Annotated in this window: 104 protein-coding genes and 8 tRNA genes (2 of these 112 running past the window's edge); 61 read left to right on the top strand and 51 right to left on the bottom strand. The window is 43.3% G+C overall.

The features are described 5' to 3' along the window. Window positions 1-291 carry the 3' portion of a ribosome recycling factor family protein gene (locus OCU46_RS08170; protein ID WP_141268310.1) on the top strand. The gene continues 114 nt to the left of window position 1, outside the view, so only the last 291 of its 405 coding nucleotides appear in the window; the start codon falls outside the window, past its left edge; it ends in the stop codon at window positions 289-291. A 14-nt stretch (window positions 292-305) separates the two neighbouring features. Here the strand turns inward: OCU46_RS08170 and OCU46_RS08165 are convergent, their stop codons facing one another. The 6 genes from OCU46_RS08165 to cls all read right to left on the bottom strand — a co-directional run bounded on the left by OCU46_RS08165 (window position 306) and on the right by cls (window position 6,028). Further along, window positions 306-713, bottom strand: coding sequence for a GNAT family N-acetyltransferase (locus OCU46_RS08165; RefSeq protein WP_141268309.1), 408 nt, complete (start codon window positions 711-713; stop codon window positions 306-308). Window positions 714-848: 135 nt separating this feature from the next. Beyond that, window positions 849-1,139, bottom strand: a complete 291-nt coding sequence (locus tag OCU46_RS08160) for a putative quinol monooxygenase (RefSeq protein ID WP_141268308.1) — start codon at window positions 1,137-1,139, stop codon at window positions 849-851. A gap of 210 nt (window positions 1,140-1,349) precedes the next feature. Further along, the gene (locus OCU46_RS08155; RefSeq protein WP_141268307.1) at window positions 1,350-2,495 is read right to left on the bottom strand and encodes a ribosomal protein uL16 3-hydroxylase; all 1,146 of its coding nucleotides are present in this window, start codon (window positions 2,493-2,495) and stop codon (window positions 1,350-1,352) included. A gap of 98 nt (window positions 2,496-2,593) precedes the next feature. After that, entirely contained in the window at window positions 2,594-3,100 is a 507-nt protein-coding gene (locus OCU46_RS08150; protein WP_141268306.1) for an RNA methyltransferase, read from the bottom strand. A gap of 154 nt (window positions 3,101-3,254) precedes the next feature. Beyond that, window positions 3,255-4,478, bottom strand: a complete 1,224-nt coding sequence (locus tag OCU46_RS08145; RefSeq protein WP_141268305.1) for a cystathionine beta-lyase — start codon at window positions 4,476-4,478, stop codon at window positions 3,255-3,257. Between the two features lie 95 nt (window positions 4,479-4,573). Beyond that, complete coding sequence (gene cls, locus OCU46_RS08140; RefSeq protein ID WP_141268304.1) at window positions 4,574-6,028, bottom strand: cardiolipin synthase; 1,455 nt, start codon at window positions 6,026-6,028, stop codon at window positions 4,574-4,576. 264 nt (window positions 6,029-6,292) lie between these two features. Here cls and OCU46_RS08135 point away from each other — a divergent pair, with 264 nt between their 5' ends. Together OCU46_RS08135 and OCU46_RS08130 are read left to right on the top strand one after the other, a co-directional pair. Beyond that, on the top strand, window positions 6,293-6,982 hold the full coding sequence (locus OCU46_RS08135; protein WP_141268303.1) for a TIGR01621 family pseudouridine synthase: 690 nt from the start codon (window positions 6,293-6,295) through the stop codon (window positions 6,980-6,982). A 17-nt stretch (window positions 6,983-6,999) separates the two neighbouring features. Continuing rightward, a complete protein-coding gene (locus OCU46_RS08130; protein WP_141268780.1) occupies window positions 7,000-7,929 on the top strand; it encodes a class I SAM-dependent methyltransferase in 930 nt (309 codons plus the stop codon). 89 nt (window positions 7,930-8,018) lie between these two features. On the opposite strand, the gene OCU46_RS08125 is transcribed toward OCU46_RS08130, so the two are convergent. From OCU46_RS08125 to OCU46_RS08110, 4 genes are read right to left on the bottom strand one after another with little or no spacing between them, the layout of a single operon-like run. Then, the gene (locus OCU46_RS08125) at window positions 8,019-8,432 is read right to left on the bottom strand and encodes a GspS/AspS pilotin family protein (protein WP_141268302.1); all 414 of its coding nucleotides are present in this window, start codon (window positions 8,430-8,432) and stop codon (window positions 8,019-8,021) included. A 2-nt stretch (window positions 8,433-8,434) separates the two neighbouring features. Then, a complete protein-coding gene (locus tag OCU46_RS08120) occupies window positions 8,435-8,731 on the bottom strand; it encodes a YciI family protein (RefSeq protein ID WP_141268301.1) in 297 nt (98 codons plus the stop codon). Window positions 8,732-8,742: 11 nt separating this feature from the next. Continuing rightward, window positions 8,743-9,153, bottom strand: coding sequence for an acyl-CoA thioester hydrolase YciA (gene yciA / locus OCU46_RS08115; RefSeq protein ID WP_141268300.1), 411 nt, complete (start codon window positions 9,151-9,153; stop codon window positions 8,743-8,745). 4 nt (window positions 9,154-9,157) lie between these two features. Beyond that, a complete protein-coding gene (locus tag OCU46_RS08110) occupies window positions 9,158-9,691 on the bottom strand; it encodes a septation protein A (RefSeq protein ID WP_141268299.1) in 534 nt (177 codons plus the stop codon). Between the two features lie 214 nt (window positions 9,692-9,905). On the opposite strand from OCU46_RS08110, the gene OCU46_RS08105 reads away from it, so the two are divergent. The 5 genes from OCU46_RS08105 (at window position 9,906) to OCU46_RS08085 (ending at window position 13,133) form a co-directional block, all read left to right on the top strand. Next, window positions 9,906-10,415: a TetR/AcrR family transcriptional regulator gene (locus OCU46_RS08105; protein WP_141268298.1), complete on the top strand. Its 510-nt coding sequence runs from the start codon at window positions 9,906-9,908 to the stop codon at window positions 10,413-10,415. After that, entirely contained in the window at window positions 10,412-11,455 is a 1,044-nt protein-coding gene (locus tag OCU46_RS08100) for an alcohol dehydrogenase family protein (protein ID WP_141268297.1), read from the top strand. The genes OCU46_RS08105 and OCU46_RS08100 overlap by 4 nt, the downstream gene beginning before the upstream one ends. A gap of 64 nt (window positions 11,456-11,519) precedes the next feature. Continuing rightward, window positions 11,520-12,146, top strand: coding sequence for a DsbA family protein (locus OCU46_RS08095; protein WP_141268296.1), 627 nt, complete (start codon window positions 11,520-11,522; stop codon window positions 12,144-12,146). A 99-nt stretch (window positions 12,147-12,245) separates the two neighbouring features. Beyond that, a complete protein-coding gene (locus tag OCU46_RS08090) occupies window positions 12,246-12,491 on the top strand; it encodes an HP1242/YdcH family protein (RefSeq protein ID WP_141268295.1) in 246 nt (81 codons plus the stop codon). Window positions 12,492-12,635: 144 nt separating this feature from the next. After that, window positions 12,636-13,133, top strand: coding sequence for a hypothetical protein (locus OCU46_RS08085; protein WP_141268294.1), 498 nt, complete (start codon window positions 12,636-12,638; stop codon window positions 13,131-13,133). Window positions 13,134-13,195: 62 nt separating this feature from the next. Here the strand turns inward: OCU46_RS08085 and OCU46_RS08080 are convergent, their stop codons facing one another. The 10 genes from OCU46_RS08080 to OCU46_RS08035 form a co-directional block, all read right to left on the bottom strand. Next, entirely contained in the window at window positions 13,196-14,002 is an 807-nt protein-coding gene (locus tag OCU46_RS08080; RefSeq protein WP_141268293.1) for an SDR family NAD(P)-dependent oxidoreductase, read from the bottom strand. Window positions 14,003-14,135: 133 nt separating this feature from the next. After that, the gene (locus OCU46_RS08075; protein WP_141268292.1) at window positions 14,136-15,161 is read right to left on the bottom strand and encodes an ABC transporter substrate-binding protein; all 1,026 of its coding nucleotides are present in this window, start codon (window positions 15,159-15,161) and stop codon (window positions 14,136-14,138) included. After that, complete coding sequence (locus OCU46_RS08070) at window positions 15,158-17,872, bottom strand: MFS transporter (RefSeq protein ID WP_141268291.1); 2,715 nt, start codon at window positions 17,870-17,872, stop codon at window positions 15,158-15,160. The genes OCU46_RS08075 and OCU46_RS08070 overlap by 4 nt, the downstream gene beginning before the upstream one ends. A gap of 191 nt (window positions 17,873-18,063) precedes the next feature. Next, entirely contained in the window at window positions 18,064-19,338 is a 1,275-nt protein-coding gene (locus OCU46_RS08065) for a dicarboxylate/amino acid:cation symporter (RefSeq protein ID WP_280176831.1), read from the bottom strand. A gap of 352 nt (window positions 19,339-19,690) precedes the next feature. Continuing rightward, entirely contained in the window at window positions 19,691-20,497 is an 807-nt protein-coding gene (gene trpA / locus OCU46_RS08060) for a tryptophan synthase subunit alpha (protein ID WP_141268289.1), read from the bottom strand. After that, the gene (trpB, locus tag OCU46_RS08055) at window positions 20,497-21,687 is read right to left on the bottom strand and encodes a tryptophan synthase subunit beta (protein WP_141268288.1); all 1,191 of its coding nucleotides are present in this window, start codon (window positions 21,685-21,687) and stop codon (window positions 20,497-20,499) included. Before trpB ends, trpA begins: the two co-directional genes overlap by 1 nt. 62 nt (window positions 21,688-21,749) lie before the next feature. Then, window positions 21,750-23,141, bottom strand: coding sequence for a bifunctional indole-3-glycerol-phosphate synthase TrpC/phosphoribosylanthranilate isomerase TrpF (trpCF, locus tag OCU46_RS08050; protein ID WP_141268287.1), 1,392 nt, complete (start codon window positions 23,139-23,141; stop codon window positions 21,750-21,752). 2 nt (window positions 23,142-23,143) lie between these two features. Further along, window positions 23,144-24,142, bottom strand: coding sequence for an anthranilate phosphoribosyltransferase (trpD, locus tag OCU46_RS08045; protein ID WP_141268286.1), 999 nt, complete (start codon window positions 24,140-24,142; stop codon window positions 23,144-23,146). Window positions 24,143-24,154: 12 nt separating this feature from the next. Further along, a complete protein-coding gene (locus OCU46_RS08040; protein ID WP_141268285.1) occupies window positions 24,155-24,757 on the bottom strand; it encodes an aminodeoxychorismate/anthranilate synthase component II in 603 nt (200 codons plus the stop codon). Beyond that, window positions 24,750-26,360, bottom strand: a complete 1,611-nt coding sequence (locus tag OCU46_RS08035) for an anthranilate synthase component 1 (RefSeq protein ID WP_141268284.1) — start codon at window positions 26,358-26,360, stop codon at window positions 24,750-24,752. The genes OCU46_RS08040 and OCU46_RS08035 overlap by 8 nt, the downstream gene beginning before the upstream one ends. Window positions 26,361-26,752: 392 nt before the next feature. Here OCU46_RS08035 and rnm point away from each other — a divergent pair, with 392 nt between their 5' ends. From rnm to OCU46_RS08015, 4 genes are all read left to right on the top strand, one after another. Beyond that, complete coding sequence (gene rnm / locus OCU46_RS08030) at window positions 26,753-27,613, top strand: RNase RNM (protein ID WP_141268283.1); 861 nt, start codon at window positions 26,753-26,755, stop codon at window positions 27,611-27,613. 23 nt (window positions 27,614-27,636) lie between these two features. Beyond that, the gene (locus tag OCU46_RS08025; protein ID WP_141268282.1) at window positions 27,637-28,257 is read left to right on the top strand and encodes an L-threonylcarbamoyladenylate synthase; all 621 of its coding nucleotides are present in this window, start codon (window positions 27,637-27,639) and stop codon (window positions 28,255-28,257) included. 156 nt (window positions 28,258-28,413) lie between these two features. Continuing rightward, on the top strand, window positions 28,414-29,304 hold the full coding sequence (gene rluB, locus OCU46_RS08020) for a 23S rRNA pseudouridine(2605) synthase RluB (protein ID WP_141268281.1): 891 nt from the start codon (window positions 28,414-28,416) through the stop codon (window positions 29,302-29,304). 119 nt (window positions 29,305-29,423) lie between these two features. Beyond that, a complete protein-coding gene (locus tag OCU46_RS08015; RefSeq protein WP_141268280.1) occupies window positions 29,424-29,765 on the top strand; it encodes a thioredoxin family protein in 342 nt (113 codons plus the stop codon). Window positions 29,766-29,894: 129 nt separating this feature from the next. Here the strand turns inward: OCU46_RS08015 and OCU46_RS08010 are convergent, their stop codons facing one another. After that, window positions 29,895-30,563 (bottom strand): NADPH-dependent FMN reductase, encoded by a 669-nt coding sequence (locus OCU46_RS08010; protein WP_141268279.1) that lies wholly within the window; start codon window positions 30,561-30,563, stop codon window positions 29,895-29,897. A gap of 147 nt (window positions 30,564-30,710) precedes the next feature. Between OCU46_RS08010 and OCU46_RS08005 the strand changes: the two genes are divergently transcribed. Further along, the gene (locus OCU46_RS08005; RefSeq protein ID WP_208733507.1) at window positions 30,711-30,968 is read left to right on the top strand and encodes an HP1242/YdcH family protein; all 258 of its coding nucleotides are present in this window, start codon (window positions 30,711-30,713) and stop codon (window positions 30,966-30,968) included. Between the two features lie 125 nt (window positions 30,969-31,093). Here the strand turns inward: OCU46_RS08005 and OCU46_RS08000 are convergent, their stop codons facing one another. From OCU46_RS08000 to OCU46_RS07965, 8 genes are all read right to left on the bottom strand, one after another. Continuing rightward, window positions 31,094-31,696 carry a GTP-binding protein gene (locus tag OCU46_RS08000; protein WP_141268277.1) on the bottom strand — a complete coding sequence of 201 codons (603 nt, stop codon included), beginning with the start codon at window positions 31,694-31,696 and terminating at the stop codon, window positions 31,094-31,096. Window positions 31,697-31,890: 194 nt separating this feature from the next. Further along, window positions 31,891-32,901, bottom strand: coding sequence for a patatin-like phospholipase family protein (locus OCU46_RS07995; protein ID WP_337972440.1), 1,011 nt, complete (start codon window positions 32,899-32,901; stop codon window positions 31,891-31,893). Window positions 32,902-33,154: 253 nt separating this feature from the next. After that, on the bottom strand, window positions 33,155-36,265 hold the full coding sequence (locus OCU46_RS07990) for an efflux RND transporter permease subunit (RefSeq protein ID WP_141268275.1): 3,111 nt from the start codon (window positions 36,263-36,265) through the stop codon (window positions 33,155-33,157). After that, the gene (locus OCU46_RS07985) at window positions 36,262-37,350 is read right to left on the bottom strand and encodes an efflux RND transporter periplasmic adaptor subunit (protein WP_167495314.1); all 1,089 of its coding nucleotides are present in this window, start codon (window positions 37,348-37,350) and stop codon (window positions 36,262-36,264) included. Before OCU46_RS07985 ends, OCU46_RS07990 begins: the two co-directional genes overlap by 4 nt. Before the next feature lie 2 nt (window positions 37,351-37,352). Continuing rightward, window positions 37,353-38,384: an efflux RND transporter periplasmic adaptor subunit gene (locus OCU46_RS07980; protein WP_141268273.1), complete on the bottom strand. Its 1,032-nt coding sequence runs from the start codon at window positions 38,382-38,384 to the stop codon at window positions 37,353-37,355. A gap of 458 nt (window positions 38,385-38,842) precedes the next feature. Next, complete coding sequence (locus tag OCU46_RS07975; RefSeq protein ID WP_141268272.1) at window positions 38,843-39,529, bottom strand: DUF3313 domain-containing protein; 687 nt, start codon at window positions 39,527-39,529, stop codon at window positions 38,843-38,845. Window positions 39,530-39,797: 268 nt separating this feature from the next. Then, window positions 39,798-40,982 carry a phospholipase A gene (locus OCU46_RS07970; RefSeq protein ID WP_141268271.1) on the bottom strand — a complete coding sequence of 395 codons (1,185 nt, stop codon included), beginning with the start codon at window positions 40,980-40,982 and terminating at the stop codon, window positions 39,798-39,800. A gap of 38 nt (window positions 40,983-41,020) precedes the next feature. Next, a complete protein-coding gene (locus OCU46_RS07965) occupies window positions 41,021-41,446 on the bottom strand; it encodes a hypothetical protein (protein ID WP_141268270.1) in 426 nt (141 codons plus the stop codon). Window positions 41,447-41,740: 294 nt separating this feature from the next. Between OCU46_RS07965 and OCU46_RS07960 the strand changes: the two genes are divergently transcribed. From OCU46_RS07960 to OCU46_RS07930, 7 genes are all read left to right on the top strand, one after another. Beyond that, a complete protein-coding gene (locus tag OCU46_RS07960; RefSeq protein WP_141268269.1) occupies window positions 41,741-41,953 on the top strand; it encodes a hypothetical protein in 213 nt (70 codons plus the stop codon). A gap of 13 nt (window positions 41,954-41,966) precedes the next feature. Further along, a complete protein-coding gene (locus tag OCU46_RS07955) occupies window positions 41,967-42,416 on the top strand; it encodes a hypothetical protein (protein ID WP_141268268.1) in 450 nt (149 codons plus the stop codon). Between the two features lie 22 nt (window positions 42,417-42,438). Then, window positions 42,439-44,151 (top strand): FAD-dependent oxidoreductase, encoded by a 1,713-nt coding sequence (locus OCU46_RS07950; protein WP_141268267.1) that lies wholly within the window; start codon window positions 42,439-42,441, stop codon window positions 44,149-44,151. Between the two features lie 77 nt (window positions 44,152-44,228). Next, window positions 44,229-45,365, top strand: a complete 1,137-nt coding sequence (locus tag OCU46_RS07945; RefSeq protein WP_141268266.1) for an HlyD family secretion protein — start codon at window positions 44,229-44,231, stop codon at window positions 45,363-45,365. After that, window positions 45,355-46,386: a DUF2955 domain-containing protein gene (locus OCU46_RS07940; RefSeq protein WP_141268265.1), complete on the top strand. Its 1,032-nt coding sequence runs from the start codon at window positions 45,355-45,357 to the stop codon at window positions 46,384-46,386. Before OCU46_RS07945 ends, OCU46_RS07940 begins: the two co-directional genes overlap by 11 nt. Window positions 46,387-46,478: 92 nt before the next feature. Then, entirely contained in the window at window positions 46,479-47,507 is a 1,029-nt protein-coding gene (locus tag OCU46_RS07935) for an AraC family transcriptional regulator (RefSeq protein WP_141268264.1), read from the top strand. A 669-nt stretch (window positions 47,508-48,176) separates the two neighbouring features. Continuing rightward, on the top strand, window positions 48,177-48,977 hold the full coding sequence (locus OCU46_RS07930) for a PhzF family phenazine biosynthesis protein (RefSeq protein WP_141268263.1): 801 nt from the start codon (window positions 48,177-48,179) through the stop codon (window positions 48,975-48,977). Between the two features lie 32 nt (window positions 48,978-49,009). Here the strand turns inward: OCU46_RS07930 and OCU46_RS07925 are convergent, their stop codons facing one another. From OCU46_RS07925 to OCU46_RS07910, 4 genes are all read right to left on the bottom strand, one after another. Next, window positions 49,010-49,216, bottom strand: a complete 207-nt coding sequence (locus OCU46_RS07925; protein WP_141268262.1) for a hypothetical protein — start codon at window positions 49,214-49,216, stop codon at window positions 49,010-49,012. Between the two features lie 123 nt (window positions 49,217-49,339). Next, a complete protein-coding gene (locus tag OCU46_RS07920) occupies window positions 49,340-50,464 on the bottom strand; it encodes an acyl-CoA desaturase (RefSeq protein WP_141268261.1) in 1,125 nt (374 codons plus the stop codon). Between the two features lie 159 nt (window positions 50,465-50,623). Next, the gene (locus tag OCU46_RS07915) at window positions 50,624-53,050 is read right to left on the bottom strand and encodes a sulfatase-like hydrolase/transferase (RefSeq protein ID WP_167495313.1); all 2,427 of its coding nucleotides are present in this window, start codon (window positions 53,048-53,050) and stop codon (window positions 50,624-50,626) included. Between the two features lie 476 nt (window positions 53,051-53,526). Beyond that, window positions 53,527-54,246 carry a hypothetical protein gene (locus OCU46_RS07910; protein ID WP_141268259.1) on the bottom strand — a complete coding sequence of 240 codons (720 nt, stop codon included), beginning with the start codon at window positions 54,244-54,246 and terminating at the stop codon, window positions 53,527-53,529. A gap of 328 nt (window positions 54,247-54,574) precedes the next feature. On the opposite strand from OCU46_RS07910, the gene OCU46_RS07905 reads away from it, so the two are divergent. After that, on the top strand, window positions 54,575-55,288 hold the full coding sequence (locus OCU46_RS07905) for a YrhK family protein (RefSeq protein WP_141268258.1): 714 nt from the start codon (window positions 54,575-54,577) through the stop codon (window positions 55,286-55,288). 73 nt (window positions 55,289-55,361) lie between these two features. Here OCU46_RS07905 and OCU46_RS07900 read toward each other — a convergent pair whose 3' ends face one another. Further along, window positions 55,362-55,682: a YqfO family protein gene (locus OCU46_RS07900; RefSeq protein ID WP_141268257.1), complete on the bottom strand. Its 321-nt coding sequence runs from the start codon at window positions 55,680-55,682 to the stop codon at window positions 55,362-55,364. Window positions 55,683-55,890: 208 nt separating this feature from the next. Then, on the bottom strand, window positions 55,891-57,024 hold the full coding sequence (locus OCU46_RS07895; protein WP_141268256.1) for a hypothetical protein: 1,134 nt from the start codon (window positions 57,022-57,024) through the stop codon (window positions 55,891-55,893). 157 nt (window positions 57,025-57,181) lie between these two features. On the opposite strand from OCU46_RS07895, the gene OCU46_RS07890 reads away from it, so the two are divergent. Both OCU46_RS07890 and OCU46_RS07885 read left to right on the top strand, forming a co-directional pair. After that, window positions 57,182-58,138 carry a LysR family transcriptional regulator gene (locus OCU46_RS07890; RefSeq protein WP_141268255.1) on the top strand — a complete coding sequence of 319 codons (957 nt, stop codon included), beginning with the start codon at window positions 57,182-57,184 and terminating at the stop codon, window positions 58,136-58,138. A 155-nt stretch (window positions 58,139-58,293) separates the two neighbouring features. After that, window positions 58,294-58,650, top strand: coding sequence for a MaoP family protein (locus OCU46_RS07885; RefSeq protein WP_141268254.1), 357 nt, complete (start codon window positions 58,294-58,296; stop codon window positions 58,648-58,650). A gap of 72 nt (window positions 58,651-58,722) precedes the next feature. Here OCU46_RS07885 and OCU46_RS07880 read toward each other — a convergent pair whose 3' ends face one another. Next, window positions 58,723-59,262 carry a cytochrome b gene (locus OCU46_RS07880; RefSeq protein WP_141268253.1) on the bottom strand — a complete coding sequence of 180 codons (540 nt, stop codon included), beginning with the start codon at window positions 59,260-59,262 and terminating at the stop codon, window positions 58,723-58,725. Window positions 59,263-59,412: 150 nt separating this feature from the next. On the opposite strand from OCU46_RS07880, the gene OCU46_RS07875 reads away from it, so the two are divergent. Next, entirely contained in the window at window positions 59,413-61,200 is a 1,788-nt protein-coding gene (locus OCU46_RS07875) for an ABC transporter ATP-binding protein/permease (RefSeq protein WP_307722292.1), read from the top strand. Here the strand turns inward: OCU46_RS07875 and OCU46_RS07870 are convergent. Continuing rightward, the gene (locus OCU46_RS07870; RefSeq protein WP_141268251.1) at window positions 61,197-62,087 is read right to left on the bottom strand and encodes an AraC family transcriptional regulator; all 891 of its coding nucleotides are present in this window, start codon (window positions 62,085-62,087) and stop codon (window positions 61,197-61,199) included. The two genes, OCU46_RS07875 and OCU46_RS07870, sit on opposite strands and share 4 nt — an antisense overlap. Window positions 62,088-62,267: 180 nt before the next feature. Here OCU46_RS07870 and OCU46_RS07865 point away from each other — a divergent pair, with 180 nt between their 5' ends. Beyond that, on the top strand, window positions 62,268-63,167 hold the full coding sequence (locus OCU46_RS07865; RefSeq protein ID WP_208733506.1) for a patatin-like phospholipase family protein: 900 nt from the start codon (window positions 62,268-62,270) through the stop codon (window positions 63,165-63,167). Between the two features lie 129 nt (window positions 63,168-63,296). After that, window positions 63,297-63,671, top strand: a complete 375-nt coding sequence (locus tag OCU46_RS07860; protein ID WP_141268250.1) for a DUF4345 family protein — start codon at window positions 63,297-63,299, stop codon at window positions 63,669-63,671. A gap of 76 nt (window positions 63,672-63,747) precedes the next feature. Here OCU46_RS07860 and OCU46_RS07855 read toward each other — a convergent pair whose 3' ends face one another. The 3 genes from OCU46_RS07855 to OCU46_RS07845 all read right to left on the bottom strand — a co-directional run bounded on the left by OCU46_RS07855 (window position 63,748) and on the right by OCU46_RS07845 (window position 65,244). Beyond that, the gene (locus tag OCU46_RS07855; protein WP_141268249.1) at window positions 63,748-64,080 is read right to left on the bottom strand and encodes a YnfA family protein; all 333 of its coding nucleotides are present in this window, start codon (window positions 64,078-64,080) and stop codon (window positions 63,748-63,750) included. Between the two features lie 126 nt (window positions 64,081-64,206). Next, window positions 64,207-64,653, bottom strand: a complete 447-nt coding sequence (locus tag OCU46_RS07850; protein WP_141268248.1) for a GNAT family N-acetyltransferase — start codon at window positions 64,651-64,653, stop codon at window positions 64,207-64,209. A gap of 36 nt (window positions 64,654-64,689) precedes the next feature. Further along, on the bottom strand, window positions 64,690-65,244 hold the full coding sequence (locus tag OCU46_RS07845; RefSeq protein WP_141268247.1) for a hypothetical protein: 555 nt from the start codon (window positions 65,242-65,244) through the stop codon (window positions 64,690-64,692). A 240-nt stretch (window positions 65,245-65,484) separates the two neighbouring features. Here OCU46_RS07845 and OCU46_RS07840 point away from each other — a divergent pair, with 240 nt between their 5' ends. Beyond that, entirely contained in the window at window positions 65,485-65,748 is a 264-nt protein-coding gene (locus OCU46_RS07840) for a hypothetical protein (protein WP_141268246.1), read from the top strand. Window positions 65,749-65,970: 222 nt separating this feature from the next. Here the strand turns inward: OCU46_RS07840 and OCU46_RS07835 are convergent, their stop codons facing one another. Continuing rightward, entirely contained in the window at window positions 65,971-66,879 is a 909-nt protein-coding gene (locus OCU46_RS07835) for a dienelactone hydrolase family protein (protein ID WP_141268245.1), read from the bottom strand. 426 nt (window positions 66,880-67,305) lie between these two features. On the opposite strand from OCU46_RS07835, the gene OCU46_RS07830 reads away from it, so the two are divergent. Next, window positions 67,306-67,938: an SGNH/GDSL hydrolase family protein gene (locus OCU46_RS07830; protein WP_141268244.1), complete on the top strand. Its 633-nt coding sequence runs from the start codon at window positions 67,306-67,308 to the stop codon at window positions 67,936-67,938. Window positions 67,939-68,044: 106 nt separating this feature from the next. Here OCU46_RS07830 and OCU46_RS07825 read toward each other — a convergent pair whose 3' ends face one another. Further along, window positions 68,045-69,055, bottom strand: a complete 1,011-nt coding sequence (locus OCU46_RS07825) for a helix-turn-helix transcriptional regulator (protein ID WP_141268243.1) — start codon at window positions 69,053-69,055, stop codon at window positions 68,045-68,047. A gap of 136 nt (window positions 69,056-69,191) precedes the next feature. Here OCU46_RS07825 and OCU46_RS07820 point away from each other — a divergent pair, with 136 nt between their 5' ends. Next, window positions 69,192-70,433, top strand: coding sequence for a dipeptidase (locus OCU46_RS07820; protein ID WP_141268242.1), 1,242 nt, complete (start codon window positions 69,192-69,194; stop codon window positions 70,431-70,433). A gap of 164 nt (window positions 70,434-70,597) precedes the next feature. Here OCU46_RS07820 and OCU46_RS07815 read toward each other — a convergent pair whose 3' ends face one another. Continuing rightward, a complete protein-coding gene (locus tag OCU46_RS07815) occupies window positions 70,598-71,773 on the bottom strand; it encodes a MerR family transcriptional regulator (protein WP_141268241.1) in 1,176 nt (391 codons plus the stop codon). Window positions 71,774-72,614: 841 nt separating this feature from the next. On the opposite strand from OCU46_RS07815, the gene OCU46_RS07810 reads away from it, so the two are divergent. From OCU46_RS07810 to OCU46_RS07795, 4 genes are all read left to right on the top strand, one after another. Then, complete coding sequence (locus OCU46_RS07810) at window positions 72,615-73,658, top strand: efflux RND transporter periplasmic adaptor subunit (RefSeq protein ID WP_141268240.1); 1,044 nt, start codon at window positions 72,615-72,617, stop codon at window positions 73,656-73,658. Next, window positions 73,655-74,749, top strand: a complete 1,095-nt coding sequence (locus tag OCU46_RS07805) for an efflux RND transporter periplasmic adaptor subunit (protein WP_141268239.1) — start codon at window positions 73,655-73,657, stop codon at window positions 74,747-74,749. The genes OCU46_RS07810 and OCU46_RS07805 overlap by 4 nt, the downstream gene beginning before the upstream one ends. Further along, the gene (locus tag OCU46_RS07800; RefSeq protein WP_141268238.1) at window positions 74,746-77,886 is read left to right on the top strand and encodes an efflux RND transporter permease subunit; all 3,141 of its coding nucleotides are present in this window, start codon (window positions 74,746-74,748) and stop codon (window positions 77,884-77,886) included. Before OCU46_RS07805 ends, OCU46_RS07800 begins: the two co-directional genes overlap by 4 nt. Before the next feature lie 398 nt (window positions 77,887-78,284). Continuing rightward, window positions 78,285-79,412, top strand: a complete 1,128-nt coding sequence (locus OCU46_RS07795) for an MFS transporter (RefSeq protein ID WP_167495312.1) — start codon at window positions 78,285-78,287, stop codon at window positions 79,410-79,412. Between the two features lie 73 nt (window positions 79,413-79,485). On the opposite strand, the gene OCU46_RS07790 is transcribed toward OCU46_RS07795, so the two are convergent. Both OCU46_RS07790 and OCU46_RS07785 read right to left on the bottom strand, forming a co-directional pair. Further along, window positions 79,486-79,806, bottom strand: a complete 321-nt coding sequence (locus tag OCU46_RS07790; RefSeq protein ID WP_141268236.1) for an HI1450 family dsDNA-mimic protein — start codon at window positions 79,804-79,806, stop codon at window positions 79,486-79,488. 140 nt (window positions 79,807-79,946) lie between these two features. After that, on the bottom strand, window positions 79,947-82,310 hold the full coding sequence (locus OCU46_RS07785; protein WP_141268235.1) for a DNA polymerase II: 2,364 nt from the start codon (window positions 82,308-82,310) through the stop codon (window positions 79,947-79,949). Between the two features lie 375 nt (window positions 82,311-82,685). On the opposite strand from OCU46_RS07785, the gene uvrY reads away from it, so the two are divergent. The 15 genes from uvrY to nspC all read left to right on the top strand — a co-directional run bounded on the left by uvrY (window position 82,686) and on the right by nspC (window position 94,273). Beyond that, window positions 82,686-83,330, top strand: a complete 645-nt coding sequence (gene uvrY, locus OCU46_RS07780; RefSeq protein WP_119010335.1) for a UvrY/SirA/GacA family response regulator transcription factor — start codon at window positions 82,686-82,688, stop codon at window positions 83,328-83,330. Continuing rightward, entirely contained in the window at window positions 83,330-85,162 is a 1,833-nt protein-coding gene (uvrC, locus tag OCU46_RS07775; protein ID WP_141268234.1) for an excinuclease ABC subunit UvrC, read from the top strand. The genes uvrY and uvrC overlap by 1 nt, the downstream gene beginning before the upstream one ends. A 240-nt stretch (window positions 85,163-85,402) precedes the next feature. Further along, the gene (gene pgsA, locus OCU46_RS07770) at window positions 85,403-85,957 is read left to right on the top strand and encodes a CDP-diacylglycerol--glycerol-3-phosphate 3-phosphatidyltransferase (protein WP_141268233.1); all 555 of its coding nucleotides are present in this window, start codon (window positions 85,403-85,405) and stop codon (window positions 85,955-85,957) included. A 303-nt stretch (window positions 85,958-86,260) separates the two neighbouring features. Next, a tRNA-Cys gene (locus OCU46_RS07765) sits at window positions 86,261-86,334 on the top strand. 18 nt (window positions 86,335-86,352) lie between these two features. After that, window positions 86,353-86,428, top strand: a tRNA-Gly gene (locus tag OCU46_RS07760). A gap of 63 nt (window positions 86,429-86,491) precedes the next feature. After that, window positions 86,492-86,578, top strand: a tRNA-Leu gene (locus OCU46_RS07755). A gap of 25 nt (window positions 86,579-86,603) precedes the next feature. Continuing rightward, window positions 86,604-86,679 (top strand) — tRNA-Gly (locus tag OCU46_RS07750). Between the two features lie 108 nt (window positions 86,680-86,787). Further along, window positions 86,788-86,861 (top strand) — tRNA-Cys (locus tag OCU46_RS07745). 19 nt (window positions 86,862-86,880) lie between these two features. Further along, a tRNA-Gly gene (locus OCU46_RS07740) sits at window positions 86,881-86,956 on the top strand. A 156-nt stretch (window positions 86,957-87,112) separates the two neighbouring features. Then, window positions 87,113-87,199, top strand: a tRNA-Leu gene (locus tag OCU46_RS07735). An 8-nt stretch (window positions 87,200-87,207) separates the two neighbouring features. Continuing rightward, window positions 87,208-87,283, top strand: a tRNA-Gly gene (locus OCU46_RS07730). Window positions 87,284-87,552: 269 nt separating this feature from the next. Beyond that, window positions 87,553-88,398 (top strand): mechanosensitive ion channel family protein, encoded by an 846-nt coding sequence (locus OCU46_RS07725; RefSeq protein WP_141271479.1) that lies wholly within the window; start codon window positions 87,553-87,555, stop codon window positions 88,396-88,398. Window positions 88,399-88,918: 520 nt separating this feature from the next. Further along, complete coding sequence (locus OCU46_RS07720; RefSeq protein ID WP_141271478.1) at window positions 88,919-91,810, top strand: pyridoxal phosphate-dependent class III aminotransferase; 2,892 nt, start codon at window positions 88,919-88,921, stop codon at window positions 91,808-91,810. 13 nt (window positions 91,811-91,823) lie between these two features. After that, a complete protein-coding gene (locus tag OCU46_RS07715; RefSeq protein WP_141271477.1) occupies window positions 91,824-93,071 on the top strand; it encodes a carboxynorspermidine synthase in 1,248 nt (415 codons plus the stop codon). A 71-nt stretch (window positions 93,072-93,142) separates the two neighbouring features. Further along, on the top strand, window positions 93,143-94,273 hold the full coding sequence (nspC, locus tag OCU46_RS07710) for a carboxynorspermidine decarboxylase (protein ID WP_141271476.1): 1,131 nt from the start codon (window positions 93,143-93,145) through the stop codon (window positions 94,271-94,273). Between the two features lie 142 nt (window positions 94,274-94,415). Here the strand turns inward: nspC and OCU46_RS07705 are convergent, their stop codons facing one another. Continuing rightward, entirely contained in the window at window positions 94,416-94,724 is a 309-nt protein-coding gene (locus OCU46_RS07705; protein WP_141271475.1) for a hypothetical protein, read from the bottom strand. Between the two features lie 475 nt (window positions 94,725-95,199). Here OCU46_RS07705 and OCU46_RS07700 point away from each other — a divergent pair, with 475 nt between their 5' ends. The 3 genes from OCU46_RS07700 (at window position 95,200) to OCU46_RS07690 (ending at window position 99,087) form a co-directional block, all read left to right on the top strand. After that, on the top strand, window positions 95,200-96,897 hold the full coding sequence (locus OCU46_RS07700) for a protein adenylyltransferase SelO family protein (protein ID WP_141271474.1): 1,698 nt from the start codon (window positions 95,200-95,202) through the stop codon (window positions 96,895-96,897). Window positions 96,898-97,169: 272 nt separating this feature from the next. Then, window positions 97,170-97,454 carry a GNAT family N-acetyltransferase gene (locus OCU46_RS07695; protein WP_141271473.1) on the top strand — a complete coding sequence of 95 codons (285 nt, stop codon included), beginning with the start codon at window positions 97,170-97,172 and terminating at the stop codon, window positions 97,452-97,454. Between the two features lie 247 nt (window positions 97,455-97,701). Then, on the top strand, window positions 97,702-99,087 hold the full coding sequence (locus OCU46_RS07690; RefSeq protein ID WP_141271472.1) for a c-type cytochrome: 1,386 nt from the start codon (window positions 97,702-97,704) through the stop codon (window positions 99,085-99,087). Between the two features lie 120 nt (window positions 99,088-99,207). Here the strand turns inward: OCU46_RS07690 and OCU46_RS07685 are convergent, their stop codons facing one another. Next, on the bottom strand, window positions 99,208-99,480 hold the full coding sequence (locus OCU46_RS07685) for a hypothetical protein (RefSeq protein ID WP_141271471.1): 273 nt from the start codon (window positions 99,478-99,480) through the stop codon (window positions 99,208-99,210). 281 nt (window positions 99,481-99,761) lie between these two features. Here OCU46_RS07685 and OCU46_RS07680 point away from each other — a divergent pair, with 281 nt between their 5' ends. The 3 genes from OCU46_RS07680 (at window position 99,762) to OCU46_RS07670 (ending at window position 101,920) form a co-directional block, all read left to right on the top strand. Continuing rightward, the gene (locus OCU46_RS07680; protein ID WP_141271470.1) at window positions 99,762-100,352 is read left to right on the top strand and encodes a uracil-DNA glycosylase family protein; all 591 of its coding nucleotides are present in this window, start codon (window positions 99,762-99,764) and stop codon (window positions 100,350-100,352) included. 159 nt (window positions 100,353-100,511) lie between these two features. After that, entirely contained in the window at window positions 100,512-101,312 is an 801-nt protein-coding gene (locus tag OCU46_RS07675) for a Cof-type HAD-IIB family hydrolase (RefSeq protein ID WP_141271469.1), read from the top strand. A 209-nt stretch (window positions 101,313-101,521) separates the two neighbouring features. Next, a complete protein-coding gene (locus OCU46_RS07670) occupies window positions 101,522-101,920 on the top strand; it encodes a helix-turn-helix domain-containing protein (RefSeq protein WP_141271468.1) in 399 nt (132 codons plus the stop codon). Between the two features lie 102 nt (window positions 101,921-102,022). Here OCU46_RS07670 and OCU46_RS07665 read toward each other — a convergent pair whose 3' ends face one another. After that, window positions 102,023-102,535 carry a glycine cleavage system transcriptional repressor gene (locus tag OCU46_RS07665; RefSeq protein WP_141271467.1) on the bottom strand — a complete coding sequence of 171 codons (513 nt, stop codon included), beginning with the start codon at window positions 102,533-102,535 and terminating at the stop codon, window positions 102,023-102,025. Between the two features lie 270 nt (window positions 102,536-102,805). Between OCU46_RS07665 and fabV the strand changes: the two genes are divergently transcribed. Further along, on the top strand, window positions 102,806-104,008 hold the full coding sequence (fabV, locus tag OCU46_RS07660) for an enoyl-ACP reductase FabV (RefSeq protein ID WP_141271466.1): 1,203 nt from the start codon (window positions 102,806-102,808) through the stop codon (window positions 104,006-104,008). Between the two features lie 128 nt (window positions 104,009-104,136). Here fabV and aspT read toward each other — a convergent pair whose 3' ends face one another. Further along, window positions 104,137-105,969, bottom strand: a complete 1,833-nt coding sequence (gene aspT / locus OCU46_RS07655; protein WP_244311407.1) for an aspartate-alanine antiporter — start codon at window positions 105,967-105,969, stop codon at window positions 104,137-104,139. Window positions 105,970-106,161: 192 nt separating this feature from the next. Next, complete coding sequence (gad, locus tag OCU46_RS07650; protein ID WP_141271464.1) at window positions 106,162-107,547, bottom strand: glutamate decarboxylase; 1,386 nt, start codon at window positions 107,545-107,547, stop codon at window positions 106,162-106,164. Window positions 107,548-108,492: 945 nt separating this feature from the next. On the opposite strand from gad, the gene OCU46_RS07645 reads away from it, so the two are divergent. The 4 genes from OCU46_RS07645 to pdxY all read left to right on the top strand — a co-directional run bounded on the left by OCU46_RS07645 (window position 108,493) and on the right by pdxY (window position 113,367). After that, on the top strand, window positions 108,493-109,344 hold the full coding sequence (locus tag OCU46_RS07645; RefSeq protein ID WP_141271462.1) for an efflux RND transporter periplasmic adaptor subunit: 852 nt from the start codon (window positions 108,493-108,495) through the stop codon (window positions 109,342-109,344). Beyond that, window positions 109,344-111,161 carry an FUSC family protein gene (locus tag OCU46_RS07640; protein WP_141271461.1) on the top strand — a complete coding sequence of 606 codons (1,818 nt, stop codon included), beginning with the start codon at window positions 109,344-109,346 and terminating at the stop codon, window positions 111,159-111,161. Before OCU46_RS07645 ends, OCU46_RS07640 begins: the two co-directional genes overlap by 1 nt. 308 nt (window positions 111,162-111,469) lie before the next feature. Further along, window positions 111,470-112,480 (top strand): phospholipase A, encoded by a 1,011-nt coding sequence (locus OCU46_RS07635; RefSeq protein WP_141271460.1) that lies wholly within the window; start codon window positions 111,470-111,472, stop codon window positions 112,478-112,480. A 29-nt stretch (window positions 112,481-112,509) separates the two neighbouring features. Beyond that, a complete protein-coding gene (gene pdxY, locus OCU46_RS07630; protein ID WP_141271483.1) occupies window positions 112,510-113,367 on the top strand; it encodes a pyridoxal kinase PdxY in 858 nt (285 codons plus the stop codon). 568 nt (window positions 113,368-113,935) lie between these two features. Here the strand turns inward: pdxY and OCU46_RS07625 are convergent. After that, a complete protein-coding gene (locus OCU46_RS07625; RefSeq protein ID WP_141271459.1) occupies window positions 113,936-114,340 on the bottom strand; it encodes a glycine zipper family protein in 405 nt (134 codons plus the stop codon). 290 nt (window positions 114,341-114,630) lie between these two features. Here OCU46_RS07625 and OCU46_RS07620 point away from each other — a divergent pair, with 290 nt between their 5' ends. Further along, a complete protein-coding gene (locus OCU46_RS07620) occupies window positions 114,631-115,122 on the top strand; it encodes a sigma factor-like helix-turn-helix DNA-binding protein (protein WP_141271458.1) in 492 nt (163 codons plus the stop codon). A 27-nt stretch (window positions 115,123-115,149) separates the two neighbouring features. After that, window positions 115,150-115,343: the 5' portion of an outer membrane channel protein TolC gene (gene tolC / locus OCU46_RS07615; RefSeq protein WP_141271457.1), read on the top strand. It continues 1,144 nt past the right edge of the window; 194 of the gene's 1,338 nt are visible here — the first part of the coding sequence; its start codon is at window positions 115,150-115,152; its stop codon lies beyond the right edge, outside the window.

Raw genomic sequence — 115,343 nt, 5'->3', positions numbered from 1 at the left:
AGGGTACGCCGAAGTCGGCACTGGCAAGTGTCAGGTGATGCATTGAATATTCAGGCGCTCTGCTCGGCATTAACGCAGCAACCAGAGGGTGTGTTATTTATTCTCAAAAAGCTGAACCTCGCCCTGCAACTTCATCAAGACAAATTAGAATCACCCGCCGATCGCTTAAAGCGCTTATTGACTGAAAATCCGAACATGACTTTGTCAGAGTTAATGGAGATGACGCACTGCTCTGTTGCTGAGGCAAGAAGGGCAAGGTTTGAAGTTGATGAGTTTGAATCTTTGGGTTAACGCTTTTAGCTGTACTAATTTAGCTCTACAGACATCTTAAAGTAGGGCTCATCGCTTTTGAAAAAACGCTCTCCCTGTTTTTGCATGCCGAAACGAGCGTAAAAGTCTTGTGCAGATTCTCTTGCGTCACACCAAAAATACGTCACTCCATGGCGTTTCAAATACTCAATGATGTGTTCGATAACTTGAGTACCAATACCGTTTCCTTGATGCTCATGCAGCGTCGCAAACTTTCTTAGTCTCGCTCGCGTACCGGTTATGAAAACCGAGGCGACACAAACCAAACTATCATTTTCAAATGCGCCGAAATGGATACCGGAGTTGTCTTCTTTGACTTGGCAAAACTCGATTGGCTTCGCAGGCCAAAGTACGCTGTGACGTATAGGTAAGGTTTCTTCAGGGGTAATCAAACGGATGTGCATGGTTTCTTATCAGTGAAAGGGCATTGTTTGAATCTACCAAAGGTTTATTTGGAAATCGATACTCTATATGACAAAAAATCCCAACAACATTGACGTTGCTGGGACTTGATAAAGGTTAGGTTTTTAATCTTATCGCTAAGCGATGTGTGTCATTTCATTAAGGATGAACTGATCAACTGCACCCTCTGTCGCTGCCATATAGTCAGCGAGGTGTTGGTTACCCATATGGGCTTGCCATAGATCGCGAGATACCCAGTTTTCATAAAACATAAAGTGAGCAGGGTTCTCGTTATCTTGGTGCAGATCGTAGTTGATACAGCCCTCTTCTGCACGAGTCACATCGATGAGTTTAAGCAACTCAGCCTTTACCAATTCAATTTTGTCTTCTTTAGCAATGATGTTTGCAACGATAGTCAGCTTAGTCATGTGATGTTCCCCTTGGAATGTGTTTGCGTTGACGGGAAGAATAATAGTTCGATATTACTCACATATGAACAGCTATATATTTGATTTATTCTCAAACTAAAATTGATAAAAAGTCTGAAAAGTAGTCTACCGTGTGTAGTGAGCAAAAAAATGGCTCCAATAAGGAGCCATAGAGAGTCATCGTCAACAAAGAATGTTAATTGGTGGCATTTATTCGCTATCGATATACCAATAGCCTTTGTTGATTAAGTCACACAGTAGCGAGACGTTTGCAGCGGCAATACCCGTAGGGAAATCCTCAACGCTAAGCTGCTGCTTTCCGCAAAGTAGCTGGATGATAGAGCTGTCTTCCTCGGAGACCTTTATGACTTCTCCGTTTATGTAGGCAATGCTGTCATCTTGCTCATGATATAGGGCGCGCAGGCCAGCCACTTTTTCTATGCTCCTACCAGAGAGTAGGTGGTTCGCGACTTCTTCACTTTCCCACAAAGGTTCGGGGGTTATGATGTTCAATTGATGGCGCGATTGGCTCAGCAAGCAACCCATAAAGTCATTCACGCGATGCTCATCTTCCATCGATGCTAATAGCATCTCTGTTAAGGAATTCAGGTCGCTAGTGCTAATCTGGCCAAAGTTATCTTGTGTCTTCATCTCAGGTTTATGCAGGTGAACATCACCAACATCATTCGCCAGGATATAGTCTGCAAAATTACTGATTAACTCTTGCTCTTTTGGCGAGCGAAAGCCAATAGAGAAACTCATTGATGGCTCAAGTGCATATCCATCATGCGGGAATCCAGGCGGGATATATAAGATGTCGCCCGGCTCAAGGACTTGATCTATGATAGCTTCAAAGCCTTCGATTTGACGTAGAGCGCTGTGCTGATTGGTTTCAACATACTGGCCTTCATCTTTTGCGCCTACGCGCCAGTGGCGTTTACCACTGCCTTGCACAATAAATACGTCGTATTGGTCAATGTGCGGACCCACACCACCATCTTTCACTGAGTAGCTGATCATCAAGTCATCAAATAGCCACTGTGGCATAGCTTTAAATGGCTCAACAAGCTCCGCTGCGCCTTGATGCCAGTGGTTTGCTGCTTGAACTATGATTGACCAATTGGTTTCTTCTAGTGAGGCATATTTTTCTTCAGTAAAAGGTCCATGCTCAGCAATCCACTCGCCATCTTTATTGGACACATAACGTGAGTCGACTTCTTCTTCCATCGTCAGTCCCGCAAGCTCTTCAGCTGAAATAGGGTCTTGGAAGTTAGCAAAACCACCCTTAATGATGGTGGGTTTCTTTTGCCAGAATTCAGCTAAAAACTGTTCCAGTGAAATCGTTAATTGATACATGTTAAACCTTGATAATGTAAGCCAGACTTGTGTTTGGCTATGGGTATAAATTAGATGGTTTGTACTGTTATGCTGGGCACTTTAATGGCCAAAGAATTCTAGACCTTAAGGCGATTGTTCACGTCGCGACTTTCGATAATGCGCTGCGTATGATCAATCTCCTGATTAGACTTTGCTAGGCGATCGTAAAGCAACACGTTAACGGTTGCCGCTAAGTTCATGCAGCCAATAGTCGGTACGTAGACAACAGCATCTGCCTTGTCGACCACTTGCTGGGGGATAGAACTATCTTCAGGCCCGAATATGTATATCGCTTTCTCTGGGTGCTGAAATTGAGGCAACGGAGTCGCGCCTTCAGCAAGCTCAACACAGACAATCTTTGTGTCTGGGTCGAGTTCATCAGTAAGGGATTCCATTTGTTTCAAATCTATTTTCCCGGCCATATCCTTGGTGTCGGTATGGTACTTGGCCGCTTGCGCAAAACGAGTTCCGGTAAAGCGAACTTCACTTGCTTGGTAACACCCTGCTGCGCGCATAACTGCGCCCACATTGGTCGGGCTTTTAGGGTTACATAGGCCAATCATGGAAATAGTATTTTTAGACATTGTTGCTCCGCGGTACTGAATGTTCGCCAAAAATGGCCGAACCTGCTGTTTACTGCGGGCAGTATATAGGTCTAGCGAAGAAATAGAAGAGTAAAAATAATAGACCTCCCTCGAGTGGGGAGGCCTAACAGGAAAAATTAGCTGACCGCGCTTATTAACTGACCGCGCTTTCCTCGGCCTGTAGAACGGCGTTGTAGCGAGCAAAGCCCACCTCGAGATCTTTGATAAGATCGTCCACGTTCTCAAGACCGATATGAAGGCGGAATAGAGTGCCGGTGAAGTTAGGGTTTGCGACAGTTCTTAGACTGTTGAAGCTTCTTGGTTCGTTAGCAAGAATTAAGCTTTCATAGCCGCCCCATGAATAGCCCATACCAAACAGTTCCATTCCATCAAGCAGTGCAGTGGTTGCCTTGGTATTCTGGCTCTTCATTACAAATGAGAACAAGCCATTACCACCAGTAAAGTCTCGCTTGAAGTATTGATGTCCAGGGCAGGTTTCAAATTCTGGATGACGAACATGATCCACTTCTGGTCTAGTTGCTAGCCAGTTAGCGACTTTTAAGCTGTTTTGTTGATGTTGTTTGAGTCGCAGATCTAAGGTGCGAATACCACGTAGACCGAGATAGGCATCATCTGGTGACACGCACTGTCCCATCAGATAGCTGTTCTCGCGTAATTGATCCCAGTATTTTTCGGTAGCAATTGCCGTACCTAGCATGACATCAGAGTGTCCCACTATGTACTTAGTCGCAGCTTGTATGGAGATATCGACGCCAAATTCAAACGGTGAGAAGTGCAGGCCTGCAGACCACGTATTATCCAACATCACGATCATATCGTTTTGATGGGCTATTTCAGCAAGTAGCGGTACGTTTTGCACTTCCATGGTAACTGAACCAGGAGACTCCAAGAAAAGGAGCTTGGTGTTTGGCTGGATGAGATCTTGTATCTCTTCGCCAATTGTTGGTGTGTAGTAGGTTGTCTCAACACCAAGTCGCTTTAGCATGGTGTTGCAGAAGTCACGGGTGGGTTCGTAACAGGTATCCACCATCAGGATGTGATCGCCTGTTTCTACAAAAGACAAGATTGCATTTGAGATAGCTGCAGTGCCACACGGGTAAAGCGCACAACCAAAGCCCCCTTCAAGATCGACCATAGCATCTTGGAAAGCAAAGTGAGTTTGGGTACCACGGCGACCATAAAATAGCGCTTTGTTGGCTCTGTTGATGGTTGCTTGGTTTTTCTCAGCCACCGTATCGAACAAAATTGTGGATGCGCGCTGCACAGGTGGATTGACCACGCCATGGGTGTATTTTTTATCTCGACCCGCACTAATAAGTTGCGTGGTTTTTGTCACTGGAGATTTGCTCTTTGCCATCTGCCTTCCCTGAAGTAATTGCTATAGGGTTATTTAAACCATGAGCAGGGCAGGCAGTGCAAGAAAAATTACGTTTAATCAAGTAAATCGGGTGTTTACAGAACAGGACTAAACAGGTAAAAAGTGCGCTCTAGGAAACGATGCAACATACTTCTCTCACGCCAGCGATCTTCGTCCACTGTAGTAGATTGCTGTATGTAGGTTTGCTGTAGCCAATAAAGTTGCTGAGTAAACTCTGCATCATCCACCACCAGCGTCACCTCGAAATTAAGCCAAAGACTTCTTACATCAAGGTTAACCGTGCCTATTAGACAATATTGCTGGTCTATCACTACTGACTTGGTATGCAGCAGTCCACCTTCAAACTCATGAATAATGACCCCGGCAGACAGCAGTTCCGCGTAGAAGGCTTTAGATGCCCAGCCCACCATAATAGAGTCATTTTTCTTCGGAATAATGAGCTCTACTTTAACCCCACGTTGCGCGGTAGTCCGCAGTGTTTGCAGAAGTTCTTCGCTCGGAACAAAGTAAGGCGTAGTAATGGTAACTGATTCACTGGCTCGGCTAATGGAAATAGTCAGTACTTGCTGAATAAGGTTCTCGGGCATACCTGGGCCAGATGGCACCACTTGTATTGGGTGCAACAGATTGTCTTGGTCGATATGGCACTCTGGCGGAGCAGGGAAAGAACGTTCACCGGTTTCAACCTCCCAGTCCCAGCAATGAATCGCTGAAAGCACGTTCACTGTAGGGCCTGTGATGCGCACCATGACGTCAATCCACATTCCAACTCCGGCATTTTGCTTAAAATACTCAGGGTCGACAAGATTCATTGAACCTGTGTAGGCGACATTATCATCGATAACGATGATTTTTCTGTGCTGCCTAAGATCGAGGCGACGTAGGAACATACGCCATGGATTTACCTGCAAAGCCTGAATAACCTCGACACCCGCATCAAGCATCATCTTACACCAGGAAGAGGCGAAGAATTTTCGGCTACCTGCTGCATCGATGAGGATCTGACATCGCACACCTCGTTGTGATGCTTGGATTAAAGCCGCAGAGACCGCATTGGCTAAACCACCTTCATTCCAAATGTAAAACTCCATGCGAATGATGCTTTGTGCCTGCTCAATATCTTCAACAATCGACTTTAGAATTTTTTCTGGCGTATCTTGCAAAGACAAGGTGTTGCCGCAAAGGGCAGGGATGCCCATACGTTTGGTACACAGGTCATCAATGTGGGTAATGTGCGTTGGCGTTTTTTCAGGAAGATGGGCGTTACAATCAAGCAGCCTTAAAAACCAAGCCTCATAAGGGTCAAACATGGCTTTCGCGCGTTCAGCTCGTTTTTTTCCTAGATTTAACTCCCCAAACAGGAAGTAACAGATTACCCCGATTATTGGCAGAATATAGATAATCATTAGCCAAGCTAAAGAGACGCTAACAGAACGTCTTTTGATGACCACCCGAATGGTGACACCCGCTACAATTATCCAATACAACGCGATCCCGATAAGGGTCAGCGCATGATAAAATCCTTCCATTTCTCTCAGTTAATAATCAATCACTTATAGTTGTAGTGTATACGCAAAAAGGCACTTTGTACGCCTTTTGCTTAAGAGTGTCGTAGTGGGCGTAGTTTTAAGCTGAGTTATTGCTGGTGGGTAATCGAAGTGTGAATAAAGTGTATGAAAACCCACTAATTTAATGGTCTCAACGCGCCAATTGTGACAAAAGTAGGATTCATCCAGCGCTCACTATATACTTAAGCCTTAACTCCAGTTATCAATCCCCATCCAGAGTCGTTCATGTTTGACATAATAGATAATCAACCCGATTTTGTGCTGATCAATAAGCACCCCGGTGTTAGCGTTCATAAAGATGACAACGATACGGCTTTACTACAAGAAGTCCAAAGCGTCATCGATAGTGGGCCACTTTACCTTATCCATAGATTAGATAAGATGACCTCTGGGTTGCTATTGCTAGGAAAAAACCAACAGGCAGCAAGTGAACTTTCTCAAGCGTTTGCTAATCGTGAAGTTGAAAAATTTTATCTGGCAATCTCAGACAAAAAACCAAAGAAGAAGCAGGGGCTGATAAAGGGTGATATGGCTAAGAGTCGCCGCTCTATGTGGAAGCTCATACCAAGCAATGAAAACCCAGCTATTACCCAGTTTTTCTCGGCATCTGCTGATGGTTACCGCGTATTCATATGTAAACCTCGTACCGGAAAGACGCATCAAATCCGCGTGGCATTGAAATCGGTTGGTAGTCCTATTGTCGGTGATCCAATCTACACACCGTCTAGCCAAAGCGATAGAGGATATCTACATGCGTTTGCTCTTGCTTTTGAGCTAAACGGGCAAGCCTATCGCTATCAACTAGACCCTAGTGATGACAGTAGTCTCGGCGAGTTATGGCAACGAGACGCGATCAAACAACAAATTACAGACTGGCAACAACCACAATTACTAAATTGGCCCAAAATAAAATGACTGAAATACCCCAACCAATGAACCCACAAGCGCTTACTGTATTCTTCTCTACATTGAAGGAAGGGCTAGCTTTAGCGCCAACCGAGGTAAGACGACTGTTTCACGGACGAGGTCGCACCTATGAGGGCCTTGAGCAGATCACTTGTGATTGGATTGGTCAGCATCTGGTCGTGCAGTTATTTAAGCCAGTAACAGATGAATTTATTGCTGAGTTAACCCAAGGATTAGAATCACTTGCTTCTGATCCTAATTACGCGTTGATACGCTCGATCTCTATTCAGCATCGTTATGAACATGGTGCGCCAACGCAGTTCCTTTTAGGAGAGCAACCAGACAAGGTTGAGGTGGTAGAGTCGGATCTCAAATACTGGATGAATATCTCATCCAACCAAAACTCTGGCTTGTTCTTGGATATGCGTCTTGGGCGAGATTGGGTTCGAGAAAACTCTAAGGGTAAGAACGTGCTCAACCTATTTGCTTACACCTGTGGTTTCTCTGTTGTAGCAATTGCTGGTGGAGCAAGTCAGGTAGTCAATGTGGATATGGCTCGTTCATCTCTTAGCCGAGGACGCGACAACCATCACTTGAATAACCAAGAGGTGAGTCGAGTTAAGTTTCTAGCCCATGATATTTTTAAGTCTTGGGGCAAAATAAAACGAATGGGGCCTTATGATTTGATCATCTCTGATCCACCGTCATTTCAAAAGGGCAGTTTTGCTTTGACCAAGGATTATCAGAAGATTTTGCGCCGCCTGCCTGATTTACTAACAGAAAATGGCCAAGTACTTGCTTGTGCTAACTCTCCAGCGGTTACTTCGGATTTTGTTATTGAAGGTATGGCTGAACATGCCCCAACGCTCAAGTACTTACAACGTTTGGACAACCCGCCAGAATTTGCCGATGTGGATTCAGAAGCGAGCTTAAAGGTGCAATTGTTTAGTCGTTAAGGCGGAACAAAAAACAATAAAAAAGGCCAAACTACAGCAATCTAGTTTGGCCTTTCTTTTATTTGTATATCTAGGTCAACAGCCCCTAATTATTCAGCAGGTTTTTCTTCACTGGAAGAGCAGGTCTTTGAGGTAATCATCTCTTCGACAACCAACTGACCTCTGTTATTACGAACCTTTATAAGGTAACCGATACCTTCGTCCATGGTTGCTTTCACATCTTCTGAGCTGCAGTAATAGTTTTTCGCGCTCGCTACTAACTGATCGGCTGATTTGCTACCAGATTGGTTGTACAGCATCTCAATAATGACAATACTGCCTTTTGCTGACGCTCTGGTGATGGTCAACGGGCCGTATTCAATTGGAAGGCTTGAAGCCAAAATTCCTGCGCGGCGGTCTGCTTTGAGCTCGAGTTCTCTTTGTTTGTCACCATTTGATGAACAACCCGCGAGAACAAGCGTAGCCATTGTTGCGATAAACAGTGTTTTAAGTGATGAATGCATAATTAGAATACTTTTTTAAAGGGTTTGACGATAACGTTTTGATAAACGCCAGCTTCGATGTAGGGGTCGGCATCAGCCCACGCCTTGGCATCTTGCAAGGATTCAAACTGTGCGATGACGGTAGAGCCTGTAAATCCAGCTTCACCAGGATTATCGCTATCGATTGCTGGCATTGGACCTGCGGTAAGCAAACGTCCTTGGTCTTGTAAACGCTGCAAGCGCTCTAGGTGCTGTTCTCGCACGCTAAGGCGTTTTTGCAATGAATCTTCGACATCCTGAGAAAAAATAACATACCACATAGTCAGTCCTTTTACTTTTCAATTGCGCGAGGGCGCCCATTTTCATCGATTGCAACATAATGGAAGGTCGCTTCGCAAACAAGATCGCGCTCACCTGTGCGCTCGCCCATGACTTTTTTGTTCCATACCTGCAATTCGATAGACATTGATGAGTTACCGATGCGGCTGCACTCACCATGACAGCATACTATGTCTCCCACTGAAACAGGGCGTTTAAAGGTAATACTTGATACAGATACTGTAGCAATGCGTCCTTTTGAGATCTCTTTAGCAAGAATACCACCTGCTAAATCGAGTTGAGACATGATCCAACCACCAAAGATATCACCGTTCGCATTGGTATCTGCAGGCATAGCTAGGGTTCTAAGTAGCATCTCGCCTTTAGGGGTGATTTGGTCTGGTTGAGATGATGGGGAAGTCATTAGGTTATTCGCTCTCTTTTTGCATATGTTTGTAAATATAAATACCGGTCAACAAGGTGAATATTAGCGTTGCAGCGAGCAAGCCAAAGACCTTGAAGTTAACCCAAGTATCAAGAGGCAGGTTGAAAGCGATGTAAATATTAAGGACTGCGCAGCCTGTAAAAAACAGCGTCCAAGCCCAATTAATCTTATTCCATACACTCTCTGGCAAGGTGATTTCTTTGCCAAGCATTCCCTTGATAACCGGCTTTCCGATTAACTGAGTCACGGTGAGTCCTAGTGCAAATACAGCATAAACTAGGGTCACCTTCCACTTTATGAAGTTGTCATCATGTAGAAATATGGTCATGCCACCAAAAAGGGTGACCATAATAAAAGTGATGAACTGCATCTTTTCAACTTTTTTGTACATTACGTACGTCACAATGAGTTGAAGTGCGGTAGCTACTATTAATGCCCCTGTAGCGGTATAGATGTCGTACATTTTGTACAACACAAAAAATATTATTAGGGGAATAAAATCGAGTAATTGCTTCATTGTTCTGATTGAAAATAGCGTTTGAATCAGTCTACCTAATTGAACACGTGAAATATAGCGTTGACCGCCCTTACACGCCTATTAGTCTCCTTAAAATGTCTGGCCTCATGACAGTTTTATTTCAGACGACGCCTAATTAATCGAAAATGGTTGACCAAGGTAGAACGTTTACTCTACCATGCAGGTAGAGTAAACGTTCTACCTTGAGGGACTTATGGTAAAAGATGAAATTGCGGGTCGTTTAGAAATCGCGTTCAGTCAGCACGGTTTTGCACAAATGAGTGTCGCTGAACTAAAAGTCGCCTCTGGTGTGAGCTTAAGAACCTTGTATCGCTACTACCCATCGAAAGAATCTATGGTGATAGGCGCATTAGAGCATCGTCACCAACGCTATCTCGCTGTATTAGGTGAAGAGTCATCTTTAAATCCAATGGAGTCTGTCATTGCTATTTTTGATGGCCTGGGTCAATGGATGGAAAATAACGCGCCTAAAGGGTGCTTATCAATGAACGCGTTAGCCGCGTTCCCTCACAATGAAGAGGTGAATGTTGCGGTACAAGAACACAAACAACAAATGGTTCAACTCTTAGCGCGAAGAAGTGCACGTCCCGAATTGGCGATGGAGTTGTTTTTAATACACGAAGGCGCTTCGCTGGGATGGCCTACTATGGGTGATCAAGCAATAGTGGCAGCCAAAAATGTGGTAAGGAAAATTTTGGAATGAACAAGCAAACGATGTATGGCGTACAGATGACGGGACATGGTGATTTTGACAAATTGCAATACAGTACAGATATTGAAGTGCCTCGTCTTGCCAGAGGCGAAGTGCTCATTAAGGTATCCGCCGCAGGGGTCAATAATACCGATATTAATACTCGAATAGGCTGGTATTCAAAGAGTGGCGCAGACGGCGATGATGCATCTTGGTCTGGTGAAGCTTTGCGTTTTCCTCGTATTCAAGGTGCCGATGTTTGTGGCGTTATTGTTGCTACGGGTGAGGGTGTGGATGAATCGAGAGTAGGGCAGCGTGTCATTATTGAACCTTGCCTGAACGAGGCTAATGGTGAACAACTATCAAGCCCGTGGTATTTCGGCTCTGAGTGTGACGGTGGGTTTTCTGAATTTACCAAGGTAGCATCACGTTACGCTCATCATGTATCTACTGAGCTTTCTGATGTGGAGCTTGCATCATTTCCTTGCTCTTACTCAACCGCAGAAAATATGCTGACTCGCGCCAATGTAGGCACAGCCGATACAGTATTGGTAACAGGGGCAACCGGTGGCGTAGGGTCGGCTGCTATTCAACTAGCCAAGGCACGCGGCGCCAAAGTGATTGGCGTAACCAGTCGTTCTAAAGAAGCGCTATTGAAGAGCATAGGCACAGATGAAGTGGTTTTTCGAGATGAAGACCTAGTCTCTCGCTTAGGACTTAACAGCGTTGATGTAGTAGTAGATCTGGTTGGTGGTAAGAATTGGCCAACATTGCTTGATGTGATGAAGCCAAAAGGTCGTTATGCGGTTTCGGGCGCTATTGCTGGCGCGGATGTAACATTGGATCTTCGCACCTTGTATTTAAAAGACTTAAGTTTCTTTGGATGCACAGTCATTGAGCCAGAGGTTTTTCTGAATTTAGTGAAGCGTATTGAAAGCGGGCAGATCAAGCCTTTGGTTGCTATGACATTCCCACTGCAACACATTGAGCAAGCACAGCTGGCATTTATGGAGAAAAAACACTTAGGGAAGATAGTGCTAACACTTGATTAGCCCCTTGCGTTAGTCTTGTCATGATGATTAACTGACTTGATAAATCAGTGTGTTAGGAGTGACAATGAGTAAGGAAACCGCGCGTCTTTATCATGTTTATGACCCCATGTGTGCATGGTGCTGGGGTTATAAGCCAACATGGTTAAAACTAGAGTCAGCACTAAAAGATAAACTTGAGATAGTGTATCTAGTCGGTGGATTAGCCCCAGATTCTGATATTCCTATGCCTTTGGAGATGCGCAAGCAAATAGCCTCCTACTGGAACAAAATTGAGTCCTTACTAGGGACTCAATTTAACCACGACTTCTGGACATCGAATACACCCCGTCGTTCTACTTATCCCGCCTGTAGAGCCATGCTTTGTGCAAGATCGCAAGGTGCGGAAAAAGAGATGCTAACCGCAGTTCAACAGGCTTATTACCTTCAAGCTAGAAACCCGAGTGATGTCTCTACTTTAATCGAACTTGCTCGCGAAATTGGACTTGATGTCGAACAATTTGAGAAAGAATTAGGTTCGCCCGAAATAGAGCAAGCGTTGATGCAAGAACTTAGCTTTGCTCGCTCGATAGGTGGCAATAGTTTTCCTTCGTTATTTGTCGTGAAAGGGGAGTCTATTGTAGAGCTACCAATCAACTATCAAGATGGCGATGTCACTCTTAATCAGATAGATCAAGTTTTAGCCAAAATTTAGAGTAATTTTTGGGGAAACAGCCAGTAGCTCAAAATAGCATGCTACATTTATTGTGAATCCAACGGCAATTTTACTCTATACCTTACTAAAGGGGTGATTATGTTAGGTGAGAAACACTCTCTCGAGAACGACTTTCCAGAATTACAAGACGTTATCAAGCAACTGGTTGAAGGCAATGAAACTTTTGCCCAAGACAATAAAACCTATACTGCATTAGATAAAGAAATTCGTGTGTTAGAGTTGAACGGTGAACCAATTACCGATGAAGAAATGCACAAGATGAAACACGACCGAGCAGTGTTGAAAGACTCCCTATACCAGCGCCTAGTTGCCGCTAAAGGCTAGTTTCAGAAATTTAGATAAGGCCACTATTACAGTGGCCTTTGTTTTTATTTATATGCACGACGTATCATATATGTTGAACCTTCTCTATTTTAATGGTATTTAGTACTTATAAAGTTGAATTGCATTTTTCTGATAGGGATAGTAATGCCTGCTGCTCACGCAAATTTTCTGAACGCAATAACCGTGTTACAAACGAGATTAGAAAAACATCCTAGTGATTCCGATAAGATCTTGGTGTCTGCGCTTGATGCATGGGATTGCTACGTTAAGGCATTAGCAAGCGAATTATTAGTAGAAAAGTATGGGGAAGCACTTTCAACGGACCTTGGCTCGGTAATGCAAACCCGATTGAATAATGATATCGCAGACTATGATTTTTTTGACTCGCAAACGATACGAGTGCTCTTCAAGAATTATTTTTCCGTAGATATCACTCAGTATTGGTCAATAGTTGGCGTTAGAAATGCCGAAGAAGCCTGTCAAAAACTAGACCGATACCAGTTTGAACGTTATCAGGTTGAGCATTGCTCGGAATGCAATGTTACACCACTGCATGGCTTTACTGATAATCCCCAATGTGCGCTTTTGTTGATCGTAAACTTGGGCAAGGCGACTCAAGAGTTCATTGAGCGTTGCAGATAATAAGAAGCCCCACTTGACGATGCAGTAGGGCTTCATTCATCTATGGATTTGCTTGGACTGTATTAACTATACGCCGCAAGCATTTTATCTAGTGTAGATACAACAGCATTGCACTTTTCACTATTGAGTGCATCGCGATGAGGGTCATTGAAACGACCAATATCGTTATCAAAATACTTTCCTGATGCATCAGCAAACTCTTCAGATAACACCGCGCGAACTAGGATATCAGCACCAATTGAAAGGTCTCCTCCTGCTACCCCGTATGCATCTTTCACCATCTTGCTACCAAGAAACGAAGCTGGATTTACCGCGATGATAGCTGGGCCGTTAGCGCCAAGGACTATAGCAAGAGTTCTTGTCCACATGGTAATCGCGAGTTTACTCTGTGCGTATGCGTCACCTTCAGAGAGTGACTTTTCACCCAATAGTGCGTTGATATCAACAGTAGATTGCGCTGCAGAAGATAAGTTAACCACACGACTTTCGCTGTTCATTAGCGGGAGTAGTTTTTGCGTAAGCAAATAAGGCGCAAGCGTATTTACCGCAAAGCGTACATCTAGGTTATCCGCCGTTACTGTATTCGCAACGCTATAAACACCAGCATTATTGATCAAACCATCGAGGTGTGAATGATCCTCAGCGATTTTACCTGCTAGCGCCTTAACATCAGCTAAACGAGAAAGATCCGATTCGTAGGTTTCTATCTTGCCCGCACCTGGAAGACTAGAAAGCTCATCTTGTACTTTTTGAAGCTTCTGAGGATTGCGGCCATGAATTAATAAATGATGACCTTGTTTGGCGAGTGTTTTGGCAGTTTCAAGGCCAATACCGTCGGTAGCGCCAGTGATGAGTATGGTTTTCTGCATGGTGTCTATCCTCTAATTAAGCTGTGCTACTTATAGTAAGTGAGATATCGGTTGCTAGATCAACAAGATAACACCTTGAATAAGCGTTTTAATTAGCTGCACTCACGAAACAGTTTAAAGAATTCTTTAATAATTAGTTTAGATCTCCGAGGGAAAGGTTTTCTTCAATTGGCGGGGTGATCTCAATAATCTTCAAAAGAGACATTGGAGGATATAAATTGAGCACTTTAGCGATGTTAATATTTACGGTATAAGCAAAGTCTTCCACCTGCAGCACGGGCAGTTGTCCTGCCTGCGTATCAGTTGAGAATAATTTTTCTATTTGTAGTGCGGCTATTTTTCCAACTTCATAATCGTTAGCGGCGATAGACATAAGGGCGTGTGAATCATGCACCATGTTCTCGTAGGGTGTAATAATGGGTAGGGAGGCTTTTAGGGCACAATCAATCAAGATAGCGCCATGCTTTTCTAAGTAAGTACTCGAGCCTAGGTAGATAAAATCAACACCATGCTTTTTGAGTTTTTGAACACCGTGGTCAATGGCCTTAATAGGTTCAGCATTCAAATCTAATGGAACTGAAACGAGATTGAATCCATGTTGTTCACTCAAGGCTTTTAGCTCTTTTACTTTATTGATTGAATTTTCCGCTCCGGGTTCAAACAAAACACCTAACACTTTAAAGTTAGGCATGTATTGTTTGATGGCACTGATGTTGACGACTTCCGGTACTCGGCTGTGCACACCGGTAATATTGGGTCGGCCAGTATGTTGGAAGTCATGGATGATGTCAGATGCGATAGGATCAGATACTTGGGTGAAAATCACAGGAATTGAACTATCTACGCCACTTTTACTATTTGTTCTGCCTGCGATTTCAATTGTGGTTTTGGTTCCCCATGTCACCACTGCATCGGGCTTTTCTTCGTTTATCTGAGCTCTTATAGCCGCCAGATTGTTGGCATCGCCCCGCGCATTTAACAGCTGAAACTGAATATTGTAGGCAGAGTCTTGCAGTGCATCATTGAGCCCGTTACAAACTGCCTCGCATCCGTCCCATAGCACCATAGTAACGGTATATTGGTTAGAAGCATTAACCCTCATACTGGTAGCGCAGACTAGTAAAGCGAAGACGAAGATTTGAATCATAGCTTTGATCATGATGGAGACTCCAACTTGCGCTCTGGTATAAGCAGTAGAAGGCTGAGCATTACTCCGCCGATGGAGAACCACGCAAGAGCGTTTAAAGTAGCGGCATAGGAATAGTAACCGCTGAGTATGCCTGCAACGAGCAGTCCGATGATTGCCCCGCCTCGCTCAATTACACGCATCAAGCCAAGCACATTTGAGGCACCAAGATAGGAGAGTGGACCTTCGGCGAGTCGCATGACCTTGTCGGTTAAAGGCCCCATGCACAGACCCATACATAAACCACTAAGCATACAAACCCATACCATGCCGATAAAACTCGGGTTCATCGACACTAATAATAATGCGCCAGAGGTAGCAAGTAGTGATATGGGAAGTAGGCTTGGGGTAACTTGTAACCTTTGGGGGAGTTTACCTAACAAAGAGCCACCCAATATATAAAACAGAAAGTACAGCAACATAGCCCTAGAGATATCAACCACTGAAACCTGAATTTCATTTAACTGCATTGCCAACAGGTAGGTAATGAAGACATGGTCAATCAGCGCTAGCGGTAACATGTAGCCAATCACGAGAGATAAGTATCGTCGATGGGTGAGACACTCTAGCATTTTCATTGATAGCCCTTGCGAACTTGAGCGTGATACCTTGGGCCTTCCTTTGCAGACAAACTGCGCAATGAGCACCATCGCTACAACGGCAAATACCGCACAGACGATAAACGCGACTCTTGCTCCAACATACTCCGCCAATACGCCACCTAATGCCGTCCCTGTAAATACACCTGCCGTTGCTGTTGCTCGCAACTGACTATTGGCTATCGCTCGAGATTGTCTAGGTAACTGATCCAATGCGTAGTCTTGGCAAGCTAATAGAGCCAGTACAAAACCTATGCCGTTGATAGCGTTTGCGAAAATGAGCTGTGGAATATTAGTGGAGTAAAAGAAGGCGACTTTTGCCAATATGGTTAATGAAGCAGAAACAAGAAAAAGGTGCCTATATCCTATTTTGATGCTGAGTGGTCTTGCAAAAGGTGCGACAACAAGACCTGCAATCATGTAACTAATGAGCGGTAGCGTCAGCAACAAGTTAGCGTTGACGGCTCCAACTTGCGGTAAAAGCTCTTTACTGAAAATGAGGAAAAAAGACAAAGGTAACTCATCCGCTAGTGAGATAAGAAATAGGGCGAAACGTATATCCGATAGATGAGCAAGGCGCAGTACCTTTGGTCTAGGAAATGAAAACTGTAGTGACCGGTTTGCTTTAATTCCGAACTCTTGTAATCGTTGGGGTGTGGAAATGATTTTCCTAACTACGTTTTGGCAGAGGCTAACCGCTTGTTGATTTAACTGATCCAGTTGCTTAGTTTGCTGATGATCAGACGTTCCCCTGTACAGCAATGAAAAATCAAACTGAGCTTGTTTACGGGCAATGATGGCCAAGGCTTTGAGAGGCTTTGTAATAGAGACGGTAAGCATCAAGGCAATGAGCTCAAATCCCAATAGTAATACCACTATTAACAGGGTTAAAAAATCCATTGAGTGAGACAAAATCTGTTTGTCTATCTGGGTGCTATTGGTCTTAAAAATTAGTCTTGCTTGGTCTTGATGACTGAGTTGCAGAGTCTTCTCAATACTGTTGTTTAGGTGGATTAGATCGCGCCCCACAGTGATAGACCACTGCTGTGTTTGGATTGTTAAACCTTCAATTTCTTCAAATAGACTAATAAGGTGCACGAAATAGCTTTTATCTTGTACCAAGGTAGCTAGGGGAATATTGAGGTACATTGCATGCTCAAATTCCTTGGCAATTTCGTTGGTAATTAGCTGGGTTCGCAGGTTTATTTCTGGGGATATGAAGCGCTGAATTTCTCTGTGGCCATAAAGGGAAAGCAGGAGTGCACATAGCAGTACCAGAGAAAAAACCTGCAAGCCCATCTTCTTGAGGATCTTCCTAGTAAAGCCTGTTTCATCTATTCCCATTACTCTTGTTTCAGTCAGATTTTTAATGGAAAAAGAGGCTGGTTTATGACAAAGCGGTAAAGGGGATGATTGCCCAACATTGTTGTAGTTATCTATTGCGGCTTTGTAGTTTTTGGAAATATCTTCACTGACACTGTTTCTGCTGTGTAGCTGCTTAACGATTCGTTTACTAGTTCGCCCAAGCAAAATAGTGCCTATTAGCGAACCTATCAACCAAGTTACGCATGCCCAGGCTAAAATGTTGTCTTTAAACGTCTGTTGCTTCAACACCATATCGCTAGTGTCGTATTGAATTAACAGTATCGCGATCCTTTGGTCGTCGCCGTTTAATATCACTCGTCCAACAAGGCCTTGGTCTTCTGTATTGATAATTGGCCAGCTCTCTTCAGAAGAGCGCAGCCATTGCTCGACCCTTTTTTGTGAAATGGAAAACTTATCACCTGTTGCACTGGCTACCATTATTCCCGTTAGGTTGAGGAGGTACAGGTTTTGAATGTTTGGGTCACTTGTTTGCGCGCGTTGTAGCAGGTATTCCTTATTGCGGACTAATGATACAGGCAAGCCCATATCAGCGAAGGATTCAATAGGTTGAGCTGCAATACTCAGTGTGGTTTTTATACGTTCTTTCGTTAAATCATTTAAGAGAGAGGCGTGCTGTAAAACAAACAAACCTGCTAATGAAAAGAGAATAAGCCCTAGGATTAAGGTGAAAGACACCACTATTTTGCGTTGAAAACTCACCACAAATCACCGAAGGTTGATGGAGCGAGCGATACTTTTTACGACGAGTACGCGAGAGAAAAGGCGCTGGTTAAATTTCGAGCGCTAGAGAAGGGTAGTTCGCAATGAGAATAGAAACAAGTCTTGGAAACATTCGAAATAAAAAAGCTGGGCGTTATAGCCCAGCTTGATATTAAATTGCGTTGTCTTAGTTACGCTTGTTGCTTCTGAAGCTCAACTTGCGCTTCTTCTTCAACTAGAGCATCAACGATAACGGCACATGCAGCATCGCCAGTGATGTTTAGCGCTGTACGAATCATGTCGAAGATACGGTCTAGAGCAAACAGTAGTGGTAGGCCTTCGATTGGGATACCAGCGGCTAATAGAACTGCAACTACAAGGAATGATGGTCCAGGTACACCCGCTTGACCCACCGCGCCTAATGTAGACGTTGCGATGATAGCGATGTACGCACCTAGGCTTAGATCGATACCGAACATCTGAGCGAAGAAGATCGCGACTAAACCGTAGTAGATTGCGTTACCTGACATGTTGATGGTCGCGCCAAGAGGCAATACGAAAGAAGCGGTAGAGTTTTTAACGCCAAGCTCGTTTTCAACGGTGTTCATGGTCACAGGAAGTGTTGCCATAGAAGAAGCGGTTGAAAGTGCAACCGCTTGTGGTTTCTTCATAGCGACTAGGAATTTCTTCGCAGAAGTCTTAGTGAATACGTGAACCAGAATAGGGTAAACAACGAAACCAAAGATCAAGATAGCAGCAACATAAACCACGAATAGCTTGAACACCACCATTAGTGCGCCAAAACCGAACGAACCAACAGCGTCAGCCATTAGGCCAAATACGCCTAAAGGTGCGATTAGCATCACCTTGTTGATCATCCATACCATTGCATCAACGATAGCATTTACGCCATTGATCAAAGGGTCGCGACGCTCTTTCTCAAGACTTGAAACAGCAATACCAAAGAAAAGACAGAAAACTAGGATTTGCAGTATGTTTGCTTCGTTCAAAGACTGGAAGAAGTTCGTTGGGATCATGCCAGTAACAGTATCCCAGAAGCCTGGTAGGGCGCCTTGAGCTGCGTATTCTGTAGAGAACATGCTCTGAACAGAAGCCACATCGATACCAGTACCCGGTTGGAATAGGTTACCCATTACCAAAGCGAGCGCTACAGCTAGTGCAGAAGTTAAGCCGAAGAAACCAAGGGTTGTTAGGCCAACCTTACCAGCATTAGAGCTGTTACCTAGACCCGCAGCACCAGAGATTAGTGCAACTGCGACTAGTGGAATAACCAACATCTTGATTAGATTAATGAAGATAGTACCTAGAGGAGCGAATACAGTAGCGCTCTCACCCATTACTGCACCCACAAGGGTGCCGACAATCATTGCAATAACAACTTGCACACCAATATTGCCGAGTAAACTTTTATCTTTTAACACTTCCTTTACCTTTTGTGCTAACAATTTTAGGTATTGCCGAATATAAGAATATATATATGGCCCATTGCCCTATATTTTAGGGTGCTTCTTTGTACTTTTATCTGAGGTTATGTGGCAGGGTTAGCAAGAATAAGTGCGATCTAGATCACGCTATTTTTAGGGGGATTGATAATTCCAGCAGATCTTGTTCATCGTTAATTATCTTTTTGTATGATTAATGGGCAAGGCAATCGTTTGCGTTGGGTGGTATTTATACACATATTGAACTCGATTATGAGAGGAGTTGTAATGAGTATGTTGCATATGGCGGGGTGGAAAATGAAAAAAGCCACATTCTGCTAATGCAAAATGTGGCTCTATATTCACTAAAGCAGAATTACTTTTGAGTAGCTGCCTTCATGTTTGTTACGAAAGTCGCTAGTTCGCCAAGCATTTGCTGTGGGTTGTTAACGTTGTTCTCGATGATCTTTACAACCGCAGACCCAGAGATCGCACCTGCAGCGCCTGCTTCGATAGCGGTCTTTACTTGTTCAGGCTGTGAGATACCAAAACCGAGCAGTGCTGGTGGAGCATCAAACTTAGCTAGACGCTCAAGCATGTGGTCAACCGGCATGTTTGCCTTAGTTTCTGCACCCGTCACACCGGCACGAGAAAGTAGGTAAGTGTAACCACCACCTAGCTCTGATACTTGCTTAAGAGTTTCATCCGTTGCTGTTGGCGGAGCGATGAAGATGGCATGCACACCCGCTTTTTTAGCCGCAATATTGAATTCTTCACTCTCGCCAGTAGGAACGTCTGCAATCAGTACGGAATCAACGCCGGCTTTCGCACAGGCCTGATAGAACTGCTCAATACCGTTGGCAAACACTAGGTTCGCGTAAACCAGAAGACCGATAGGAAGGTCTGGATGTTGTTCACGGATCTGAGCGATCAACTCAAAACAAATAGTCGGCGTCGTTTTTGAATCTAGAGCGCGAATATTTGCGCCTTGGATTGTTGGACCATCTGCCAATGGATCTGAAAATGGAATGCCGAGTTCAAGGGCATCAGCACCAGAGTTGGCTAGCGTTTGCATAATTTGCAAAGATAGCTCTGGATTAGGATCGCCAATAGTCACGAAAGGAACAAATGCACCTTGTTGTTTAGCGTCTAAACGCTCGAATAGCGCAGCGTAACGATCCATTATATTTCTCCCTTTTCTTTCAGAATATCGTGCACAGTGAAGATATCTTTATCACCGCGGCCTGATAGGTTAACCACTAACAGTTGTTCTTTTTCTGGCTCATCAAATGCCAGTTTTAATGCATAGGCAAGTGCATGCGCTGATTCAAGAGCAGGGATGATGCCTTCTTTACGAGCCAAGATCTGGAATGCATCTAGTGCTTCATCATCAGTAACTGCGCCATATTCTGCGCGGCCTGTCGCGTTAAGGTGAGCGTGTTGCGGGCCCACTGATGGGAAATCAAGTCCTGCTGATACCGAGTAAGACTCTTCAATTTGACCGTGAGTATCTTGCATCAAAGGTGCCTTCATACCAAAGAAGATACCTAGTTTGCCGTGCTTAAGTGGTGCGCCGTGCATGTCTGTATCTAGACCTTTACCAGCAGGCTCTACACCAATAAGACGAACATCAGACTCTTCGATGAAGTCAGAGAACATACCAATCGCGTTTGAACCACCGCCAACACAAGCGATAACAGCGTCAGGTAAACGGCCTTCGCGAGCCATGATTTGGTGCTTAGTCTCTTCACCAATCATGTGCTGGAATTCGCGCACGATAGTTGGGAATGGGTGAGGACCTGCAGCAGTACCTAATAGGTAGTGCGCGTCTTCATAGCTTGCAGACCAGTCACGCAGAGCTTCGTTACACGCATCTTTTAATGTTGCTGAGCCAGAGTGTACTGGGATAACTTCGGCACCCATTAGACGCATGCGGAATACGTTAGGGCTTTGACGTTCAACGTCTTTAGCACCCATGTAAACGCGACACTTAAGACCAAGAAGCGCACAAGCGAGTGCTGATGCAACGCCGTGTTGGCCTGCACCAGTTTCTGCGATGATCTCTTTCTTACCCATGCGTTTAGCAAGAAGTGCTTGGCCTAACACTTGGTTGGTTTTATGCGCACCACCGTGAAGTAAGTCTTCACGCTTTAGATATAGCTTGGTTTTCGTGCCTGTCGTCAGGTTGCGAGTCAGCGTTAGCGCTGTTGGGCGACCTGCGTATTCTTGCAATAATTGCATGAATTCAGCGTGAAATTCTGGGTCTTCTTGTGCGTCAATGAAAGCTTGCTCAAGTTGGTCAAGCGCTGGAACGAGGATCTGTGGAACGTATTGTCCACCGAACTCGCCAAAGTAGGCATCTAGTTTTGCCATCGTAATATCCTTAAATTCGGTATCGCTATCTCAGTACATACTCAGTGAGATAGGCGTTGTAATCAATAATTTCTGATCGTGGCAAAAGCTTGTTCTAGCTTTTCACGAGATTTCTTACCTGGTTCAATTTCTACGCCGGAGTTCAGATCAAGACCCAAACAGCCAAGCTGTGATGCCTCGGCAATATTGTCTGCATTTAAGCCACCCGCTAGCATCACATTAGGATTGTCTATTTTTGACCAATCAAATGCTTTACCAGTGCCACCGCTTTGAGTGCCTATTTTTGAATCGAGAAGGTGACGGTCAACGTTTCCTACAAAAGAAGGCACTTCGTCCATTACACCGTAGGCTTTCCAAATCTCAGTGTTGTCATCAAGTTGCTCACGCAGGTCAGCGACAAAGGCTTCGTCTTCATCACCATGCAACTGAATCGCATTTAACTCTAAGGATTTTGCCATCTCGCAGATGTATTCAGAGCTTTGGTTCTGAAAGACGCCTACATAACGAAGTGGCGCACCGCTCATTGTCAGGCGTGCGCTCTCTTCATCTACCTTGCGTTTGGACTTATCGGCAAAGATAAGCCCGCCATAGATAGCACCCGCATTATAAGCTTTTGCTGCATCATCGGCATGAGTCAAACCGCAAACCTTGTTTTCACCCAGCAATACTTTACGTACTGCCAGTTCAATGTTGTCTTCTGACATCAATGAGCTACCAATCAAGAAGCCATTTGCGAACTTAGCAAGATCACGCACTTGTTGATGGTTGTAGATACCCGATTCAGAAATAACCGTGGTGCCTTCTGGCAATTTTGGTGCCAGTTGTTTGGTGCGGTTTAGGTCAATAGTAAGGTCACGTAAATTGCGGTTGTTGATGCCAACCACTTTTGCTTTCAACTCGATAGCACGTTCAAGTTCTTCTTCATTACTGACTTCGGTAAGAACGCCCATACCTAATAAGTGCGCAATTTGTGCAAGTTCGCGATATTCGTCGTCATTAAGAACAGACAGCATCAACAAGATTGCATCCGCTTGATAATGGCGAGCCAGGTAGACCTGATATGGCGAAATCATGAAGTCTTTACATAAAATAGGCTGCTTGGTTTGTTTCTTTACCTGAGGTAAGAAATCAAAGCTGCCTTGAAAGTACTTCTCGTCAGTCAGTACCGAAATAGCACTGGCGTGATTGTTGTATACCGACGCAATGTAGTCCAGATCGAAGTCATCACGAATCAACCCCTTTGATGGAGAAGCCTTTTTGCACTCAAGGATAAACGCGGTGTTGTCCCCAGAAAGCGCATCATAAAAACTGCGGTCAGATTGAGTCAGCGACGACTGAAAGGACTCCAGTGGTTGCGCGTTTTCGCGCTCTTCTACCCAAATCGCTTTGTCGGCAACGATCTTAGCCAGTACTTGCGCCATGTCTTTGTTTTGCTGAGAAATATGCTCTGACATGATTAACCTCTAGCTGCCAGTTGTTCTACAAGTTGGTATGCCTTTCCACTGCGCATCGCAGCAATTGCCTGCTGTGCGTTAGCTTTAAGGTCTTCGTGACCAAACAGTTTCATTAGCAGGGCCACATTAGCGGCTACCGCTGATTCTTGCGCTTCAGTACCTTTGCCTGTTAAGAGATTGGTCACAATAGTGCGGTTCTCTTCAGGTGTGCCACCTTTTAGCGCCTCTAACGGATGCGTGTTAAGACCAAAGTCTTCTGCCGTTAGCGTGTAATGTTCTATTTTGCCGTTTTTGATTTCAGCTACCGTTGTTGTGCCGTGAATCGCTACTTCATCAAGGCCACTGCCATGAACAACCGCAGCTCGTTTCATGTCCATCTGCTGCATGGTTTCAGCAATAGGCGCGACTAAGCTTTCATCGTAAACACCCATTAGCTCGATGTTCGGGCGAGCAGGGTTAATCAGAGGGCCAAGAATATTGAAGATAGTGCGTGTCTTCAGTGCCTGACGCACAGGCATTGCGTGGCGGACACCTTGGTGATATTGAGGAGCAAACAAAAAGGCAACACCGATATCGTCTACCGCTTTTGCCGTATCTTCAGCGCTCATCGCCAGATTAATACCAAAAGAGTCCAACAGATCCGAAGAGCCAGACTTACTTGATACGCCGCGGTTGCCGTGTTTTGCCACTTTAAGGCCAACTGCCGCTGCAACAAACGCTGCAGTGGTTGAGATGTTGAAGGTATTTGAACCGTCTCCACCTGTGCCTACGATATCCGCAAAATCGTAATCTGGACGAGGGAAGGGCTGTGCATTAGCAAGCAATGCTTTAGCCGCTCCAGCAATTTCTTCTGGTGTCTCGCCTTTAATTTTAAGAGCAGTAAGAACTGAACTCAGTACAATCGGCTCTACTTCGCCTTTGATAATTTGGTCAAACAAGGTTTGACTCTGCTCTTGGCTCAAGGCTTCTTGGCGATAAAGTTGTTCAAGAATTTGTTGCATCGTTCTTCCTTGTTATTGTTCTTTTGAAAGTTCAATAGACCCTAATGCCCACTCAATCGAGTTGGCTAGAAGAGTGGCTCCATAGGTGGTCATAATAGACTCTGGATGGAACTGAAATCCACACACTTTGTCTTGCTCATGAACTACTGACATGACTAAGTCGTCAACTTGTGCGGTGATAGTCAAATCATCGGTCACTTTTGTTGCCACTAAAGAGTGGTAACGCGCAATTGCAAACGGAGACGGTAAGCCTTGGTAGGTTGCATGATTATCATGTTGCATCATGGACACTTTACCGTGAATGATTTCGCCTGCACCCGCAACTGTTCCACCGTAGGCTTCAACAATTGCTTGGTGACCAAGGCAGATACCAATCATTGGCACTTTGCCCTTAAAGCGATCGATAATCGCTGGCATGTTGCCTGCTTCACTTGGTGCGCCAGGTCCAGGAGATAGGACAATGACAGGGTTCTCAAGTTCATTCAGTGCATTGCCCAACACATCCACATCTATGTTGTTTCGGTACACAGTGACATCGTGGCCAAGAGTACGGAACTGGTCCACTAGGTTGTAGGTGAATGAATCGAAGTTGTCGATAAAAAGAATATTAGCCATGCTTCACCTCAGTATGTGCGGCTTGAATTGCACTGATTACAGCTTGCGCTTTACCGCGAGTCTCGTCGGCTTCTGCTTGGGGATCTGAGTCAAATACAACGCCCGCTCCGGCTTGAACTTTTGCGATGCCGTTTTCAACATACGCAGAGCGAATAACGATACAGGTATCTAAATCGCCACGGCCTGTCATATAACCGACAGCGCCGCCGTAGGTGCCTCTGCGTTGCTGCTCAACATCGCGGATTAACTGCATTGCGCGAATCTTTGGAGCGCCGGTGAGCGTTCCCATGTTCATGCAGGCTTGATAGGCATGTAGAGCATCTAGGTCATTTCTAAGTTGTCCCACAACTCGCGATACGAGGTGCATAACGTGGCTGTAACGGTCAACTTTCAGAAGGTCCGCTACGTGGCGAGTTCCCGCTGCAGCAATACGAGCAACATCATTACGTGCTAAATCCACTAGCATCATGTGCTCTGCGTTTTCTTTTCTATCAGAGCGAAGTTCTAGCTCGATTCGGCTATCAAGGTCATGGTTGATAGTGCCGTCTGGATTCTTGCCTCGGCGTCTTGTGCCTGCGATTGGGTAGATCTCAATCTGATTGCTTTGTGTTTCGTATTTAAGAGCACTCTCAGGAGAGGCACCAAATAGAGTAAACAGCTCATCTTGCATGTAGAACATATAAGGGCTTGGGTTACTCTTCTTAAGGTGCTTATAAGCGGCAAGAGGAGAAGGGCACTCTAGGGAGAAATGTCTCGAAGGCACGACTTGGAACACATCGCCTCGAACCACAAATTCTTTTAGGTCACGTACGGTTTGGCAAAATTCTTCATCGCTGATATTCACCGATACGTCACAGCTTTCTAGCTTGACCGAATCAGGTGTTGGCTCAACCACCTTCATTTCGGCTTCGATGGTTTGAAGACGGCTTTCTAATGTTAAGCGAGTTTCTTCGTTTGCATCAAACAAGCTACCGTACAGGTGTGCTTGCTGCTGCTGATGGTCAATAACAATTAGGGTTTCTGCTACGTAGAACACATAGTCTGGGCAACGGCTATTCTCAGCAGCATCACCTAGTGGTTCAAAGTTGGCGACCAAGTCATAAGCAAACAAACCGCCGATGAACAGTGCCATTGGGTCATGCTCTTCGCAGTTGAAGCTTTTTTTCACTAAGCGCAACATATCAAACGAAGAAGGCTGACGAAGTCTGCTGTCCTCATCAAGGTTGGTATCGGGAGCAGTGAAGTTAACGGTCAGTGCGCTATCGCTCTTTTCAGATACAAACTCAGAGTTAAGGTTTGAGGCGATGCGTGCAAGCAATGCGCGTCCATTATCAGAGTTGGCGGTTAGCACCACTTGATGGCCACGACACTCGATACGCATCGCTGCATCAACAAGTAATAAGCTCTTTAGATCTTCTTTGGAGTCAATCTCTGCGGATTCGAGTAGTAGGGTATCCGCTTTGTCTTTACACAAATGATGGAATAGCTCCGTTGGATCTTGTGTGTAGAAGACATCGCGTTGCAGAAGCTCTAGTTGGCCCTGCGCAGTCAGATTAATGGTCTTATTCACAAGACCTCCTTGTAAGCTTGAATTTCTTTGCATCACATACTCTCATATTCTGTTGCTCCACCCAAAAGTGATTGCGTAAAAGCGGGTCAAAGTTTGCGCACTTAACTCATTTTTGCGAGGCAATTTGTTGTAGTTAGTTTGCGACGCGCCGGATTGTGTAAAAAAGGTGTAAAAAAGGCATAAAAAAAGCTCGCACATTAATGCGAGCTTTAGAGTTGTGTAGACACACTCAATGCTTAGCTCGCTTAAGTATCGAGCCACCAACGCCATACGTTAGATACTGCGCATACACAAACTCTACCGAATTCGGTACAGATTGGCGTTTGCTGTTGTATCATGACTGTATTCATAGCGATTTGCTAAACATCCTTAATTAATCTAGGTGTACTAGTTAACTAGTACGCGAGTGGAAAGTCAAGCCTTTTATGATATTTGATCTGCATTCTCACACTACTGCGTCTGATGGCCGTTTTAGTCCGCAAGCTCTTATAGATAGAGCCATTGAGCACCGTGTCGCCGTGCTCGCGATAACAGACCACGACACCGTAGAGGGTATAGAGCCTGCTTTGGAGTACATTCGAGATTCCAAGGTGGATATTCAGCTACTACCTGGAATCGAGATCTCTACGGTTTGGTCTAATAAAGATATCCATATTGTTGGCTTGAATATCGATATTCACAGTCAACCGTTAACAGAGCTTATTGAACAGCAGCAAGCAAGGCGTATAGAGCGTTCAGAGTTAATTGCGCATCGCTTATCCAAACATCTTAAGGTCGACCCCTTACCTGAGGTAAAGGCGATCGCAGATGGTGCTCCAGTGACACGTGCTCACTTTGCCAAGTGGCTGGTAGATAATGGTCATGCCAAGAATATGCAGCAAGTATTCAAGCGTTTTTTGACCAGAGATAAACCGGGTTATGTGCCTCCTATCTGGTGTTCAATGACTGATGCGGTCAATGCCATTCATGCTGCTGGAGGTTTAGCTGTGTTGGCTCACCCAGGTCGCTACGATCTCACAGCTAAATGGCAAAAAAGGTTGTTATCAGCATTTGTTGAGGCGGGTGGGGATGCTATGGAGGTTTCTCAACCTCAACAAAGTCAACAAGAGCGACGCAACTTGGCTGATTATGCTATACAATACAATCTATTAGCTTCCCAAGGTTCCGATTTTCATTATCCATCACCTTGGATGGAATTAGGGAAGAATTTGTGGCTCCCGTCCGGAGTGACTCCCGTGTGGGAACAATGGCCACAGTTTTCTGATCCTAAGGCATCGACTCTATAGATGCCTGCTCATAAGGAGATATGATGAGTCAGTATTTTTATGTTCATCCAGATAATCCGCAAGCGCGCCTTATTACACAAGCTGCCGCTATCATTCGCAATGGTGGAGTAGTCATCTATCCTACAGATTCGGGTTATGCTCTTGGGTGTCAGCTAGAGAACAAATCCGCACTGGATCGCGTGTGTCGAATTCGTAAAATCGATGACAAACACAACTTCACCTTGTTATGTCGAGATCTCTCAGAGCTTTCCTTATATGCACGTGTAGACAATAGCGCGTTTCGTTTATTGAAAAACAATACACCAGGTGCGTATACCTTTATCTTCAAAGGAACAAAAGAGGTGCCTCGTCGTCTAATGAATGCGAAGCGTAAAACCATAGGTATTCGTGTTCCGGACAATAAGATTGCGCTGGATTTATTGGAAGCTTTGGGCGAACCGATGATGTCGACGACCCTTATTTTGCCTGGCAATGATGTGACTGAATCTGATCCAGAAGAGATCAGAGATAAGCTAGAGCATGCGGTAGATTTGATCATCAACGGTGGCTACTTAGGTGAACAACCGACAACGGTTATTGATTTCAGTGAAGATGAACCGGTTATCGCACGTCGTGGAGCAGGGGATACAGCTCCGTTTGAATAACAAGTATTTTCTAGTAAAATCAACGACTTGTTAAGCCTAAAAAATGCAATAAATATTGGGTGATTTTCGGTTGGGTTTTTGAGATACTACGCGACCGCAATTTCTGCGAAACACTACTTCATCCGACGTCTGAGAAGACGACACAAAGGTAACTAAATGAGCGAAAAATTACAGAAAATTTTAGCACGCGCTGGTCATGGATCTCGCCGCGAACTTGAGAGTTTAATTAAATCAGGTCGCGTAAGCGTTAATGGTCAGGTAGCCACGCTAGGAGAGCGCTTAGAAGATGACTTAGCGGTTGTCCGTATTGATGGACATCAAGTGTCAATCAAAGCTCCTGAAGAAGTAGTGTGTCGTGTTCTTGCTTACTACAAGCCAGAAGGCGAGTTGTGTACTCGTCACGATCCAGAAGGTCGTCGCACGGTATTTGATCGTCTTCCAAAAATTCACGGTGCTCGTTGGATCTCTGTGGGTCGATTGGATGCAAACACCTCAGGCCTATTGCTGTTTACTACCGATGGTGAACTTGCAAACCGTCTAATGCACCCAAGCCGCCAAGTTGAGCGTGAATATCTAGTGCGTGTATTTGGTGATGTAAACGAGCAAAAGGTACGTAACCTAACTCGTGGCGTGCAACTTGAAGATGGTATGGCGCGCTTCGAAGACATCGTTTACGCTGGTGGTGAAGGTATGAACCATACCTTCTACGTAGTAATTAACGAAGGCCGTAACCGTGAAGTTCGTCGTCTTTGGGAGTCACAAGACACCACAGTGAGCCGTCTTAAGCGTGTTCGTTACGGTGACATCTTCCTAGAGAAGAAGCTACCTCGCGGGGGATGGATGGAAATGAACCTAAAACAGGTTAACTACCTTCGTGAACTTGTAGAGCTTCAACCAGAGAAAGCGACAGTGATAGACGAGCGCAACACCTCTCGTAACCGTGAACGTTCTCGTTCTCAAAAAATCCGTCGTGCAGTACGTCGTCACGAGGAGCGTATCACCTCTAATGGCCCAGCTAAACGCAAGCCAAAGAAAGCTCGTAAGTAGCGTTTAAAAACAGATTCAAGAAGCGACTCGAATGAGTCGCTTTTTTTATACCTACAATATGGATTTAAAAGATAAACTGTTCGTATCAGTAACTAAGTGAACCTTAAAAGGGATTGAATATGAATGGCATTCAGCTTGGCTTTAATAATGAGTATTCAGAAATTGCGCCAACAATTGAGGAAGTACAGTTTCTCTCTGGGTATGCAATCCTAGAATTTGGAGCGCCATGGTGCCCCCATTGCCAAACTGGGGAAGTGGCAGTCCAACAAGCACTTGAAGAGATCTCTCCTCAGCTTCATATTAAGATCTTTGATGGCAAGGGCAAAAAGCTTGGGCGCCTATTTTCTGTGAAACTTTGGCCCACATTAATCTTGCTAAAAGAGGGCTGTGAGATAGACAGAATTGTGCGGCCTACTACGGTTGAAGATGTGCGAAAGCTCACTGCGCTTATTGAAGAGTAACATGGCCTATAGCCGAAATTACTCTGGTTGTATGGACTGCAGATTTCCCCATGGCTGAAGCGCTATATAAACTGCTGGAGCTAATAGTGATTAGCTCCTTTATAAAGCAGTAGTTGCAGCAAAGGTTCGTTAACTCTTACCCGGTGCATTTCTTTGCGACGGTGAATCTTTAAAGGCTTTACTTGTAGTTAACGGATCAACTAGATCCCTTTGTTGTTGACTGGCCTGCGCCCACCACACCAACTGCGCTAGAGTTCTATACAAGTATTCATCCCATTGTGTTTGGTCGTCAGGATTGAGAGTGTGGCCTGTTTCATCAAACACTTCTTGCGCACAAGGCAGGTGAACCATTGCAGAAACTGGAAGGCAGCCTAATTCCGAAAGGAAGGTACGCATAGAGATCGCCGCTCTTGCACCACCCCATTGCCCTGCAGAGTAGGTGACAATGGCGCTGGGTTTGAACGAGAAGAGTGAACTGCCAAAGTGATTCAAAAGGTGCGCGAGTGCAGGGCTCATAGAGTGGTTGTACTCGGGGCTAACCATCACATAAGCATCAGCATTTTTTATTTTTGCAGCAAGGTTTTCTAAATCTTCAGGTACTAGTTTACGACTGTAGGCAAACTCAGGTTTAAAAACGCCCCCGGTGTCGTAATCTAAAGGGTCAATGATCTCAACAGTGTTGCTAGGAAAAGCGTTATTGAGTAGGTGAGAGCAGGCAAGACACACTCGCTCGCCCAGTCGTTTAGGACGGGGTGGACCACTAGTGCGACTGGAGCCTAAAAAAATCAGAATGTTCAAAGTCTATCTTCCTTGAGTGAATTGAAATCAGTAATGGTAGCGAACAAGCGTAACTAAACCCATCTTTTTTCAGTTTGGGTACTGTGCCACATTTCTCAAAATAACATGCTCCTATACTGAGAGAAGTTCAATCAAAAGGAGATGCCGATGCTCAATGAAAATCATGCGTTTATTTTGGATTTTCCGGAACTAAAATTAGACATTGTTCAGTTAAATCATGACGATCCAACCTTTAAAGCGGCTATGCAAAAGTACCATGAATTGGATTATGATATCCGAGAACTAGAGGTATCAGGAAGTCCTATCGATGATGCCAATATGCACGATCTTAAGCTACAGCGTATGCAAATAAAAGACGAGCTCTATGAGCAATTAACTAAGCATCATCAAGAAGTAACCAACTAGTTCTACTATTCAAATTACCTAAAAAAGGGCTCGGTTAGTGTGTTTGAACTAGAGCCCTACTCTTAGGGGCGGATACGCCTTCAATGTCCACACCCTTGCGAGTCAATTTTGCGTGGTCATTATCTTTATTTATTAGTTTGTGGTTTTGTATCCGGTATGTGATCCATGATGAGCTGTTGCTTTTCAGTACTGACTTTAAGTGCTTCAGCGGTGATTTGTATTGAATTAGCCATTGCGGAGATATTACCTGTCGCTCGAACTAAGGTTTGCTGCATCGGTTTCAAAATGAGCAAATAGATAGCGAGCAAAGACAGCACTATCACGATCACAATGACACTTAAAGCGACGATCAATTTGAGCTGCACATCATCCATCAAGGTTTGACTTGTTTGCTGAAAAGCGACTCGTGATTGCTCTAGTGTATTGGGTAACCCACGCAGAGATTGGCTTGTTGTTAAGGTCAACTCATTAACACTATTGATGGTCTTATCAAGTGCCTGCTTTTGGTCGTCACTGAGATTGGGATTATCAACTATCGCCTTTAAAGAATCAGAAATAGATTCTAAAGATTGCGTCGCTTGTTGTGCATATTGCTCCATACCATCGAGATCTAGCGTCATATCAACGTTGATAAGCGGGCGTTGTGGCTCGGACTCCTTAGACTCAGCTGCTAACGAAATTGAAGATATACAGAGCAAGACAAACGTGATTAGCCATTGTTTTCGCATGAGTTTTCCTTTTCTCAGAGGTATGAGAATACTGTAGAGAATAACCTTGGGTATTGCGAATTGGTTTGTAGGTTAGTTTGAAGAGGCACGCAGTCAGATTTTTACTGTTTCTCTAAAGCGTTAGAGCGATGAATAAGTAGCCTTAGCTATTTTTCATCGCTCATAAGAGTAGGTGCTAAACGAGTCTTCTGCGCTTATTTGATACTTTGAGTTCGGTATGTCGGTGGTTCATGATCCCAGACTAAACCTTGTTTTGTTTGTTCATATCCGTAGTCGTATAAAGCCCTCATATAGGGATTATCGAATTGTAATGAAGGGTCCTTTTCAGTGACAAAATCCTCTCCAATGTGGGAGAAATGGAAATTAGCTCCCGCAGCCACGGCTTGATGATAGATTTGCATCACATCACTTCGACCTTGGTACTTTATAATAGTGTCGAGAGAGCGAGAGGCCACGTTGGCTAATGTCATTTCAGTGGTTGCCCATCTTGGTAAAAACTCCCCGTTTCTAATCACATAGATATTAAGATCGTGACTTTTTTGAGGGTTCATAGAAGCGATATCCCAAGAGTCTGGAAACAAAAACACTTGTCTTGCAACGCCACCATCCACATGTACTTCTTGATAAGTTTGTCCATCAATCTGCACATCAATTTGTACTGCAGGCATTGCCCCAGGAACTGCGGTAGACGCTAGAATGATATTTTCAAATAGAGCTTCAGACTCTTTGGTTCCAATTGCAGCAATTTCTCCCATATTCCAGACAGACAGTCGCTGAGTATCTAGATTTGTGGTACCGATGAGCAGCGCCTTTCCTTGGGCATGTTTCTCTGCCACTTTCTCCAGAATGTTAGGTGTTATGGTATCTCGCAGCATGTTCTCGAACGGTTCTATATCCAACACTGAGGTGCTGTTGATGATCGAAAAAATCGATTTCTTACTATAGAGATCTTCGTCGCTAGAGTTTGTGTAAAAATCGATAATTTCATAATCATAGTCGCTGCCAAGAAACGCAAATACCGAGATAATAGCGCCTGTACTAACTCCAGTGACAATATCAAAATCGGGTCTTTCCCCAGAATCACTCCAAGCGGAGAGTACTCCTGCTCCAAAGGCTCCATTTGCACCTCCTCCGGACAAAGCGAGGATATTCTTATCTGCTTTATCCGAACTGGCTTGCTCAAGCTTTGTGGCAAATTTTGCCATGCGTTCGCCACTCGTTGTATCGCCCCATACTCGAATGTTCGGATTGTCTAGGGGTTGAACTGTATTAGTGAACTCTCTGGGTACATTTGCGTGCTCGGGACTTTGAGCACAACCCGTAATCAGGGCTGTAAAAAAGAGTAAGTAGGGGAGGCGCTTCATGTTGTTCCTCAAATTTAACAAATTGATTGTGAGTTGCGCCATGTGCATGGATGTGACAATTGATTCGACACACCCATACATTTTGGCTTTAGTATTACGGTTCAACACTGACATTGTGAATGACTTTGTAAAGCACAGGTACCACAAGCAATGTAAGGATAGTCGCGAACCCTAGCCCAAACATTATCGTCACTGCCATTGGTTTAAAGAAAGTGTCAGGCAGCAATGGAATCATGCCTAGTATAGTGGTGATAGCCGCCATACATACGGGACGAACACGGCTCAGTGAGGCATCAACAATCGCATCAAAAGGCTGTTTCCCTTGCATCAACTCAATATTGATCTGGTCAAGCAACACTATGCCGTTTTTCAATAACATGCCTGATAAACTTAAGAATCCCAGTAATGCCATAAACCCAAAAGGCGTATTTAACAGTAACAACCCACTTGAAACACCAATGATGGACAGGGGCACCGTTAGCCAAACGATGATCGGCTCTTTTAATGAGTTGAACAAAAACACGGTGACGATGAACATAAACAGGTATCCGAGAGGCATACTACTGAACAGTGATGCTTGAGCATCTCGTGAGGATTCATACTCGCCACCCCATTCAATACTGTAGTCCGTTGGCAGCTGAATATTGTCGATTTTAGCCGCCAGCCTTGCCTGTAATGTCGCTGCGGTTTCGTTGCCTAAAATATCGGGATCAGCCATAACCGTCAGAGTTCTCTTGCGGTTCTTTCGCAAGATCAGCGGCTCTTCCCAACGTGTTTCATAACCCAGCAGTACTTGTTGCAGTGGGATGTAGCCACTTAGAACCGGGCTCCATATCTGCAAGCTATTAATATTGCTAACATCTTTACGCTCATTTAAGGGTAGACGAGCGACGATAGGCATCAGTGCTGTCCCATCACGATATAGACCAACGCTGGTTCCGGAATATGACATTTGCAGTAAATCGTCGACGTCTTTCTTGGATATTCCATAACGTCGAGCCTGACTTTCATTAAACTTCGGTTCGATGATCTTAGTGCGCTCTCTCCAATCGTGGCGTATGTTGTGAGCTTGATTGTCGGCGTGCATGATGTCACTGACTTGACTGGCGATACTTCGCAATATCGTAGGATCTGAGCCAATAATACGAGCTTCAATCTTAGCGCCGCCGCCGGGACCGAGTTCAATCTTCTTCAATTTATAATCAATGTCGGGATGCGTTTGGTTGATGTGGGAGCGAAGACCTGACATCAACTCATCCATCTCACTTTCCGAAGAAACTCTTACAGCCAGTTCACCATAAGCGGCATAGCTTTTTTCTGGCGTGTAGGTGAGCATGAATCGCTGCAACCCCTTGCCGACGGTTGTCGTTACGTTCAATACCGTTGGCTTCTCTGACAACCACTCTGCGAGCGTTTCAACTTTCGTATTGGTTGCTCGAATATCTGTACCTTCAGGCATCCAAACATCAACCATGAACATAGGTGTTGAAGATGCAGGAAAAAAGGCTTTCTTCACATGAGAAAAACTGTAAACACCGCCAGCAAGCATCACTATTAGAACGAAGATCGTCATCCATGCACGTGTCATGCATAATTGAAGCGCTTTCCTGTAGAGCGTAAAAACGAAACCAGAATATGGGTCAGCGTTGCGATCACTACCGATAACACTCTTCTTGGTTTCTTTGAAGAATAGATTGGCAAAAAAGGGTGTCAGTGATATCGCCGTAAACCAACTTAATAGCAAAGAAATCAACAACACAGAGAATAGAGTACGGGTGTATTCACCAGTTGAATCATCTGATAAGCCTATTGGAGCAAAAGCAGTAACAGCAATAATGGTTGCGCCTAGTAGTGGCCATATTGTCTGCTTTACGATGGCATTGGCCGCTTGTAGTTTAGTTTGGCCTCTTTGAGTGCCTATTAATATCCCTTCGACCACCACAATGGCATTATCAACGAGCATACCCAGTGCGATGACCAATGCACCCAATGAAATACGCTGCAATTCAATACCTAGGTATTGCATAAAGATGAAGGTACCCAAGACGGTCAGCAGCAGAATGAGACCGATCAGTAATCCCGACTTAAGTCCCATGAAGAACAGCAGTACGATGATGACAATTGCGACAGCTTGAGCCAAGCTGATGATAAAACCACTTACTGACTTTTCAACTTCAGTGGGTTGGCTATAGATTTCAGCGATGTTGATGCCAACGGGTTGTTGGTTCTTTAGCTCTTCCAATCGTGAATTGAAGTGTTTTCCCACTTCAACGACATTAACCCCTTCGCCGAACGAGACACCCATGTGCAGAGCAGGTAAACCGTCAAACGTAATTAAATTCGAAGGTACTTCTACATAGCCTCGATGGATTGTTGCAACATCTCTAAGAAAGATAGCCCCATGAGAACCTCCTTCTTGTAATAGTAAGTCACCCAGTTGATCAACATGCTGAAACTCGCCGGTTGGATGAATGTGGATGTATTCTTTACCCACACGAACCGCACCCGCTGGCGACACGATGTTCTGTGTCGCTAGCAGTTGGTTGATTGTGTTAGGTGCAATGCCTAAGTTGCTGAGCTCTTTTATAGAGATCTCAATGAAAACTTGTTCTTGCTGCTCGCCGGATACAGTGACCTTGCCGACACCATTGACCAGCTCCAATTCTCTTTTCAGATAATCTACGTAATCAAGTAGCTCTTTGTTATTGTAATCTTGACCCGATACCGCGAGTAGAATGCCATACACATCGCCGAAGTCATCGATTACTTGGGGAGGGTTAACTCCGGGAGGAAGTTGAGCTTGAACATCGTTGACCTTTCGTCTCAACTCATCCCAAATCTGAGGTAGGTCATCGGGACCATAGTTCTTCTTCATGGTAACGGTGATCTGAGACAATTCACGACTCGAGATCGAATTGACTTCGTCAATATAAACCAACTGCTGAATTGCTTTTTCCAGTGGGTAGGTTAATTCTTCTTCCACTTGAGTTGGTGAAGCGCCAGGGTAGCTTGTCACCACCATAGCGTCTTTTATTGTAAATGCAGGGTCTTCAAATCTGCCCAATTCAAAAAAGGCGCTGATACCGCCAATAACAAAAATTAGCGTAATCATCCAACTGATGACTTTGTTTTTAATAAAGTAAGACGCGATACCTTTGTCTTCTGTATCAGAGCATTTCTTCGATTGTTGTTCAGTGTTACTCATTGTTTTGCCTCTGATCTCATAGGTTTAACCAGCATGCCATCACGCAAGCGCCCCATACCTCCGGTGATCACTGTTTCATTGCTTTCAAGCCCGCTAGTGACAAGCAATTGATGGTGATTTAACTGGTTGCCTTTTACTTGCTTTAGTTGGACTAAGTTGCTGTCACTTAGCGTCCAGACAAACTTGTTGTCTGGATGTGGAGGATAGCCATCTGGAATCACAACGGATTCAATTGGAATCGTGGTCATGAACGGAGAGTGGCCTTTGTAGGTGAAGTCTGTTAATACTTCGGCTGACATCCCATCAAATAAGTGAACGTCGTTTGGAATGGGCATTGATAACGTCACACGATAGGCTGCGGTTTGATGATTTTTTTCGCTGGTAAATTCTTTTAAGTTGGCTTCATGTAGGCCTTCACTGCCGATTTTCACTTGAGCACGAACACTTTTCTTGTCTATACCATGCGGAATGTGGGCGATGACCTGATCCGCTACCTGAAGCGTTACGTCAATATTCTCTGAGTCGTGAATATTGACGATAGGTTGCCCCGTTTTTACATTTTCATGCCTTTCTACGTGAACACGGGAAATGACTCCATCTCTGGGAGCAATAAGTTGGCTGAATGACAACCTTAATTTGGCCAACTCATACTCAGCCTTTGCAAATCTACGTCTCGCTGTGATCTCATCAAACTGAGATTGAGCGAGCATCCCTTGTTTGACTAAACGGTGAGAACGAGTGAACTGTTGATCAATGGCTGCAAAAGAGGCATAAGTGTTCTTCACGTTGAGCTGAAAATCTGATGGTTCTAATTCTGCAAGCAGCTGCCCTTGCTTGACTAAGTCACCTTCGCTCACATAAAGAGAGATAACTTTGCCGCCAGCTCGAAAGCTCAACTCCGCGCGATCACGAGCCTCAAGAACGGCAGGGTAATACAAGGTAGTGTCTTCGTGCTCTAAAGAGTAGGGAGTCAGCGTTTTAACTTGCACTATAGGAACAAGGGTTGAAGTATTTTCAACTTGATCGCTACACCCTGCGATCAGGCCTAATAAGCCTAAGGCTAAGTAGTTGTTATACTTATTCATCGTTATAAACCTCTTTCTTTTACCCATTGGTGTACTTTCATTCCCTCGGTAATATCTCTGACTCCTGATGCGACGATGACGTCATGCTCATTCAGTCCAAAAGCAAGGGACTGAGCGCTATTGATTACATCAATCTCGACTTTCTTTGCTTGTCCGGATGAGGTCACTTTCCAAACAAAGGTCTGTCCGTTTTCTTGAAAATAGCTTGCCTCAGGCAGCTGTAATGTTTCCGACTTCATCGCCAGTTCAACATTGCCCGACATGCCTGGCATGATGTTGAGAGTGTCCGGGTTTGGGAAAGTCATAGTGGCTTTGTAGGTGTTAGTAGACGGGTCGCTTTCGCTGTCAATTTCAAGTTTGTGTAAAGCAAATGATTGCTCAGGGAAAGCACTCAGCTTAAGTGTTGGATGCGAAATATCACCTGCATTGAGTTCATGTAATACAGAGGCTGGGATATAAAACTCGGCTTTGAGTAGATCGGTAGATTGCACATTTAGCACCATTTGTTCTTGGTTGATGTACTCATGGTTCTCAACATGAATGATGGAAATCTGGCCATCAAACGGAGCGTAGAGTTTGGTGTAGCTTAGGTTCAGTTTTGCTTGCTCTAAGTTCGACTTTGCTGACAAATAGGTTGCTAAAGCCTCTTCAAAGTCCTGCTCTGAAACGATATTGCCTTTTCTGAGCTTAGCCGCGCGCTGGTGCTGTACTTTTGCGAGGTCATAGTTAGCTTGTGCTTGTTCCACAAACAATGAATGTTCATCCGATTTGAGTAATGCAAGTGTCTCTCCCTTTAATACTTGGTCACCAGACTTAACCTGTATTTGGTCTAACTGACCAGGTATGCGAAAGCTCATAATGGTTTTTTGACCTGCATCTAAGAAGGCAGGAAATTCACGAACATTCACATTCGAGTTTGCAGGAATGGTATGCAGCTTGACAGGTCGAGAGTATGAACTCTCCATATGATCGTCTTTACTACATCCAGAAATTAGTGATAGAGCAATAATCAAGGTGATAGAAGGGGTTTTCATTTTCTCATGCCTATAATTAATCTTGTTTTATTTATTGGGGTGATCGATTTATTTAACCGAGAGCTACTAACTAGTGAAGAGAAACTAGAACTATGTCTTTTAATAATGCTTAAATAAAAATTCTTGATAAAAAGTAGCTCTGATATATATAGTTACATTCCTAATTACCTAATTGAATGTGTGTCAAATCTACTTTAATTAGTATTCTGATAAAGAATGTCTACTTATTATTACTCTCTGTCATAACTAATATATTAATGAGTAAAAGTCTTGATAGTCGATTTTGTGCAAAACCCATCATAGTTGATGCAAATTTGATACTTTTGGCTTAGCTAGAAAAGCGACTAGTTTAAACTAGTCGCGATATAGGGTAGGAAGGTCGCTTGCGTTAACAAATGAAATAGGGACTACTTGAACTATGATGTCGTAGATTTTTTTAAATCATCGCCTTATTCTTTTTATTGATGAGCAGAGTCCATACGCTCTTTTGCTTTAATTGCCCAAAAATCTAGGGTCGGCATAAGTAGTTCGGTATTGAGATCCTCTGCCACTTGAACTGAGGTTTTTTGTGCAGATTTTTGCACGACCATAGCGACCTTGTCGTTGGTAAGGCTATCAGTGGCGTGGGCTTCCATACTTATGATAGCGACCCTATCTCGTGCTCCTGCGACTTCTTTTGCAACATTAATGACAAGCGCAACTGGGATAAGTTGATAGACCTTGATGTCTTGCTTTGTTAACTCGGTTCCCGAGATAGTAGCGCTAATGCGCAATACGTCTTGACCAGGTTCATTAACTACTTCATAGGTGGTGGAGAAGTGCTTTTCTAAAGCCTGTTGGAAGTATTGAGTCGACTCATCAATAACGTCTTGAGACACACCAAAATCTTCCTTTGCTGTTTTCTGAACAGCAACCGGATCAATCAATACTTTTGTATATTGACTTAGCTTCTCATCAGAGTGAATCCAATTACGTGAGCCTGGGTGATTTTCGTCTTGTTGTAACATGACGTAATCATCTTGTAACCATCCAGAGTAGTCATTGTCACTGATGGATGAGTTATTTGCACAGCCTGTTAATACCAATGTAAGACCGGCTAAAATAATAGATAAAGACTTTTTAAATATTTTATTCGAATCGCTCATGATTTACCCTACTTAATTAAGTTTATTTTTATCTTGGCAATTTCAATAAATATTGGTGTTTGCCAAATAACGTGTTTTGTTGAGATAAATATAAGTTTTGTAGGGTGTATTTTGTGGTTATGGACTGTATCTAGCCAAAAAGGTCACTTTGATATGTGATCTTTCCTTTTATGTAAAAATGGGGTGACGCTTTAAGCTGGCATTGGTTGAAATAGCGTAAAAGGCAGTCTATTCCGATGGATAGACTGCCAATAAGTTCTCTTACCTGTTATCGAACAACGGCAAAACCAATTCTTAATGTTTCCTCTTTTTCTGAGTAATTGAGTAAGGTTTCGCTGTAACCATTAAAGTATTTAGCATAAGCGTAAAGGTCTAAGTTTTTGCCAAACATGTGGCTAAGGGGATATGAGACATCTAGCTCAAAACTCGTTCCCTTGTTCGCGGGACGAACACTGGTACTAATCGCAATCCCATCCAATGAGATCACTTTAGCCTCAAATTCCATATAGCCTTTGTAGTACTTTAGGTCTGGATTGGTTTCATTGTCATTTCGAACGTAGGCCCACATAGTATGAGAAAGTTGTAGCTCATAGTCGTCTATGAGAGGCAGGGAAATTTCAGGCTGCATATAAGCATAGTTGGTACTTCTGGACTGATCACCTTCTTGTCCATTGGACTCATGTAACAAACCAAGTTGAAGCTGTAGAGTCGAGTTACCTGGCCATCCCAATGAGATATCGTTGAACCGATAATAAAATTCGGGCATGTAGCTCGTATCTTCAAAAGGTTTAGATTCAGATTCTAAATCCCATAGAGATTTTTGGGTAAATCCTAAGTGAAAACCTGCCATCCAAGGATGATTACTCGTGATCGCACCAGTACCGTTAAAAATTCGATAGCTGAAACTAAATTGAAAGCTGCTGTCTTCTAATCCGTCATTGACGCCCAGTAGAAAGTACATTGGCTTATAAGGACTAAAGGCATCTTGGTAGACTTTTTTCTCATGCTTATTGGCCTGAGAGGGCGCAGACTTCGGTTGAGTTTCTGGCTTTGAGACATAGAGAAATAAGCTCGAGTTGCTTGTATCAGGAATGTCTATTTGAATGCTTCGCTCAATCTGTTTGGGAAGCGTAACGGTGTAGTTCACCTTGATGAAACTGTTACCCTTGAGTTTGCTTTGCCTAATTTCGGGGATCAGTTTGCCTACAACATTAGAGCTTTGACTTTCTGTATTAATAGTCATTGGCAAAGTTGACGAAACGACATCGTCAACATATTTAGTGCTAGGTGAATTATTGTAAATATATAAAGATACTGTAATTTCTTCACCCGCAGAGACTGCGCTTGAATCTTGAATTGTCGCTACTCTTTCAATATCAGCACTGAATGACACTGGTGAAGATAAAACTAAGAGCAAGCCTAACATCAAGGTGCGTGACTTATTAAACAGCATAATATTATTCCTCTATGAAAGTAGGCAAACTAGGATTATTAAAAGTTTCTTTGGCTGTTAAGTAGATCGCGATAGAAAATACGACCAAGCTTATCTTTTTGATGCTCATTGAGAACATTGAATACAGAGTGCTTAAACTTCATTTCTTGTAAAACGACAGTTTTTTCATATTGATGTATTTGATCAATAAAATTAGAGAGGGAGTCGATATCCAACTCAGTTTCGGTTAATAACTCGAATTGTTGCTCTCTAATTGATACCAATGAACCCCAAGGTATAACTTCTATGTTCGATCTATATTCGTAGTAGAACTCGTCTATTAGTGCTTTTTGTTCCACAGTAACACCGAGTTCACTTGAAAGTTGGTTGAAATATGACTTGTTAATTACATTGTCATTAGGTGCACTTGATAGGCTAGGTATATAGCATAGAGATGCCACTATTAGTAATAGTGATTTCTTCATTTCTAATCTCACTCTATTATTTAATTTGCGATGATATTAAACCTAAGTGATATGGCGTTCATATATATGGATAGCTTCTATGCATTATTTCGGTTGTTGGTATGTAATCTATCCATTCTTGAATTTATGGTCATTCCTATCCTTTTACACACTCTATGGATGGACAGAATCTATCACTTGCATGTGATAAATGATGGATTTGTGACGAGAGAGTTTTCTCTAGAAATTACACGTTATATTTAACAACAGGAACGAAAACTAAGTGCATGAATTAAATGTAATTTGAGAGGTTTTATGAAATTGGGGTACTTAAACGGAATACTAGAAGCAGAAGAGAAGTTGAGAGCCTTCGGTGGCGATACTCGCAAAGCTTATCAATGGTTGAACGATGAAGCTAGGGCCATTGGCAAGGATTATCGTTGGAGTAGCTGGTTAAATGGCGCCAATGATTACTTAGTTCACTTTATCAAAAGCAATATCAAGCCAATATCTACCGCTATTAATTAATAGGTGAATTTTGATGGAGGTTCTAAAAAAGGATGTAGTAGAGATTAATTGCTTACAGAAAAAGTTCTTGATGTTCTTAATCCTTACATTTGTTGATTTTATGGTGCTGGGGTTATTTGGGGAGTTCTGGATCAATGTACATATAGACAGCTTTTCTATAGGACTTTTGGCTGCGGCAATATTGCAATTGTTGTTAAGAGTATCTGTGTTATTAGAAAGCAAGATAGTTCTTGTAACAAATAGATTTAACGCAAGAATAAAAGTAATTTCTAAAGTGGTACTAACGTGGTGTCTTCTGTTTTTTTCTAAGCTGTTAATGTTAGAGATTATTGATTTTATCTTTGGAGATAAAATTGATTTTTCAGGAGTGCTAGACGGAGTAATAGCATTTATCGTTGTGGTTATAACGATGGTGATCTCCGAAGTTATGATAAGAAGATTTTATCTTCTTCTAAGAAGCTAATGTTAATATTAAAGGTTTTATTATGATTAAGAAGATTTTGATTGTTGGTGGTGTGGCTGGTGGAGCATCAGCAGCAGCTCGTTGTAGAAGATTAAATGAACACGCAGATATCATTATGTATGAACGCGGACCTGTAGTGTCATTTTCCAATTGTTGTTTGCCTTACCATATTTCTGGGGCAATGGAAGAAGACAAGTTGATACTCATGACTCCGGATAAGTTTAAGGCTTGGTTTAATATTGATGCGAGAATTAATAGTAATGTCATTGCAGTAAATAGTGATGAAAAATATATCGAAGTAGAAAACACTATCACTGGAGATGTGACTAAAGAATATTTCGACGCATTGGTACTATCCCCTGGTTCAAATCCAATTACGCCTCGATTTAATGGCTTGGAAGATATGCCGCACTATTGCTTGAAGACAGTACCTGATGTTTCCAAAATAATGTCATTCATAACCACTAATAGCCCAAGGCATATCACCGTTGTTGGCGGAGGCTTTATCGGACTAGAAGCGGCTGAAAACCTCAGAGAGAGAGGGATAGAAGTCACTCTTATTGAAGGCAGTGATCAAATTATCCCATTTGTAGACAAGGAAATGTCTTTTATCGGTCAATCAGAGCTCGTTTCTCATGGTGTGGAGGTCATTTTGAACACCCGTGTAGAGAGCTTTGCGAAAGGGAAAGTGATTCTCCAAACTGGCGGGGAGATTGAAACTGATGCTGTTATTTTGGCCATTGGAGTAATTCCGGCTACTGGCTTCCTTAAAGGCTCACGTGTCGATCTAACGGAAAAAGGTTATATCAAAGTTGATGAAAACTACCAAACGTCAGCCAAGAGTATTTATGCTGCGGGTGATGCCATTCTTGTGTCTCACCAAATCACAGGCGAGAAAATACCGTTAGCAATGGCGGGACCTGCCAATAAGCAAGGCCGTTTGATTGCAGATCATATCAATGGTCGTCAGATTCTGAACAAAGGCTACATTGGTAGCGGGGTAGTGAAACTGTTCAACATGAATATCGCTTCCACGGGTATGTCAGAAAAGACATTGAAAAACAGTGGCATTGATTATGACGTGGCTTATGCGGCTCCACCAAGCATCGTTGGAATCATGCCGGGCATGAACCTAGTTTATTCCAAACTCATTTTTGAAAAACAAACAGGTCGAATCCTAGGTGCACAATTTGCTAGTCGCGGAGCGTCAGATAAGCGTGCCGATGTCGTTGCAACAGCAATTAAAGCAAACATGACAGTAGAAGATCTCGCTGATCTCGAGTTGTGTTATGCCCCTTCTTTTGGAACAGGTAAGGATGTGGTGAATAAGATAGGTTACGTTGCCTCTAATTTGAATGATGGCTCAGTAGAGCAGGTTCGTTTTACTGAACTCTATTCACTGTTGGCTTACGGTGAACAAGTGATTGATGTTCGTGAAGAGGTTGAGTATGCAGCGGGTCGACTAAAAGGAACCCGCAATATTCCAATGAGCAGTTTGCGCTCAAGGCTCGATGAGTTGGATATGAATCGTACTGTTTACGTTCATTGCCGCACAGGGGAAAGAAGCTACAACATGACCAGAATGTTGAAGTCTCATGGGTTTGATGCAAAGAACGTAGCGGGAAGTTATGAGTTCACACGTATCTACGAAGAAACACAGCAAAATATAGACCCCTCTAGAGAGAATATCTTGATAGGGGCAGCACTTGGGTGTGCCAGTGATTTTGGCGAGTAAAAGATAGTTGAAAATAGCGGAGAGCAAAGTTTTGCTCTCTAAATTTTTACGCTAACAACCTACGTTTGGAGTAATTAGTGGATACGAAAACCAGCAGTCATCACGTGAACTTAGACGAATCAGTCACACCAAGTTCTGAATCGGTCAACAATGACGAACTATGGGTTCGTAAAGTAACTATGGCAAGCTTAGTTGCCTGTGTGTTGTTGCTTGCGTGGTACTTGGCCGCTGATCGTTTGACTCCATTTACAGACAACTCTCGTGTTAGAGCTTACGTGTTTCCTATTTCTGCTTCAGTTTCTGGGCAGGTAGTGGAATTACCGGTTATTAATAATCAATTGCTACAAGAAGGAGAGGTGCTTGCGCGAATTGATCCGGAAAAGTATCAACTTGCGGTTGAGAAAGCAGAGGCGGCTTTAGAACTTGCTGGATCTGAAGTTGGGGCAAAAACTGCAAATGTTGCCGTAGCCCAAGCCAATCTTGTTAAAGCGAAAACCAACTTGGAACTGGTTAAGGTGCAAGCTGATAGAATTCTTTCTGCAGGGCAGAAAGGTTTTGTCTCTAAAGCGGAAATTGACCGAGCAAATAGTCAGCTCGATAATGCGCAATCGGAGCTTGTTCGCTCGAAGTCGGTCTTAGAGCAAGCCAAACTCGAAGCGGGTATTAATGGAGATGGTAACCCTAGAGTTAAAAAAGCCGTTGCAGAACTACTTCAAGCTCAGGTTGATCTAGAGCACACGACAATTCGAGCGCCAAGTACAGGGCTTGTGGCGAATGTGCGTTATGACATCGGCGTGTATACCAATGTTGGTCAACCTATCATGACGTATATTTCAACGAAGCACTCATGGTTAGAAGCGTATTTGAGAGAAAATAACCTAGAGCATATTCAAGCCGGAAATGAAGTAGAGATCGTTTTTGATTCTGCGCCTGGTCGTGTTTTTAAAGGCTCGGTTAAAACCATCAGCTATGGGGTAGAGTTTAATGCCAGTTCGTCTGTCGGAAATTTGCAAACGCCAGTTGATAAAACAGGGTGGTTACGAGAAGCCCAAAGATTTCCTGTAACGATTGATTTTGTTGACCCGATACCAACGGGTGTACGTAGAGAGGGTGGTCAAGCAGACATTATTATTCATACCGAAGATTCTGGGGTGATGTATTGGCTTGGAAAGCTCTATATCCGATTGATGAGTGTGCTCAGTTATGTCTACTGACGCAACACTATCAACCCACAGTGAGCTGAACACAATAAACATCGATATCCTGCGCTACAGTATTGGCGTCGTGCTTCCAGTGATTATTATGGTGTTTTTCCAATGGGAAATGGCATATATCACGCCTACTTTGGTCACTTTAATGCTAGCACCGACTAGCCCAAAACTAACATCAAAAGTGATAAAAAGCATTGTACTTGCGCTAGTTGGAGCACTCTGTTTGGGAATTGTGTTAACGCGATTAGTCGCTACGTTTCCCTTGGTGGCGCTGATTGGTATTGGCTGGTCTCTCTATCTGATTTTCTATCGAGCTATCAAAGGAGACAACTTACTGATTACCGTGATTTGGTTAATGTCTGTGTTAGCTTATCCCTCAATGGCTGCATTGGATATTAATCTCAGCATAGATACCGCTCTTGGTGTGACAATTGCTTTCTTGCTCGCAATGGTCTGCTCGGTTTTGGTTCAGTTTGTGTTCCCTCCTCAGTCGAAAATTAGCTTACCTAAAGCCGAATTGAAGAATGCAACGGCTCGGAAAATAGCCGGATTGAATACACTGGTATTGCTACCGATTATTGCCGCTTTTTTAATGTTCGATTTACAAGTAGCAATGCTAACACTCATCTACGTAGGGATATTGGTGCTGAGTTCTGACCTGCAAAAAGGCATTCGAGCGTGCATGGGTGTGCTGCTTGCGAATTTGCTAGGCGGAATCATTGCGATCATTTGTTTTGAGCTTTTGGTAATGGTTCCAATAGCTCCCTTTTATGTCTTACTGATGTTTTTCGTCATCTCAAGTCTTGCAAGAGCGATTTTTACCAGTGAGAAAGGGGCGCTTTTAGCCTCGGCACTGAGTTGTTTAATGTTATTGCTGACTGATGTGACCAACACCACTGGCTTTGATATGGACTATGCCTTTTATGAAAGGTGGCTGTTTATCGCGTTGGCCAATCTTTATGTAGTGGGATGCTTTATGGTTCTTACTGCTATTGGTTGGCTGAAGATGGATTCGAACACATAGGGATAATGGATTGTATATTGACGGTTAGTTATTGATTAAAAAAGTGTTATTCACTAAGCTCGAAAGGAAGAATTAATCAAGGACACGTCAATATGGCAAATTCATTTTCAATTGCTTTTGGTCGAACCGGGCTATTTTGGTTATACCTAAAAGCGATGGATGATTACTATGGGGGGTGTGTTGATAAAGTAAAGCTCCCTACCAGTCTTATTGATGATCCCATGCGATTAATGCCCCTTACGGAGATGACTCGCTATTTTGGCGTGATTGATGAAATTGCCAATGATGAGCTGTTTGTTGCCAAAGGCTGCTCTAAAATTAAGTTCGAAAATTTCCCTCCGCTCAACAATATCGTTTGCTCTTCTCCTGTTTTTTTTACCGCCATGCTGAGGCTGACTGCTTTGACGAAAAGTGTTCAATCTGGCTGTACGGTGCGCGGTGTCATCGATGCTGGTTTTTTAAAATGGTCGTATAACACAGAAATCTCAGTTCCTAGCGAACGGCTCAACGACGGGATTGTTGCCGCTTGGATTTTTATATTATTGCTTCGCAAATACAAAGGGGAGCAGTATCAGCCAGAAAAAGTGTGTTTGCCTGGTTCGCGGTTAGGAAAGCCAGGAGAGATGGAAGAAATATTTGGCTGTAAAGCTGTTCAATGGAATGCTAAGCAAACTGAAATTCACTGCTTACCAGAGGTTATGGGAACGTTCACGGAGCAACCACAGTCCATATATGGCGCAAAGAAATTAAAGTATGTTGAGGTGTTGGATTACATCAACTTACCGGATGAGAACGATCTATCGCGATGTGTTTATGAATTGATAGATTACTCAAGAGCGTTTGGCTACCCTAGGCTAGAGTTCATCGCTGATATTTTGATGGTTGCACCGCTTACGCTGCAAAGACGTCTGCAAAAAGATAATTTAAGCTTTTCTGAGTTGGTGAAGTACAAGTTGCTGTTGGACTTAGCCCCACAGATGCTCTCTGAGGGTCAATCAATAGCAGATGTGGCAGCAGAACTGGGCTTCAGTAACACGCAAAGCTTTATTAAGGCATTTAAGAAAGCTCACGATTTTACTCCTAGACAGTATGTTGAAAGCTTAGAAGAGTACACTCAATAATCCTGAGAACATCGATATCATAAACAAGGGTTCATTGGATGTGATATATCCATTTGCTCAATCAGTGGTGCATCGTGGTTAGTATGCTCGCTTATCTAGTTAGCGAAACGCGAGTAAATATTAATGACAGGCAAAGCGTTGCACCACATATCGTCACCCATAACGACTGGGAAATACCTCAAATCATCCGAGCTTTTTGAAAGTGCCATTCATGTTCTTTGCGGTAATTCGAGCTACATAAGTCGATTGAAACGAGCCTATATCGTAATATCAGAGATTAATCCCACGTACGACCTTCCAAAGTGCTTAATCCCTGAATTCTATGACCTTCAGTACAGCCTTAATAAAAACTACTCTAGCAATAGTGCAGATGTTCTGACTGATACAATCAGTTCTTTGAATGCAATGGAACTGTCTTTAGTGACGAGTGCATTTATTAAGATATATTCTGCTCTTAGAGAGTATGAGGGAGTTGTGTAAGTTGATGAGTCGACGTTAAAGATTGATGTTACGTCCATACAAGGGAAGAGCGTTTTCTTAAACTGCTTCCTTGAAATCTATTTATTATTTATAGAGGTAGTGAGGTCATGCTTGAGCCATGTCGCTCTACGCTATTTCGTAAATGTCCTGCCGCCTTTGCAGAGACTTAAACTTTTTTAATGGAAGAATATGGAATTAACGATTTATCAAGTTGACGCATTTGCATCTAACCCGTTTGAGGGTAATCCTGCTGGCGTGTGCATCACAGACACACCACTATCAGAAGAATTAATGCGGTTGATTGCCAAAGAGATGGCGGTATCCGAGACAGTATTCTTGTCACGTACTGATATGAATCTTAGATGGTTTACTCCAGAGATTGAGGTCAATCTTTGTGGCCATGGCACTTTATCGGTGGCCCATATTTTGAAAGAAATAGGCGAGGCAAAGATTGGCGATATCATTACGTTCAATACGCTATCAGGCTCTTTAAGTGCGAAGGTCGCGCAAGGGGAGATTGAACTTAACTTTCCAACCGCTAAGGTAAGCCCAAAGCAGCCGTTAGACTTGTCCTTGTTTAATGCTCTCGGTCTTCAACAACAACACATAAAATCAGTGAGTGAGTTTGACTCCAAGGTATTGATAGAGGTGATCGATGAAGAATTTGTGCGTGGGCTATCGCCAGACTTTTCTGCTTTGATAAACCAACCAGGGCGAGGGGTCGTTGTGACTTCACTTGCCAATGACGAGCACTTGGACTTTGTCTCTCGCTATTTTGCACCTTGGGTGGGCGTCAACGAGGATCCCGTAACCGGTTCTAATCACTGTGCATTGAGCCGCTTTTGGGGAGAAAGGTTAGGAAAAACAGCGCTTAAAGCTTATCAGGCTTCGAACAGAGGTGGCTACATCAAAATGCAGTTACTGCCCAATAATCGAACGATGTTAATTGGGTCAGCGGTGACGGTAATCAAAGGTGTTATGCACGTTTAAGAACGGTAGTTGGGAGCAATAATAGGTATTGGTTAGTATTCTATTTGATGCTCTATTAGATCAGAGTCGCTGAACCAAGTCACGGTTCCACGGTAACCTTTCTCTTTCAATACACTATCAACCTGAGCCGCGATGCGGGTCGTCATTTTAAACCAGCCATCATCATTTTCTAATTCGCAGATCACGCTCTCAATTAACTGGCGTGCATTTTCATCGAACTGCAAATTCATATAGTGCATAAGTGTTTTCCTAGGAGATGGCGGATGTCTTTTCGAGTAGTTCTGCATAACGCAGGGTAGGATGGTAACACAGGTAAAGAAAGAAACAGCAAACGAAGTTGCTGTTTCTTATATGAAGCTCAATTAGGCGAAGCGTTTGACGTTGCTCATCCACATCTGTTGCTGCTGTAGGAATTGCTCTTTTAATTGCTGGTGGCGGATCTTTAAGACTTCCAATTCGTGACTTTTTAACACCTGCTGTTTTTTGTTCTGCAGTAAGTGCATTTTGCTGTCGTAGTAGTCACGCATGCTTTCTATCAGAGAATCAAACTCTTGCTCTAGCGTATGAGTTATAGAAGGGCTTGCGTCCATTTCATTGAGCTTTTGGTGAGCGTTTTGCAGCATCATTGTCGCGCGCGCTTTTTCGATTTTAAATTGTGGTGTGACACGAAGTTTCTCGGTCAAACCCACCCATGAACACGCCTTAATTAACCACTTTGTTGGGTCGTAGTGCCACCAATCGATACCGTTACGGTAATCGTTTTCAAACAGATGATGAAAGTTGTGGTAACCCTCACCAAAGGTAAAAAACGCCAGAATACCGTTGTCTCGTGCTGAGTTTTTATTGGTAAAGGTTTGCTTACCCCAGATGTGTGCGAGTGAGTTAATAAAGAAGGTCGTGTGGTGACTTAAAACCAATCTTACCGCACCGATAACTAGGAACATGCCAATAATGTCGTTGTAAATTATACCGAGTAGGATAGGAAGCCCAAAGTTGGTCAGTACAGCAAGTTGCCCGTAGTACTTGTGCTGCCACTGGACGACTTTATCTTTTTTAAGGTCGCGACAGTTTTGATAATCGGAATACGTAGCTTGGTTGTAGTCGCGCAACATCCAGCCAATATGTGAATACCAGAAACCACGAGAGGCGGAATAAGGGTCTTTAATATCATGGTCAACGTGCTTGTGATGCTCACGATGATCCGAAGACCAGTGCAATGCACTATTTTGCAACGAGAATGCGCCGCCAATAGCAAAAATTGCCTTAAGGATAGGGTGAGCTTGATAGGTTTTGTGGCTCCACAAGCGATGATAACCCGCAGTAATGGATAAATTGGTAAAGCTGAATGCGATAACGAACCAAATCAGATGTGCCCAACTCAAACCATAATTAAACGCATACCAAGGCGTAACAACAGCTGCTAACAACAGGCTAGAGACAAATATAAAAATGTTAAACCACAGAAGTGGTGGACGTTGAGGGCTCACAATTACTCCATATATTAAGTTTCAGCTTACAACTGTTCGCTAGAATATCAGCTTATGTTTATAAAGCAAACAGCTTGATCACACAGAGGTAACAAAACGTTGCAAAAGAGTATTGTGAGTTAATCAGTGGTGCTGTTGAGAGAGAGTGGAATAGTTGTGCTAAAGCTTGAAACGAGATTGGTGCACGACAATAACGCGCTTTATTTGGTCATTAAGTAAGCCCGCTTGATTCAACTTACTTTTTAGCAACTCGTCTGCTACCTGCAATGATGTCCAGGTATTTAGCTCTAGATTCAAGGTATCGGTGACTTCCGGCAGGTGGGCTTGAACAAATTTCAGTAGAGAGGAATCGAAGCTGAGTGAGGTCATCTCTTGCGTGGAAAGTTGTTCAAAGAGTTGTTGTTTGGATTTCTTTATCCTAGAGGAGGATGAGGCTGAGATTTCTATATACTCTTTCGTGGGTAGGTAGTAGCTGGTTTTCCATTTAGCCTGAGATAATTGCCTTATCTTAGGCGAGGTGGATGATGTTTCCAAAAGAGAGCGTTTCTTTAGAGAGTATTGCTTGTCCAAAGATTCTAGTTCTAAAAATACAGACTCCAGATTAGTTTCATCAATGTTCTTAAAATCAAGCCATATGGCATTAAAGCGGCCTTTCTCGAAATCCATATACTGCTTAAGCGTTAGACCTGATAGCGTGCCTTTGTCATGGCCCACGACGATTGTGTTGCTATCGCCATCAAAAATCACGTCAAGCTCAATGCCCTTGAATCCTTGTTTATAAGCATCATCCATAGCACCAATGGTATTGACTCTGTGTGCCATTAGGTTATTGACCTTTAACAGATTATTTTGAGCCTGGAATAGCGGCAAGCTAGATATCGGGACTGAAGAGTGCATCGTTTTTGCTTCAGAGATCGGTAAGTGAAACTGACTGGAGCTTATATCAAAGTCGTTAGACTTTACTGGAGTGTTAACATCGGTCAGACCTAATATGGTGTCAAAAAGTAGGTCGTTGGAGAATATTCTATTTCGGTGTGATTTGAGAGTTTCTAGCTTCGAGAGGTGCATATTGTTTCCTGGCCAAATGAACATCGGAATCTCAGCCATTGTCTCTTTAAACTTCCTTGCATCGTGCCCTAAGCCTTCAAAAACTTCTTCCCCATGATCAGACAAAAAGGTCATGGAAGTGAAATAGGGTGTTTTTGATGCGATGTGATGTATTTGTTCAAGTACTTTGTCGGTGAATAACACGGTCTTATCGTAACATTCGTTTTCTTTATTTAAATACAGATAGTTAGGCGCCGATGCTATAGATAACTCAGCGCCTTTGATGCGGTCACAATAATTGATATGACTCCCCATCATATGCAAAACGATGAAGTGATCCTGTGATAGATCTTGGTGGGAAAGGTATGCTTCGAATTCATTTATTAATGCATCATCTAGTTTTCGAGTATGGTCAGATTTTCCGACGTTGGTATTGATAAAACGAACGTAATTGCTTTCTTGTGCAAGAGCTGACACCAAGTTATCCCATATGCCCGCTGAAATTTGATTGCTAATCCATGCTGTTTGAAAGCCTACTTGATTCAAAACATCAATGAGAGAAGCACTACGGTAATAATCCAATTTGTTGTACTGATTACTTTGAGTTAGGGCCTGAGAGAGTACTTCCATGGTGTGAGTGTGACTGGAGTAGGCGTGTTCAAATACGACAGGATCACTGCGGTTTATCCATGGCGTTGTGTTTCGGCGGTATCCATAGTTGTTGAGATGAAACCGAGATAAAGATTCACCAATAACTAGTACATGTAGGCTGCCATTAGAGTTTGTAGTCGCTTGATAGTCCGTAAGGTTGGATGTGCGGCGGTGAATAACCTTTTGTAGCTGTTCCAATTCGTAGTGATACTGTTCGGCATATGCTAGTGCAGCTTTGATACCTAAATAACCATTGGGTAAAAGTAGAGTATATCCAGAAAGAAAGACCAAGCAAACACTGAGCAACGGGGCCTTGAACGAGGTTGTTGTGGCGTAATGCAACCAGATAATAAGTAAGCTAAAAGATACAGCTATGACAAGAATGGCTTCAGCATCAAGTAAGAATCTTAAGTATTCAGCTAGCTCTGCGGTATTGGTTTGCATGATGGCAAAGATCAACTCTTTATCTAGTGAACCATAGTAAATATTGCCCAAAAACAAGGTACAGCTGACTCCAATCAGTGCCACTACGGCCAGCCACGAAATAACTTTCAAGTATGTGTAGGCCTGAAGAGACAATAGTAATAACCATAAGAAGTTAACTAATAATGCACTGGCGACTTCATTGTCTATGGCAAAGAATGACTGGTAGGTGTAGATCGATGAGAGAGTGAGTAACAGGGTTAAGCAAAGTAGCTTTAGCTCTTGTTTTTCTCTTGCTAGAAACCCAAAAGCTATCCAGATGACTCCACTGCATACCGCTAGACCAATTTCAGTAACAGTCGCATTTTCGAAGTAGGGTACAGCCAAACTGCAACTTGCGATAAAACAGAGTAAAAGAAATAGGTGCAACTTAATGAAGCGGAAGTGCTGAGTCGATATTTCCATATATCTCATGAACTTGTGTGAACTAATACCAGTATAGGATTAAGTCTTTGGATGAGCTGTACTTCTTTTATAGTGAGTTACTTTTCTCTTATCTATAACTCGAATTCTTCACTTGAGAACAGAGTATTGTGAGTTAATCCATGGTTTGTTGAATGAGCGTGGAATAGTTGTGCTAGAACTTGAAGCACGAATCGCGTACGGAAATCTAGCGCTGATATCGAGGCAGCGGATTTCCATGAGCACTTCTTACATTTTGTGGTTACGGATATGCATCAAGTAAGTCAGAATCCGGAACTTTTGGAGCAATGGACTACTGCTTATTGTGAACAAGAATTGGCGTTGGTTTCTCGCCCGTAGATCAAGCGTTTAGGTTAATAAGCGATACGATAGATAAATTTCTCTCTGCTAATAACTAGAAAAGGAGCTCAAATGAGCTCCTTTTTATTTGGTAACTACCTAACGATACATCACTTGATCTATGGAGTCTGTAAGTAGTCTTTCCATGTATCATTGATTGCATCGTGTCTTTTTACTGAGTTCGGTATTCCGCTGTGGCTTCTTATATCTCTAACGTTTTTGTAGGTCGTGCTACGAGGAGAGATAGTCCAGTCTGATTCGTCAGCGTTGTGTTTTACGAAGCCTGATTTAAGCACCACTTTGTCACTATCTTTGTTCTCAAGTGCGATAGTCACCTGGTAGTCATAGCCTTTCATTTCCTCATAAGGACTACGTAGTGTAATTTGGCCATAATCTGGCAGTGCTAAAGGACTGGAAAAATCTTGTTGAACCTCGAAGTTCTTAAAGCTACGTCGAACTCGATCGACTTGAGTGTCAGCCTCATTGAAGTCTACCTGCACATTAAGGTTGCTGCGATCTAACCCAAGCGCTTTACAAGAGTCGTCGTATTTTTCAGAGATAGGGTCTGATGCTTCAACGTAAGCAACATCGGTTTTTGACACGCTTGCCGCTAATTCATGCTCGCCTGTGCGTACATAGCAAGTATTAGCAGGTTCGCGTTCGCTGATGTCAGGGGCTCTGAATGTGAGCGCTACCTCAGCGGCTGTAAGCCCATCTATATTGCGAAGTACTTCTTTCTCAGCCTTGTGTTCAATGTTTTTGATTTCAGAGTCTGCATTGCAGCCAGATAGAAGTGTCATTCCCGCTATCACCACTACAGCCATTGCGCTTTTTTTCATAATCCCCCCTTGGATTCGTCATCAGTTGATGAGGTCAATTTGCGGGCTAGCTTAATGAACGCATGAGCATAATGTTGTAATGGGAAATAATATTTCTGATTTCACTGTGACTTGGATTGCAGTGAATCTGGTTTCTTTAAAGGGGTTAGAGAGAGCGATAAGTTTTTTTTTGATTCTGTCTAGAATGTAGGGTCTAGTCCATCACTCGAGATTAGCCGCAGCGCACTTAATGGATAAAATGAACTCGAGATAGAAGTTCATCACCTCTTCCTATCCATATCCTTTATTCGCTCTAAGCGATTTTCCTCATCAGTCGAGAATTGTATCTATGCCTCACGTCTTTTCTAATCGTCGACGTATCATGAATTTAACCGCCAATAAAAAGGAACTCGCCTCCCAGTTTCGTTGGGAAACCATCAATGCCATTGCTTATAAGATCGGCGGAATCCTTTTTGTCATTGGCAGCTATTTCTTTTTCCCAAACCAAGCTCAATATTCTCATATCGGTGGAGTGATCTTCCTGATTGCTTCTTTGATTTATCTAGTGGTGAATGTTCATGATATGGCAGAAATACGACGCTACTGGAAAAGTCATACCGCTCATAATCGGCAAGATAGGCTTGAGTATTTTGCGGGTGCTACCTACATGATGGGGACGCTTAGTTTTGTTTTGGGGCGAGTTGTTGGGTTTGAGGTGATAGGGTACCCCATAGCGAGTGCCTGGCTGTTTATTATTGGCAGTGTATTGTTTGTGTTTGGGGCATCAACTAACGTCTTCTTGATTATAAGGGCAGAGTCGGTACAGCTGTTGCAGCTGATGAATCTAACGTCCATTACCTTTATCGTAGGTTCAGTATTGTACGCAATTGCGTCAGTGCCTTATCTTTGGGCCTTTGAATCTCCGACTGATCACTTGCTCATTCTTAATTTTCTGGCGTGGCAATATATGCTTGGAAGCATATTGTTTTTGCTTGGGGGCATATTTAATTACTGGCGCGCGTATTTGTTGATGCAACGAAAGATAGAACGCATAGAGAGCTGAATCTCTATATTCTCAAAAGAACCAACTGGTTGCTGACGCTATTTAATTCATCAACCGGCCTTTGACTTACCAGTTAGAAGGTTTTCCAATCCAACATATCGTACACCTCAAAGGCGACCTCTTCATAAGGGTGGGCCTCGAGCAGTGCTTCAATGCTTTGTTTTATGTATCTATCATCACAGACTAACTCTACTTTCAGTTCTTTTAGACACTCAACCGCACCATGAGTACCAATATGTGGATTGGCCTTGGCTAACGGGCGAAATTGCCCTTGGCCTTGTGTTTCAAAGCAGCAGCGATCGTAGTCTCCAATTTTTCCTGCACCAGCATCGAACAGGGCATTTTTTACCTCTTCGGTATTGTTGACGGGAACAAAGAAAATGATTTTTTTCATATAAGTACTCAGAAATTAAACCAATCAATACCAAGATTGTAGGGCAAATATCTGGTGTGTTTTGAAGAATAGGATTGATTTGAACACTGTTGTTTTACAGACGGGCTTTGTGGACAGAATTAGTTTGGCTAAGGGATACTTTGGGTAAAGACTGGCCTATTGTGTGAGGCAATAGGCTAGTTAGTCATTATGAAAGAAAGGTCGTTTTCTATAAGTCGATGACGGAAAGGTTGAACGGTGCTTCTACTTCGGTATTCACTGCTACACCTTTAGGGGTAATCCAGGCGATATCCATGTTGACCACAATCAGTTGGTCATCGCGAAGTAACAGCACTACGGGTTGATCTAAGGAACCGTCGGCACCAGAGGTATCAGCATTTTGGTGCAGGGTTTCCACACTCGCATCAGTACTTACAGAGTGCACCGCATTATTTAGGATATCGGCAACATAGAGTTTTTGTCGGTTGCTATCCCATAGGATGCCGTCTGATGAAACCATTTTATCGCTAGCGGTAAATATCTTGGTACTTAGGATGTTGTCGTCTTGATCAAATTGGGTTTTATAGATAACGCCGTCTTCCATGATAGAGGTGTACAGATTACCCTCATCATCAACCGCAAGCCCATCAGCACCAAACCCAACACGATTACTCGAAACCATCTGCGCGACTAGGTGTGGGTCTTTGGCTTCACTATAAGGCGATAATGTCACTGTACCTTGTTGCAATTCTTCTAATGAGAATGCATAGACACCACTTCGTAGGGGCGCTTTTTTCTCACCTTCGGCGGGCGCAGCCTCGTGAACTAAGATGGACTCGGTGACAAACAAGGTATCGCCTTTCCAAGTAAGACCATTGGCGACGATAAACCCTTCAACAACCACGTCCATATCGACAGGCTTACCATCGACTATATTGATACGAAGTACTCGTGAGGCATTATTCCCGTCCCACAATACTTGCATATCCGCGATATACAGATTGCCATCAGGGCCAAAGGCGCACTCCATAGGGCCAATCTTGCCTGTGCCTTGGTGCATGTCTTCTGGTTTAAATTGGTACCAATCGCTGACTTGATTATCTTTGGTAATGATTGCCATTACGGGTGGGGCCGCTGTTTCAATGGTGCCGTTTTTTATTAAGTAGTCGTTATTGAAGTTTGGCACTGAGGCAATGATGTTGCCTTGTTTATCTAGGGTAAGCCCATCTAAGGTGTTGTATTTGCTGGTATGATCCAAAAACACTTTAGGTGAATATTGATTATTTTCTGTAGATGCTGCGAAGGTATAGCTACTGACTAAAAACACACTAAGCAAACACGCCATGGTTTTTAAGTTGTTCATTGTATGTTCCTTCTTATTATATTGATGCGCTAAACGCTCATACAAAAGTCTAGGTTTAGTTGAACTTTTAACAATGCGATTAATCTAGAAACATTGTTAAGGTTTTCTTTACAGCTACACTTCTAGCTACAAATCAACGGACGTGTGGCCACGATCAATGCATAGATCAAAGCAAGTGTCTCGATTATTGGTGTTTGGAGAAGTTGCCAAGCAGGGCAGTTTCACTGATGCCGCTGAGGCACTTGGGATCAGCAAGTCCGCTGTTAGTCAGCAGGTGAGGGCGCTTGAAGATGACCTCGCGGTGCAGTTGATTATTCGAACCACACGAGGCTTAACACTCACCGCCATTGGCGAGAAAATATTAGTACGCAGCCAGATGATTCAAGAGCAGGTAAACTACGCCTTTACTGATCTTGTCGATGCGCAGCACAACCCCAAAGGCCCCTTTAACATTACTTACCCTCACTCCATCGAGACGGCAGTGGTGTTGCCTGCAATGCGCAAACTATGTAGAGAGTATCCAGGATTAGAGCCCGGCCTTAATGTCAGCGACTGCCAGATTGATTTGGTGAAAAATAATATAGATTTGGCCATACGTGGTGGGGAATTGCAGGACAGTGGGTTTAAGGCATTGCCATTGGCAAAGATCACTGAGATATTTTGTGCCACGCCCCTCTACCTGCAAAGACATCGCAAGACGGCAAAAAATTTTAGCCTGCGCGACTTAGAGCAACACCCCTGGATCTCGTCGAGTTGGCAAAAAAGTACCATGTCTATTCTCAATCTGAAAAGCCAACAATCTCACACCATTAAACTGAATCCCTTTGCTAAAACCAATACATTGCCAACGGCGCTGAATATGGCGCTCAATCATATGGGCATAGTATCTTTACCTGACATATCGGCCATCCCTTATCTAAGAAGCAGTGAACTAGTCCATGTAGCACCTGATCTCTATGGCAAAGTATGGCCGCTGTATGTGGTGCATACTTATCAAAATGATAAACCGGTGCATGTCAGTCGCTTTTATGAGCTGCTAAAGCAGTTGTTTGCCAATCAATCCGTATACAGCGCAGGCATGACTTTTGCGTTCGAGAGCGTGATTAAAAGGTAGTGCTACTCTGAGTTAGAGAATGTTAAGAGTGGCATTTAAGGGAATGCAGAACGATAGAATGGACTTATAGAAACGACAAAAATTATTTGATTTTCAATCACTACTTTTCACTCTATTTTCAGTTTGTTCTAACAACATAAATAATAGAGGTCATTGTGGCTGAGACATTGATTCGCTTGGGTGAAAAACGCTTCTACGACGATAAAGCTTTTCCTCGTGGTTTCGCTAAATCAGGCAACTTTACAATCTTAGAAGATGAACTATTGATGTATTACGGTGATACCTTGTCTGGGCTAGAAACAGGCAGGCTAGAGCCGATGAATCAAGAAGAAAAACATTTTCTAAAGGCTCTTAAGGATCCGAAAAAAGCGAATACTAAACTTGAAACAACGTGGCTGAAGTACATCAAACACTCTCGTACTAGAAAGTGTTTTTATACCTTCAATAGTAAGAAGATATCCACGAATCATAGCGTCTTTGAGCAAGAATTAGCTTACGCTTACGAGGATTAATCGGATAGAACCATTGTGTACAGAGAGGTATCGTTCAATGAACAATGCCTCTCTTATCTTAGGAAACCGGCCTTAAATATTCTTGCCAATCATCCGACTGATGGTGCCGTCTTTATCCATAAATTGGTGCTTTAGCGCGCCGATTACATGTAACACCAACACTGCAACTATGATATTGACGGCACTGTGGTGAACGGTACTGCCTAGTTGTTGCAGCCATTCAATCTTCTCGCCTGCACTAATAATCACCCACCCAAAGACATCGACAGATCTACCACCTGCAGCACTCATGATAATGCCTGAAATAGGCATAGCGATAGTCGCAAGCATCAAGATGCCATGCACAGCGTGCGCAATCTTTTCTTGCCACGCAGGGCTGCTACCTAAGCTTGATAGTTTACCTTCCTTGAGTCGCCAAAGAATACGAATTGTCGCGACGATAAGAATTAGTACGCCAATGGATTTGTGATACCCCATTAGCTCAGATTTGCTCGGGCCTCTGTCCATCTCCGACATAATCAGGCCGACGATAAATACGCCAATGAAAGACACGCCCGCTAGCCAGTGCATTACAATGGTAGTGAGTGAAAGTTTTTTAGTGTTGGTTGCCATGATTCAATACCGATTAGTGAATTTATATTCGTATTATCTATTAACTCTGTGAAACTTATAGGGGATTTACTGTAAAGTAACGTAAATAGATTCTCAATCGCATAAGGCATTGAAATGCAGAAACAAAATACAAAAGAACAGCCGCAAGATATGCCTGATAACGAGTCCCAAAATGGCCGAAAAAGCTTGAGCATTTTACTTGAGTTACTTCGATTTGTAGGGCCTTATAAAACTAAGGTGTTTGCCGCTTTAGTCGCCTTGTTTTTCACCGCAGGACTGACGCTGTCCGTTGGCCACGGCGTACGTTTGCTCATCGATGAGGGCTTTTCTCAGCGTTCACTTAGCGACCTTAGTAGTGCGATTCAATTTATCGTTGTGGTGACTATCTGTATTTCTATCGGGACCTTCTTCCGGTTCTATTTGGTCTCATCTGTGGGTGAGAGAGTGAGCGCAGACATACGCCTTGCGGTGTTTAACCACGTTGTGACCTTGCATCCTAGTTATTTTGAAACCAATGGCAGTGGCGACATTATGTCACGCCTAACCACCGATACTACGTTACTGCAAAGCATCATAGGGTCGTCTTTTTCTATGGCGATGCGCAGTGCCTTAATGTGTATTGGCGCGATCATTATGTTGTTTGCCACCAACGTAAAGCTGACTTTGATTGTGCTCGCTTCAGTCCCGTTTATCTTAGTTCCCATATTGGTTTACGGTAGGCGAGTTCGCGCGCTCTCTCGCAAGAGTCAGGATTCGATGTCTGACGTGGGCAGTTACGCAGGGGAAGCTATTGAGCACATAAAAACCGTGCAAAGTTATAGCCGAGAATCTGAGGAAAAGGCGTCATTTTCAACCGAGGTTGAACGAGCGTATGAGATAGGGCGAGAGCGCGTAAAGCAAAGAGCGATCCTTATTTCAGGGGTTATTGTAATCGTATTTAGCGCTATATCTGGCATGCTCTGGGTTGGGGGAAGTGATGTTATTCACGGTAAGATGTCAGCAGGCGACCTGGGCGCGTTCGTGTTTTATGCGATTATGGTTGCTTCATCGACGGCGACAATTTCTGAAGTCTTTGGAGAATTGCAACGTGCCGCTGGCGCTACAGAACGATTGCTCGAGATCCTCAATGTAGAAAGCCATATTGTGGCGCCGCAAAATGATGAGCTTTCGACCAAGGGGTTGTCAGCTGAGGTGACTTTTGATGACGTGTCTTTCTTCTACCCCTCAAGAAAAGACACCGCTGCCATTAGTCACCTAAATTTGACCGCCGCAGAGGGCAGGGTACTTGCGCTGGTGGGCCCGTCTGGCGCGGGTAAAACGACTCTGTTTGAGTTACTACAACGCTTTTATGATCCTCAGCAGGGAGCGGTTAAATTAGGTGGTGTGGATGTGCGTCGTTTTGACCCGAAAGAACTGCGCGATACCATGGCACTAGTACCTCAGCAACCAGCGCTATTCAGCCATGATGTATTTCATAACATTCGCTATGGCAAACCAAACGCCACAGATGAAGAGGTGATAGAAGCCGCTAAGAAGGCTCATGCCCATGAGTTTATTGTGAACCTTCCACAAGGTTATCAAAGCTTCTTAGGAGAAAAGGGCGTTCGATTATCTGGCGGACAGCGTCAGCGTATTGCTATTGCTCGGGCCATTCTTAAAGACCCAACCATCTTGCTATTGGATGAAGCCACCAGCGCACTTGATAGCGAAAGCGAGCATCATGTGCAAAAGGCCCTAGAAGAGCTGATGAGGAATAGAACCACCATTATTATTGCGCATCGCCTTTCTACGATCCAACACGCCGACCAAATAGCAGTATTGAATCATGGCAAGCTGGTCGATGTGGGAAATCACGCTGAGTTACTTCAGAGCTGCGATTTGTATCAGAGGCTAGTAGAACTGCAGTTTAAACAAGGTTCCAGAGATATAGTTAGCTAAGCGATGTTTTCAATTAAGCCCTTTGATTGGCTCCATTGCTTGGGCGATTGACCATACATGCGTTTAAACTCACGACTAAATTGAGAAGAGCTGACATACCCAACAGCCATCGCCGCTTCGTTGACCGTCATTCCCGCCGCTATCTTCATAGCCGCCTTGTTTAGACGCATCGACTTCATAAACTGTATTGGGGATATTCGAGTCGCTTGTTTAAATTTACGATGAAAAACCGCGCGGCTCATACCAACCAAAGAAGCGAGTTCATCGATAGTGACGTTCTTACTTAGGTTAAGTGATAGGTACTCAATCGACTTAGCGATTTCGTTGCCAATACCAAATGCTCTTCTTGCAGAGATACCCGCATCGCCTTTTAACACCGCGTAGTAAAGCTCGCGCAGGCGGCTTTCACCTAAGATCGCTGTATCTGTGTTGCTCTCGCCAAGTTGAAGCAATCGAAGTAGCGCATCGGAAAAAGTGCTGTCCCAGTTTGCCAGTGACATACCCGGTGGTTGTGAACTGCTTTTGGGTAACTTTATCGCTCTCGCAGTACTTTCCATCTCAATAGCCAGCTCTGTCATCACCTTGGTATCAAGAGAGATATAAACCCCCAACAATGGATCTTCAGGCGAAGCTTCAGGTGTACCTGCTTCGACGGGAAGAGATACTGTACAGCACAGATAATGGCTGTTGTCGTAGATGTAATGATCTCCGTCCAGAATCGCTTCTTTTTTGCCACTCAATATCACAACAACGGTAGGTTCATATACCGCAGGTGCACAAGGCATCGAGTGCGTTACTCTAAACAGACTAACGCCTTTGATTCCTGTTTCGACCATACCGTCTTCAGTAATTCGGCTCTCTACTAGTTGTTTAATTCTCTGCTTCATATTTCGGCTTAAATGAGTAAGTTGATACAAATAGGCATGTTTTAAAGACTAATTAGCCTATTTATACAGGTTGTCGAGAGATATAGTTGCTTCCACTTAACGATACGCCCACCCATAGCAGCATGCAAATACATTTTCATCGCTAGCAATTAACCCAACAAGATTAAAGAGGTTCACAGTATGGCGATTCAACGATTTGGTAAGGTATTAATGTTAAAGAGCCTGATAATTTCTGCGACGACAGTGGGTTTAATGGCATGTTCGTCTCCCAACGTTTATGAAGACTTGAATGCAGCTACTACCCCAGAACGTGCTAAACATGAGCTAGGGATTGCTTTTGGTGGTGGTGGCGTACGAGGGTTTATGCATCTTGGGGTACTTAAAGCACTCAAAGAGGAAGGGATAAAACCGGATGTAGTGAGTGGCACATCAGCAGGTTCAATTGCAGCAACGCTATATGCATCAGGAATGAATCTATCGAAGATGGAAGAAACTATCGATGAGGTAAATCTATCGGATATCGCTGACTTTGTGGTCTCTTCAAAAGGGCTAGTCAACGGTAAGAGACTCTCAAAGTGGATTAATACCCAAGTAGAGTACGATGACCTAGCAGACATGCCAATTCCTGTCGCAGTGACGGCTACAAACCTAACTACCCAAGAAACCGTAATAATTCGCTCTGGGAACCCAGGTCATGCGGTACAAGCTTCATCAACAATCCCAGGCGCATTTGTACCAGTGCAGAATCAAGGGGACATTTTGATTGATGGGGGAGTATTTAGCGTGGTACCGGTATACGCCGCAAGAAACTTAGGGGCTAATAAGGTCATCGCCGTAGATATTTATTGTCACAATCAAACGGCTCCAGAAATCTCTGCTAGTAAGATTACTCTTGCAGCCTTCCGAATGCAGAGTTGCCGCTTGTCTCAAGACGAGTTGAACAGTGCTGATGTGGTAATAGCGCCACAATTTGAACCGAGCAGTAGTGGAGCATTTGACGAAAAATCACAGGCGATTGAAGCAGGATACCTTGCTACAAAAGAGGCTATGCCTAAGATCAAAGCGCTATTAGCCATGTAGTCTCTGATGAATCTCTGACTCTACCAGCACATCTTTGGAGAAAAGATTTCCAGTGGATACAAAACTAATCGTAACGGATAACGTTGATATAATCGCTCTAATAACCGTTATGAGCATTTAAGGTGATGAATGGGTCATAAAATATTCTTACAAGTCGCTGGTTTTATCGTTTTATTACTAGGGGCTGTTCTTAGCTATAACCCTGAGCTTGTGAGTAGTAAACCAATTCCAGAAGATACATTTCAAGCCATTGAACGAAGAGTTCGCTGGGGCTTTGTGATGGGGATAGGTATGTTACTCATGTTTCATCACCAAGTTAGCCCATTCTTGTTAACTGCTGCTGCGTTGGGTATGACAATAACTATAGGAGCTTTAATTTCACGCGGAATAGGTATTGTTATAGATGGCTCATCACCACGGCAATGGATGTGGGTTGTTGTCGAGTTGGCAATGGTCATTGCTTTCGCAGTTTGGTACGTAAAGCAACGCTATCACCCTGCCTAAACCATTGTGTCATAAACACTGGTGCATATTTTTGTATTAAAGCTGTATAGGTTGCGAGTCAGCCTAAAACGCCTTGCTATGTGGTTCTAGGCGCAAACATTATGATAGCCATACCAAGTAATGCGACTGAAACTCCGACAACGTCCCAAAGAGTCGGACGAATGCCATCAACTATCCACAACCAGAGAATAGCAACAAAGATGTAGACGCCACCATAAGCGGCATAAACTCGGCCTGCTGCCGTTGGATGAAGTGAAAGTAACCAAGCAAATAGAGCAAGACAGAAAGCAGCAGGTAACAAAAGCCAAGCTGATTTATCTTCTTTGAGCCAAAGATAAGGTAGATAACACCCTAGAATTTCAGCAATTGCTGTTACAAAGAATAAGCTAATTGTTTTAATTTCTAACACCTGAAAATCCTACTTTTACTGCAACCACATAATGTAAAGCTACGAGTGAATGTGTGCCATGATTGAGTTAAGCGAGTTCGGTACGCGTTCATGAATCAGGCTTGAGCGCTTTGTTAAGCGTCGATTCTAAAAGTGCAGCTCCATATCAATACGGTGCATATCTGGACCCCAGCCATCTTTAACTTCACTAATACTTAATGCTCCATATTTAGCGAAGAATGGCGCAGATAAATGGCTAGCAGCTATTTTTATATGACTCAACCTATGCTCATTAGCCAAATTAATAGCTCGCTCCATAAACTTAGCGCCTATCCCCAAACCTTGAGCTTTGGGTGAAATCATTATCCAGTTTATCGATTTATATAAAGGATCATTGCCGGACAAGCCAAAAGCTCCAATTACATCACTACCCAACATGCATACTTCATAATCCTCAGGGGAGGAATCAAGAAAGTCGGCATAATCAGAACGTTCATTCGGCGCGAAAAATTCGGGACAATTTGCATCAAATACCTTCAAGCAATCTTCTCTATCATTGCTTTGGTAATACCTAAAACGAATATCAATAGTCATAAATACTTCCTAAATGAAAGGTGTTTAAATGCCTTGTTATGTTTTAATTTGCCAAACTTTAACCTCACCATCCATCCCAGATACAATTTGACCATTGTGCTCAAGACGAATAAGAGACTCTAAAATTGATCTTTTATGATCTTGAAGGATATGACCTAAAACTCGATTTTCGAATGCTTGGTTCGGATGTTGAGTTAAATAATCAAGAACCTTTTTATCAACACTAGCTTCTAGGTTTTGTAGTGTTAGGTTTGCAACCTTTTCTGATAATGACTTAACGTCTCCAGTTAACATATTATTTTCTATTGCTTCTTTAAGGACAGATTCAGTTTCTTTAGAAACCACTTGTTTCAGTTTATTTGCATCTAGAAAATGCTCTTCATTTGAGAAATCACTAGGAGCATATAAAGATTGTGGTTTAAAAACCAAAGTTAAAAAGAAGCAGGTGACGATAAGAACAGGGAAGAGCATAACAAAATATATAAATTTAGCCTGCATAGGTTCTGGCAATGCGACTAATGCAGCAGTCGCAAATGTTTCAGCTGTTCCAGCAAAAATAGCCACAATTGTTAATGGATTACTTACTTTCATACACAACTCTCGAATAAAACATGACGTCCGCTTAAGTGGTGAGCAACGCTACTACGACACAAAATTAATACACCGTAAACACAAAAACCAAATCAAAACTGCCGAGCGTTACGAATCTGTCTTAAAGCGTTTGTTAGCTGAATTTTCGATTTGCAAATGTCCCCTCGATTTGCCCAGTAATGAACTATTTTGGGTTTCTTGTTAAAGTACTCAATTCACTTACTTACAAGGTAACACATTGTGGCTGACGTTTATAAGCTATATGAGGAAGCTAAAAAGTTATTTAAACAAAGAGAATATGAGCTCGGACTTCAATTAGATAAAGACCGCAAAAGGATCGCAGATCGTGAGAAGTTTACTGAGCTTTGTCAAGGTATCGGCTTAAACCGTGCTCAAGGCTATAAATTAGCTCAAAAAGCTAGATATGGACAAAAGTACCCAGAAACTATCCGAATGACTCACCAAGAATTTGATGCTTGGAAAAAAGGAAAAGAAAAGCTCTAAATTTCGATTACAAAATAAATAAATCCCAGTCCACGGATGGATCCAAAGCTTGACGACAGCTAACATTTTTAATAACAGACAGTTTCGGTTTTTTGCCTATCTAAATTCGTCTGAATACTTCTGAGCTAAGAAGTGCAGGCTGTTAAGGTTTTGGGAAAAGACGTGTTACGCGAACTCGCATCAACACGTCTTTAGACAGAATTTAGTTCTGCACAATACCTGTTAAGAAAGTTGCTTATTAAAGAACTCAAGAGTACGGGCCCAAGCTAACTCCGCTTCTTCTTCGGCGTATCGACCTGTCGAATCGTTATGGAAGCCATGGTTTACGCCTTCGTAAATGTAAGCGGTGTAATCAGCTCCAATCTCTTTGAGCTCTGCCTCATAGTCTGGCCAAGTTGCGTTAACACGTTTATCGATCCCTGCAAATTGGATCAGCAATGGCCCTTTAACATTCTTTCTTAAATCAGGTGCTGCAGGAGTACCGTAAAAAGGGACACCTGCATCTAGTTGTTCTGGCATTACCGCAGCTAACATGTTGACGATATAGCCACCAAAGCAAAATCCGACTGCGCCAAGTTTTCCGCTACTTTTCTCATGAGACTTCAAAAAGTTCGCAGCTGCTATAAAGTCTTCTTCAATTCGCTCTCTTGATAGAGATTTCTGCATCGCTCGACCTTCATCATCATTGCCTGGATACCCACCCAGCGAATAAAGCGCATCAGGTGCAAAAGCAATAAAACCTTCGGCTGCCAGTCGTCTTGCAACGTCCTTTATATATGGGTTTAAGCCTCTATTTTCATGAATAACTAATACAACAGGTGCGTTGCCATCTATCTCTCTTGGCACCACTAAGTAACCCTGACCTTCTCCGTGCCCTTTAGGTGACGGAAACTTCTCATATGTCGCTTTAATAGAAGGGTCATTGAAAGAGACTTGCTCTGCCTTGGCATAATTAGGAATCAGTGCAGAGGTTAGTGTGGTCATGGTTAAGCCAAGTACGGCAAGTCCAGACAAACGAGCCATAAATTCTCTGCGGTCAATTAGACCGTGTGCATATTCGTCGTACCAATCAAATGCTTCTTGGGGAATAGATCTCGTTGGCGTTGATTGAGACTCGGTATTTTGATTCATAACTTTTCCTTGTTGTGAGTTATTAGACCAAACAACTATAGTAGATAATTGAACGTACGCTCAAGTATTTGTAGGTGTTTGTTGTAACAAAGTACGATAACCAGATGAAATTAAAATAAAACTCAGGCTTCGAGCGTGCGTGGACATATGCTTTTTGAGGGGGAGAGTACTGGATACCAGTTCTACTGGTTTTGTAAAAAGCAACTCAAGTTCCCGTCATCAAAACTGGGTAACTTGGACTGTTTAAAGGTTGTGGGGCAATTCTATGCCTGCTAAAAGACGCCGTTGTATATATAGCGTGCTACTTTGCATTTAACCTTTGTTGATTCATCTCAACCGTAGGGCTGCATATGACACTGTACTAACCAATTCTGTGTTAATTTGGTAATACAATTACATAAACATCAATAAAGTAGTGCAATATTCATGAAATCAATTCTATGTTTTGGCGACTCTAATACTTGGGGTTACTCGCCTGATTTACCGCGTAGGTATAACTCTGAAGAACGCTGGACAAAGCTACTTCAAAAACAACTGCCTTCAGAGTATGTCGTAATTGAGGAAGGGCTAAACAGCCGAACTACCGTGTTAGAGGACCCTTACGAAGCTGGTAAAAACGGGCTAGATTACCTTTATCCGTGTATAGAAAGCCACCATCCAGATCTGGTTGTGATTATGCTTGGGACAAATGATCTAAAGTCTCGATTCAATTTGACGGCTAGCGATATATCCAAAGGGGCAGCAAGGCTTGTTCAATTGGTGCAAAACTATGTACATAGATTCATGGTGAAACCACCTGAAGTGTTACTTGTATCACCAACACATGTCCTTGAAGTTGATCCGCTTAAAGAGGGATTTACCAACGCTGAACCAAAGTCAAAAGAGCTTGGCTATTATTTTAAACTTCGTGCTGAAGAGTTGGGTTGCCATTTCTTTGATGCGGCAACCGAAATTCAACCTTGTCCAAAAGAGGGCATACATTGGCAAGTTGATCAGCATAAGAAATTTGCTGAAATACTTGCTAAACGTATTCCTAGTATCTTTGATGATAAAGCTTAGGTGATACTGAAATAGCTATCTTGTTTGTAAAACGAAGGTAACAAGGGTGCTTCCTTTATGCATTCGTTTCCTGCAACCTTGCAAACTCAAAAGGGGCCGCGTTTTCTTAGCCCTTTTGCTGATTCCTAAATTCTGATGGCGTCAGTTTACAGTGCTTTTTAAAAGCGCGAGTAAAGTGGGTTTGCAGACGATAACCATGCCGAAAAGCAATGTCTGCAATCTCATCCTCAGTTTCAACTAATTCTTTTTTGACGTTATCAAAAATCAGTTCATCAAGTACTCTTGTGTACTTCAAGTTTTCTTTGTGCAGTTTGCGCTGCAATTGCCTTGGATGAAATCCAAGAATATTGGCTGCAGTGTCTATGCTTGGACGGCCGTTAATTAAATAGGGTTTTAGACTCAGCTGCAGGGTTGTTTTTAGATTAAATAACTCAGGTTTCGTTTGGTGGCTGACACCCCTCACTGGCATCGTTTGTGTCTTCAAACCCAAAAGTGCTTCGGGTAATTCAATACCTGTTATCTCTCGATGCGCATATAGCTCAAAACTTCTGTCAGCCCACATCTTTTGAATATAACGACTAGCATCGGATTGCACCCATATCTTTTTGGGGTACCAATAGGTTCCGGTTAGCTTCTGAATTAGTAATGTCCAAAACTCAACCATGTAAGCGTCTGACATACGCAGCCAACTCTCATCCTTGAAAGGTTTATCGCGCACTAGCCATGTATTTCCTAATTGGTGCAAGAATCGATGGTTTAACGTGGTGGATTCGAAGATGGCTCTGTCCAAATAGTCTTTGAGTTGCTCTTTTAGTGTGTAACCACTCGTCAACTCTATGGATTCAAATGCCTTTTGTAAGTTGGTTCGGGCGCAGTATCGAATGTATGCCACCTGCTGATCCAAATTAAGGTGTTGTTCTAACAAAGCAGAAAGTCTGTCTACCAAGTTGGGCAATACGAAAAGGTCTGAGGATTGCAGAGTAAACTCATCAGGTAGCTCGCTTTGCTGCCATAAATGCAAGACATCAGGATGATGCTGCTTTAAATAGTCCAGATAAGTTAATAGATACTTAGACTTAGCCAGTTGGATAAAGTCTTGAGTAAGAAAATCAGTCATACGCCTCGCCCTTATTACAATGCTGAGAACGGCACACTCGCAATTCTTATCTTTGAATACGTATGTCGCAAAATGGTTAACGTCGGTACTGTTGAGTAAATTAAACTTCTCCCATCTTGTCAAATGAGAGCTTGTTATGAAACACACTTTAATCGCTTCAATCTTATTATCTTCTACTTCTGTACTGGCACATGATATTGGTCATGAGCATGAGCACGTCGAAGGTGGTTGGAACGCCAAGGCAGGCTTTGTTTCCGATGTAGATATTCAATCTAAATTATGGAGCCCTCGCGGCAAGAGCCAACAAGAGATCTTAGAGCGTGCAAAATATCTAAATCTCATGTACAACTCGCCACGCACTCCAGAGCAAGAAGCGAAAGACAATGCATTTCGTAGTCGCTTTAGTGACGCTATTTATGTCAATACTATTTTGCCCGCAGCCCTTGGTGTGAAGGGCTTTTCTAAACATCATATTGTTGAGGGTTTACAGCGAAATGTGAATGCGGGTGTGACTTTCACAAGTCTGTCTACATATAATTACCCTTCAAGCCAAATGACTACGGAAACTGATACGTTCAACAAAACCAGTGCCGTTGCAAATGAACTTGGGCTGAAAAAGGTGTACACGGTAAAAGAAGTCCGCCACAACCACGCCAAAGGGATCCCCTCATACTCACTAAATACACAGGGTGCTGATTTTGCAATTGCTGATATGAGCTTAGTCGGCAAGTACAGCGAAATGGGCGTCAAACAAATGAACTTTGTCTATAACTCAGACAATGCGCTCGCTGGTGGCGGTTCCAACAACGACAAAGGCGTGACTGAACTTGGCAAAGAATTCATTAAAGAGGCGAATAAGAACGGTGTCATAGTTGACGTATCTCACTCATCTAGCCAGACCGCTATTGACGCTGCGAACTACTCAACTAAGCCAGTCATTGCCTCTCACTCTAATGCGTATGGCTTGCATCCGATTGGCCGTAATCTAACTGACGAAGCTATTTTGGCCGTAGGTAAAAGTGGTGGTGCTGTGTGTACAACTGGGGTGGGGATGTTCCTTAATGCAGAAGGTGATGCCTCTCCAGAAGCATTCGCGAAACACGTTGTTTATACAGCGGATTTAATCGGTAAAGACAAGACCTGTTTCTCAACTGACTTTCTTCACAACTACCAAGACTTCTTAGCGGCCTTGCTGTCAGATACTGACCAGTATCCCCCAGAGCTTGGTATGGGTGGCCCTACGGCGAATATTACGGTGGAGCAGGGTTGGGCAGTAGCTCGTGTCCTTTCCGAAGATTATGGATGGACAGACCAAGAAGTGCGCGGTTTCCTCGGAGAAAACGTTCTTCGTGTCTACGAAGCTAACTGGGATAACTAATAATTTCGTGTGATTTTGATAGCTTATTGTAATTAGCTCAAAACCGATTCTAAATCCCACAATACGGGTCATTTGAGTAAAACGAATTAACGCAACTTGCCAGAAATGTTCAACTCTAGAGTGAAAGTGGCAAGTTGCGTTTGTGAATTTAGCTTAGGCTAATGTTATTTTTTTGCCTTTTGCACAATAAACATCTCGTAGCCAAATTCATCCAGGTATCGCTCATAGATGCTGACCTCTTTTGCGAGGTCGTTTAGCGCATTAGAGTCAGGCATGCTTGGTAATAACTCACTGACCCTTTGTTTCACTGGTAAAAAGTAATTCTCCCAAGCTTGTTGACTAAGAGGGAAGTGCTCAATCACTTTATAGCCAGCTGTTTTTATCTGCTCTAAGCGTGTAGCAACACTGTGCATGTCGGGGTATTCGCCCTTCCAAAATGCTTGTGCTTCCGGGGTACGGGCATCAGTAAACCATACCAAGTCACTAAACATCAGGACGCCATCGTTTTCTAGTATTGGTCGCCACTGTTTGAGGGCACTTTCTACGCCCATGATGTAAGCACTACCTTCTGCCCAAATTAGGTCAAAGCTTTCAGGCGCAAAGGGCAGTTCAGTCATGCTGGCGCATACAGGGTTAATACGTTCGCTTATACCGTCTTCAGTAAAACGCTCACCTAATCTGTCTAGCGCTGACTGCTCGTTATCCACTACTGTGATTTTCGCTTGAGTATTGTTTGCCAACACGGTTGTAGCTAACCCTTTACCTGAACCAATCTCTAGTATGTTACGGCTATTGAGTGGCACGGAGTTAAGAGCGTTCAACGTGGATTGCTCGCTGCCAGGTCCCCATCGGTCGAGTGTTTCGAAGACTTTTATAAAGTCAGTCATGTAATCTTGATGTTCGTTCATGTCTTTTGATAACCATTTTAATCTGAGGGCTTCTTTTTCATCAAAGCCTTGTTTAATAAGCCAATCCAAGTGAGCGTCTGGTGCTAATTGATTGGCAGTCTCATGCCAAGCTCTGTGGTCACCCTCGCCAAGAAGCGCCGCTAACACGCCTCTAGAGTGTTGCTTCTGTTTGATCTCTCTATCGAGTTCACCCAGACGGTTTATCAGCAGAGTTCTGTTTATTTTTGCCTCTAGACAACCTTTGCATTCCTTTAAGGTTAACCCTGCTGCTTGCAGAGTCTGAATCAGCAGTACTCTTTGCACGTCTTTATCGCTGTATACGCGATATCCATTTTCTAACCTGACGCCACTGATCAGCTCTAACTTTTCGTAGTAGAGCAAAGCAGTACGTGATAGGCCGACTTTCTGAGCCAACTCTGATATGCGATACATAGCAATGATTCCTTACTTGGATTTCTATAACTTAAACTATGAAGTAGTAGACAGGTCAACATGAAGTATAAAGTTTTTCACCTTTTAATCACGTGAAAGAGTTTTAGTTGTTGAAGCATGGGGTACCAATTAAAGAGAAGGAATACAGAGAGTTTATATCTACAGCGGATCGGATAGGTGGCTCAGTAAAGGGTGAATCTGGAAGTGTCAGTTCAGGAAGTTCGACTTAGGTTTGTGCATCAGACAAGGGATACAGTTTAGATTGAGAGCCGCTTTGCTATGGGAAGCCGATTTGAAAATTAATGTTTTAACGAAGTGATAAAATATAATAGATCTATTTGCAGTGGTTTACCTTAAATAAGATTGAACTTATGAGTTAATTAGGTGGAATATAATTTCTCTTAGTTATATTTACAAATGACTATTATCTTGAATAATGCATTTTATCTTTGAGTAATATATTAATAAATAAAACCATCAGAATACATAAAGTCATCTTATGTTTTGAAATAACCCCGGTTTATACAAATTAATAAGTACTTTTAAAACAGTTACTTAGTATGGGTTATTCCAGTTTCATCAATGCATCCATAAACTGAATAAATAAAATACAATAGAAATGTATAAGCCGTAGTGGTTAAATGCGACTGATCTTTGACAGAGTAGATTAATACATTGGATGTTAATTGTTCTGATCATTGTCTCAAAACAAGCATTTGGCTTAGTTTTATTTTTTGTGTTGATGTTAGTCATCTCTAAATAAGTTGAGTGCAACCTTTATCTTCGTGCTTATGGCTTAGCCATAAGCCAGTTCGTTAATGTGAATTAAATGAGAAATAGAGTGTTAGGATCTTACTTTACTCGAGCCTGGGTTATTCCTGTGTGCTTATTCAGTTTAACTGCCTGTGATAATCAGCAGGCACTTGTGGCAGAACCAGAATCGAGACCAGCCAAACTTATTACGGTGTCAGCGGGTAGTGATCGCTTTGAGCGTGTCTTCCCAGCCTCTACGCTTGCGGGTGACAAGGCCATTTTGGCATTTCGTGTATCAGGACAAGTGATCAATCTGCCTATTAAAACTGGACAAAAAGTGAAAAAAGGCGATTTGCTTGGACTATTAAACCAAGAGGAATATGCGCTGTTTTTGGCTGAAGCTGAAGCTGAGTATGCACTGGCTAATGTGCAGCTTGAGCGTGCGAAGAAACTGATCGCCGACCGAGTCATATCAGAGCAAGATTATGATCAGGCGGTTGCTGCTGAACAAGTGGCGAAAGCGACGTATGAGCAAGCGAGAGCGAACTTTCAAGACACGCGTTTAGTTGCGCCTTTTGATGGCACTATTTCCATGAGACACATCGATAACTTTGAGTATCTTGAAGCCAAACAAAGTGCCATGAACATTCAATCGGATTCTTTATTGAGAGTTGTGTTTCAGCTTCCAAGCTCGATGGTAAACCGAGTGAAAGGATCGGATGCGCAATTCCACATGCAGTTTGATTCGTATTCTGACGAAAACTTCCCACTGGTATTCCAAGAAATTGATACGGAGTCAGATTCCACTACCGGTAACTATAAAGTGACCATGGTAATGGAAAGACCTGATGACATTGGGATCATGCCAGGTATGTCTGGTGATGTGACTCTTTCGCTTCCTAGGGCTAACCCTTCAACCTTACCTGAATCTTCGGTATTTGCATGTGAGGTAAATTGGTGTGTTTGGCGCATTGATAATGAATCTCGCACGGTAAAAACCCCTGTCGTATTGGCTGAGAATGGGCAATTGATCTCGGGCTTAGAAGATGGTGACCAAATCGTTTTGTCTGGCGTGAATCAATTGTCAGAAGGTATGAAGGTACGTGAGTGGATCAAGGAGAAAGGCCTGTGAGTGCATTCAAATCTCAGACTTTAAAGTGGTTGTTTGTTTTGGCCACTCCTTATTTTCTTAGTGGCTGTGAACGACCAAGTGTTGAGCCTACAACTCGATTGCAAAGTGTTGAACTGCTTCAGCTAGACGCTACATCTGCACCTCATGCTTTGATGTTTCCTGCTATCGCAACGGCGGCTGAGCGTGCTCATTTGAGTTTCCTTGTTTCTGGTGAAGTTGTTGAAGTGTTAGTGAAAGAGGGTGATCGCGTATCCAAAGGTGACGTCATCGCTACATTAGACCCTCGCGATTTTAGGATTGCAGTGCGCAATGCCGAAGCAAGCTATAGCGCAATCAATAGTCGATACCAAAGATCAAAGCCTTTGCTTGAGAAAGGGCTATTGGCTCAATCCGAGTTTGACGAGTTGTCAGCTAAGCGCCAAATGGCAAAAGTAGAGTTAGATTTTGCTCGTCTGTACTTGGAATATACCCAATTAAAGTCTCCGATAGACGGCATGATTTCTCGAGTCAATGTCGAACAATTTGAGAATATCACTTTAGGTCAGAACATAGTGAATGTTCACAATATTGATGAGGTGGACGTGTTGGTCAAAATACCCGACCGCTTGTTCATCAATAAACCCTCTCAGAAAGAGATTTGGCAGGCAACGGCTCGTGTTCAATCACCAACTGGACAACTTTACGATGCAACCATCAAAGAGTTTACCACTGAGCCTGATCCAACATCTGGGACTTACACCATCACCTTAACGCTACCGATGCCAAAAGGTGAACTGATTCTGGACGGTATGGCGGTTGAAGCCATTAAACCAGAAAACATCTCTGGCATGGAATTAGGTTCGGTTTCTACCGTGCCGTATCAAGCACTGATTAACGCCGATGGTGACGCCCTTAATCGAAATGAAAAATACGTTTGGGTGTATGACAACAACACAGTGAGAAAACAAAAAGTAACAACGGGAGCGATCACCGGAAGTTCAGTGCAAGTGATTGCTGGATTAGAGGGTGATGAAACCATCGTTGTTAAAGGGTTATCGCAGTTGCGAGAGGGCGCTGAAGTGAAAGTGACAAATATGGGGGCAGTACAGTGAGTTCTAATCAGAGTGACCAAACTACCGCTCAAAAAGATGAGCAAGTAACCGGTATTGCTGCGTATTTTATTCGCAACAAAGTGATCAGCTGGATGATCACCCTGATCTTCTTTATTGGTGGTACTGCAGCCTTTTTCGACCTCGGTCGCCTAGAGGACCCTGCATTTACAATTAAAGATGCAATGGTCGTAACCAGTTACCCTGGTGCGACGCCAGAAGAAGTGGAAGAAGAAGTTACCTATCCATTGGAAAAAGCGATTCAACAGCTGACCTATGTGGATGAAGTGACCTCCATATCAACGCGCGGGCTTTCGCAGATCACGGTGACGATCAAGCGAAACTATACTTCAGAAGATCTTCCGCAAATATGGGATGAACTGCGCCGAAAAGTGACTGATATCCAAGGTTCTTTGCCACCAGGGGTGAATACTCCGGCGGTAATTGATGACTTTGGTGATGTGTATGGGGTGCTGTTAGCGGTCACTGGCGAAGGCTATTCTTATAAAGAGTTGCTCGACTATGTGGACTATCTCCGTCGTGAGCTAGAGCTTGTTGACGGTGTAAGTAAAGTGTCTGTTTCTGGTGAGCAGCAAGAGCAAGTGTTCATCGAGATGTCGATGAAGCGTATGAACGCTCTTGGTATTGCACCTGAGACGGTATTCAACCTACTAAATACCCAAAACACAGTGTCATCTGCAGGTGCGGTAAGGGTTGGCGATGAATACATCCGAATCCACCCAACAGGGCAATTCGATAGTGTCGAACAGCTAGGCGATCTCATCATCACTGATGAGAGCACATCTGGATTGGTGTACTTAAAAGATGTAGCAGAGATCAAGCGCGGTTATATCGATGTTCCAACCAATGTACTGAACTTTAATGGCAATATGGCGCTTAATATGGGCATTTCATTCAACGCAGGCGTGAATGTGGTCTCTATTGGTGAAGCCTTAGATCAAAAATTAGCAGAGCTTGAGTATCAACAGCCAATCGGTATCAACATTGATGAGATCTATGCTCAGCCGGGTGAAGTAGAGAAGTCGGTAAATAGCTTTGTGGTCAGTCTAGGTCAAGCGGTTGGTATCGTGATTGTGGTGCTGCTGTTCTTTATGGGCATCCGCTCTGGAGTATTGATTGGACTGGTCTTGCTGTTGACGGTTTTAGGTACGTTTGTATTCATGAGCTACCTTGGCATAGAACTGCAGCGTATTTCTCTTGGTGCACTGGTGATTGCACTAGGGATGCTGGTGGACAATGCCATCGTGATTGTTGAAGGCATACTGGTCGGTATCAAAAAGGGGCGCACTCGACTACAAGCAGCGACGGACATTGTTACGCAAACCAAGTGGCCACTATTGGGTGCGACTGTAATTGCAGTAACCGCATTTGCTCCTATCGGTTTGTCTGAGGACTCAACGGGTGAGTACTGTCGTACCTTATTTACCGTGTTGTTAATCTCTTTAATGCTGTCATGGTTCACCGCGATCTCATTGACGCCATTTTTTGCAGATTTGTTCTTCAAGGGACAAAAAGTGGAAGTGAATGAAGAGGGTAGCCAATACAACGGTTTTGTATTTGTTATCTATCGTAAGTTCCTTGAGTTTTGTATGAATCGCGCTTGGCTAACTATTTCAGCGCTAATAGTGATGTTCTGCTCAAGCCTGTATGGATTTAGCTTTATCAAGCAGTCGTTTTTTCCTGCGTCCACCACCCCTATCTTTATGTCAGATATCTGGCTACCGGAAGGGACGGATATTCGTGCTACCAACGATAAGCTAAAAGAGCTAGAAACGTGGCTTTTAGAGCAAGACGGAGTGGAAGATGTGACCACCTCTGCAGGTGAAGGTTTGCAACGCTTTATGCTTACTTACACCCCAGAGAAAAGCTATGCAGCCTATGGTGAAGTCACTACACGAGTAGAGAGCTATGAAGTACTGCAAGGCGTCATGGCTAAGTACATTGATCACTTGGATACTAACTATCCAGAAATAGACCACCGCATGAAGCAAATTGAGTTAGGTCCTGGCGGCGGCGCAAAAATTGAAGCACGTGTGATCGGTTCGGACCCAACGGTATTGCGCGAATTGGGTGCTCAAGTGGTGGATATTTTGAATGACGACCCAGGTGCTCACAATATTCGTCATGACTGGAGAGAGAGAACCAAGGTTCTAGAACCTATCTTCAACGAAAGTCAGGCTCGTCGTTACGGAATCACTAAATCTGATATAGATGACTTTTTACAAATGTCATTCTCAGGAAAAACAGCAGGTTTGTATCGTGATGGCACAACGTTAATGCCAATTGTTGGGCGTTTAACAGAGGAAGAGCGCGTTGATTTTAGAAACATCGACAGTTTGAAAATCTGGAGCCCAGTACTTAATGATTATGTGCCTTTGCAGCAAATGTTGATGGGTTATGAAACCCGCTGGGAAGACCCAATCATCATGCGTAAAGACAGAAAGCGTATGCTGACGGTATTTGCTGACCATGACATCTTAGGTGATGAAACCGCAGCTACCTTGCAAGCACGCGTACAAGAAAAAGTTGAAGCCATTGAAATGCCTCCAGGTTATAGCTTGGAGTGGGGTGGGGAACTAGAGTCATCTAGTGACGCAAAAGGTGCTTTGGCTTCAAGTATGCCAATGGGCTATCTGTTTATGTTCTTGGTCACTGTGTTCTTATTCAGTACTGTTAAAGAGCCGTTGATAGTGTGGTTAACTGTACCATTGGCGATTGTAGGTGTGACTTGTGGTTTGCTGTTGTTTGATACTCCATTTGGATTTATGGCTTTGCTTGGTTTGCTGAGTCTATCTGGGATGCTATTGAAGAACGGAATCGTATTGATTGATCAAATTCAACTTGAAATGCGCTCAGGAAAGGACCCTTACCTTGCGGTAGTGGAAGCCGCTATGAGTCGTGTTAGACCGGTGTGTATGGCGGCTATTACAACGATACTGGGCATGATCCCATTGCTACCGGATATCTTCTTTAGACCGATGGCGGTAACTATCATGTTTGGTTTAGGTTTTGCCACCGTACTGACACTGATTGTTGTGCCTGTCTTGTACACGGTGTTTCATAATATCAAATACAATGGCCATTCAAACGTAACGGAAGAGTTAGCTAGCGACGCTTGATAGTGAGCACGTAATAAACCCGTTCATCGCAGAGTAGCGGGAACGAGTAAGACGGCAGTAAATGATGGGATTGCATTGGTATAGGCAATCGGTCATGAACTGCCGTTTTTTATGTTGTCGAAGAAAAGCTTTTCAATAGCAAAATATGACCAATCCAATCCCCAGAGCTACACCTCCTGACGACAGAAAATACAAACTATTCGCTATCAGATGTCTTTCGACTCGAACCACCGGCCTATTAGCCTAGCGATATGAAATATAATTTTTCATTGAGTTTCATTGCAATTCATTCTTCGGTAGGAAATTATCAGTTAATGACATGTGCCAAGATGCATAAATAGTAGATTGAGAGAATGGAGTGTATGGAACGAACTTATAGGCGGAACTTAGCGATATTAATGTATATATTGATTGCGCTTGGTGGCATTGTTGTCGATATTATTGTGCCTTCACTTCCTTCAATTAAAGCTGCACTGGCAACCAATGAATCCTTGACCCAGTGGGCCTTTACCACCGCTATTCTAGGGTTTGGTTTAGGGCAAATAGCGGCTGGTTTTATCGTCGATGCCTTTGGTCGAAAAAAACCTATGCTGGTGGGTTGCTTAGTGCTAGTGGTCGCACTTTTTGCTGCAGCCAATGCATCTTCGATATCGGCATTAGTGGCGCTTCGTCTAATACAAGGTCTTGCAGTTTCTTTAGTTGCGGTGGGCGGCAGGGCGGCTATCAAGGATATGTTTCATGGTGAAGAGTACTTACGCGCGGTTAACTGGATTACTATATCCTTTGCACTAGGCCTGACCTTATCGCCTTTTGTGGGTGGATATCTAGAGTCTCATTTTGGTTGGAGCATGGTGTTTTACGCCTTAATGGGCTGGGTTGCTCTGGGCGGAGTATTGCTACTGCTGTTTTACAAAGACTCACACACTCGAACTCGATTCAATATGAGTTTTGTGAAAGGCAGTCTGTCGGAAATTATTGGCAATCCAGATTTTCGTCGCGTGGCGATTATTTGTGGGATTCTTTACAGTATTTTGCCAGCCTTTAATACCGTTGCACCCTTTCTAGTGCAGGGGACTCTCGGTCATACCCCCGTTTTTTATGGCAAGATAGCTCTGTTTCTTGGAGCATGCTGGTTGGTAGGGAATCTTTGTAATCGTTTGTTTTTCTCAGTTGCTGCAGAAACAAAGGTAAAAATCTCAGTCAGCTTTTCGATAGTTGCTGTCGCGTTGGGTATTGCCTATCAGTATTATTTTGGACTGAGTTTGGTGGCGTTTGTCGTTCCAGTAGCGATTGTTATCGTAGCGCTCGGTGTGCTTTTTCCTTTGTTCTTGGGGCAAGCGTTATCACCGTTTCCACATTTAGCAGGCATCGCGAATGCCTTAGTTTTTTCTGCTTGCTGGTTGTGCACCGCACTGGTTTCGTTTGTGGCATCAAGCTTATCTAGTTCGACCGCATTACCCTTGCTAATCATGTATGCCACGCTGCTGCTAGCAATGGCTTTGATTTATCGCCAAGGTCGAAGGTAAGACTCAAACATCGGATACAAACAAGAGCCAGATGGATTAACATCTGGCTCTTGTTTGTTTACTTGCAAAAAGCTTAGTCGCGCTTCCACAAAATATGGCAGAACTTGTGGTCAGGGTCGCGTGATACTAATAGTCGAGCGAATACATCATCTAGCGTATCATCAGTTTCGTTTACTAGGCCGATTTTGATTTCGGCATAGGTTTCTTTGTCAACTTCAAACCCTACGTGTTGAATCCAATCATCGCCTGTTTCGACTAACTCAGCAGCACCTCTATCTTCAAATTGAAGAGTGAACAGAGCCACATCAGCGGCCTCTAGGTTATCTGGAGCCATCTCGAGAAAAATATCGTAAGCGGTATCGATGGTGTCATCGTAAGACAAAAGTTCAGTCATTAGATTTCCTTAGCGGTATCTTTGATAATTAGCGCGATTGTACGCCTTAATTGAGTTAATACCAATCGTCGTGAACAACTGCTTATTCTAGCTTGTCATCCAGCGCTATTTCTGCCCCTTACTCAACGTGATTGGTATCGTTAGAACAGCCCAAGCTGAGGTGCATTAATGTCATCAAATTTTAGCCCAACGAAGGGTAAGATGGCATCGGCAATCGGTTTTATCTGTTTATCTATATAGTGTTCGTAGTCTATTGCGTTTTTAACGTATTCAAGGGGCTCAGGGCCAATCGTGGTCATCATATAGGAAATTCTGCCACGGTTTTGATATTGCAATGGTCGCCCAAGTTGCTGGTTAATTTCATCGGCCAAGCGAGCTGCGCGCACCTGAGGTGGGATGTTCTTTTGGTATTCGTGCAGCCTTCGGCGCAGGCGCTTGCGATACACTAGCTTATCATCTAACTCGCCGCTCTCGACTTGTTCCACAGTATCTAGAATGAACTGTGTCGGGTCGGAACCAGCAAAGATGAGTTCGTAGAGGTGAGCCTGAAAATCACGTGCAAGCTCAGTCCAGTCACTACGTGCACTTTCTAAGCCTTTAAATACGATACGTGAGCCAGAATCCTTAGTAATTAATCCAGCATATCTCTTCTTTGAACCTGTTTCCGAGCCGCGAATGGTAGGCATGAAAAATCGTGAAAAATGGGTTTCATACTCAAGCTCAAGCAGAGAGGTGAGGTTATATTCTTCTTCTAAGTGTTGTGTCCACCAGCTATTGATATGTTTGGTTAGCGCATTACCAATTTCATCCGCTTGTTGTTGAGAGCACTCATCTTTGAGAGAGACAAACGTTGAGTCAGTATCGCCATAGATCACCTCGTAGCCTTGCTCTTCAATAAGCTTACGTGTGGTTTTCATTATTTCGTGACCGCGTAACGTAATCGATGACGCTAATCGTGTATCAAAGAAGCGGCATCCGGATGAGCCCAACACGCCGTAAAAAGAGTTCATGATGATCTTAATCGCCTGAGAAAAGGCCACTTCCCTGTCTTTCTTTGCTTGATCTCGAGCTCGCCATAGCTCTTCAATGAGATTGGGCAAAAAGTGTTTTTCTCTATGAAACTGCGCTTTACGAAAGCCGGGTACAGCTTGATCTGGATTGTTGCCTATTTCTATTTGTAGCCCCTCGATTAACCCCATTGGATCAATAAGAAAGCTGCGAATGATAGCGGGATACAGGCTTTTAAAATCAAGAACCAGAACCGAGTCATACAGTCCTGGCCTTGAGTCCATAACAAATCCACCGGGACTGGCAATCCAATCGTTTGGCATTAAGTTAGGAGCCACATAGCCACCCCTATGTAGGCGCGGAAGGTATAGATTAGAGAACGCTGCGACACTGCCACCTATGCGGTCTAGCGCTAGGCCTGTCAGTTTACTGCGCTGAATGAGGTAGTCGAGTAGGTGGGTTTTCTCAACTATCTTATTTACCAACACGCAGTCTTGTAGGTTGTACTTGGCAAGAGCTGGCTTATCGTGATGGAACATATGATTGATCTCTTCCATCCTGTCTTGCACATTGTGTATGGCTTTTCCTTCGTGAAGGAGCTCTTGAGAAACAGACTCTAATGACCAAGAATCGAAAGAGTAAGTGGCCGATTTGAGACCATCAATACCATCAATCACCACACGCCCAGGTATGGTAATAAAACCTTGTTGGCTTTGGTTAGACTGTCGATAAAAGCAGGTTTGTTTTCCTCTACCTAGCGTGAGTCTTAGTTTGTTTTGCTCTGCTCGCTGCACTAACAGGCGCATGTCAAAGCCAATCACATTCCAACCAACAATGATGTCAGGGTCAAACTGGGTAAACCAGTCAATCAATGCCACCAAAAGGGCTCGTTCATTCTCGACCCACTGAATTGGTGTACCTTGCTCTGGTTGGGCTTCGCCAATCATGATGACTCGACTATCGAGCTTGGAGTCTAAGCCCACAGAATAAAGTACGCCCTTGGCAGAACATTCTATATCCAATGAAACAACGGATAGGCTTGGAGAGTAGTCTTTAGCCGCTCGACACTGTGCATTCGCTACCTTGATAAAGCTGTGTTCTTGTTGCTCGGCACCATCAAACTCTATTTGCCCTTGGATAAACCGCTCCATCAAGTAACGATCGACCAGTCGTATATCGGATTCATAGACAGGTATAGAGTGGTTATTTAATACAGTTTCTAAATCAGATGCATGTTTTCGAGTAGGGAAGTAGCAGGCAGTTGTCGCCTCTAACTGAAAGGTTTTAAGAGGGAGAGATTTAGTCTCGCAAGGGATATTGAGCTGTTTTGCTAACTGCTTAACCTGTGCCTCGAAAGAGGTGTTTATAAAGTAAACAGATTTTTGTTCTGGGATTTGCACCAAAGTAGGCCCTAGATCCGTAGAAACCCACAGCTCAATAAGGCTAGAAAAACCTAAATCTTTACTTTGACGAGTTAGTATAAATCCTGAACGCAATCTGCAAACCTTTTTGCTACTCTTACTAAAGAGGATGATACCAAACCCTCGTCTTGGTAGTTATATGAATCTGGTTTCTATCAACAATGTTTTTCAATTTACTGATTTTATTGGATAAAAAATGGACCTTTATCCTAACTAGTTACTTATGATTTCTGTTGCATAAGATTGGGTTTGGTATAAAAAACGAACGAACGATCCCCTTAATGCAGTAGTACGTCATAATAATTGAACTAAATTGTTGTAAAAATGGCGAATACTGAGCATATTTGGATGTTGTTGGCTACAGCATTAACGTAGAATATGGACCGCATGTTATGATTCATTCATGACTAACTTTGCGGCAAAAATAATAAAAAGTGTGGAGATACAAGTTTGATTAATGTTTTCCTTGTAGATGATCACGAGCTTGTACGCACAGGGATAAGACGTATTATTGAAGACGTCCGTGGAATGAACGTAGCAGGGGAAGCTGAAAGCGGTGAAGAATCTGTAAAATGGTGCCGAAATAACCATGTTGATGTAATCCTTATGGATATGAACATGCCAGGTATCGGTGGTCTTGAGGCCACAAAGAAAATCTTACGTTTTAACCCAGACGTTAAGATTATTGTTTTGACCGTTCATACGGAAAACCCATTTCCTACTAAAGTAATGCAAGCTGGTGCTGCCGGCTATCTTACGAAGGGAGCGGGTCCTGATGAAATGGTTAACGCAATTCGCATGGTGAACAGCGGTCAACGCTACATTTCACCTGAGATCGCTCAACAGATGGCTCTTAGTCAAGTTTCGCATTCTTCTGATAATCCGTTTAAGGATCTTTCAGAGCGTGAGCTACAAATCATGTTGATGATCACCAAAGGCCAGAAGGTCACGGATATTTCCGAGCAACTGAGCCTTAGCCCTAAAACAGTAAATAGCTACCGCTATCGACTGTTTAACAAGCTAGATATCAGTGGTGATGTTGAATTGACTCACCTAGCTATTCGTCACGGAATGTTGGATACAGAGACTCTTTAGTGACAACAGGGTTCGACTCAGCCGCATTTCTTAAAACGGTTACCGACCAGCCCGGCGTTTATCGTATGTATAACGCCGAGGCTGTTGTTATCTATGTCGGTAAAGCGAAAGATCTAAAAAAACGCCTCAGCAGTTACTTCAGAAAAAAGCTCGATAACGAGAAAACACGTGCGCTGGTCAGTCACATTGACCACATAGACGTTACAGTGACGCACACTGAAACCGAAGCACTAATCCTTGAGCATAACTACATTAAACAGTACTTGCCTAAGTACAATGTTTTGCTTCGAGATGATAAATCCTACCCCTATATTTTCATTAGTAACCACAAGCATCCCCGCTTGTCCCTTCATCGTGGTTCTAAGAAGCGTAAAGGGGAGTACTTTGGCCCTTATCCTGATTCAGGAGCAGTAAGACAAACCTTACATTTGCTTCAGAAAATACTGCCGATGAGGCAGTGTGAAGACACCATTTACGCCAATCGAACTAGACCGTGTTTGATGTACCAGATTGGTCGGTGTGCAGCGCCCTGTGTCAGTAGCGTGATTTCTGATGAAGAATACGCAGATCTAGTGCAATGGGTTCGCTTGTTCTTGCAAGGAAAAGACAAGTTGGTTGTAGGACAACTGATCGATAAAATGGATGAAGCTAGCCGCACTCTAAAATTTGAACAGGCGGCTAAATTTCGCGATCAAATTCAGGCGATAAGACGCATTCAAGAGCAGCAGTTTGTATCTGAAGATAGCTTCGATGATATTGATGTGCTCGGTTACGCACAAGAATCTGGCGTGGCGTGTATTCATATTCTGATGATTCGCCAAGGCAAGATATTGGGCAGTCGCAGTTTCTTTCCAAAGATCCCCAATAACAGTCAGCAAGACGAAATATTTTACAGCTTTATCAGCCAGTATTACCTAAATCAATCAGAGGGCAGGGCACTGCCTAGTCGTTTGATATTTGCTGCGGGTCTATTGGCTGAGGAGCAAGCTTTTCAAGAAGCGTTGACTCAGATGGCAGGTAGACGCGTCACTTTCCATACTAATCCTAGTGGCAACCGTGGTCGCTATTTAAAGTTGGCAAATACCAATGCATTGAGTGCCATTACGACTAAGATTAACCACAAAATGACCATTTCACAGCGCTTCAAAGAGCTTCAAGAAGTGCTGAATATGGAGTCGATTCGTCGTATGGAATGTTTTGATATCAGTCATACGATGGGTGAGAGCACCATTGCTTCCTGTGTCGTGTTTAATCATGAGGGCCCAGTAAAACCAGAATACCGTCGCTACAACATAACGGGGATAACGGGTGGTGATGATTATGCTGCTATGGGACAAGTTCTTGAACGCCGTTACTCTAAGCAACTCGATGTTGATAAGATCCCGGACATTATTTTTATCGATGGTGGTAAGGGACAACTTAATCGAGCCATAGATATTATTTCTCAATATTGGGATCAGTGGCCAAAACGACCTAGACTGATCGGTATTGCTAAGGGTGTAACGCGCAAACCTGGCTTAGAGACTATGATCACAGCAGAAGGTGATGAGTTTAATTTGGCAAGTGATGCGCCAGCGCTTCATTTAATGCAGCATATACGCGATGAGAGCCACAATCACGCAATTGCCGGGCACAGAGCCAAGCGCGGTAAAACAAGGCGCACTAGTGCTCTTGAGGGCATTGAGGGAGTAGGCCCTAAACGTAGACAAGCGCTGCTGAAGTATATGGGCGGTTTACAGGAGCTAAAGCGAGCCAGTGCTGAAGAAATAGCCAAAGTACCCGGTATCAGTGATTCTTTAGCAGAAAAGATAGTTCAGGCGTTGCAACACTAGCTAAAATCCCGCAACATTGGGTTTAAATTTTAAGTCATACCAATCACACTAAGTAAGTGATCAGAAATAGCGTGGGAAAAGTGCTCGAGAACAAGACAGAATTTTTCGATAAGTAGTTATTCTACAATCAAAAATTCTAACGCAGTCATCGAGTGTTTTAACAAGCTAGGATGACCAATTATTTAGTACGATTGGTAACAGATAAGCGCGTTGTTTTCACGTGCCTTCAGAGTAAATAAAATGCGATTGACTATCCCAAACATTCTTACCATGATCCGCTTATTCTTGATCCCAGTGTTTGTCATTGTGTTCTATTTACCAACTTCATGGGCGCCATTCACTGCAGCTATGGTGTTCTGGGTTGCTGGATTTACAGATTGGCTAGACGGCCTTGCCGCTCGTAAATTAGGACAGACTTCTCGCTTTGGCGCATTTTTAGATCCAGTCGCCGATAAAGTGATGGTAGCGACAGCGCTACTGCTAATTGCAGAACACTTCAATACGATTTGGATTACCGTTCCAGCAATTATTATGATTTCTAGAGAAATTATCATTTCTGCGCTAAGAGAGTGGATGGCAGAGATTGGTAAACGTTCTAGTGTAGCCGTATCCTGGGTAGGTAAAGTAAAGACATTCTCGCAAATGTTTGCGTTGTGGGTTCTTATCTGGCGCTACGACGATTGGATGGTATGGATTGGCTACTTGTCCTTGTATGTGGCAACAGTCCTCACTCTGTGGTCTATGGTGCAGTATTTAATGGCAGCCAAAGACGATCTGCTCCATTCAGAAGATTAAAATAGATTTTAGAAAACCAGCGAAAGCTGGTTTTTTTGTATTTGCGACAACCAATTGCAAATATTTTATGTCTAAGCGTCTTCACATCAACGCAAACAAAGAGTTAGTGAAAATTGCAGTGCAGAAAAATACGTCAAATTAAGCGTAATTTGACCAGTATTTGATACTTATCTAACCACTTGCATGCGGTTTGATTGTAAAGCGAGCAAACGAATCAAAATTATAAAAATTCTGTTGACTCAACGGGGTGAATCCGTAAAATGCCACCCCGTACCGAAGAGAAACATTCTTCAGTAACACAGAGGCGCCTTGGCAGAGTGGCTATGCAGCGGATTGCAAATCCGTGGACCTCGGTTCGACTCCGGGAGGCGCCTCCATTCTCTTAACGAGAATTTGCGACACTAGCTCAGTTGGTAGAGCGCAACCTTGCCAAGGTTGAGGTCACGAGTTCGAACCTCGTGTGTCGCTCCAAATATAAAGGATATGGCGTAAGCGGTATCTAAGATGGTGTCTCCATCGCAACAAGTTTTGCGTGCCCTGGTGGTGGAATTGGTAGACACAAGGGATTTAAAATCCCTCGGCGTTCGCGCTGTGCCGGTTCAAGTCCGGCCCGGGGCACCATCTAATTAGTTCGAAAGAACACAAAGCGACACTAGCTCAGTTGGTAGAGCGCAACCTTGCCAAGGTTGAGGTCACGAGTTCGAACCTCGTGTGTCGCTCCAAAAAATTAGGAACGTTCGACTCAGTCACGAGGAACCTCGTGCCCAGTCTGGTCGAGACGCTCCAACAAATTATAGCTCTAAGTTAAATGCTTACAGCTCACAGAATATGGCGCCTTGGCAGAGTGGCTATGCAGCGGATTGCAAATCCGTGGACCTCGGTTCGACTCCGGGAGGCGCCTCCATATTTCTATACGAAAGAATGCGACACTAGCTCAGTTGGTAGAGCGCAACCTTGCCAAGGTTGAGGTCACGAGTTCGAACCTCGTGTGTCGCTCCAAGTTTTGGCTTGATAAGGCCCAAAACGAGGAACCTCGTGCCCAGCCGGTCGCGTCGCTCCAAGCTTTCAATAATACCAAATAAAACTTATAGCAGTCAGCTTTAAGCTATCAGCTGTAAGAAGATGGTGTCTTACCCATCGCAACAAGTTTTGCGTGCCCTGGTGGTGGAATTGGTAGACACAAGGGATTTAAAATCCCTCGGCGTTCGCGCTGTGCCGGTTCAAGTCCGGCCCGGGGCACCATCTATTATGCGACACTAGCTCAGTTGGTAGAGCGCAACCTTGCCAAGGTTGAGGTCACGAGTTCGAACCTCGTGTGTCGCTCCAAAATTTAGAATTGATGAGACCAAATACGAGGAACCTCGTACCCAACTGATCGCGTCACTCCAAATTAAGAAGCCCTAGCAGAAATGCTAGGGCTTTTTTGGTTTTTATATCCCAAGTCTATAGATAGAAGGCTCTATTTCTCTACTCACCTCAACAGAGTTCAAGAAAGTTACCGCTGAGCCTTTAACTACGCGTTAAAGTGTTTATTATCCGTAATATGAATAGATTCTTTATCCTCTGTCACTTATTCACTTATCTGGGAGCGACTCATGGAGAGATTGCAGCCAATTGTCGATTTTCTTCTTACTTATAAAAGTATTTTCAGTGCACTAATTTTACTCGTCATTTGGTTATTGCGTCGCTCTTTATTGTCTTTGATTCGTGGTAAAGATGCTTTTATCTCAGAAAAGCAGCGCAATTGGATGTCAAAGACTAAGAATGGCAGTTTTGCGTTTACCCTGATTATTCTGTTTATCTTGTGGCAATCTGAAATCAATCAGTTTGCGTTAAGTGTTACTGCTATTGCCGTGGCTATCGTTGTGGCATCTAAGGAGATCATTCTCTGCTTTACTGGCTCAATTCAACGAGCCAGCTCACGCTCATTTCGTATCGGCGATTGGATTGAAGTGGGTAAGTTAAGTGGAGAGGTGATAGAGCACAATATGATGGCGACAGTGATTCAAGAGATCGACCTTCATCATGGGCAATATCATTACACGGGTAAGACAGCGACACTGCCAAATAGCATGTTCTTTACCTATCCAGTGAAAAACCTCAACTTCATGAAGCGCTATGTTTATCATAACTTCTCAATTGTGGTGAAAGACTTTGTTAACTTATATCCGATGCTTCCTGAATTAACAGAAAAGATTGAAGAACATTGTGCGTATTTTAGTGAGGTTGCTATTCGCTATAACGCGATGATCGAGAAGCATGCGGGCTTAGATTTGCCGGGAGCAGAGCCACACATTCACATTACCAGTAACATTAATGCGGAGCAGATTGTCCACTACATGATTTTTTGCCCAACGGATAAAGCGAATCATCTAGAAAACCTGATTCGTAAAGATTTCATGGACATGTATGAGCAGCGTTTTCCAATAAAAACGGACTGATAAAATCGCAATATCTTCGGGCCTCAGTTTTAATGCTGGGGCTTTTTTATGCGCGAAATAGCCATTTGAATTTCATGTAATACTTTGAAATATATCTGCGGTTATAAATCGCACATTTTGCTTGTTTACTGTTGCTAAGATCACGTTTTCTTGCTAAATTCCCGCGCAATCTCAGAACACTCTGAGGGACACGCGTAATAAGCATTCAAGCTGATTGTGATATTACGTAGGGTAGGTATCAAACGGCCTTCGTTTGATAGATGGGAATAAGATGCCGAAGATGGCATTGAGAAAGGCACCCAACATGTATCATCAATCTAATTTGACAATCAGCTTCGTTCTACCGGCTTACACTATTATTACTGAGCCTTGATCCGTCACATCTGACAGTTCATCCCCTTTAAATACTATTTCCTAAGCATCCTTTTTATTTAGTGATGTTTGCGTACTATATACCCGTAATGTCAGTCTGTTGTTCTCATAATGAACAAGGGCCCATTACTCTAATTTAGGTAAATCTATGAGCTCTGCATTTGAATTTGAGATGGCAGCCACTAACGCTGTTTTTTCAAGTGATGTTCCTGTTGTTGAAGGCACCTATGACCTAACACCAGATCAAATGTTAATTGACCAAGCTGAGCACGAATCTGAGGTTCGTTCTTATCCACGTCGTCTCCCTCTGGCTATCAAACGTGCTTATGGTGCGTTAGTAGAAGATACACGCGGCCAAATGTTTTTGGACTGTTTGGCAGGTGCGGGCACGCTAGCCTTGGGATATAACCACCCTGAGATTAATCAAGCGTTGAAAGAGCAACTAGAAAGTGGCTTGCCGTATCAAACACTGGATATTACGACTCAGGCTAAAGATACCTTTATTAAGCGAGTAAAAGCGTTTCTTCCGGAAGAGTTTTCTAAGAACTCTGCGATTCAGTTCTGTGGCCCTTCAGGTGCAGATGCTGTGGAAGCCGCGATTAAGTTGGCTAAGCAGACTACAGGCCGTAATACCGTATTTGCATTTCGAGGCGCCTACCATGGCATGACCAACGGTACTATGGGTATGATGGGTAACCTTGGTACTAAAGCACGTCGTACTGGACTCATGTCCGATGTTCACTTTATGCCGTTCCCGTATAGCCTACGTTGTCCATTTGGTCTTGGCGGTGATGCAGGTGCTAAAGCGAGCATTCGTTACATTGAGCGTCTTCTTTGTGACGATGAAGCCGGCATCATGAAGCCAGCAGCTATCTTCGTTGAACCTGTTCAAGGTGAAGGCGGCGTTATTCCAGCACCAGCATTTTGGTTACGTGAACTACGCCGTATCTGTGATGAACACAATATCCTTTTGGTGCTGGATGAAATTCAGTGTGGCGTTGGTAAAACAGGTTACCGCTTTGCATTTGAAGAAGCGGGCATTTCTCCTGACATCCTATGCCTATCTAAGGCAATTGGTGGCGGCCTTCCGATGTCTCTACTTGTATTCAAGAAAGAGAACGACACATGGAATGCGGGTGAGCATACCGGCACTTTCCGTGGAAACCAATTAGCAATGGTATCGGGCGCTAAGGCGCTAGAGATCATTGAGCGTGATGGCTTAGTGGAACACGCGGCAAAAGCAGGCCAGTACCTAAGAGAAGGTCTTGAAGCGATTCAACGTCGTGTTAACTGTATTGCGGAAGTACGTGGTAAAGGCTTGATGCTTGGCGTCGAGATTGTTAAGCCAAGTGGTGAGTGTAATAAGTTTGGCGAGCGTGTTGCTGATGGAGAGCTTACTCTTGCGATTCAACGAGCGGCGCTCGAGCGTGGCTTGATGGTTGAAAAGGGTGGTCGTGATGGTAGTGTGATTCGTTTCTTGCCACCAATCATTATCTCTTACGCGCAGATTGATTTTGCTCTTAAAACCATGGAGCAAGCTATCCTTGCTGCGGGTGGTTCTTTAAACGATCCTGAGCCAACCAACAAACAGTGGCAAAAGCACTTTATTCATACTGGCGCGCAGGGCGCAGATGAGTTTGCCAATGTCATGCATCACACTGTAGATGCAATGAAGTCTGTATTTGAAGCGGTAGATAAGCCGTACTCAGGTATGGACCCGAAAGCGCTAGAAGCTCAGATTAACAAGGTCAACCTAGACTCTGGAAATCAAGATCTAACTGAAGTCATCAGTGATGCTTCAGACTTGATTGCCAAGAACTCGATAATGGTTCAGCACCCTAACTGTATTGCGCACCTTCATACTCCACCTCTAATGCCAGCAGTTGCAGCAGAGGCGATGATTGCGGGTCTTAACCAGTCAATGGATTCATGGGATCAAGCTTCTGCAGCGACTTATGTTGAGCAGAAAGTGGTGGATTGGCTTTGTGAGCAATATCAGATGGGCGAAAACTCAGATGGTGTATTCACCAGTGGTGGCACTCAGAGTAACCAAATGGGCCTACTACTTGCACGTGACTGGTTTGCTGATATTACCAGCAAGCACTCCATCCAAAAGCTAGGTAATCCAGATTACGCAGATAAGCTTCGTATCATCTGCTCAGATAAATCTCATTTTACCGTGCAAAAATCTGCAGCTTGGATGGGGCTTGGTGAAAAGTCAGTGATCTGCGTGAACACCTTTGACGACGGCACAATGGATACTGAAGCTCTTGCTGAGACCATTGCCAACGCAAAGGCCGAAGGCTTAATGCCGTTTGCTGTTGTAGCAACGGCAGGCTCTACGGATCATGGCGCGATCGATGATATTGAAGTGATGGCAAGCATTGCGCAGCGAGAAAACCTTTGGCTTCACGTTGATGGTGCTTATGGCGGGGCTCTTATCTTGAGCAGCCATAAAGATCGTCTAAAAGGCATAGAGAAAGCAGATTCAGTATCTGTGGATTTCCATAAGCTGTTCTATCAAACAATCAGCTGCGGTTCGTTGTTGGTTAAAGACAAAGCCAACTTTGATTATCTGTTACACCATGCCGACTACCTGAACCGTGAGCACGATGAGCTACCAAACCTTGTAGACAAAACAATGGCGACCACTAAGCGATTTGATGCGCTTAAGGTGTATATGACCATGCAAAATGTTGGCCCTAAAGCGCTAGGTGCAATGTACGATCACCTGCTAGAACAAACTCAGCAAGTGGCGAAGATGGTACAAGAGCATGGGATGTTTGAGCTGTTGGCGGATCCTGCATTGTCGACCGTCTTGTTCCGTTGCAAGCACTTGGATGCATCTCGTCTAGACAAACTAAATCAAAAAGTACGTATCGAAGCCTTAGTTCGTGGCGTAGCGGTCTTGGGCGAAACGGTGGTAAATGGCCACTCAGCGCTGAAATTTACAATTTTGAATCCGTGTCTGACTCTGTCAGATTTCGAAATACTATTAAATGACATTGATAAGCTAGCGGTAGAGCTAGCGGCACAATAAAGGAAAGAAACAAATGGCAGTTTTGCAAATTGGTGCAGGTGGTGTTGGTTGGGTTGTTGCGCATAAAGCAGCACAAAACAACGATGTATTGGGTGACATCACTATCGCTTCTCGTACCGTCGCTAAATGTGACAAGATTATTGAATCGATCAAGGGTAAAAATAACCTTAAAGATCCTTCTAAGAAACTTGAGTCTCGCTCTGTTGATGCTGACGATGTTGCTGCTCTTGTTGCGCTTATCAATGAGGTAAAACCAGACCTAGTGATCAATGCTGGTCCTCCTTGGGTAAACATCACTATCATGGAAGCGTGTCTACAAGCTAAGGTATCTTACTTAGATACTTCTGTAGCGGTTGATCTTTGTTCAGAAGGCCAGCAGGTTCCTCAAGCGTACGATTGGCAGTGGGGCTTCCGTGACAAGTTCAAAGAAGCAGGTATCACTGGCATTCTTGGTGCTGGTTTCGATCCAGGCGTAGTAAGCGTATTTGCTGCTCACGCTGTGAAGCACCTATTTGATGAAATCGACACTATCGATGTGATGGATGTAAATGCTGGCGACCATGGTAAGAAGTTCGCAACTAACTTTGACCCAGAAACGAACATGCTTGAGATCCAAGGCGATTCTTTCTACTGGGAAGATGGCGAATGGAAACAAGTAGGCTGTCATGAGCGCATGTTTGAGTTCGATTTTCCGCTAGTAGGCAAGCACAAGGTTTACTCTATGGCGCATGATGAAGTGCGTTCTATGCAAGAGTTCATCCCTGCAAAGCGTATTGAATTTTGGATGGGCTTCGGTGATGCATACTTGAACTACTTCAACTGCATGCGTGATATCGGTCTGCTTAGCCCAGATCCGCTAACCCTACATGATGGTACGGTTGTACAGCCGCTACATGTTCTTAAAGCATTACTACCAGACCCAACGTCACTAGCACCGGGTTACACAGGTAAAACCTGTATTGGTACTTGGGTTCGCGGTACTAAAGATGGTAAACCGCGCGGCGTATTCATCTACAACAACGCAGATCATGAAGTGGCATATGAAGACGTAGAGCACCAAGCTATCTCTTACACTACTGGCGTTCCTGCAATCACCGCTGCACTGCAATACTTCCGTGGTAAGTGGGCAGAAGCTGGCGTGTTTAACATGGAGCAGCTAGACCCAGACCCGTTCCTAGAGACAATGCCTGAGATTGGTTTAGATTGGCACGTTCAAGAGCTAGATCCAGAGCAAGCACCAGATATTCAAATCTTGAAATAATCCTGCAAATATAACTCTATTAAAAGCCGGTTCTAATACCGGCTTTGTTCGGTTAAAAAGTTAGAGAAACTATGAATCATTCTGAACTGCAAACTCCTTACTTCATGATTGATGAGGAAAAGCTGATTCGCAATCTAGAAACAGCCCAAAAATTGAAAGAGCTGTCTGGTGTAAAACTGGTATTAGCACTGAAATGCTTTTCTACTTGGGGCGTGTTTGACATCATCAAGCCTTACCTTGACGGGACGACCAGCAGTGGTCCTTATGAGGTGAAATTGGGCTACGAAACCTTTGGTGGTGAAACGCATGCTTACAGCGTTGGTTACACTGAGCAAGACGTACTTGAAGTGGCTGATATTGCTGACAAGCTTATCTTTAACTCCCAGAGTCAACTTGCCCACTATCGTCATTTAGTTGAAGGAAAAGCCTCCCTAGGCCTGCGCCTCAACCCTGGTGTTAGCGTTGCGGGGCAAGACCTAGCTAACCCAGCTCGTAAATACTCTCGCCTTGGTGTACAAGCCTCTAAAATAGATCCTCAAGTGTTTGATGCATTGGAAGGCGTGATGTTCCACATGAACTGTGAGAACAAAAGTGCGGATTCATTTATCAAGTTACTCGATTCGATCTCAGCGCAGTTTGGCCAGTACTTAGATAAAATGCAGTGGGTAAGCTTAGGTGGCGGTGTTTTCTTTACTTGGCCTGGGTATGAGTTAGAAAAACTAGCTGAAGCTCTAAAAGCCTTTTCTGATAAGCACGGTGTTCAGTTATACCTTGAACCAGGTGAAGCCATCATTACTAAGACCACTGATTTAGTGGTAACCGTGGTTGATATCGTAGAGAACGAAAAGAAGACCGCGATTGTTGATTCTGCGACAGAGGCACATCGCTTAGATACGCTTATCTATGATGAACCAGCATCTATTCTTGAAGCTACTGAAGGCGCAAAACATCACTATGTAATTGGTTCTTGCTCTTGTCTTGCAGGCGATCAGTTCTGCGAAACTCAATTTGATAATCCACTAGAAATAGGCCAGCGCTTGCACATTATGGATAGTGCAGGTTATACCATGGTAAAACTAAACTGGTTTAATGGTATTAAAATGCCGTCGATCTATTGCCAGCGCGCAAGCGGGGAAGTGGTTAAACTAAACGAATTTGATTACTCTGACTTTAAGCGCTCTCTGTCACAGTGGTCAGTATGATTTAGCTTCTAGTCGGGTAGGAAGAGCTGATAATTGGCTTTAAAACTATGATGAAGGTCTAGCTATTTGCTAGACCTTTGTTCTATTAGGCGTGCTAAAAAACTCGTTAGTGAAGTTGAGCTTCCAGCGGGGTGTGGCTCATTTACACGAAACCGCCGCCTCCAGGACGCTCACTAGGGTCGTCCCAGTCATAACCGCCCCCTCCAGAACGTTCGCTTGGATCTTCCCATTGATACCCAGTTGTTGATTTCTCTGTAGGGTTTACTAGCGCAAAACATCCTCCAGTTTTCTCGCTTGGGTCTTCCCAGGTATAGCCGCTGTCTTTCTCTTCATGGTCGCTGCATGAGTAGGAGCTATGTGGGTTTATCTGCGGGGAAGTGTTGCTATTCTTAGCAAGTGCAACCGGAGCAATGAACAGAGACGTTATCAGTAGAGTACATAAAGTTTTCATTGTTTCACCTATATAGCTTTTTTCTCAATGCCTTAATTACATTCCCTGTCGAAATAGAATTTCCTCATGGCCGAGAACAACCATTGCAAATGGCTTTGTATCAGCGTTCATCCCAATTGGGATTGTTAATGGGCAGAAAATGCGTTGTGTTGTTAGCGGTTAGAACATAGCGTGGTGTTAACTACCCCGAACTAAACCTAACATAGATGTTTTACGGGGGATTAGCCTAGTTGGATTAGATATTATTGCCTGCATTGCCATGAGATGGTTACAAGCGAAGTCGCTTTTGCAGCCTAACCAACGAGCTTTGTTACTCTGCGCCGTTAGCTTTTTGCTTTTGCGATGAGTAAGTGGGAATCGCTATGTCAGTGCACTATCATCGATAATTAGTTGAACACAGATGATGTCTTTGCAGTTATGTAGACGTATCATTGCCGATAGTTTTGATTTGGATGCATTACATGGAGACGACGCGATGAGTAACAAGGTAACTAAGGAAGCCCAAGTCTGCATTTTCAATCTTGACGACTTGGCGGAGGTGGCGAGCTACTCTCTGTTGGATAATCTGACCCCTGATCCAGAAGCCACTCCAGATGGTATTGACCATTATCCTCGGCAAGTATTTTCTGGTCACTATGTCCCTGTTAAGCCAACGCCAATCGCAGACCCCGTTTATGTAGGCCATAGTCACGAATTCTTCAAAGAGCTAGGGCTAGATGATAGCTTAGCGATTGCTCCTGATTTCGGGCGCTTCTTCTCTGGCAATATGGATCACCTGCCTGCGCCTATGCGAGATGTGGGATGGGCCACAGGCTATGCACTCTCAATCTTCGGTACAGAGTATATTCAGCAATGTCCTTTTCAGACTGGCAATGGCTATGGCGATGGGCGGGCGATCTCTGTGTTTGAGGGCGTATTTAACAATAGAAGATGGGAAATGCAGCTCAAAGGTGCTGGTCCGACACCGTATTGCCGAGGTGCGGATGGCAGAGCGGTGCTCCGTTCGAGCGTACGTGAGTTTCTTGTTCAGGAGTATATGCATGCATTGGGTGTAGAGAGTACTCGCTCTTTGAGCTTGTTCTCCTCGCGATCAGAGACAGTGGATCGCCCATGGTACAGTGAAGGATCTCAGTCAGAAAATCCAGATATTATGGCTGCCAATCCTGTGGCGATTACGACGCGTGTAGCGCCGTCGTTTCTGAGGGTAGGCCAGTTGGAGTTGTTTAGTCGAAGAGCGCGTATAAATGAGCATCCCAATGCGATGTCAGAGCTTGAGATGATGGCGCTACACATTATAGAGCGTGAATATAGCGAGCAAATAGATAGCGAACTGCCACTCACAGAAAAGCTGCTTACACTTGCATCAGAGTTTAGAGCACGCCTAACCACCTTGGTGACTCAGTGGCTTAGAGTTGGATATTGTCAGGGTAACTTTAATAGCGATAACTGCTCTGTCGGGGGAATTACCTTAGATTACGGCCCGTTCGGATTCTGCGAGTATTTTGACCCTTATTTTCAACCTTGGACTGGTGGTGGACGCCACTTCTCTTTCTTTAATCAGCCCCTAGCTGCTGAGAAGAACTATGAAACATTTTGTGGCGCTCTTAAGCCGCTACTTAATGAAAAATCAAGAGCAAAACTAGACTGTCTAGTTGAGGGGTTTTCTTCGGTCATGAGAGAGAAATCCAATAAGATGTGGGCTGAAAAACTTGGGCTGGAAACTCTGGATATAGAGTTGTTTAACCAACTCTTAGCCTTAATGATGAAAACCCACGTCGACTACACCCTGTTTTTTCGCCAACTCTCGAACATGCCTAAAGCGGTATCTGATTTAGCCTTAGGCTTTTATGCCAAACCTGGCGAGGAGCTTATTGATGAGTGGGCGCTGTGGCTAAATGCTTGGAGAGAGCGACTCGATCCCAATGTGGATATGGCCGAGATTTCACGCCGAATGAAGCAGGTAAACCCTAAATACACTTGGCGAGAGTGGTTAATCGTTCCTGCCTACGAACTAGCACAGAAGGGTGATTTTTCGCTGATTTATGAGCTGCAACAGGTATTCGCCAACCCTTATGAGGAGCAATCTGAACAGATGGAAGAGAAATACTATCGATTGAGGCCACTAAAGTATTTCTCCGCTGGTGGAGTGTCTCACTATAGCTGTTCTTCTTGAATGGAAACTAAATGTTATCGCCGTTACCAAAGTTCTGGTATTAGCAATACACCTTGATCAGGCTGCAGCTCTATAGTCGATCATCGGAACCTCAAAATGTGTAAAGGCGTTTGATAAAACTGAACTTTGGTAACGGCGTGAATAAATGGACAGGCACTTAAGCGATCCTAACATCGGTTTTCAAACTATTGTCAAAGGTCTTCCTTTCGAGCTGGACCTTTGATCTATTTGCGATGCTCAAATAAGATTGCTCGAATGGTATCTACAATCGTATGGAGAGGGCTACGTTGATAAACGATAAAGAAAATCAACAGTTTCGAGTATCCCTAGGAGGGGATTACTTTGCTGTAGCGAAATACTCACTGCAAGGCAATGTGATGACAATTTATTCCACTCGGGTTCCTGATGAGTTGCAAGGAAAGGGTTACGGAAAAGTCATGATGGAAGCGATCTTACCTGAGATCGAGAAGCAGGGTTTTAAGGTGATACCGACTTGCAGCTACGTCGCACACTACCTGAATCGAAACAATCAATGGCAGCACCTGCTGCTGGAATAAACTACACAATGTAGCGCCTGATACTACCCTTCATTCTTTGTTTTTGATCATTCTGTAGAGCCTAGTTTTATTTTTGTCTCGTGTGAATCACAGCGTTAATATCCTTGTAGGATATTCATGTTGGACATTGCGTAAAGCTATGTAAAAAATATGTCGAATAACCTTGTAAACGCATAATCTACATATTCAAATACCGAGAAAAACAGGGGTAGCAAGGATGCGAATATTTAGAATCACGATGGGTCTTATGTTACTGACCCTCCTGTCCACTGCATCCGCTGAAGATAGTCAAGCCGTTCGAGACATCTCAAAGTATCAAGTGGATGAAAAAGCGCTAACCGATGCTGTTGCCTCTCGTACCCTGTCTTGGTTAACTGGAAGCTCTTCTAGCAACGATTACATTTCTGTCGGCCGCACGGCCAATTATTTTGGTTTTGTCGCTTTGCGTGTGGCTAGTGGTCACAGCTTATCGAGAAGTCAGATTGCTAAGCAAACCTTGTCTGTGCTTGACTCTAAGCAACGTTCAGTCTTGATATCGTTAGTAGAACAACAAAAAGCCCCTTTTGAACAGGCCTCTAACAGTCGATTGGCGATGAATAGGGCACTTGAAGCACTGTTAGTGGGTGAGGGTGTCTCAAAGGAAGAGTTCATTGTGTTAGGCCAAGCCTATGGCGAGAATGAGGCCGAGATTGGCGAGTTGATAGCTCAAACCTTTGGTCAAATCATTCAATCACTATCCAGTGAGCAGAAACAGCAACTTGCAGCCATTCGAGAGGCTCACCTTCAAGGGAAAGGGCAGGCTCTCTCTTTTGGCAACGGCAATCCAAAGATTAAACTCGCTAAGGAAGACAAGAAGGAGTTGGTAAACCTCGCCGCTCGCTTATTAAGTTGGGCTACCGGAGATGAGGCCTTCAATGACTTTGAGGTTGTTGGCAAGCCGAGTCAACACTTTGGCTTTGTTAGTCTGAGGTTGGCTTCGAATCATGGCGTCAAGCGCGGTCAAGTAGCGAAAGAGGTGATGTCTCTGCTGACAGAGGAACAAAGAGAGACATTAGCGATGTCGGCGAAAAACAACATTGTCGATTTCGAGCAATTCTTAGAGCAACGTGCAAAATTGATGAGAAGCCTAGAGGTCGCTCAAAGGGGCGATGTCATTGACAGTAAAAAAGTAGCTTACTTTGGTCGAGAGGTTGGACAGATCGAGGCAAAAATGACCTGGGATCAGGCGACAGCAATGCTAAGCGTTAGATCGTCCTTATCTGACAAGCAGTCTCAAGCCTTGCTTGCTCTTCGCAGTAAATATACAGCGAGTGGTGAAAAGGCATTAGCGAAAAATAGCCTTGATAGAGGTCGCCAATTGTATGCGCAATGTGCTTTGTGCCATTTAAGTCAATCTGCACCGAGTCTAGAGTCGATTGTTGGTCGAAAAGTCGCTTCAGACAACCTTTATAAAAATTACTCATCAGCGATTAAAGGGTTTGCCACTGACTACCCTATCTGGACAGAATCTTTGTTGAGTGAATTTATCGAATCGCCTAAAAGTCGGGTCCCGGGGACCTATATGGGCTATCGAGGAATGACTAGTGATGCAGAGCGAGACGCTCTCATCGGTTACTTGAAGACGCTAAAATAGAACCCGAATTTGGCACAGTAAAGTGCGATACCTTTAGCTCCAATTATCGGAGCTAAAGGGCTTTTGGTAGCAGTGGCTTTGGCAGATAAATCAATATAGCCAAATAGAACATCAAAGTGGTTAACCCCTGTGGTACCCGCCACCGGTTCTTTCACTTGGGTCTTCCCACGTGTAACCACCGCCGGTTCGCTCGCTCGGGTCTTCCCAGGTGTAGCCGCCACCAGTTCGTTCGCTTGGGTCTTCCCAAGCACGACCGCCGCCGGGTCTTTCACTCGGATCATCCCAGGTATAACCGTTTCCAGAACCCAAGTTGGCACTAAAATTAATGCTCGATGCAAGCGCGACAGGCGCGACGAAAAGAGAAGTCAAAAGAAGAGTAGTTAGAATTTTCATGGTTTCACCTATGTAGTAGTTGCTCTTGATAGCTGAACCGCATTCCCTGTCGACGTGAAAATTATTGCGTTCAAAACAAGAGACCCTATTACCAAAATAAAAATTTCAGCCTTTTTGCAAAGGATGCATAACGAGTCTCAAGTAAGTTTTTCACTGGGGAAGTAATCAACGACATTGTCGGTTGTGTGGGCAAGTGCAATGGATTATGTTTTACGGTATCTATGGCTCCTCGTTTGACGGATATGGAGCTTTAGCACCCGTTTTTTTGATAGGGATTTATGGTGAGTCGATTTTCTCGATTATTAGCTGAAGTAGAGTCCTGCGCGCTTTGCAGTGAACATCTGCCGCTGGGCCCTAGGCCCGTAGTGCAGATGCACCCAGAGGCAAGGATTCTTATTGCGGGCCAAGCCCCTGGAAAGCGAGTGCATGATACCGGCGTTCCATTTAATGATCCTAGTGGTGATCGTTTACGTGACTGGATGGGGATTTCAAAGGATGTATTCTATGATGCAAAACAGATCGCTCTGCTGCCTATGGGCTTTTGTTATCCGGGTACTGGCAAGTCAGGCGATTTACCACCGAGGCGAGAGTGCGCACTGAGATGGCGCGAACAGTTATTGGCAGAGCTTCCCAATATAGAACTAACATTGGTACTAGGTAAATACGCTCAGAACTATCACTTTGGTAAAACGAATCTCTCACTGACCACATTGGTTAGTGAATGGAAAAATCATTGGCCTGAAAAGGTTCCCTTACCGCACCCAAGTCCAAGAAATAACATCTGGCTTAAGAAAAATCCTTGGTTTGAGAAAGAGCTAATACCGCGATTGCAAACTAGGGTAGATGAGGTCTTATCAAAGTCGGAGAATTAGTGGGACTCAATGTGGCAAGTGTGTTTTCAGTTTACCAGCATCAAACTCCTTATGGTCAAACAGCAATGGCTCAGTAAACTAGTTCTTTTTTGATATCATTTACCCGAAACTTTAGGTACTTTGTAGGCATCTTCTAGATGATTCTTGGTAAATTTCTTCATGTCCCAATCTCAAGTTAAATTTATTGCTGCCGATATGGATGGCACGCTGCTTGATGAAAACAGTCAACTCAATCCTGAATTCTTCGACATATTTGAAAAGCTTTACGACAAGGGGATTACCTTTGCTGCTGCATCTGGTCGTCAGTATTACAGCTTGATTGATATGTTCGCACCAGTAAAAGACCGTATGATGTTCATCGCTGAAAATGGCACTATGGTGATGCATTTAGGTCAAGAGCTATACAGCTGTGAAATTGATACGCCAAGTGTAAAAGAGATCATAAAATCGGTTCGTGCAATTGAAGGCACGTTTGTGGTTTTGTGTGGTAAACAGTCAGCTTATATTGAGACAGAAGACCAGCAAGCCTTGAACGAAATAAAGAAATACTATCATCGATGCCAATACGTCAACGACCTTCTCGCTGTTGATGAGGAATTCATCAAGGTGGCAATCCTTAATTTTGGCGGCTCAGAAGAACTTGTTTACCCCAGCTTTAGTGAAAAGTTTGCCCAGTCACATCAAGTCGTAGTGAGTGCAAAGGTTTGGTTGGATGTAATGAATAAAGAGGCTTCCAAGGGCGCTGCGATTAAACATTTACAAAACACCTTAGGGTTTACCTTCGAGCAAACAATGAGCTTCGGCGACTACCTCAATGATCTAGAAATGCTCGAGGAGAGTTATCACTCTTATGCAATGGAAAATGCCCACCCAAAAATCAAACAGGTTGCCCGTTTTTCTGCACCAAGTAATAAAGATGCGGGAGTTTTGACCACGATTAAAGAGAAAGTACTGCGATAAGTTACTTTTTCGCTCGGTTGCCATATCTAGAAAACGTTAGAAGAGCAGTTGATCTGCTCTTTTTTGATCTTGGCTAGAGTGTTGAAGATTGTGAAGTAGAATAACGGTAATTCCCTGTTCTATTTCATATGCGCGGAAATATTTCACAACAACATAGTTGCCCCTGCTCAATTTCGCTACGGTGAGAATACTAAATTGAGGTAGCAATTATGAGCAAAATTGATCGGGCTCTGGAATACGTAAACAAACATTATTTGAGTCACATTACTGCAGACGAGGTCGCCAATCACTGTGGGTGTTCAGTTTTCTATCTGCCTAAACTATTTCGAAATCATATGGATATGTCTTATCAGGATTATCTTACTTTCAAGCGTATCGAACATGCTAAGACGCTGTTAACTAGGCCAGGGTTTTGCAAGATAGCGGCTGTTGCCTATGAGTCGGGTTTTGTTGATGACACTTACTTTTGTCGAATTTTTAAAAAGAAAACAGGCCTAACTCCGACGCAGTATCGCAGGCAGTATCTTGAGATTCAAAAGCGGGAACAAGAAGTTTATTCAGGGCGAGATAAGAGAGTATTACAAGCGTTCATGTTAGATGAAGTGTGATATAACGCGGTAGGTTGAGTTGAACCCTAGAAATAATAAAGCTCGCCTAGTAAGCGAGCTTTAAAGGTTTTGGCTAGATAGTCACGAGGCGATCGTTGCCTTTCAAGCTTCTATGACGACTCTAGTGTCTTCGCTTAAAGATTCCAATTCTCTTGTGACATCTTCAACAGCAAGTTCTGCTGGAAGTTTCAGTGCAAGCTCTGCGGTAAACAGGCTTGAACTGACACCGCCACCACCGGCCAAGAATACGCGATGACAATCCATATCCAAGATACTGATGCCTTGCCCGTCCAATACTTGAGTGATCTCATTGACGATACCGGCTCTATCATTGGAGTCGACTCTTAGGCTAAAGATTTCTTCTTTGTCATGCAGCGACGCATCAGCACTGGTGAACTGACAAACCAGCGCTTCGGTATTTTTGAACGCACTTTTGACGACTTCTTCGTTTTCGCTAGGTAGATCCACTTTGATCACACCTGCTACTTGGTGGTCAATAAAGTTTACTTTACTGATCAGCCACTTGCCCCCGTTTTCATGAGTGATTGCGGAGAGGCGCTTAATCGTCGATGGCGACGCAGTGCCGATGAAGTTCACGATAAAGGTAGTATGCATGGTGTTTCCCTCCACAGTTTTGATAAGTCTATGAAAATCAAAACTAAATGATTGATATCTCTAGTTTAGAAAACATTAGTTCTTCTTGCATGATATTGGTCAATAATTCATTCAACATATTGATTTATATGTGAGAACTTAGATATCAGATGTGTATGAATTGCTTATAAGTGCTCCAACCACTGGCTATTAAGGGCAGATCTTCTATAAATAGGGTGAGATTTTGTGGAGAACCTTTTATGCTACGCAAGTTTATTTAAGGAAGTGAATATGATTATAAAACCTCGAATTCGTGGATTTATTTGTACCACAACACACCCTGTGGGCTGTGAAGCTAATGTAAAAGAACAAATCGCTTACACTAAAGCGCAAGGCCCAATCGCGAACGCACCTAAACGTGTTCTAGTAGTGGGTTCTTCAAGTGGCTATGGTCTGTCTTCTCGCATTGCGGCTGCTTTTGGCGGCGGTGCTGCGACTATCGGTGTATTCTTCGAGAAGCCGGGAACAGAAAAGAAACCTGGTACAGCAGGCTTTTACAACGCTGCGGCTTTCGACAAGCTAGCTCATGAAGAAGGCTTGTACGCAAAAAGCTTGAATGGCGATGCGTTCTCAAACGAAGCAAAACAAAAAACTATCGACCTTATCAAGGAAGACCTAGGTCAGATTGATATGGTGGTGTACTCACTGGCTTCTCCAGTACGTAAGTTGCCAGAAACTGGTGAGCTGATTCGTTCATCTCTTAAGCCAATTGGTGAAACTTACACTTCTACTGCGGTAGATACCAACAAAGACCAAATCATCGAAGCAAGCATCGAGCCTGCAACCGAAGAAGAAATTGCAGATACCGTTACTGTAATGGGCGGCGAAGATTGGGAATTGTGGATCAATGCTCTTTCTGAAGCTGGCGTATTAGCTGACGGTTGTAAGACTGTGGCGTACAGCTACATTGGTACTGAGTTGACTTGGCCAATCTATTGGGATGGTGCTCTAGGTCGCGCTAAGATGGATCTAGATCGTGCTTCAACTGCATTGAACGAGAAACTATCTTCAACAGGCGGTACTGCGAATGTTGCTGTACTTAAGTCTGTTGTGACTCAAGCGAGTTCTGCAATTCCGGTAATGCCACTGTACATAGCAATGGTATTCAAGAAAATGCGCGAAGAGGGCGTACACGAAGGTTGTATGCAACAGATTTACCGCATGTTCAGCCAACGCTTATACAAAGCGGATGGAACAGCAGCTGAAGTCGACGAGAGCAACCGTCTACGCCTAGATGACTGGGAACTTCGTGAAGATATCCAGCAACACTGTCGTGATCTATGGCCGCAAATTACCTCTGAAAACATCAGAGAGCTAACTGATTACCAAGAGTACAAAGACGAGTTCTTGAGCTTGTTTGGTTTTGGTATTGAAGGCGTTGATTACGAAGCTGACGTTGATACGCTTGTAGACTTTGACGTTATTGATATCTAATTAACTACTATCATTAAGTACATAAGCCCCAGCCGTTTTTAAGCGGCTGGGGCTTTTTTCGTTCTCTCGCTCATAAAAAAGCCCCTTGCCGAAGTAAGGAGCTTGAGTTAAGGGACTGTTTATTATTCTTAGTAGAACAACACCATAAACATACCCATCAGAGTCAGTAGTGTATTGGATACAGCGTAAGGTACTGTGTAGCCAAGCATTGGGATGTTGCTTTTCGCTTTTTCACCCACCATAGCCACAGATGCTGTGCTTGTACGAGCACCGCCACAGACACCCAAGTTGATTGCTGGGTGGAATTTAAAGATGTATTTACCAATCAATGGTGCAAGTAGCATTGGGATAGCGGTTGCCGCTGCACCAATAACAAATAGGCCTACACCTGCATTTTTTAGACCAGCCACAAAGCCTGGACCCGCTGAGATGCCAACGATAGCAATAAATACGTTCAAGCCAACTGAGTTCATGAACCATTGTGTTGGTGCTGGAAGGCGAGCAAACGTTGGGTGAATTGAGCGCAACCAACCTAGGACTAGACCACCAATTAACACGCCACCTGAAACAGACAGAGTGACCGGAGCGCCATCAATATTCACAGCAAGAGCGCCTAACAGACCGAATACAACAATGAATAGACCAACCCAAACCATATCTGTTTCAGTAGTTGTTCTATCAACATGACCCACTTGTTTTTCAAGGCGTTCAGTATGTGTCTTAGTACCGGTAATACTCAGCGTATCACCACGATGAATCTCTGTTTGAGCCAATAGGGGTACTTCTTGGCCAGCTGCTCCACGAGTGATCTTATTTAAGAATACGCCGCGAGTGTAGTCTTCTTCTGCAAGCGCCACTAGAGTACGATCTGCAAACTTCTTGTTAGTCACAACCAAGTCTACGGTTTCTAGAGGTAGGTTATCCAGTTCGTCGTCTACAACTTCAGTTAAGAACTGCTGAGCGTGAACAAGCGCATCTGAGTGACCCGTTAACGCAATGATGTCGTGTGCTTGAAGTTTAGTGCTTGGTTCGAAATCGATGATCTCACCATCGCGCTTAATTTTTTCAATGAATAGGCGTTCCACATTATGTTGAGATTCAAAATTCTCGACTGTGGTATTTTCGATGCTCTCATTGATTTCATAAGTGCGTGATTCAGTACGATGCCATACACGAGCAATTCCATCTTTAGGAGTACCTTGAGACATTTCTTTTTCGTAGTCTTTGCATGCTTCTTCTAAGTTAACACCAAGAAGTTTAGGACCAACATACGCTAGAATCATACCAGTGCCGATAGTACCAAATAGGTAGCAGATTGCGTACGCTACAGGAATTTGGTCTAGAAGTTCTTTGCTGTTACTAAAACCCGAAGAATTGATTGCATCTGTTGCTAGACCAATAGAAGCCGAAATAGTTTGTGCTCCAGCCCAAAGACCCGCTGCTAAACCTACGTCGTAGCCAGCAATTTTTGCGCCCGCATAAGTTACAGCAAAACATAGGAAAGAGATAACCACTGCGAATATTGCCTGTGGTGCACCATTTTTAGCCACGCCGCGCACAAATTGCGGCCCAACGCCATAACCCACAGCAAATAGGAACATAGTGAAGAACACAGACTTAACTTGCGAAGATATCGCAATATCTAGTTGACCAATTAGGACACCAGCGATCAAGGTACCCGTTACTGCACCAAGGCTAAAGTGGCCAAACTTAAGAGCGCCCAACCAGTAACCAACACCTAGAGTTAGGAAGATTGCTAGAGCTTGATGCTCGCGGAAAACTTTTACGATCCACATTGGTTCAGCTTTTGGCTGTGCCTTCACGACAGTGGTATCTGCGTGCGTGGTCTGTTGCGCTTGTTCCTGCGCCTGTGCTGCGTTGAACAAATTGAATGATTGTGTGCCTTCATGTGCATCGATATTGACAGTTCCCGCTAACATAAATACAGCGAGTAGACTCATGAATAGATGCTTTACATATTTTGACGGACATAGTTTCGTAAAAAATGCCATTTTAACCTCTGAATGGATAAATTGTTTGTTGCAAACCAAGCAATGCCCGTAACTGAGATAGTTACGTTAGAGCCATTAATTGGTGTGCTAAGTGTTTAAGTGTTGTGGGGCTAGTGAGCTAGCCCCATTTGTTATTTGCGATTATGAGTGGTTGAAAGTGCTTGAGCTTTCTTCATCAACTGAGTTGACGATTGGGAACTTTTCAAACTTCTCTATGGTGCGCTTAAGATCTTGAATTAGCAGATCAACCATGTCGTGGCTCACACCGTGACGAATCAGGATTCGCATTATCACTAGGTCTTCGCGGTTAGAAGGCATAGAGTATGCTGCGATCTGCCATCCACGAGCGCGAATAGCGTCGCTGAGGTCAAATAGGTTGAAACCTGCATCTACATCTTTCTTCAAGCTAAAGCTCATTGCTGGGATGCCGCCACGACCGTCGTAAATGATGTCGAACAAGCCTAGTTTTTCTACTTCGTCAGATAGGTACTGCGCTGAGTGATAGCATGCATCATGGATGCGTTTGTATCCTTCCTTACCAAGACGCAAGAAGTTGTAGTATTGCGCTACGATCTGGCCACCTGGGCGTGAGAAGTTAAGAGCGAACGTTGGCATGTCACCGCCTAGGTAGTTCACACGGAAGATCAGATCTTCTGGTAGGTCACTCGCTTCACGGAATACACACCAGCCCACACCAAGAGGTGCTAGGCCATATTTGTGGCCAGATGCGTTAATTGATTTAACGCGAGGAATACGGAAGTCCCACTCTAGTTCAGGGTCGCAGAAAGGAGCGATGAATGCGCCACTTGCGCCATCAACGTGCATAGGAACGTCAAGTCCAGTTTCTGCTTCTAGCTTGTCTAGCGCATCAGCAATGGCTTTTACTGGTTCGTACTGACAAGTAAATGTCACACCTAAAGTAGGCACTACACCAATAGTGTTTTCATCTACGCGAGCTAGGACTTCTTCAGGAGTCATTAGTAGGCGGTCACCTTCCATAGGGATCTCGCGAAGCTCGACATCCCAGTATTTTGCAAATTTGTGCCAGCATACTTGTACAGGGCCACAGATTAGGTTGGGTTTGTCTGTCGATTTGCCTTCTTTACGACGTTTTTCGCGCCAGCGCCATTTCATCGCCATGCCACCAAGCATTGCAGCTTCGCTAGAACCGGTTGTTGAACAACCTAGTGTGTTTTCAGCGTCTGGAGAATTCCAAAGGTCTGCTAGCATACGAACACAACGGTTTTCAATTTCAGCAGTTTGTGGGTACTCATCTTTATCAATCATGTTTTTATCGATGCATTCATCCATGATTTTATGAATATTGCCGTCTACCCAAGTTTGGCAAAACGTTGCTAAGTTCTGACGAGAGTTCCCATCTAGGATTAATTCATCAGAAACTAATTGATAAGCAGCTTCAGGATTTGATTCACTACTAGGAAATGTATTGTTATCAACAGAAGAATCTAGTAATACATCTGCAAATAAATCATCAGTCGCTTGGTTGTTTTTTTCGTTAAGTAGCATTTTAAGCTCCGCTAATTTTAATTAATGAGACAAGTGTTCGTTAACTTGTTTAAACCTGTCTCGGTTAGGACGAGATGAATTATTGCCAATCCGAACTTTTAATACATAAACACCTAATAAAAAAGCGCTAATTAAAAAATCAAGAGATAAATCAGACAGGTATTTATTTAATTTATCGTTATATTATTTGGCCAGTAGCAATAATATGATGAACTTTTTCTTAGGAGAGTGGCTGTTTTTTACCGTTCTATACCCTAACAAAGGGATTTTTAACGATAGCAATTCAATTTAACTCTAAGAATAGAGAGGAAAAAGGAACCTATTAGCTATGTCTAGTGAACTCTATCTTCATGATTAAAACGTTATAATCTGTGATAAATGAAAAATAATCATTGTTAATCAATGACTTGATGTATTTCATTATGGTGATTTTATGCTTTTATTATTGAGGTTTAAGTACTTTACCCTGCAAAGTGAATAAGATTACATCAAATGTTGAGTTGTACAGTTGCAAGCACCATGGAGAACATGTTCCTAGTCTTTAATATGTGACTTTTTAACTCTTAATCCCTATAAGAAATTACGCAAGGTGTAGCAATGCAAGACTACTTATTATTTGGGCACGTTTACATACCAGGCTTTATGGTTAATGTGATACTTGGTCTAGTACTTCTTTTTGTCATTAAGTATTTAACTGGGAATTTTTTAGTTAGCTTAAAGGTTATTAATCCATCTCTATGCCAGTTGTGTTTAGTTGTGTTTATTACAGGACAGTTATTATTGCTGCAGCTTGGTGGGTAATATGATTAAAAATTTAGTGTTAACAATACAATTTTTTGGCGTGTTAACTTTATTTTCTGCACTGTGGTTTACCTATATAGGTTCTGTGCTCGTACTCAATAGTACATTTTAGTATTTAAATATAATTAATATAAGCGAGTTAATATGAAGTTTTTTAGAGTTTTATTGCCTGCAGTGCTAGTTGCAGGAGCGGGTGTTACTTGTTATTCGTCATGGGTAGCGTACACAGAGTCCCTTTGGACACGTGATGCCAAGATACACGTTGAAATTGCAGAGATCTCTCCAAAGGTTTCAGGCGAAATTGTTTCGATCAACGTCCAGGATAATCAGTATGTCAAAGCAGGAGAACTGCTTTTTGTTATTGATGAAGCGGATTACAAGAATGATCTATCTGAAGCTAAGTTTGAGATGTTGAAAGCTAGTGCAGAATTGAAACAGTCTCAAAGTGTCTATAGACGTGATTCCAAACTGTTGCCTCGTAAACTGATTTCACAAGAGCAAGTGGTAGGTGAAAAGCTTGATGTGGAAGCAAACAAAGCTGAATATGAACAAAGCAAGACTAAATTGGCGAGAGCTGAACTAAACCTAAGTCGAACTAAGGTATTTGCGCCCAAAGATGGCTATGTTACCAACCTAAAACAGAGAGAAGGTAATTACATCAATGAGGGGGAGACATTTGTAGCACTAGTAGAAAGTGACACCTATTATGTGCTGGCTTATTTTACTGAGGCTAAGATCAAGGGCATCAAAAAAGGCGCAACTGCTGTTGTTCATTCTTTCACCTCTGATAGTGAGTTCGTAGGAACAGTCGAAGGTGTAGGGCGAGCCATTACTGATCAGAGTGCCGATAATTCGGGCTTGATATCAGACGTAGATCCTACAGTCCCTTGGGTTCGTCTTGCTCAACGAGTCCCTGTTCGAATTAGTATTCCAAAAGACGTTATCGGCAGTGAAAGGTTGATTGCGGGTACAACGGTTTCAGTGGATATAGACTAATGCTGACTTCATGGCTTCGACAGTGGACTAATCCTGAATCGGCGACGTTTGCTTTGCGATTAGCTTTAGCCTTGTTGCTAACATGGACCTTGTCTCTATTAATGGATTCACGTTCAACGGGAACGGCGATGATGACGGCCGCTATTATCCAGATTACAGGTAGTAGTGGCGCTAGCTTTAAAAAATCTCTGGCACGGTTCACCGGTACGATTGTCGGTGGTATCTATATTTTGTTGGTTGCTAGTGTCACGCTGATTGATGCATGGCTATACAACTCATTCATTATATTAGGGATCGTTGTTAGCTTAGGCATAGCATCTTATTTTCATCGCAGAATTGCATACATGTTTGCCGTGGTGGGAATTACCTTAGCACTGGCGGGGTTTCCGGTAGCGGCAGATGCCGATATGAGCAACTTATTTGATCATGTTCAATTGCGATGTGTAGCTATCTCATTTGGCATTCTAATGTCGATGATTGCGGGATTCATCATTCCTTATGCAGATGACGCTAAAGAACTGCGCTCTATCAAAACGTATACCCATAAATTCATCGATGACCTTTTTCAGGCAGAAGAATCGAAGGAAACTAAGTTGATCCGTGGCTTTCTGAGTCTAGTGAGTAATAAATGGCTTGCTGTTGATGATGAAATCTATGGAAGTACAGCTAATAAAGATCGCAAACAGAAACGGCGTTCGGTCTTTTATGATTGCATTAACTTAGGTGTTCAAGCCATTGCGCTTCGAAAACTAGGGGACGCTATTGGTTTTACTCAGGATGCATGGCAAGAGCTAAAACAACAGAGTTTTAAGCTTAATGATGAATCAGATTTTGTATCTCGCTTTGAGTTATCAGAGTATGAGTTGCTGATGGAAAAAGCCTCTGAGTTCTCGGTAAACCTTGCTGCTTTTAGTCACCAAGAAACCGTGTTCGATTACAAGCAGAGCAAATACATAAATGATATTGACCATTTTACTGACGGTTACCTTGTCTTAAGCAATATGCTTAGAGCGGCGTTGGCATTGTTCATGCTTTCATTTATGTGGATTGAACTTCAGTGGAGTGATGGCATGGGCGCCATCATTATGGCTGGTATGGTGATATCTGTGTATGCGGCAAATCCAGGTGCCGAAGGGGCGTTCAGTACAAACGTTTACGCACAGTTTGTTGCAGGACTATTTGCCTTTTTTGTGAACTTTATTGTCATGCCAATTGGTTCTCCACTGCTTACGTTTGCAGCAGGCTTTGCCGGTTATTATGTCATGGCCTATTGGTTTTGGCAGAGCAAGTCTCTGCTAAAAGTGGTGCTCATGGTGTCGTTATTTTCATGGAGTAACATGGTGCCATTAGGGGCATCTCCTAGCTTCGACTTTGCTCAGTTCTTGAATACACTAGTAGCCAACTTGGTTGGATTGTTTGCATTGTGGATGGCATACCAAATTATCCCCTCACGCAAAACGTCAACCATAGTAAAAAAACGTTTCATGAATATGCTAAATCGTTTGAAAAATAAACCCGAAGGGGAGAAGGCGAAGATTAACGTGAATAATTTGGTGCTTTCATCCTATTCGTATCTCATTGATGAGTCGGATGAAGAGTCGGTATTCACTCTTATTTATACTAGGGCGTTAGTACGTCTACTTGAAGAAGAGAAAGTTGATGGTGCAGAGCGGACGTTACTGCTTGCTTCCCTTGATAGCGGAAAGGCAGCACTTAAGTCCAATAAAGAGTTGATCACCTTGGTGAATTCGAAGATCAATGCTGACAGCAAGCTGAACTACAACTGGTTTAACCTCAGCAAGTTGTTGGTCGCGTAGTTCAAACAAAGGCAAGTCAAAACGCTGATCAGTAAATGGCTCATTATCATCAGGAATGAGCCATTTGTTGAGAGTCCAACGGCGATAAAACTTTTATTAGGGCTGAACTCGATTTCTTGTTGGGGTTTAAATTAAGTCTCTGTTATTTATCGGTTTTATATTGTTTTTATAAGTAATTTAAGGTTGTTATTGAACAATAAATCAAAGATTTAATGATTACATAAGTTTGTTTTTTAGATTATTCAACCACGAGATTTGTTGAGCATAATCCATATCGAAATTTACTCTTACTCAATGGAGCACACGATATGAATATTAAACACTCTTTACCATCTTCTATAACTGTTAAGTCTTTGGCATTGTTATTCGCTGTTGGCGCCGGGAATGTATGGGCAGATGAAGAAGCAACAAATTATGAAACAACATTTGATAACTGTCTGCTTCGCAAGATTCATATGGACACGAACCAAAGCAATCTAGATGAGATTAAGCAGCAGTGCCAGCAAGAAAAAACAGCGACACAAACGGCAGAGAAAAAAACAACGAGAAGACACGTTTTAGAGAAAGAGACCGAATACAATCCTTTCGTCATTACACCGTATCGACAGAACTACATCTTGCCTTTTTCCACAATGAAAGAGGTGAATACACAGCCTTATTCTTCTGATATTTTTGGCGATGCTGCAGACGGACTGAAAGACCAGGAGATGAAATTCCAGATTAGTTTCAAAGTACCTTTGATTACTGACGGAATTTTCAATGACAGTGATGAGCTGTATTTTGGCTTTACTATGAAATCGTTCCTTCAAGCGTATTCAAAGGATATATCATCGCCGTTTCGTGACAATGACTATCGACCAGAAGTATTTTATGAAACCAAGCTTCCTATTGATGTTGGCGAAGGAGTTTGGTTCTCTCGAGTTGGTTTTGAGCATGAATCTAATGGTAGAACTGATGAGCTGAGCCGTAGTTGGAACCGTGTTTTTAGCGGTATAGGTTATGAAGAAGAAGACCTAATGGTGTATCTAGAACCCTACTACAGTGTTGGCGAAGAGACTGACAACGAAGACATTACAGACTATTTAGGACATTTTGAACTGACTGCAGCGTATAAATATGATGTGTTTGAGTTTAGCGGTGTTGGCCGTTACAACTTTGATACCGGGTATGGCGGTATTGAGGCTGGCATTAGTTTTCCGCTTCTTAAACGAGTACGCGGCTACGTGCAGTATTACCATGGCTATGGCGAAAGCTTGATTGATTACAACTACAATAACCAACGCATTGGTGTTGGGATTCTTTTAACAGACGTTATTTAATGAATAAGATTTATCTGGAGAACAATAAGATGGCAAACGTCATTTCTATCCAATCACATGTAGTGTTTGGCCACGCAGGCAACAGTTCTGCGGTATTTCCAATGCAAAGAATGGGTGTTGAAGTGTGGCCGATTCATACTGTGCAGTTTTCTAATCACACACAGTATCAACAAGGTTGGACCGGTAGGGTGTTTGATTCATCGGATATCACAGATATTATCGCCGGTTTGAATAACATCGATCAGCTAAGAAACTGCGATGCTCTTGTATCGGGATATCAAGGCAGTGGCTCCCAGTGCGACTCAGTGGCGTACGCAGTGAAACAGATGAAGCAACACAATTCAGCTTCATTGTACGTTTGTGACCCTGTAATGGGCGATCCTGAAAAGGGTTGTATCGTTCCTGAGGAGGTCACAAATAAATTAGTGAACCACTTAATGCCAATAGCAGATGTTATCGTGCCAAATCAATTTGAATTGACTCAATTTACGGGTGTACCCATCAGTTCACTAGAAGATGCGGTGAGAGCGTGTAATTTAGCATTGAGTAAAGGACCTAAATTCGTCCTGGTGAAGCACTTACACTCTTTATCTGACGATTGTTTTTCTATGATGCTTGCGACCGAGGAAGGAGCTTACCTAGCTCAACGCCCCCATTTAAAATTTGACAAGCAACCAGTAGGAGTAGGGGATCTGATCTCTGGATTATTTACTGCTGGTTTGGTTAAGGGTATGACGCCTCAAGATGCCTTTGCTCATGCTCATAATGCGGCTTATGGAGTTTTAAAAGTAACTCAAGAGCAAAAATCGTGGGAATTGCAGACCATCAACGCACAAAATGAATTCGTAGAACCCACCTCTAACTATACGGTTACCAAAGTCGCGTAAGTGATTTTTTGTTCTAGAAGCCGGGGTGTGCTGAGTTTCTCATTGGAGAACCTTATGTGATAAAGCAAGTATCGCGCGCCCCAAGATCCCAGATAAGCTAACGCTTTCTGGGATTACTGTATTAGTGTTTTCAGCAAACTAATATGGCTATCCGCCCACCGCCTCCATCCTTGTGTAGTTTTTAAGTTAGTATGTATTCGATTAACACACTCGTCATCCGTCCATATTCCGTATCAACGGATAGTAGCGACCTTATCGTTGTCACTGGCAAAGTGATTGTTCTAAGAAGCCAGAGATAGGCTCTTCATTACCTATATAATCCCTATATTCATTCTTTAAATAGTGTCCTCAGCTCATTAATGAGTAAGCTCAATTTTCTGTTAATGTCTGTACTGATGCAAAATGAAGGGAATTAAAGGTCACTCATGAAATAATATATGTGGTATATACTGACAGTGACGCTAGATTAATTGAGCACTGCTTAAAAATAAAAAGGGCTCTGAGAATATAACTCAGAGCCCTTTTTATTAATGGTAAGTATTTGATGAGGTGAATCAAATTAAGTCATCTAGTTTAATATTGTATATCCTCGCTGCGTCATACAATTACGCATCACTTTGTTCTTTTCACCATTATAAGTAGCAGCTACTTGTTGTTTTTCCGCCGAACTTCCTAATATTCCAGTCACTAGGCCTACGCCAGCACCAATTTCTGCACCTTTAGTTCCTGAGCCTCCTGCAATTGCTGAAGCACCAGCGCCTAAAGCCGCTGCTCTACCCATATGCCTTACAGTAGTGCGCCCTGTACCTTGTGTGGTTTGCATTTGAACCTGGTCACTGAGTTGTTCGCACTGATACATATCAGCACTGTATTTTTCTTGGTCTAAACCCTTAGTGTCGATTATTAAGTTCTGACCCATTGCCAATGGTGAAATGACTATGCTCAGTAATAGCGATGATGTTAGTTTTTTCATTTTAGTACCTGTTTGTTTATTGTTATTAGCCAAAGTACGCGCTTTTATTAATAAGGTACTAAAAATGGTATAAAGCTTAGCTAAAACCGCACAGTCGACATAATTTAATCATAAGATCTTCAACTGATGCCTGAAGCTTGCAGATAAATAAAACATAAAAATCAACTGTAAGCTATTGATATTATTGTGTTATATAAAAAATAGAACAGCATAATTGATTTGTGATAACAAACACCTTCGACTCCCCTAAGATTCACTCCAGTTAATCATTAATATTACTTGGAGAAACAATGTCTGTGTCAGCCTCTTTATATAAATCAGATACCTTTGAAAGTCTTTCATATTATGTGGGTGCTGTTAATCAATATGATTCAGTCGCCAATGAAGAAGACTTTTATTTAAGCAATCAATGCCTTGATAATCGTTATTTTGATAAGGAAAGCAGTGATTTGTTTTCTACTCGCTATGAAGATGAGCATGTCGCGGATATGCATATAGAAGATAGCGCGCTTGAGTTTTATAAAGAAGACTTGAATGAAAGTCATGAAGAAGAAAATTGGAAGGATTACCTTTCAATAGAATTAAAGAAAGCATTGAAGAAACTCGATGTAGTTAGTTTAGATATTGTGTTTAACCGTTGGCTTACTCATGAAAAGAAAACAATCGTCGAGTTAGCAGAGAAACATAAATTATCTACGGACTACATCCGTCAAATTGAAGTTTCAACTTTACAAAAATTAAGATCACTTATGGGGCATATCCCTACAGCGAATGTCATTTAAAGATAGTAAATAAATAGAGTAACAAAAATGAAAAATATACTGACAATGGCACCACTGCTTTTATTGTCCATTAGTGGCACCGCTTTAGCTGACTCACTGAGTGAAGTTTATGGCTTGGCAAAAAAGAATGATCCACAACTATTAGAGGCAGCGGCTCAAAGAGACTCAGCCTTCGAGGCAATTAATTCAACGCGAAGCAGTTTGCTCCCAATCATTGATCT

It is taken from the genome of Vibrio comitans (genome assembly GCA_024346835.1).
Lineage (GTDB): Bacteria > Pseudomonadota > Gammaproteobacteria > Enterobacterales > Vibrionaceae > Vibrio > Vibrio comitans.
Note: the sequence above shows the minus strand (reverse complement) of the source record. Positions and strands in the feature narration are given on the sequence as shown.

Coding starts and splice junctions, on each gene's coding strand:
- OCU46_RS08165 (WP_141268309.1), bottom strand. CDS start 713: ATGCACATCCGTTTGATTACCCCTGAAGAAACCTTACCTATACGTCAC.
- OCU46_RS08160 (WP_141268308.1), bottom strand. CDS start 1,139: ATGACTAAGCTGACTATCGTTGCAAACATCATTGCTAAAGAAGACAAA.
- OCU46_RS08155 (WP_141268307.1), bottom strand. CDS start 2,495: ATGTATCAATTAACGATTTCACTGGAACAGTTTTTAGCTGAATTCTGG.
- OCU46_RS08150 (WP_141268306.1), bottom strand. CDS start 3,100: ATGTCTAAAAATACTATTTCCATGATTGGCCTATGTAACCCTAAAAGC.
- OCU46_RS08145 (WP_141268305.1), bottom strand. CDS start 4,478: ATGGCAAAGAGCAAATCTCCAGTGACAAAAACCACGCAACTTATTAGT.
- cls (WP_141268304.1), bottom strand. CDS start 6,028: ATGGAAGGATTTTATCATGCGCTGACCCTTATCGGGATCGCGTTGTAT.
- OCU46_RS08135 (WP_141268303.1), top strand. CDS start 6,293: ATGTTTGACATAATAGATAATCAACCCGATTTTGTGCTGATCAATAAG.
- OCU46_RS08130 (WP_141268780.1), top strand. CDS start 7,000: ATGAACCCACAAGCGCTTACTGTATTCTTCTCTACATTGAAGGAAGGG.
- OCU46_RS08125 (WP_141268302.1), bottom strand. CDS start 8,432: ATGCATTCATCACTTAAAACACTGTTTATCGCAACAATGGCTACGCTT.
- OCU46_RS08120 (WP_141268301.1), bottom strand. CDS start 8,731: ATGTGGTATGTTATTTTTTCTCAGGATGTCGAAGATTCATTGCAAAAA.
- yciA (WP_141268300.1), bottom strand. CDS start 9,153: ATGACTTCCCCATCATCTCAACCAGACCAAATCACCCCTAAAGGCGAG.
- OCU46_RS08110 (WP_141268299.1), bottom strand. CDS start 9,691: ATGAAGCAATTACTCGATTTTATTCCCCTAATAATATTTTTTGTGTTG.
- OCU46_RS08105 (WP_141268298.1), top strand. CDS start 9,906: ATGGTAAAAGATGAAATTGCGGGTCGTTTAGAAATCGCGTTCAGTCAG.
- OCU46_RS08100 (WP_141268297.1), top strand. CDS start 10,412: ATGAACAAGCAAACGATGTATGGCGTACAGATGACGGGACATGGTGAT.
- OCU46_RS08095 (WP_141268296.1), top strand. CDS start 11,520: ATGAGTAAGGAAACCGCGCGTCTTTATCATGTTTATGACCCCATGTGT.
- OCU46_RS08090 (WP_141268295.1), top strand. CDS start 12,246: ATGTTAGGTGAGAAACACTCTCTCGAGAACGACTTTCCAGAATTACAA.
- OCU46_RS08085 (WP_141268294.1), top strand. CDS start 12,636: ATGCCTGCTGCTCACGCAAATTTTCTGAACGCAATAACCGTGTTACAA.
- OCU46_RS08080 (WP_141268293.1), bottom strand. CDS start 14,002: ATGCAGAAAACCATACTCATCACTGGCGCTACCGACGGTATTGGCCTT.
- OCU46_RS08075 (WP_141268292.1), bottom strand. CDS start 15,161: ATGATCAAAGCTATGATTCAAATCTTCGTCTTCGCTTTACTAGTCTGC.
- trpA (WP_141268289.1), bottom strand. CDS start 20,497: ATGGATCGTTACGCTGCGCTATTCGAGCGTTTAGACGCTAAACAACAA.
- trpB (WP_141268288.1), bottom strand. CDS start 21,687: ATGGCAAAACTAGATGCCTACTTTGGCGAGTTCGGTGGACAATACGTT.
- trpCF (WP_141268287.1), bottom strand. CDS start 23,141: ATGTCAGAGCATATTTCTCAGCAAAACAAAGACATGGCGCAAGTACTG.
- trpD (WP_141268286.1), bottom strand. CDS start 24,142: ATGCAACAAATTCTTGAACAACTTTATCGCCAAGAAGCCTTGAGCCAA.
- OCU46_RS08040 (WP_141268285.1), bottom strand. CDS start 24,757: ATGGCTAATATTCTTTTTATCGACAACTTCGATTCATTCACCTACAAC.
- OCU46_RS08035 (WP_141268284.1), bottom strand. CDS start 26,360: ATGCAAAGAAATTCAAGCTTACAAGGAGGTCTTGTGAATAAGACCATT.
- rnm (WP_141268283.1), top strand. CDS start 26,753: ATGATATTTGATCTGCATTCTCACACTACTGCGTCTGATGGCCGTTTT.
- OCU46_RS08025 (WP_141268282.1), top strand. CDS start 27,637: ATGAGTCAGTATTTTTATGTTCATCCAGATAATCCGCAAGCGCGCCTT.
- rluB (WP_141268281.1), top strand. CDS start 28,414: ATGAGCGAAAAATTACAGAAAATTTTAGCACGCGCTGGTCATGGATCT.
- OCU46_RS08015 (WP_141268280.1), top strand. CDS start 29,424: ATGAATGGCATTCAGCTTGGCTTTAATAATGAGTATTCAGAAATTGCG.
- OCU46_RS08005 (WP_208733507.1), top strand. CDS start 30,711: ATGCTCAATGAAAATCATGCGTTTATTTTGGATTTTCCGGAACTAAAA.
- OCU46_RS08000 (WP_141268277.1), bottom strand. CDS start 31,696: ATGCGAAAACAATGGCTAATCACGTTTGTCTTGCTCTGTATATCTTCA.
- OCU46_RS07995 (WP_337972440.1), bottom strand. CDS start 32,901: ATGGCAAAATTTGCCACAAAGCTTGAGCAAGCCAGTTCGGATAAAGCA.
- OCU46_RS07990 (WP_141268275.1), bottom strand. CDS start 36,265: ATGAGTAACACTGAACAACAATCGAAGAAATGCTCTGATACAGAAGAC.
- OCU46_RS07985 (WP_167495314.1), bottom strand. CDS start 37,350: ATGAATAAGTATAACAACTACTTAGCCTTAGGCTTATTAGGCCTGATC.
- OCU46_RS07980 (WP_141268273.1), bottom strand. CDS start 38,384: ATGAAAACCCCTTCTATCACCTTGATTATTGCTCTATCACTAATTTCT.
- OCU46_RS07975 (WP_141268272.1), bottom strand. CDS start 39,529: ATGAGCGATTCGAATAAAATATTTAAAAAGTCTTTATCTATTATTTTA.
- OCU46_RS07970 (WP_141268271.1), bottom strand. CDS start 40,982: ATGCTGTTTAATAAGTCACGCACCTTGATGTTAGGCTTGCTCTTAGTT.
- OCU46_RS07965 (WP_141268270.1), bottom strand. CDS start 41,446: ATGAAGAAATCACTATTACTAATAGTGGCATCTCTATGCTATATACCT.
- OCU46_RS07960 (WP_141268269.1), top strand. CDS start 41,741: ATGAAATTGGGGTACTTAAACGGAATACTAGAAGCAGAAGAGAAGTTG.
- OCU46_RS07955 (WP_141268268.1), top strand. CDS start 41,967: ATGGAGGTTCTAAAAAAGGATGTAGTAGAGATTAATTGCTTACAGAAA.
- OCU46_RS07950 (WP_141268267.1), top strand. CDS start 42,439: ATGATTAAGAAGATTTTGATTGTTGGTGGTGTGGCTGGTGGAGCATCA.
- OCU46_RS07940 (WP_141268265.1), top strand. CDS start 45,355: ATGTCTACTGACGCAACACTATCAACCCACAGTGAGCTGAACACAATA.
- OCU46_RS07935 (WP_141268264.1), top strand. CDS start 46,479: ATGGCAAATTCATTTTCAATTGCTTTTGGTCGAACCGGGCTATTTTGG.
- OCU46_RS07930 (WP_141268263.1), top strand. CDS start 48,177: ATGGAATTAACGATTTATCAAGTTGACGCATTTGCATCTAACCCGTTT.
- OCU46_RS07925 (WP_141268262.1), bottom strand. CDS start 49,216: ATGCACTATATGAATTTGCAGTTCGATGAAAATGCACGCCAGTTAATT.
- OCU46_RS07915 (WP_167495313.1), bottom strand. CDS start 53,050: ATGGAAATATCGACTCAGCACTTCCGCTTCATTAAGTTGCACCTATTT.
- OCU46_RS07910 (WP_141268259.1), bottom strand. CDS start 54,246: ATGAAAAAAAGCGCAATGGCTGTAGTGGTGATAGCGGGAATGACACTT.
- OCU46_RS07905 (WP_141268258.1), top strand. CDS start 54,575: ATGCCTCACGTCTTTTCTAATCGTCGACGTATCATGAATTTAACCGCC.
- OCU46_RS07900 (WP_141268257.1), bottom strand. CDS start 55,682: ATGAAAAAAATCATTTTCTTTGTTCCCGTCAACAATACCGAAGAGGTA.
- OCU46_RS07895 (WP_141268256.1), bottom strand. CDS start 57,024: ATGAACAACTTAAAAACCATGGCGTGTTTGCTTAGTGTGTTTTTAGTC.
- OCU46_RS07890 (WP_141268255.1), top strand. CDS start 57,182: ATGCATAGATCAAAGCAAGTGTCTCGATTATTGGTGTTTGGAGAAGTT.
- OCU46_RS07880 (WP_141268253.1), bottom strand. CDS start 59,262: ATGGCAACCAACACTAAAAAACTTTCACTCACTACCATTGTAATGCAC.
- OCU46_RS07875 (WP_307722292.1), top strand. CDS start 59,413: ATGCCTGATAACGAGTCCCAAAATGGCCGAAAAAGCTTGAGCATTTTA.
- OCU46_RS07870 (WP_141268251.1), bottom strand. CDS start 62,087: ATGAAGCAGAGAATTAAACAACTAGTAGAGAGCCGAATTACTGAAGAC.
- OCU46_RS07865 (WP_208733506.1), top strand. CDS start 62,268: ATGGCGATTCAACGATTTGGTAAGGTATTAATGTTAAAGAGCCTGATA.
- OCU46_RS07860 (WP_141268250.1), top strand. CDS start 63,297: ATGGGTCATAAAATATTCTTACAAGTCGCTGGTTTTATCGTTTTATTA.
- OCU46_RS07850 (WP_141268248.1), bottom strand. CDS start 64,653: ATGACTATTGATATTCGTTTTAGGTATTACCAAAGCAATGATAGAGAA.
- OCU46_RS07845 (WP_141268247.1), bottom strand. CDS start 65,244: ATGAAAGTAAGTAATCCATTAACAATTGTGGCTATTTTTGCTGGAACA.
- OCU46_RS07835 (WP_141268245.1), bottom strand. CDS start 66,879: ATGAATCAAAATACCGAGTCTCAATCAACGCCAACGAGATCTATTCCC.
- OCU46_RS07830 (WP_141268244.1), top strand. CDS start 67,306: ATGAAATCAATTCTATGTTTTGGCGACTCTAATACTTGGGGTTACTCG.
- OCU46_RS07825 (WP_141268243.1), bottom strand. CDS start 69,055: ATGACTGATTTTCTTACTCAAGACTTTATCCAACTGGCTAAGTCTAAG.
- OCU46_RS07820 (WP_141268242.1), top strand. CDS start 69,192: ATGAAACACACTTTAATCGCTTCAATCTTATTATCTTCTACTTCTGTA.
- OCU46_RS07815 (WP_141268241.1), bottom strand. CDS start 71,773: ATGTATCGCATATCAGAGTTGGCTCAGAAAGTCGGCCTATCACGTACT.
- OCU46_RS07795 (WP_167495312.1), top strand. CDS start 78,285: ATGTATATATTGATTGCGCTTGGTGGCATTGTTGTCGATATTATTGTG.
- OCU46_RS07790 (WP_141268236.1), bottom strand. CDS start 79,806: ATGACTGAACTTTTGTCTTACGATGACACCATCGATACCGCTTACGAT.
- pgsA (WP_141268233.1), top strand. CDS start 85,403: ATGCGATTGACTATCCCAAACATTCTTACCATGATCCGCTTATTCTTG.
- OCU46_RS07725 (WP_141271479.1), top strand. CDS start 87,553: ATGGAGAGATTGCAGCCAATTGTCGATTTTCTTCTTACTTATAAAAGT.
- OCU46_RS07720 (WP_141271478.1), top strand. CDS start 88,919: ATGAGCTCTGCATTTGAATTTGAGATGGCAGCCACTAACGCTGTTTTT.
- OCU46_RS07715 (WP_141271477.1), top strand. CDS start 91,824: ATGGCAGTTTTGCAAATTGGTGCAGGTGGTGTTGGTTGGGTTGTTGCG.
- nspC (WP_141271476.1), top strand. CDS start 93,143: ATGAATCATTCTGAACTGCAAACTCCTTACTTCATGATTGATGAGGAA.
- OCU46_RS07705 (WP_141271475.1), bottom strand. CDS start 94,724: ATGAAAACTTTATGTACTCTACTGATAACGTCTCTGTTCATTGCTCCG.
- OCU46_RS07700 (WP_141271474.1), top strand. CDS start 95,200: ATGAGTAACAAGGTAACTAAGGAAGCCCAAGTCTGCATTTTCAATCTT.
- OCU46_RS07695 (WP_141271473.1), top strand. CDS start 97,170: ATGGAGAGGGCTACGTTGATAAACGATAAAGAAAATCAACAGTTTCGA.
- OCU46_RS07690 (WP_141271472.1), top strand. CDS start 97,702: ATGTTACTGACCCTCCTGTCCACTGCATCCGCTGAAGATAGTCAAGCC.
- OCU46_RS07685 (WP_141271471.1), bottom strand. CDS start 99,480: ATGAAAATTCTAACTACTCTTCTTTTGACTTCTCTTTTCGTCGCGCCT.
- OCU46_RS07675 (WP_141271469.1), top strand. CDS start 100,512: ATGTCCCAATCTCAAGTTAAATTTATTGCTGCCGATATGGATGGCACG.
- OCU46_RS07670 (WP_141271468.1), top strand. CDS start 101,522: ATGAGCAAAATTGATCGGGCTCTGGAATACGTAAACAAACATTATTTG.
- OCU46_RS07665 (WP_141271467.1), bottom strand. CDS start 102,535: ATGCATACTACCTTTATCGTGAACTTCATCGGCACTGCGTCGCCATCG.
- fabV (WP_141271466.1), top strand. CDS start 102,806: ATGATTATAAAACCTCGAATTCGTGGATTTATTTGTACCACAACACAC.
- aspT (WP_244311407.1), bottom strand. CDS start 105,969: ATGAGTCTACTCGCTGTATTTATGTTAGCGGGAACTGTCAATATCGAT.
- gad (WP_141271464.1), bottom strand. CDS start 107,547: ATGCTACTTAACGAAAAAAACAACCAAGCGACTGATGATTTATTTGCA.
- OCU46_RS07645 (WP_141271462.1), top strand. CDS start 108,493: ATGAAGTTTTTTAGAGTTTTATTGCCTGCAGTGCTAGTTGCAGGAGCG.
- OCU46_RS07640 (WP_141271461.1), top strand. CDS start 109,344: ATGCTGACTTCATGGCTTCGACAGTGGACTAATCCTGAATCGGCGACG.
- OCU46_RS07635 (WP_141271460.1), top strand. CDS start 111,470: ATGAATATTAAACACTCTTTACCATCTTCTATAACTGTTAAGTCTTTG.
- pdxY (WP_141271483.1), top strand. CDS start 112,510: ATGGCAAACGTCATTTCTATCCAATCACATGTAGTGTTTGGCCACGCA.
- OCU46_RS07625 (WP_141271459.1), bottom strand. CDS start 114,340: ATGAAAAAACTAACATCATCGCTATTACTGAGCATAGTCATTTCACCA.
- OCU46_RS07620 (WP_141271458.1), top strand. CDS start 114,631: ATGTCTGTGTCAGCCTCTTTATATAAATCAGATACCTTTGAAAGTCTT.